We start from the raw sequence: 115,343 nt of genomic DNA, 5'->3' as shown, positions 1-115,343 counted from the left end.
CGGAGGGGTCTGAATTCAGTCTCCCCCGCCGTTTGGCAGAGAAGAGGGATATTCCTCTTCTTTTTGCGTTAGAAAGGAAGAAATGGAACATGATAAAAGAAGTGATCGTGGTAGAAGGCCGTGACGATACCGTAGCCATTCGACGTGCGGTTCAGGCAGATACGATCGAGACTGGTGGGTCCGCCATCAACCAGCGCATTCTAAAGCGGATCGCACTTGCTCAAGAGAGACGTGGTGTCATCGTACTGACAGACCCGGATCATGCTGGTGAACGTATTCGTAAAATTATCGCCAATAAAGTACCTGGTTGCAAGCATGCTTTCATCCCTGAGGCGGATGCTACGCGTAAAGGCGACATCGGGGTGGAGAACGCCTCACCGGAGGCGATTCGTCATGCATTGGCACGTGTGCACACGTCATATGAAGGCGCACCCAGTCTGATTGATTGGGAGGATCTGATTGCGGCGGGACTGATTGTGCACCCACAGGCTGCTGCACGTCGTATGGAGATGGGCAATCTGCTGGGCATAGGTTATTGCAATGGCAAACAGTTCCACAAGCGGTTGAGTGTATTCCAGATTACCCGGGAAGAGTTCTCCGAAGCATTATCGCAAATTGAACGTGAAGGATTGTGAGCGTATGAAAGGCATGGAAGAAACCGTAGAAATTGCAACACCCAAACGAACCAAAGAAATTATTCAAAGACACGGATTTTCATTCAAGAAGAGCTTAGGTCAGAACTTTCTGATCGATCAAAATATATTGAACAAAATTGTAAATGCAGCTGATTTGGACGAGTCCAAGGGCGCACTTGAGATCGGACCAGGGATCGGCGCACTCACAGAACGTCTGGCTCGGGTAGCCGGTCCTGTAACGGCTGTAGAGATTGATCAGCGATTGATCCCGATTCTGGGTGAAGTGATGCAGCCTTATCCAAACGTTCGTGTGCATCACGGGGATGTGCTGAAGCTGGATCTAGCTGAGTTGTTCCGCACCGATTTTGGAACGGTAAATAAAGTGAGTGTTGTAGCCAATCTGCCTTATTATGTAACGACGCCAATCATGATGAAGCTGCTCGAAGAGAAGCTGCCTGTAGACAGCATTGTGGTCATGATCCAGAAGGAAGTGGCTGAACGCATGGCTGCTGCACCAGGATCAAAGGACTATGGCAGTCTGAGCATTGCGGTTCAGTACTACAGTATGCCGGAATTGGTCTGTATTGTTCCGCCCACGGTCTTTATTCCGCAGCCTAATGTGGAATCGGCTGTAATTAAGTTAAAGGTGCGTGAACAACCACCGGTTGAAGTTCCCGACGAGGCACATTACTTCGAAGTCGTACAGGCTTCCTTTGCGCAGCGTAGAAAAACCATCTCCAATAATCTGAAAGCCCGTTTCTTCACGAAGGAGAACAGAGAACAGGCTGATCAGTTGTTGGAGCAGGCCGGTATTCAGCCTTCAAGACGGGGAGAAACATTGAGCCTGCAGGAGTATGCGACACTCAGTACCGTAATGTGGGAAGCTGGGGTACGATCAGCTCTGTAAAATTCGGATGAACCAATCCGGGTTTCTGCCCATACGATGGGGTAGAGGTGATTATGTTGATGAATATCGGAGACTTGGTCGTTCGAAAGTCATACGGTGGAGATGTGACTTTCCGGTTGGAAGGCCTCCAGTCGGACGGTGCCATCATTAAAGGGACCGAGTTCCGGCTGTTAGCCGATTCCCCTGTGGACGATTTGATACAGGTTCCTTATGAACCGCAGAGTGCGAAGACGAGGCAGGCCCATGTGAAGGCACATCAGACGCTCTCACGCCTGCAGCAAAATCGAATGGAACAGGCGGAGCGCAATCGTGAAGGTTTGGTTCAGGAATGGTCTGTTCAACAAGACCCGGCTTATTTCGAGATGCCTGGCAAAGTGCTGCACTTGGATGGCGATCCTAATTATCTAAAAAAAAGCATGAACCTTTATGAGCAGCTTCGTGTTCCCGCAGAGGGTCAATATGTACACGAGTCTGCCATGGCGGACACTTTATATCGTCTGCTGCCCAAAGTGCGTCCGGATATCGTTGTCATTACTGGCCATGACGGGGTACTCAAGACCCGTCAGCCCTATGACTTATATAGTCTGGGAAGCTACAAGAATTCGCAGAACTTTGTATCCGCTATTCAGGTGGCTAGGCAATATGAACGTCATCTCGATGCGCTCACGATTGTAGCTGGCGCGTGTCAGTCCCACTTTGAGGCCTTGCTGCGGGCTGGAGCGAACTTTGCCAGTTCACCAGGACGAATTCTCATCCATGCCCTGGACCCGGTCTATGTGGCAGCTAAGGCAGCCTTCACGTCGGTGCGGGAAACGGTGAACATGAATGACATTTTGCATAACACGATTAGTGGTAGCCAGGGTGTGGGTGGCGTAGAGACACGGGGAAGTTATCGGGTAGGTCTGCCCGGATTGAACGATCTATCCACGTTAAAAGTGAATCCATCAGCCGTCTAATGATGGCAGAAGAAAGTCCCATTTAGGGGCTTTTTTTGTTTGCAAAAAAATTCATTGACAACAACTTTTTGATACTGATATAATAATTAGTTTTGATTTGACAATGACTGTAAAATCCGGTATAATGGACAAGAAAAGAGGTGGTCGTCGACAATGGCTAAAAATACGCTATTGGATATCAAACGCAATCTCGATGCACATATCGGTCAGAAAATTATGCTGCGGGCTAATGGTGGCCGCCGTAAGACCATTGAGCGTACGGGTGTATTGGAAGAAACGTACCCTTCTGTTTTTATTGTCAAGCTTGATGAGGAGCAAGAAACTTTCAAGCGAGTATCCTACAGTTATGCTGATATACTTACGGAATCGGTGGAAGTCATGGTATTTGATCCAGGCAGCCAGACGCATAGCTCTTACATGGAGACGTAAGTATCGATTTACGGCGATTTTGCCCCCTTGGGCAGGTCGCTTTTTTTATTTTTGCAATAATCCCGCTCGATTCATCGGAGAGGCATAGTTGATCAGGAATGAGTCTGGGGAAGAAGCGGCATACTATTTGGACAGGTTCAAGGCATTTTTCTTAGCCTGGGGGCAAATAGTCCCGGATACAAATGGACTTATCATGAATGAACTATTTCGAGGAGGATGACCCATGAGCCGGAGAAGAAGAAGTGTAATGTCGGATGAACTCAAGAATGAACTGGCAAAAGACCTAGGATTCTATGATACCGTCCAGCAGGAAGGTTGGGGCGGGATCAAAGCGAAGGATGCGGGCAATATGGTGAAACGGGCCATTCAACTTGCGGAAGAAGCGGCACGCAAATCGTAATCCGGTTCAATCGGTTTGGAGAGCGGGGCAATCCGGCAGGAATGACCTCGCTTTTTCCCCATGGATGCGGAATAGAAATGACTTGACAGCCCCATTTTGATATAATATGTTAAGTTGTCTTAGGGAAAAGGTGAGGACGGGTGAACGCCTTGAAAATTTACGAAAAAGCGCCTGCTAAAATCAATTTGATGCTAGACGTTTTACATAAAAGAAGAGATGGATTTCACGAAGTTGAGATGATCATGACGATGGTGGATCTTGCCGATCGACTGGAAATGTCTGAGCTGCCTCGTGACACGATCTTTATCTCTAGTCAGGCGGGATATATCCCCCTGGATGAGAAGAACTTGGCTTTTCAGGCAGCCAGGCTTATCAAAGAGCGTTACGACGTGAAAACCGGAGTTCATATTCATCTGGACAAAAAAATACCGGTGGCCGCCGGACTTGCTGGTGGCAGCAGTGATGCAGCAGCAACGCTGCGTGGATTGAATCGCCTCTGGCGTCTCAACATTCCGGATCAAGAGCTGCAGGAACTTGGAGCAGAACTGGGCTCGGATGTGCCTTTCTGCATTACAGGCGGAACAGCACTCGCCACAGGCCGTGGGGAGAAGCTGACACCGATTCCGAATCCCCCGCAATGTTGGGTGATCTTGGCCAAGCCGCCGATTAATGTGTCTACAGCCGATGTCTATGGACGTTTCCGCAGCGACAAGATTGTTCGTCATCCGAGTGCTGCCAAAATGGAGCAGGCCATTCGCAACCAATCCTTTGCCGAAGTGTGCGGGCAGATGGGGAATGTGCTTGAGGACGTAACGTTGAAGCTGTATCCGGAAGTTCAGCATCTGAAGGATGCCATGATTCGGCTTGGAGCAGACGGAGTATTAATGTCAGGCAGCGGTCCAACTGTGTTTGGACTGGTCTCTAAGGAGTCCAAGGTTGCTCGGATATACAATGGACTGCGAGGCTTCTGTAAAGAAGTATATGCAGTACGCATGCTAACTTAAAATTCGCTTTTATAATGTACAAACACGTATAAAGGTGGTATATTTTTAAATAATTATTCGGATTTGGATGTTTTCCGTGATCGTGAGGATGGATCTCTGTGAAGAAATTAAAACGAAGCGCAAGGCTGGTTGAAATGACACAGTACTTATTGTCTAGACCGCATACGGTTATTCCGTTGACTACATTTGCCGAACGCTATGGAGCTGCGAAGTCGTCGATCAGTGAAGATTTGGCGATTATCAAGGAAGTGTTCGAAGAAGGTGGTTCGGGAGAACTGCATACACTGGCTGGAGCAGCCGGGGGAGTAAAGTGGATTCCAAAGGTGTCCAGAGAACTGGCACTGGCTTTTGCAGAACGACTTTCTACCCAGCTCGCGCAGCCGGATCGGATACTCCCTGGTGAATATCTGTACATGTCCGACCTGCTTGGACAGCCCGCATTGATGAATGAAGCCGGCAAGATTTTTGCAACGGCCTTTGGCAATATGAATATTGATGTGGTGATGACGGTCGAAACCAAAGGGATTCCACTTGCTTATGCGACCGGAGCCCAGCTCAACCTGCCTGTAGTGCTCGTGCGCAGGGACCATCAGGCTACGGAAGGATCGGCCGTAAGTATCAATTATGTATCAGGGTCCCATAAAAGCCTACATACCATGTCCCTATCTCGCAGGGCAATGCGTGAGCACTCCAGAGTGCTCATTGTAGATGATTTTATGAAAGCTGGGGGAACCGTCCAAGGGATGATCGACCTATTGGCCGAGTTTAATGCCACGGTAGCCGGAGTAGGCGTATTAGTAGAATCTGGATCGGTTGATTCGGAGGAACGATTGTTGACGGATTATATATCTCTGGCGAAGCTGACGGCGGTTGATGCGAAGAGCAGACACATTTCCGTCAAGCCTGGCAACTATTTTGACCTGTAGAATCATGACGAATTACATGTCGGGAAAGGTTCTTTTCCATCGACCTGGCACTAACATTGTCGAATTGTGTATTAAATAAAAAAATTCCTGAAATTAGGACATTTTTGTGGTTATAAAAAGAAGGAGTTCGTATGTGCTGTGTGGAATTATACACCAAGTTCTGATGGAAAAAGGTGGTGAACACACACATGCAAATTACGGATGTCAGACTCCGCCGTGTTAACTCTGAGGGGAGAATGAAGGCTATCGCATCCATTACCATCGATAACGAATTCGTCGTTCATGACATTCGCGTCATCGATGGCAATAACGGAATGTTTGTCGCTATGCCGAGCAAGCGGACTCCTGACGGAGAATTCCGTGATATCGCCCACCCGATCTCTTCCGGTACTCGCGAGAAGATTCAAGCAGCTGTTTTGACTGAGTATGATCGCGCAGCAACTGAGGAAGAAGTCATTGAAGAAGGTGCCTGAGAACATTATTGGGGTTCGAAGGAAAAGAGAGCCATGTCTTATGGCTCTCTTTTCTTTTTGACCGGAATAAGATATATTCAGTATTGAGTTTATTCACAGAAGAGCATTTTCGCAGCTTAAATGTTGCAAAATGTTGAAAGAACAAAAAGCGCAGCGTGCGCTTGGTAACAGGGCGGCATCTAGGAATCATGGGAATCGGTTAAGCTCGCAAGTACACGGCGTATACATATAGGTCACGATTTGTTGGTGTCCGCGTTGTTACGCGTGATTACAGAGACAGCAGGCGATGAACAAGACCGGCGCAGGGCCGGCTGAACGTTACTCATCGGATATATACAGGTAAGGTCAAACGATGGGTTTTTCAGAACAGGAGGTCGTAAATTTTGAAAAGAATGGCAATCGTTCTTGCGGCAGGGCAAGGCAAACGGATGAAATCGAAATTGTACAAGGTACTGCATCCCGTATGCGGTAAACCGATGGTGGGTCACGTGCTGGATGCAGCGCTTCGCGCAGGCGTTGAACGCAGCGTCGTTGTGGTCGGTCACGGTGCCGAAGCGGTGCAGTCATTTTTGGGTTCCAGAGCAGAGTACGTGCTTCAGGCTGAACAATTGGGAACAGGACATGCGGTGAAGCAGGTTAAATCTCTGCTCGGCAGTGAAGCAGGGTCAACCATCGTTGTCTGTGGAGATACACCACTTGTGACCAGCGAGACGCTGGAAGGACTGATGAAACTCCATGAGAGCCGTGGAGCAGCAGCAACGGTACTCACAGCTGAACTGGACAATCCCAAAGGGTACGGCCGCGTTATTCGCGGAGAAGATGGTTCTGTACAGCGCATTGTGGAACAGAAGGATTGCACGGAGCAGGAAGATGCTGTGAACGAGATCAACACAGGTACGTACTGCTTCGATAATGCTAAGTTGTTCGCTGCGCTGGAGAAAGTGACGAACCAGAATGCTCAGGGAGAGTACTATCTCACTGACGTGGTTGGCATTTTCCGTAATGATGGAGAAGTGGTGGAAGCCTACATGTCAGATGACATCGCGGAATCCATCGGAGTTAATGATCGACTTGCTCTTTCACAAGCAGAAGCGTTCATGCGTGAACGTTTGGCGGTAAAACATATGTTGAACGGTGTTACAATCATCGATCCGGCATCGACATATATCGGGGCGGATGTTACCATTGGATCAGATACAGTATTGTATCCGGGTACCATACTCAAAGGTACAACTACCATTGGTGAAGCATGCCATATTGGTCCTCAGGCAGATGTGGAAGACAGTATCATTCAGGATGGGGTTACAATTAAGCATTCTGTACTGTCACAAGCCGAGGTTGGATCAGAAGCAACTGTAGGTCCATTTGCTTATTTGCGTCCAGGTACCAAACTGGGCCGTAAAGTAAAAATTGGTGACTTTGTTGAAGTGAAAAATGCTACAATTGATGAAGGCTCCAAAGTATCACATCTCAGTTATATTGGGGATGCTAAAGTAGGGAAAAACGTAAATGTTGGATGCGGGGCAATAACGGTGAATTATGATGGATATAATAAAGCTGTAACGACGATTGAAGACGATGCGTTCGTAGGCAGCAATGTCAATCTGATTGCACCTGTCACGGTAGGAAAAGGCGCATATGTTGTTGCGGGCTCTACCGTTACCCATTCAGTTCCCGACAATGATCTCGCGATTGCCCGCCCACGCCAGGAGAACAAACCTGGATATGCGGAGAAAATCCGTGGTCGTGCCAAAGCCAAGAAACAAAATGCCAAACCCGAATAAGGGGTATTGATATTAAGAATTGCCTCCCGAACATCGGGGGGTGCCGACATGTCGCAGACGCTTATAGATTCCAATGAACCAGCACGGAGGGTTTTTATTTTATGACTTATTTTGATTCGAAATTAAAAATATTTACTTGCAATTCTAACCCCAAGCTTGCCCATCAAATTGCTGATTATATCGGAATTCCTATGGGTGAATCTCACACAACTAGCTTTAGTGATGGTGAGATCCAAGTGAAACTCTCTGAGAGTGTTCGGGGCTGTCACGTTTATATCGTGCAGTCTACTTGCTTGCCGGTTAATGACAACCTGATGGAAATGCTCGTTATGATTGATGCACTTAAACGGGCATCTGCCAAGACGATTAACGTCGTTATTCCGTACTATGGCTATGCTAGACAGGACCGTAAGGCCCGTTCGCGTGACCCGATTACAGCCAAACTGGTTGCCAATCTGATCGAAAAAGCGGGTGCAACCCGTGTAATCGCGATGGACTTGCATGCAATGCAGATTCAAGGATTCTTCGATATTCCGGTTGATCATCTGCTCGGCGTGCCGATTTTGGCTCAATATTTCCGCTCGAAACAGATCGAAAATCCGGTTGTTGTATCGCCTGACCACGGCGGCGTAGTACGCGCTCGGAAACTGGCGGACTTCCTGAATGCACCTCTCGCAATTATCGACAAACGTCGTCCAGAGCCGAACGTCAGCGAAGTGATGAACATTATCGGTAACATCGAAGGTAAAACAGCAATTCTGATCGATGACATCATTGATACGGCGGGAACGATTGTATTGGGAGCGAATGCTCTGATGGAAGGCGGCGTGAAGGAAGTATACGCTTGCTGTACTCACCCAGTATTGTCCGGACCTGCGATGGAACGCTTGGAGAATGCACCACTGAAGGAAGTTATCGTAACGGATACCATTCCGATTACGCATGCTAACCCGACAAGCAAACTTAAAGTGTTGTCTGTAGCACCTTTGCTCGGAGAAGCCATTATCCGGGTTCATGAGGAATTGTCAATCAGCAAGCTGTTTGAAATTGAATAAGGATGTCTGCATAAAGTAGTAGAGGGGTTACGTTTTCCGGATCAATGGAAAATGTAACCCCTGTCGGCGTTCCGTTATATTGGAAGTGAAGCAGTTGCCTGCCGGATTTCTAGTATCCGGGGCGGGAGATAAAACGGAACCGGCGCCGATGAAAAAGAGTGTCGGCAATTTCGACAAATTGATTATCGAAACGTGTGATTAGTCCGATCTCAATATGGGTGTCGCGGTCATATACCTGTACAGGTATATGATATTCCAGATGATAGATAAAATCGCTATGTTGAGTCAGTTGTCCGTTGTCTTCGCGCAAAACCCGCTCACCTTCCTGGGTTGATGAATAAAAGCTGTAAAAATAATATAAGTTGAACTGACGTTTACACCAAAACGGAGAGTGCAGAACCAATCTGAAGAAGCGGAGCGTGCGCCTGAAAGCTTTCTGCAAGAATGCTACTTCGGAAGCATAGGCTATCACCGGATTTTTCCCTTGGATCAAGAGAATAAATAAAATCTGGGGATAAGAGCGATCGAAAGATGGTACTGCTATCGGAGTGATTAGGTGTAATTATCGTTCAAATTATATAACCAATTCGAATCTCACTTTGTTGATATTATATGAAATATAACATTCGAAGTCTATGCTTCACCTTAGGCTGATCCGAAGGAGGGAACAAGATGAAGTGGATTGTCGGCCTCGGAAATCCAGGCCCGAACTACGCTAAAACCCGTCATAATATTGGCTTTATGGCACTTGATCGACTTGCAGAGCGCCATAATATTTCCATAACGCAGAGCAAATGCAAGGCGCTGATTGGAGAAGGTGTAATTGGTGGCGTCAAAACGGTGCTGATTAAACCAATGACGTTTATGAACCTGTCCGGTGAGTCGGTAAGGGCTTATATGGACTTTTATAAAGTTAGTCTGGAAGACCTGATTGTCGTCTACGACGACATGGACACAGAAACAGGCAAAGTCAGATTGCGTTACCAGGGCAGTGCAGGTGGTCACAATGGAATCAAATCCATTATCCAGCATACCGGTACACAGCAGTTTAACCGGGTACGGATGGGAATATCCCGACCAGAACCGGGACATGCCATTGTAGACTACGTACTGTCGAAGTTTATGAAGAACGAAAAGGAAGCGCTCGATCAAACGATCGAACAGACCTGTGATGCATTGGAATATAGTCTGGATCATACGTTTGAGCAGACGATGGCCAAGTTCAACGGATGAACCGCTGCAAGTGACACTGGAAAAATGATCAAGATTCGGGTTCGATTCGGTCTTAATGGGCATACTGGACGTATAAACCATGTTCAGGAGGCATAAACATGTCAGTGAATTATGTGTGTAGGCATTGCCGTACTTTTATTGGACGAATCGATTCTGCCCGGATAACGGAAGCGCAATTGGGCTTTCATTTCTTGACCCCCGACGAGCGGAGGGATATAATAGCGTATAATTCCGGTGGCGATATAACCGTTCGGATTACATGTGATTATTGCAAAGAAGCTCTGGAGTTCAATCCTGAGCTGAGCCTGCTTGCGAGTCCGCTTCAATAATTAACTCGCCCGCAGCAAGAACTTATGACAGATGATGGCGGCTGCGGAATACCGCTCCACCTTTATAGCCTTGGCAGCCTGCTGAGGCTTCTTTTCAGTTGGGATGAAACCAGACTATATCCAAATTAGCCCCCAGCCACATCAAACGGATGTGGCAAAGTAGCGATTAATCCTTTATGATGAAACAGGACAAAAAGGAATTTGTATCCAATTTTTAATGTGGTGAACCTGCGCGCATGCGTGAGATACTCAAGTAAGTTATAAGAGAGGTGCCCCTTTTGTTACAAGCACTTATACAGGCTTTTTCCAAAGATCCGGACTTCGGGTCCATTACGGCCGGGATTACATCCGGCATGAAAGAGCAATTGGTTTCGGGCTTATCCGGTTCGGCGCGTCAGATTATGCTGGCTGCTCTACATCAGGAAATGAACAGACCCCTGCTCGTTGTGACACACAATATGTTTTCCGCTCAAAAAATCGCAGAAGATTTACAGGAAGCGCTTTCACCTGATCAGGTGTTGCTCTATCCTGCCAACGAACTTGTTGCCGCTGAAGCTGCTGTTTCCAGTCCGGAAACATTGGGTCAGCGTATTGACGTGTTGGTCCGTTGCGCCCAGGGATTTAGGGGCGTTGTTGTTATCCCGTTTTCCGGGGTACGGCGCTATGTTCCACTTCCAGAAGTGATGGCTAATGCTCAGATTACAATTAAACAAGGCAATACGCTGGAGCTCGATGCATTCCTGCTGGAGATGGTGAAGCTCGGATATGAACGTGTAGAGCGTGTAGAATCACGCGGTGAGATGAGCGTGCGTGGAGGAATTATTGATTTCTATCCAGTCACATCGTCCATTGCGTATCGTGTGGAATTATTCGACGATGAGATCGATTCCATTCGTACATTTGATCCTGCAGATCAGCGTTCCATTGAACGAATTGACGAAGTAACGGTTCTGCCGTGCAAAGAGTTAATTGCAGATCGTGAACGTATGGAGAAGGCTGCGGATGCGGCCGTTATTTTGCTTGACCAACAGTTGGAGAAAATGACGGACCGGCAGGCAAAGCTGCGTCTGCGAGAAGAAATTCATCGCGAGATCGAACTTCTGCGGGAGCATGTGTATTTCTCCGAAATGTATAAATATATTTCACCGCTCTATCCGGAAAACAAGACGATCTACGACTACATGCCAGAAGATACGTTGCTTGTACTCGACGAGCCAGCAAGGCTCGCGGAGACGTCGAAACAGCTTGACCGAGATGAGTCGGAGTGGAATCTGCATTTGATGCAAAACGGGAAGACCCTTCCAGACCTGCATCTGTCGGCCGATGGGGATGATCTGATATATGAACGTCCATTCCAGACGCTGTTTATGTCCATCTTTTTGCGTCAGGTTCCTCATACCCAGCCGCAGAATATCCTCAACTTTATCAGCCGTGGAATGCAGGACTTCCATGGTCAGATGAACGTGCTCAAAGCAGAGATGGAGCGCTGGCAGAAAGCCGGAGTTCAGGTGCTCATGCTGGCTAACGGTGAGGAAAGACTAGATCGCATGCGTCGGGTACTCATGGACTATGATATCCCTGAGCCGGAGATGCTTATTGGCAACTTGCAAACGGGTTTTGAAATGCCTTCTATTCATCTGGCTGTCGTCACCGAAGGCGAGATGTTCTCACAGAAGCAGCGCAAAGTACGCAAACCGATTCGCAATGTGGACAATGCTGAACGAATTAAATCCTATAGTGAGCTGAAAGTGGGCGATTATGTCGTTCACCAGAATCACGGGATTGGTAAGTATCTCGGGATCGGCACACTTGAGGTTGGCGGTATTCACAAGGACTACATGCATATTCTCTATGCAGGTGGAGACAAACTGTCTGTACCGATTGAGCAGATTGATCTAATTCAGAAATATGTCGGTTCGGAAGAGAAAGAGCCGAAAATATATAAGCTGGGCGGCAATGAGTGGACACGGGTTAAAAATAAAGTCCGCACATCTGTACAGGATATTGCTGATGATCTAATCAAGCTTTATGCGGAACGTCAGACGTCAAAAGGTTTTGGCTTCGACAAAGACTCTGCGGAACAGCAGGAGTTCGAGGACATGTTCCCTTATGATGAGACACGTGATCAGGTGCGTGCCATCGAAGAAATCAAGAAGGATATGGAACAAAATCGCCCGATGGACCGTTTATTGTGTGGGGATGTCGGTTACGGCAAAACCGAGGTCGCTATCCGTGCTGCATTTAAAGCTGCCATTGAGGGGAAACAGGTTGCTGTATTAGTCCCTACAACCATTTTGGCGCAGCAGCATTATGAAACGTTCCGTGAGCGTTTCTCCGGTTATCCATTCAACATTCATGTACTTAGCCGATTCCGTTCACGTAAAGAACAGAACGAGACGGCCAAAGGCATTAAGGCAGGCACTGTCGATATCGTCATCGGTACCCATCGGTTGTTGTCACAGGATCTAGTCTTCAAGGATCTTGGCCTGTTAATTGTAGATGAAGAGCAGCGCTTCGGTGTAACGCACAAGGAAAAACTGAAAAAGCTGAAAACAAACGTGGACGTGCTGACACTGACAGCAACGCCGATTCCGCGTACCCTTCACATGTCCATGCTGGGCGTTCGGGATCTGTCGGTTATTGAGACTCCGCCAGAAAACCGTTTTCCGGTACAGACGTATGTCGTTGAACACAGTCAGGCACTTGTTCGTGAAGCGATTGAACGTGAATTGGCTCGTGGCGGTCAGGTCTACTACTTGTATAACCGTGTTCAGGGAATTCAGGAGATGGCTGCGGAAATTTCCGAATTGGTGCCTGAGGCCAAGGTTGGTGTGGGACATGGCCAGATGTCGGAAACGGAGCTAGAGAAGACTATTTTGGACTTCCTGGATGGTGAGTACGACGTACTCGTCAGCACTAGCATCATCGAGACTGGGGTAGATATTCCTAACGTAAATACTCTGATCGTGCATGACGCGGACAAAATGGGGCTCTCCCAGCTGTACCAGCTTCGTGGACGGGTGGGACGTTCCAACCGGATCGCGTATGCCTATTTCACGTACCAACGGGACAAAGTGCTGACCGAAGTTGCTGAGAAACGTCTGCAATCGATTAAGGAATTCACCGAACTGGGTTCGGGATTCAAGATCGCGATGCGTGATTTGTCGATCCGCGGCGCGGGTAATCTGCTCGGAGCTGAACAGCACGGCTTTATTGCGTCTGTCGGATTCGATCTATATTCTCAGATGCTGGCAGAGGAAATTAACAAACGCAAAGTTACGATGCTCGGCGAAGAGCCGGTGCCATCCGATCAGTGGAACACAACACTGGATCTCAGTATCGATGCGTACTTGCCGTCTGATTATATTTATGACAGTATTCAGAAGATTGAAATTTATAAAAAAGTGGCGGTTATTGCCTCCTTCGACGATGCAATGGAACTGGAAGACGAATTGGTTGACCGATTCGGAGATCTGCCGGAAGCCGTGATCAATCTGCTGGCGGTGGCCAGAATGAAAGTCTATGGCAAGATCTACGGTATTGAATCAATCTCCCAACGCGGAGATGATCTTACAGTGAAGTTCTACGAAGGTCGAGAACATGCATTTGAGCTCTCAAAAATCGCACACATTGGAAATCAGTTCGAAAGACGTGTACAATTTGAACAAGGACCCCATATGCTTATTCATGTCAAGGGCAAAGGGCTTGGGGACAAGCAACTAATGGAGCTGGTAGAGAAATTTCTGGAGTCCATGAAAAGTGCTTTTAAATCAAAGGGGGAACTAAAGGATGTTAGCAAAGTATAAAAAAGTAGGGAAAGTACTGTCTGTGAGTATGGTAGCAGTACTGTCCTTATCACTGCTTGCTGCTTGTGGCAAGAAGGAAGAAGCGAAAACAGAACCGAAGGATACAAGTGCTGTAGTCGCTACGTATGATGGCGGTACAATTACAGCCAATGAATTCGACATGGAGCAACGGGTCATGAAATTCCTCTATCCGGAATATGCACAAATGATGGATATGGATGATTTCAAGGAGTACCTGGTAAAACAGGAAGTTGCTTATGAATATTTGAGTGGAAAAGCAAGTGATGCAGCCAAAACCGAGGGTGCCAAAACAGCGACAGAGCAATTCGACAAAATGAAAGCTTCTGTTCAAGCTGACCAATGGACTGAGATGCTGAAAGCTCAAAATCTGACAGACCAGAACATTAAGGATTACATGACTCGCATCATGACGGTAATTAAGGATAAAGAAACGGGCGTTACTGAAGATGCGATTAAAGCTGAATTTGAGAAAAATAAAGATCAGTTCACAACGGCGTCAGTTCGTCATGTACTGATCAACTTTACTGATCCAAAAACGCAAAAAGAGCGTAAAAAGGAAGATGCTCTGAAACTTGCGAAAGAAGTAAAAGCGAAATTGGACGGCGGAGCAGACTTTGCTGAAATCGCGAAGAAATACTCCGAAGATACAGGTTCTGCAGAAAAAGGCGGCTTGTATGAAGATACACCTGTAGCCAGCTGGGTAGATGCGTTCAAAGAAGCGGCTAAAACACTGCCATTGAACAAAATCAGTGATCCTGTAGAGACTGAGTATGGTTATCACATCATGAAAGTAGAAAAACGTACAGAAGCGGACTACACGAAATTGACTGCTGAACAAAAAGAAACACTGAAAAGTCAATTGGCCGCTGCTGAGATCGACACATTCATGACCAGTGAACTGGACAAAATCGTAAAAGAAGTAAAACTGCCGAAAACAGACAAAGCTGAAGAAGGCACGACTGAGGGTACTACCGGTACAGGAACGGAAAAGGGTACTGAGGGTGAAAAAACCGATGCGGGTACAGATACCAAAACGGATCAAGGAACAACTGGAACCGACAAGGATACAACAACAGGTGAAGGTACAGATACAAGCGGTAAGTAAGATAGCGAGTGCATACATTCAGCAAATACGTTTGTCTGGGTGATACACTGACGCTTCTAATATGGACAACCATACAGAAAAGCAAGGGGGGGACTTAAGGCCTCCCTCTTGCTTTTCCTTGTATCTATGGAGCAAAGTGGGTACATGGTCGCCTTCTGTGGAAGTTTACACAACTATATTCTCCAAAGTATGTATAAGGAAATGGGAACAGATGAATACTATGGTCAAGATATCACACTAAACGTTCTGGGACTTTCCTCTACCCATTAAGGAACAGTAGTTGAAAAATCTTCTCGAGAAAGTGGGGCAACATGTGAAATGAAAGCTACTGGTATTGTCCGCCGTATAGATGACCTCGGTCGAGTGGTCATTCCGAAAGAAATCCGCCGTACGTTACGTATCCGTGAAGGCGATCCACTTGAGATTTTTGTGGACCGCGATGGAGAGGTTATTCTTAAAAAATACTCGCCGATTGGCGAACTTGGTGATTTTGCCAAAGAATATGCAGAATCGCTGTATGAAAGTACAGGCCATGTAACGATGATCTCTGATCGTGATACGATTATTACGGTAGCAGGTGGCTCCAAGAAAGAGTATCTGGACAAGCAGGTAGGTCCTCTGCTGGAGAGTTGTATGGAAAACCGGAAGACGATTTTGGAGACCAACAATGGTTCTTACGAGCTTAGCAAAGATCATGACGAGACGTTATCGTCTTTTGTTATTGCCCCAATCATTTCAGGTGGTGACCCCATCGGAACGGTTATCCTTTTCAACAAGGATGAATCGGTGAAGATGTCTCAGATGGAAATTAAAATGTCCGAGACGGCTGCCGGGTTCCTTGGCAAACAGATGGAGCAATAAATAGCAGATCAACTCCTGGTGCCCAGAGGGCAACCAGGAGTTTTTGCATTTTAGGGAAGCTGTAGACTGTGTGGATGATGTCCTGAAGGGTAGGATGCCTTGAAGGGTTAGTCTGTGCGCCTTTGGACAGGTATAATAGCTAGGTATACTTTGAAGGAATGAATACACGGACATACGCAGGAGGGACATATGAAACAGTTGTCTACAGGCTCAAGATTGCTTCAGGGCGCATTTGTGCTTGGGCTTGCCGCCATTATATCCAAAATCATTGGTGCTTTTCAGAAGATTCCGCTACAGAATCTGGGTGGAGACGGTGTTTTTGGCATCTACAATACGGTGTACCCGTTCTATATGCTCATCATTACCCTTGCTGCTGCAGGGCTGCCTGTGGCTGTATCCAAATTCGTAGCCGAGCAGAATGCTCTTGGTCGACCGGAGGAGGGCAGACGGGTTATACGCTTGTCCTCGTTGCTGCTCGGTGGAATTGGACTGGCGCTGGCCTTGTTGATGTATATAGGTGCACCGCTTATTGGAGATCTGATTGGAAACGGAAGTGTCGTACCGTCCATTCGGGCAGCTTCAATGGCATTGTTGTTTGTACCGGTAATGACAGGATTGCGCGGATATTTCCAGGGGTTGCAGCAAATGGTGCCTACAGCGGTATCCCAGGTGGTAGAGCAAACTGTTCGGGTCACGGTGATGATTGTTCTGTTGTTGTGCCTCATGGGACGGGACGCTTCATTGGAGACCATTGCAGCTGGAGCCATGATTGGTTCAGTGGCAGGAGGGTTTGCCGGGTTAGTTACGATGCTTGGATATGTGTACCATCATCGACGGAATGAAAGGCTCGCTGTTATGAAAAGTACTGAGACAGCTGGGCAAATGGAGAAAACCAAAGAACACCGCAGCGGGGGGAGCAGCCTTCTGTCTGAGGAGCGGCGATCTAACGTTGAGTGGATGAGGACGCTACTGATCTATGCCATTCCGGTCTGTCTTGGATCATTGGCTGTGCCATTGATGAATCTGGTGGATACCTTTACGGTTCCCCGCTTGTTAAGACGAGAAGGGTTGGATGAGCTTCAATCCATGGTGTCCTTCGGAATTTACAACCGGGGCTTGCCGCTGGTTCAGTTGGTGACGATGCTTGCCACGTCGCTGTCTGTGCTCTTTATTCCGGCGATGGCCGAAGCCCGGCTGAAAGGCGGACCAGAAGCCGTGAGGCAGCAAGCAGGCCTTGCGCTGCGCTGGTTCTGGTTGATCGGCCTGGCGGCATCCGCAGGTCTAGCGGTGCTGGCAGGGCCTATTAACCGCATGCTGTACGGTGATGCCGCAGGCACCGAAGCTCTGCGGTACATGGCGCTGACGGCTGCGGGCAGCACCGTCAGCATTATCGCGGCGGCGCTGCTGCAAGGCCTCGGCGCCGTGCGCGCACCCGCGTTCAGCATGCTGGCCGCCGCAGGCGTCAAGGCGCTGCTGAACGTCATGCTTGTGCCGGCGCTGGGCATCAGCGGCGCGGCCCTGGCAGGCGCAGTCGCCTACATGCTGGCGGCTGGCCTGAATGTGGCGCTGCTGGCGCGACTTGTCGCCCTGCGCCCTGCCCCTGGCGCCGTCCTGGCGAAGCCGGCGCTGGTGATCGCCGCCATGAGCCTGGCGGCGGCAGGCACGGCCTGGGCCGCCGAAGCAGTGCTCGGCGGCATCGGTATCGCGGCCGATCGTAGGCTGGCCGCGATGGGCGTGAGCCTGCTAGGCATAGCCGCAGGCTCGGCCGTGTTCTTGCTGGCCGCGGCCCGGACGAGGCTGCTGAGCGCCGCAGAGCTGGCGGCCGTGCCCAAGCTGGGGCCGCTGCTGGCGAAGCTGCTGCGCAGACTGCGTGTGCTGCGCTAACCCTCGCGTTGCGCTGCTACAGTTAGCGCTATGTCAGCCATTCAACCCGGCTCCCACATTAAAGCGGAGCAAAAGTGATTGAATGAGTCACACCGTGTCATATGCAAATGCAATTATAGGATAACGTCTAATTCTGGTATAATACGTTTAATTATAGAGCCCTGTTCTGTACTATGTATGACCCATCCAAGATTGGTTGACCAAGGATGGGGAGTCGGAACGGGATAGTTCGGATGGAGGCTTATAAAGATGAGTGCAGCTTTGACAGTAGTCGGTCTTGGATCTGGAGATGCAGATCAGCTAACGGTAGGAATCATCAAAAAAATGAAACATGCAGCGACGCTGTATGTACGCACACTGGATCATCCCGTGTTGAATGATCTCAAGCAGGAAGGGTTGGAGATGACATCCTTCGATGCCATCTATGAGGCGAAGGATTCTTTTCCGGAAGTGTACGACGAAATTGCAGATCGACTGATTGAGGCCGCACGCAAGGGTGAGCCGGGTACCGAGATCGTTTATGCCGTGCCAGGGCATCCCATGGTCGCTGAAGCGAGTGTACGCCTGTTGAAGGAGCGCTGCCCAGAAATGGGCATTTCGCTGCGCGTTATGGGTGGGGAAAGCTTTCTGGATGAAGCGTTTATTCGTCTTGGATTCGATCCGATTGAAGGTTTCCAGCTTCTCGATGCCAGCAGTCTGAATACGGAACTGGTGCAGCCACAGCTTCATACCTTGATTGGACAAGTATATGATGTGTTTACCGCTTCCGACGTAAAACTGTGCCTGATGGACGTTTACCCTGACGATTATCCGGTATTTGTCGGACATGCCTTGGGTGTACAGGGACAGGAGATCATACACAAGGTGCCGCTGCATGATCTGGATCGGATTGAAGGGTACGGTAATCTCTCATTGATATATGTGCCCAAGAATACGGATGACGCGCTTCGTCGGCGCTCCTTCGCACGACTGCATGAAATCGTGAATATCCTTCGCAGTCCAGGTGGCTGTCCATGGGATCAGGAGCAGACCCACCAGTCGATTCGTAAAAACCTGATTGAGGAAACCTATGAAGTCATTGAAACGATTGATGAAGATGACCCTGATCACATGAAGGAAGAGCTGGGCGACCTCCTGTTGCAGATTTTGCTGCACTCCCAGATGGAAGAAGAGGTTGGCACATTTAACGTGTACGACGTTATCGAAGGGTTGAACGACAAGCTAATTTTCCGTCATCCGCACGTATTCGGTGAACAACAGGCAGAGAATGCGAATGAAGCGTTGCAAAACTGGGAACAGATGAAGGCAGAGGAGAAAAAGCGCAAGGGACAGGATCTACAGCAGACTTCTGTGCTAGACGGTATTCCCCGCGACTTGCCTGCCTTGATGAAAGGGTACAAATTACAGAAAAAAGCGGCTAAAGTTGGCTTCGATTGGGATGACGTGGAAGGTGTCTTTGCCAAGATTGAGGAAGAGCTGGCAGAGCTAAAAGAAGCAGTGCAGCATAACCAGTCTGCGGAAGAACGGAAGCTGGAACTGGGCGATTTACTGTTTGCAGCTGCCAATGTAGCAAGATTTATTGATACCGATCCAGAGGAGGCGCTTGCCGCCACCAATCGGAAATTCATTCAGCGTTTCCAGTATATTGAGGAGCGTCTGCGTGAACAGGGAAGAACTCCATCAGACAGCAATGTCGATGAAATGGAGCAATACTGGCAGGCAGCGAAGAAGGCTGGATTGTAAAGGGTTCTGGCATTTTGGGCGCTGATCCGATATCATTCACATAGGTGAGCATTTTGCATAAATCCAAAGAGCGTCTTTCAATCAGCAAGACATAGATCGAAATGCTTCTATTCGTCTATATCTTGTACCCGGGAGCGAGATGATTCGAATTATGCAAAATGCATAGTGCATCATGCGTATCGTGTCGTCGAAGCATCTCGGTCTGGGTTGCACGAGAAACCGTGTGATTAACGCAGAGGCGTTTCGGGTACTGGACTTAGACTGTTCTTGGGCAGGACCGACAAAAAGTGAAAAAAAGTCGAAGACCGAGGCAGGATTTCAGATGCCAAGCCAGAATACATGTGTAGTAACCTTGCGCGGAGCCAGCAGCAGCAGATCTGTTGTCACGGATTCGCAGATACTTTTTTTTCAATTTGGGAGGCTTTTAAAAATGAACAAAACAGATCTGATTAACAACATTTCCACCAAAAGCGGTTTGACTAAAAAAGACGTTGAGTCCGTATTGAACGGCTTTTTGGGAGAAATTACAGATGCACTTGCCAGCGGAGACAAAGTACAACTGATCGGCTTTGGCACTTTTGAGACCCGCAAACGTTCCGGTCGTACCGGACGTAACCCGCAAACAGGGAATGAAATCGTGATTCCTGAGTCCACTGTTCCTGCGTTCAAAGCAGGCAACAAACTTAAAGAAGCCGTAAAATAATGCGTCTTGATAAATTCCTGAAGGTCTCCCGGCTGATCAAACGCCGCACCGTAGCCAAGGACGTTTCCGAACAGGGACGTGTGCTGGTGAACGGACGTGAAGCGAAGCCAAGCGCCGCTGTCAAAGTGGGCGATGAGCTTACGGTTCAGTTCGGTCAAAAGCTGGTCACCGTGAAGGTGGAACGTCTTGCCGAGAGTACCAAGAAGGATGAGGCGAGTAGCCTCTACACCTTGGTTAAGGAAGAGCCGATCGCCAAGGATAACGGTCTGAACTGGTAACAGGGATGCCTGATATACTTTTATACACATTCATTGCAAAATGAAAAGAAACGCCTTTCCCGTATAGGGAAGGGCGTTTTTGTGTTCAACCGTTATCCGGACATTTGCTTTCATCCAACCTTGGTTCTATTCTGCACTTCTGGTCCATAAGCTAGGGTTAAGAAGGAGGGGTACATGCCATGGTTGAGCAAAGTAAGACGAAACAGCATCATCTGAGCATGCAGAATCGGAAACTGCTGGATCTGACGGGTGTCTCCAATGTGGAGAGCTTCGACAGTGAGGAATTTTTGCTGCAAACTGAACTTGGGCATCTGACCATCCGGGGGCACAATTTACATATCAAAAACCTGAGCCTGGAGGACGGTTTGTTATCCATCGAGGGCACTGTCAGTTCTCTTCAATATCTGGACCCCGGTTCTCAGTCCAAAAATGGTAAAGGCCTGTTCGGCAAGATGTTCCGATGAGTCCGGATACTCAATGGATCACATTGATGTGGATGCTGATGTCGGGAGCTGTGATGGGGATGGCCTACGACAGTTACCGGGTACTGTCCAGTCAGCTGCGGTTCCCGAGATGGAGCGTCCACACGCTAGATCTGTTGTATTGGGTCGCTTCCGCGCTGTTCGTCTTCCGGATGCTGTATGCCGGGAACCACGGACAGCTGCGGTTTTATGTCTTTTTGGGGCTGATTATAGGGGTTTGCTTCTATTTTTGGCTTTTAAGTGTTACAACCCAGCGTTTTGTGGTAATGTTAATTAAACTCGCAAGAACGCTGATTCATTGGTGTGGACATATCCTTAACATCCTGATCGTTATGCCCGCTAAAGGACTATATAAGCTAGTGCGCGTATTATTTGGTTTCGTACTCGCCATACTGTTATTCCTGGGTAAGCTGGTGCTGCAATGTTTGGTACCTTTCGGCAAGTTGTTCCGCTGGATGTTTAGGCCAATCCTGAAACATTGGGTTACGCCACGCTTCCTGATCCGTGCGGGTTCAAGTATCGCAGCGATGTGGAAACGCTGGTTTTAAGGAGGTCCGATAATGGGTAAAACACCTATGAACAAATCAAAAGCTCCAGCAGGTCAAGGGAAATCTGCAGGTGCCAAAAGGCGTCTCATGCTATGGATGACCTTTATGGTTGTGTTTATCATTTGGGCAGGATATACGTTCCTTGTGCAGACTGCGCAAATTTCGGACAAGAGTTCTCATCTGGCTGCCCAGCAATCTTCAAAGGAAGAGACGTTGAAGAAGCTGGATCAATTGAAGTACGAAGTCAGTCGGTTGAAGGATCCCGAATACATAGGACAGCTGGCTCGGAAAAAAGGATACTATCTGCCTGAGGAAACACCAATTCAGGTTGAAGAGTCAGGGAACTGATGTAATTTGGCTCATTATCGAGCAAGGATTGTTATCTATATGTCTGAAGCCGTTATACCGGAAAAAATAGGCTACCTTAAGGGGTAGTGCTCAGTTGACCTTGGTTTGCGGCATAAGGTATAATTAAATTAGCACAGCATTGATTTTGGCATTCAAAAAAATCGGGTTGTATATTTTTAAGGGAGGATCATTTTATTCTATGGCAATTGAAGTGGGCACCAAGTTAGAGGGCAAGGTGACAGGCATCACGCATTTTGGAGCATTTGTGGATCTGTCAGGAGGTGTCACGGGTCTCGTTCACATCTCGGAAATCGCCGACAATTATGTCAAAGATGTCAACGACCACCTGAAGCTTAATGACCTTGTTACCGTTAAGGTCATCAACGTTGACAAGGATGGCAAGATTGGGCTTTCCATTAAGCAAGCTGTTGACAAACCGGTTGAGCAACAAACACAGTCCAGACCCCCAAGAGCTCCTAGACCGGAACGCAGTGGAGGAGATCGCGAACGATTCAGCGGTGGAGGCCCAAGTGGTGGCCAAGGCCGTGGAGGCGGTGGTGGTGGTGGTTTTAACCGTGACCGCGGAGGCCGTTCTTTCAAGCCCGCAGCAGGCAAACCTTCATTTGAGGATAAAATGTCACGCTTCCTGAAAGATAGCGAAGAACGAATCTCTTCGCTGAAGAAGAACACAGAAGGCAAACGTGGTGGCCGTGGAGCCAAACGCGTGTAATCTGGTTCAACCTGATTTAAAATATAAAAAAAACCGTTAGCCTTGGGGCTGACGGTTTTTTTGCGTTTGTTTTTAATTTTGGAGTTTAACCGTTCAGATATAGACAATTAACCGGATTCATAGCCGTTTTTGTAAAGTGAAGCTCCATATCCCCAGTTTTTCTGCGCAAGAAAAAAAGTACATAAGAACATTTGTCGTCTACCATTTTTTACCGACAGATTTCCGTGGCATTCCACAGGTATCCTGCTCAAATCGTGGCGATGACGAAGCGCGTCCGGTTCAAAATCAGACAAGTGCCTTGTCGGCAAGGGTTGTGGCAAATGTATGAAACCACAATAAGGCCGGGGGTTTCGCACCACCGCGCCGCGTCTGTTTCTTTTGTCGTAAAGTTTTTGGACCCTACCCACCAATTGTGACAAACTACGTCTTCTATTCTATCTATAATCAGAACCATCGAGAACGAAACACGAAAATTAAATTAATCGAATGGGGTGCCTTGAGGATGATGGAAAAGTGGAATGTCATTCAATTTCCGGGAATGAAAGCTGGTAAAGGAGGTACAGAAGCTCGGGAGGAGCTGTCGGTACGTCTCAAACAGTGGATTAGCTCCCGCAAGGCCGTCCAGATCGTTGCTGCACGTAAATGGGTGCTGCTTCTTACCTTTATGGGATTTTTGCTAGGTAAGGCCATGATTCTGAATGAATTATCACCCTTTGCGATTGCTTACTTTGCGGTTATCGCCTTCATGCGCAGGGATTACATTATTCCGGTAGGAGCTGCGTTGCTGGCAGGAAGTCTCTTCGCCCCGTTTCCGGTACCTCTGATTGTTGCTTCGGAGCTCGCTATCTTCTATCTGTTGTTCAGAGGACTGGAGTCTTATGACCGCGCTGAATTATCTTATGCGCCAACGATGGTGTTTACGACTACTTTTATGGTCAAGTTATTCGCCGTCGTTATTGGGCCGTCTTTCAGCTGGTACGCCATGCTAATGCTCACGATGGATTCCGTACTCAGCTTTGTGCTTACCTTAGTTTTCATACAGGCCATACCGATCTTCACGTATCGCAAAAAAAAATTCAACCTAAAGAACGAGGAGATCCTCTGTCTGATCATCTTGCTGGCTTCCGTAATGACGGGGGCGGTGGGCTGGACGATCCAGTCCCTGTCTGTAGAGCATATGCTCTCTCGTTATCTCATTCTAATATTCGCGCTGGTGGGCGGAGCCCCCCTCGGAGCATCGGTTGGGGTCATTACTGGTCTCATTCTGAGTTTGGCCGATATGTCGGCGGTATATCAGATGAGTCTGCTTGCTTTTGCTGGCATGCTGGCGGGTATGCTCCGGGAAGGAAAACGTGCGGCGGTTGCTCTGGGCATGCTGCTCGGTTCCTCTATTCTATCCATATACCTGGGTGGACCGGGAGATGTCATGAACTCCTTATGGGAGACATGCGCAGCCATTGTTCTGTTTATGTTAACGCCAAAAAGTATGCTGACGGCCATCTCCAAATATGTTCCTGGCACTCAGGATCACACGAAATCGCAACATGAATATGCCAAGAGAATTCGGGATGTCACCGCAGAACGGGTTACCCGCTTCTCTCAGGTATTCCGTCAGTTGTCACGCAGCTTCGATCAGATGTCCGGCGCGGGGGAGCCGGTACAGAACGAAGGCGGGATGGAACACTTCATGAATGCCGTAGCCGAAGGCACATGTTCGGGTTGCTTTAAGAAGGATCAATGTTGGGATGCGAAGTTTATTCAAACCTATAAATACATGACGGACGTGATGAGTTCCATTGAAGCCAACCCGGAGATGTCAGGCAAGCAGATTCCGGTGGAATGGAACAGGGTATGTGCGAAACCGGAGGAGGTACTTGAAGTGATGCGTGCCCAGTATGGTCTGCATCAACATAACATGCAATGGAAACGTCAGATTATAGATAGTCGACAGCTGGTTGCAGAGCAATTATCAGGGGTATCCCAGGTGATGGAGGACCTGGCGAAAGAAATTCAACGGGAAAGTGAGGAGATGGTACAACAGGAGGAGCAGATTCGGGATGCGCTTGAGTCGTTAGGTCTGTCCATACATTCTATTGAGATCATTAATCTGGAAGCGGGGAATGTGGAAATAGAGATTGTTCATGCCTATACACGCGGATTTGACGAGTGCCGGAAAATGATCGCTCCGCTGATCTCGGATGTACTGGACGAGCATATTGCTGTCTTGAATGAGACCATGCTCGATCCTCGCCAAGGGCTGGCGACAGTCACATTTGGCTCTGCCAAAACGTTTGAGATAACAACCGGTGTTGCTGCTGCCGCCAAAGGGGGAGATGTGATGTCCGGGGACAGTTTCAGCACGGTTGAACTGGGTAACGGGACCTTTGCAGTTGCGCTTAGCGATGGCATGGGCAATGGCGAACGGGCACGCATGGAGAGCAGTGCTGCTCTAAATATACTGGAGCAGTTGTTACAGTCGGGCATGGATGAGAAGCTGGCGATCAAATCGGTGAATTCCGTTCTGATGCTACGTTCTCCTGAAGAAATGTATGCAACAGTGGATATGGCTCTGATCGATGAATATACGGCAGAGACCACGTTTATGAAAATCGGATCGACTCCAAGTTTTATTAAACGAGGGCAGGAGGTTATTCAGGTTTCGGCAAGCAATCTGCCGATTGGTATTATTAAAGATATTGAGGTGGATCTGGTAACCGTACAGCTTCAGCCAGGGGATGTTTTAATTATGATGACAGATGGTATCTATGATGCACCGGGGTATGCCGTCAATAAAGAACTATGGATGAAGCGGCTCATTCAGGAAATTGATAGTGATGATCCTCAGGAGGTAGCAGACTGTCTGCTTGAAAGTGTTATACGTTATCAGCAACATGAGATCTATGATGATATGACTGTAATTGTAGGCAAAATAGAACATTATCGCCCGGAGTGGGCCACATTGAGAGTACCCGGAATAAGCCGGATGGAACGTCCGCGCACTGTCAGTTAATTGCATATTCCTCTGTTTGAAGTCTCTTCATTCTGGCAATGCTAGTCATAGAGTTGGAGAGTAACCCAAAACGGAGGGATATCGGATGAAACAAATCTTGTTGATCACCGACGGTTGTTCCAATGTAGGCCCAAGTCCAGTGCTGGCTGCGGCGGAAGCGCGAGAAGAAGGAATTACGGTCAACGTGGTCGGCGTTATTGATTATGGAACCATTGGTGAGTTAGGTAGTCGGGAGATCGAGGATATTGCCAAAGCCGGAGGTGGAATCAGTCAGATCGTAGGCACAAGACAGCTTGCCCATACGATGCAGATGATGACAAGAAAAACGGTGGTTCAGACCATTCAACAGGCGGTTAATAGAGAGTTAACACAAATTCTGGGAGAGCACGAGCCGAAAACGGTAACAGACCTTGAACCGGCAAAACGTGCGCAGGTCGTTGAAGTGATGGATGATATGGCCGAGACAACACCACTTCAGGTCGTGCTTCTCATTGACGTAAGTGCCAGTATGAAGCCGAAGCTTGCTGCGGTGGAGGAAGGGATTCGCGATTTAATGCTTAGCTTGCAGGCACGTATGGGTCAGAGCCATCTTTCCGTCTTTCATTTTCCTGGGCGACATAGCGGAGAAGAAGCTGTCATGGACATCGACTGGACAGTTGACCCGAGCCGTGTTCGTTCACTATTTGGACGTTTGCAAATGAAGGGAGCGACGCCGACAGGTCCTGCGATTCAAAGGGTGATTGATTTTTACCGTTATGGTACACTGGAGGGACAGCAGGAAATAGAAGGGAACTATCGCATTGAAAGAGAAGGGATGCTCGGTGACAACGTTGTCTGACGCCTCTTTCCCGCCAGGAACAGTCATCACAGGGAAATGGAATCGCAGCCGTTATACGATTCGGAAGCTGCTGGGCAAAGGAGCCAACGGCATCGTTTTTCTTGTCCAGCGGGGTGAGAATGGCAAACATTATGCGCTTAAAATGGGATTTGACCCAGTAGATCTGCAATCGGAAATTAATGTGCTCAAATCTTTTCAATTACAGCGTAATCATGAGGCCCTTCGGCAGAGTGGCATTCCTTCTTATCTGAAAGATGTGGATGACTACGCTATTCGTGGTCGTGATATTCCCTTTTATGTGATGCGTTACGTTCGTGGGGAGTCTCTGCACCACTTCATTCGGCGTCAGGGAACGGACTGGACACTTCTGGTTGGACTCAGACTATTGCAAAAGCTGGCTCAATTGCATCAGGCTGGATGGGTGTTTGGCGATCTCAAACCTCAAAATGTACTGGTATCGGATTATGGGCAGGTAGAACTTATCGACTATGGCGGAGTGACTTCTATCGGCCGGAGCGTCAAGCAGTTCACTGAATGGTATGATCGCGGATTCTGGAATGCAGGCAGTCGAACAGCAGACGGTACCTATGATGTGTTTGCTTTTGCGCTATTATTGATTCATGTACTTGAAGCTGATGCACTCAAAGCGCTAGCTGCAGAGGGATTACCTCAACTGCGAAGTGTAAACCAGCTCACAGCTCTCGTGGAGCGCAGCGAACGTCTCCGCCCTTTTCGAAACTGGACTATTCAGGCATTACGAGGTCAATTTCAGGATGCCGGACACGCGGCTAAGGTCTGGAAAGAGATGATGGCACGCCCTTCTCCTCTTCGTCGCCGTTCCAAAAGTACAACTCCGCGTTGGCTCAAAAATGCATTTGCCGTATCCGTTATATTACTTATTGGGGTACTCATCTATGCACTGCGATTCTGACCTGTGAGAGTGCATATACATAACGTAAGGAATGAGGAACAGGTATGGAAGCTTTACGCTGGAACAAGCTGGTGAATAACGTGCTGGATGCAGCGGAAGAGCATCAGTTATGGGTTCCCGGGGATCGGATTGTCGTCGCAGTATCGGGCGGACCGGACTCGGTAGCTTTTTTGCATATCATGCATGAGATCAGTACCAGGCATGTCCCGCTGGAATTGATCTGCGCCCATGTACATCATGGTTTTCGGATTGAATCCGATCATGAAGCCGAGATGATGAAGGAACTTGCGCACCGACTTGGCATTGCATTTGAATGGGTTAAGGCCGATGTACCTTCTTATATGAAGCTTACCGGTCAAGGCTCTCAGGAAGCTGCGCGCAACAAGCGATATGAGTTTTTGCATGAAGTGGCTGTCAAATACGATGCGGCGAGCATTGCACTGGCCCATCATGCCGACGATCAGGCAGAGACGGTTATGCTCCATTTGCTGCGAGGAAGTGGTCTTTCCGGACTCGCTGGAATGAAGTTTAAACGGCGAGAAAAAAATGTGGAACTTATTCGTCCATGCCTTCGTATAAACAAGACAGACCTTGTAGAAGCTTGTAATACCCAGGGTTTTCTGTATTTTAATGATGAAAGCAATTCCCTGCGTAAATATCGGCGTAATGCCATTCGCTTGGATGTGCTTCCTTTTTTGGGGCAATATAATGGACAGTTGACGCCGTCTTTGAATCGACTTGCCGAAATTGTGGGTGATGAAGACGATTTCATTGAACAAGGTGCATATGACGCATACAGGTGTCTAGTGCAGGCGAACGGCGGAAGGCAAACCTTTGAGGTGCCTTCCTTTTTGAAGTTACATGTCGCTTTACAACGAAGGTTGATTAAACTAATATTGAATTATCTGCCTTTGGACAGTGATTTTGTCGACTTTACCCGTATTGAGACCATTCGCCGTAAGGTAATTCAGCCTGATGCGACGACCTGGAGCCTGGATATAGGACAGACACTCGCCTGCACCCGGGAGTATGATCTGATCTCTTTCGGCATACGGACTGACGTACAGGATCAATCTTACGAATATCGTCTTGCTCAATGGAGCGGAACTTATGAGCTTTCTCTCGCGGAAATCGACCGGCATGTTCGGATCGTTCCGATGAGTCCCGAGGACTATCATGTACCGGAATCGGCGGATCATGCCGCATTTGATGCGGATCAACTGCTTATGCCGCTGGTTGTGCGTTCAAGGTTACCTGGAGATACCATGAAAGTGATGGGATTAAACGGAAGCAAAAAGGTGAAAAATATTTTCATCGATGAGAAAATTCCCCCATCTGTCCGTTCACGGGTTCCCGTGGTATGTGATGGAGCAGGCAATGTCATCTGGTTACCGGGTGTTCGCCGGTCTAGTGTAGCTCCTGTCAGGGAGGATACTTCCGCAATCCTGTACATGACTGTAGGCGATTCAGCGATTCAGGGGTAGTGGTTATGGTTCAGGTAAGGCTTTCATATGTATAACTTAGGAGGTTCGCACAGTTGCAGAACGACATTCAGGAAGTATTGATCAGTGAAGAAGAAATTCAGAGTAAAATCAAGGAATTAGGCGCAACAATAAGTGCCGAATATGCAAATCGCAATCCTTTGGTCATTTGTGTGCTCAAGGGTGCGTTTATATTTATGGCTGATTTGGTTAAGAACATTACGGTACCTGTTGAGATGGATTTCATGGCAGTATCGAGTTATGGCGCTTCCACCAAATCATCAGGCGTTGTTAAAATCATTAAGGATCTGGATGAATCCGTCGAGGGACGCGAGGTTCTGATTGTAGAGGACATTATTGATAGTGGACTCACGCTCAGTTATCTCATCGAGCTCTTGCAGAACCGCGGTGCTGAATCCGTCCGTGTGGTTACGCTATTTGACAAGCCTTCAGGTCGCAAAGTCGAACTTGAAGCTCATTACACCGGCTTTGACATTCCGGACGCATTCATCGTTGGCTATGGTTTGGATTATGCCGAGAAGTACCGGAACCTCCCTTACATCGGGATTCTGAAACCGGAAGTTTACAGCAACTAAAGCTTAAGCTAGTTCCAAGCCCATATCTGTTGGTGGCTTCTGTTGAGAAGCCATGTCGGGCTATGTTAAAATAATTAAAGTGTCTCGAGAGGAGGTAGGGGATGAATCGGTTCATCCGGAATTCTGGTTTTTATTTGATTCTTTTTTTAGTTGTGGTGGGGATAGTCCAGTTCGTCAGCAATGGCGGCGAAGCCACCGATAATCCTAGATATGATCAGTTGCGCGCGGCGATCAAGGCCAATAACGTCTCTGAATTGACGGTTCAATTCAACGGTCAGACGTACCTCGTGACCGGTCAATACAGGGAGACGCCTGACGGAGCCAAATCAGAAAATTTCTCAACGTATATTCCTCCTACGGATGAGGCAATTAGTGAGCTTGTAACTGCAAGCGAAACGAACAAATTCCAATATCATCAGGAACCTATGAAAGGTGACAGCATCTGGTTGACGTTGCTGACTTCCTTTATTCCTTTGATCATTATGTTCCTGCTGTTCTTCTTCCTGTTTAATCAGGCTCAAGGCGGCGGCGGTAAAGTAATGAACTTTGGTAAAAGCCGTGCTCGTCTCTATAACGAAGAGAAGAAACGGGTTACGTTTGAAGATGTTGCGGGTGCTGACGAAGAGAAACAGGAGCTTGTTGAAGTCGTGGACTTCCTCAAGGACCCTCGTAAATTCGCAGCAGTAGGTGCACGGATTCCTAAAGGCGTATTGCTTGTAGGTCCTCCGGGTACAGGTAAAACCTTGCTTGCTCGTGCTGTTGCCGGTGAAGCGGGTGTACCATTCTTCAGTATTTCCGGTTCTGACTTCGTTGAAATGTTTGTCGGTGTCGGTGCATCTCGTGTACGTGACTTGTTTGAAAATGCGAAGAAAAACGCCCCATGTATCATCTTTATCGATGAGATTGATGCTGTAGGACGTCAGCGTGGTGCTGGTCTTGGTGGTGGTCACGACGAACGTGAACAAACACTCAACCAGTTGCTCGTTGAAATGGATGGATTCGGAGCCAATGAAGGTATTATCATCGTTGCTGCAACGAACCGTGCTGATATTCTGGACCCTGCCTTGCTGCGTCCAGGACGTTTTGACCGTCAAATCACGGTTGATCGCCCTGACGTGAGAGGTCGTGAAGCGGTTCTGAAAGTACACTCACGCAACAAACCACTCACCAAAGATGTGAAGCTGGACATTATTGCGAAGCGTACTACCGGATTCTCCGGTGCAGATTTGGAAAATCTCTTGAATGAAGCGGCATTGCTTGCGGCACGTCGTAATCGCAGAGATATTTCCATGCGTGAGGTAGACGAGGCGATTGACCGTGTTATCGTAGGTACGGAGAAGAAAAGCCGTGTCATCAGTGATCGTGAGAAACGTATCATTGCTTACCACGAAGCAGGTCACACCATTGTAGGTTACTTCCTGGAACATGCCGATATGGTACATAAAGTTACCATTATTCCGCGTGGACGCGCGGGTGGATATGTAATCATGTTGCCAAAAGAAGATCGTATGCTTGTAACCAAGCAGGAGCTGTTGGACAAAATAACGGGACTCCTTGGGGGCCGTGTTGCAGAAGAATTGTTCATTGGTGAAATTGGTACTGGCGCATACAGTGACTTCCAGCAAGCGACAGGTATTGTTCGAAGTATGGTTATGGAGTACGGTATGAGTGAGAAATTGGGTCCTATGCAATTCGGAAGTTCACAGGGACAGGTATTCCTGGGCCGTGATATTGGTCATGAACAGAATTACTCGGATTCCATCGCATATGAGATTGATCAGGAAATGCAACGTTTCATTAACGATTGTTACGAGAAATGTAAGGACTTGCTCGTAAAACATTCGAAAGAGATGCATCTGATCGCACAAACATTGCTCGAAGTGGAGACATTGGAAATGGATCAGATCAAGGAATTGATCGAGACAGGTTCCCTGACTCCAAAAAGTGAGAACAGCAACGATGGAGAAGGCACGCCTAGCGAAAGCGGAGAGGCGATCATCGACAACATCGGTGATGTACGCGTCCGTATCCAAGGCAAAGATGAAACGCCTGAGCCACCAGCCGGAGATATTCCTAACGAAGCTCCGAATCTGGACAAAGGAAACAGCAATGACCCGGATGATGGTGGAACGAAGCCAACGTCTTAATTTATAACAACCCTCTGTTTATAGTGGCAGATGAACAAAGAGAGCCTTCGGGCTCTCTTTTTTATATATTCCTTTAAATTGTATAGATAATGATAACGGGGAGCTATAGGGCGAACCACGTAGGAAATGGGCGGTTATGCCCTTGTTCTGGGGCGTTTTCATTTATTGACAGAGTCGTGAACGTTGTGTACATTAGGTGTTAAACCGCTTGTGATTCGTTTCTCAAGCGAAAATAACGACTTGGATTTGCCATATGAAACAGCGTATAAGGCTGTCCCGATAAGGAGAGGATCACAGGTGGAAGCTCTGGCTTTAGAGCGCAAGGCTGAGATGAACCGGGAGCTGCGCGAGCGGCTGATGGAGTTGAAGAAGGAACGTAATGCCATTATTCTTGCCCATTATTATCAACGTGACGAGGTACAGGAGGTCGCTGATTTCCGGGGAGATTCGTTTTTGCTGGCCCAGAAGGCGGCACAAACCGATGCGGATGTTATCGTTTTCTGCGGGGTTCATTTTATGGGTGAAAGCGCTAAAATTCTTGCTCCTAACAAAACGGTTATCATCCCCGACGAGCGTGCAGGCTGCCCAATGGCAGACATGGTGAACGTTGAAGGCTTACGTAAATTGAAAGCACAGCACCCGAATGCCAAAGTTGTAACGTACATCAATTCCTCAGCTGAGATCAAGGCAGAGACCGACATCTGTTGTACATCGGCCAATGCTGTCAGAGTCATTCAATCTGTTGATTCCGATGAAATCATCTGGGTACCGGATAAAAATCTGGGACATTATGTGCAACAACATACAGACAAGAAAATGATTATCTGGGAAGGTTACTGCAATACCCATGATATGCTGACGGTCAAAGACGTGGTTGAGATGAGAGCGAAGCATCCAAATGCCGAGTTCGTTGTTCACCCGGAATGTCGTCCTGAGGTTGTAGAGATGGGTGACTTCGTAGGTAGCACAACCGCCATTTTGGAATATTGTAAGAATTCGTCCGCTAAAGAATTTATCGTAGGTACCGAGGATGGTACAGGATACCAACTGCGTCTCGATAGCCCGGATAAACAATTCCACTTTGCTACCAAGTTCCTCGTATGCCCGAACATGAAGGTCAACAACTTGAAAAAGCTGGTTAAATGTCTGGAAACGATGAAGCCGCAAATTTACGTACCGCCAGCGGTTGCCGACAAAGCCAGAGAATCACTAGAGCGCATGTTACTGGTGAAGTAGCATGCGCTACTCTTGCTCCAAGACAGGTGAAATAACATGATACCGCAATATTTAGTGGATTTTGATCTGTCCGCGCTGCCGATGGTGGAGACGGATGTGCTGGTTATTGGTTCGGGCATTGCTGGTTTGTTTACTGCAATCAAGGCGAGTGAACAACGCAGTGTGTTGATGATCACGAAGAAGTCGTTACTGGAAAGTAACACCCGGTATGCGCAGGGGGGAATCGCTGCGGTTATTGCTGAGGATGATTCACCTGCCTACCATTTGCAGGATACACTTGTTGCAGGAGCGGGATTATGCCGCTCCGAAGCAGTTGAAGCATTGGTGAACGAGGGCCCGGACGGAGTGAAGGAACTGATTCGACTGGGTACTTTGTTTGATCTGGAGAACGGCGAGTTGGCGTTGACGCAGGAAGGTGCGCACAGCCACCGCCGTATTTTGCATGCCAATGGGGATGCAACGGGATATGAGATTGTGCGTGCACTGGCTGCACAGGCGAATGAACATCCGGGGATTGAAGTGTGGGATGAGCATTTTGTCATTGACCTGATTACAGAGCAGGGAGAATGTGTAGGTGCGCTGGTTCAGAAGGCTGACGGTTCGCAAGTATTTGTGAAGGCAGAGGCAACCGTACTATGCTCTGGCGGGGCTGGACAGTTGTATCGATATACGACTAATCCGGAAGTGGCTACAGCAGATGGCGTGGCGATGGCCTATCGTGCCGGAGCAGTTGTACGGGACATGGAGTTTATCCAATTTCACCCGACCTCCCTTTGTTATCCGGGAGCACCACGTTTCCTGGTGTCCGAGGCGGTACGTGGCGAAGGAGCCTATTTGCGCAATGTGAAAGGCGAGCGCTTCATGGAACGGTATCATGCACAGCTTGAACTGGCACCACGTGATATCGTCGCGCGGGCAATTGTCAGTGAGATGGAATCGACAAACAGCACGTTTGTATATTTGGATATCACTCATGAACCGGCGGAGATGATTAAGCATCGGTTTCCTACTATTTATGAGACCTGTATGCGATACGGACTGGATATGACCACAGACTGGATTCCGGTTGCTCCTGCTGCACATTACATGATGGGCGGAGTGAAGACGGATCTCAGTGGGGAGAGCAGCATTGGCCGGTTATTTGCCTGCGGTGAGGTATCTTCTACTGGAGTACATGGAGCCAATCGCCTGGCGAGCAACTCTCTGTCTGAAGCAATCGTATTTGGCCGGAGAATCGTGGATCGTATTCAATCCCTTCCTCCGCTTGCTTCACTCCAGACAAATATTCCTACATTAACAACTATTCGCAAGATCATAAAGGAAGAGCAGAAGCCGGTGTCCGAAAGACGCTTGCGTCTGCAAAAAATGATGGTGCGTCAAGTGGGGCTGCGCCGGAATGGCGCTAACCTGCAAGCAGCAATAGAGAAACTGCAACAAGAACTGCAATTTTTTGATCAGAAGTTTACTCACAAAGAAGAAATGGAATATGCCAACCTTTTGACCTGTGCCTGGTTGGTTACCACTGGGGCATTACACCGCGAGGAAAGTCGGGGAGCTCACTACCGTGAGGATTTCCCGCAGCGTGACGATGCTGTATGGCAGAAGCATAGTCTGCAGCAGCGAGAACAAGCGATTGTGGAGGAATTGATGTCATGATACTGAACGGATATAATGAAGGACTCATCGAATTAATCAAAAACTGGCTTCGTGAGGATGTCGGTGCAGGGGATGTCACAACAAGTGTGACGATTCCCGCTGGCAGTCAGTCCAAGGCCGTTATACATGCCAAAGACAATGGAATCATTGCAGGAATTACGGTAGCAGAACTCGTGTTTCAGGTAGTGGATCCTGGTCTTGCGTTCACACCAATGGTAAAAGACGGTGATGCAGTTACACATGGTACGATTCTGGCTGAGGTAGAAGGAAGCACACATAGCTTGCTGACAGGAGAGCGTCTGGCTCTTAACCTGCTTCAGCGCATGTCTGGTATCGCTACCCGTACACGTACTTATGTTGACGCGCTGGAAGGCCTTTCTACACGACTGGTCGATACTCGTAAAACAACACCGGGACACCGCTTGCTTGAAAAATATGCAGTGCGGGTTGGTGGCGGAGCAAATCATCGGTTCGGTCTCTATGATGCCGTCATGATTAAGGATAACCACATCAAGGGCGCAGGCGGGATCACTGAAGCGGTACAGCGTGCACGAGCCGTCATTCCGCATACAATGACCATTGAAGTAGAGACCGAAAACATGGAACAGGTCAGAGAGGCCTTGCAGGCTGGGTCAGATATCATTATGCTGGATAACATGCACCCAGATCGGATGCGTGAGGCCGTCGCTCTTATTCGTGAGCAGGCTCCGCATGTGAAAGTTGAGGCATCGGGCAACGTCTCGCTAAATACCATTCGTGGTATTGCAGAGAGCGGAGTGGATGTAATTTCAGTTGGCAGGTTAACCTACTCTTTTGAGAGCCTGGATATCAGCCTGGATTTAAACGAAAAGAAAGAGGGGTGAACCTCTTTGATTCTTGTGGTAGACGTGGGCAACAGTAATATCGTACTCGGCGTGTATCAAGGCCGGGAGTTGCTCCACCATTTTCGCCTGAGTACATCCCGGCAGTCGACAGTGGATGAATACGGCGTATTGATTTATAATTTATTTCATATGTCGGGGATTTCAACACGCGACATTGAAGGTGTGATCATCTCATCCGTGGTTCCACCACTGGTGAATGTGATTGAAGCCATGTGTGAGAAATACGTAGGCAAAAAACCGCTACTCGTTGGGCCTGGTATCCGAACCGGCCTGAACCTACGGTATGAGAATCCTCGTGAAGTTGGCGCGGATCGTATTGTTAATGCAGTAGCAGCCGTTGAGAAGTATGGCGGCCCTCTCGTTGTGGTCGATTTCGGTACAGCGACCACATTTGACTGTATTGACGAGAAAGGAAATTATCTGGGCGGGGCTATCGTACCCGGCATCCATATTGCAACCGAAGCACTCTATGAACGAGCGTCTAAGCTACCTCGTATTGAATTGGAGAAGCCCAAGAAAGTCATTGGTCGCAACACCATTCATGCGATGCAGGCCGGTATTATTTATGGTTATGCAGGACAGGTGGACGGTATTGTGGAGCGTATTCGCGAGGAAATGGGAGCCAAGCCTAGAGTCATTGCAACCGGAGGCCTTGCCAAGCTGATTGCAGAAGAAACACGCAGCATCGATGAAGTGGATCCGCTGCTTACGCTTGAAGGGCTGCGTATCGTTTATGAGCGGAACCGGGAAAGGTAAGAACAGAGACGGCAAACAGCGGGCTGAGGTTACAGTCTTATATGTTATGCCGTTTTTTCTATAACTGGCGATTACGCCAAAGGAGGCTGAATGACTTGGAAAACAACAACAAACAAGACCGGTTAATTCGCGGTACAGCAATGAACGGACGGGTTAGGGCCTTTGCTGTTCAAACGACGGAACTGGTTGAGGAACTGCGCAGAAGACATGATACGTTTCCCACGGCTACAGCAGCTATGGGGCGTACGGTTACAGCAGCATCCATTATGGGGGCTATGCTTAAGGGAGAAGAGAAGCTGACAATTCAAGTCAAAGGCGACGGCCCCATTGGACAGATTGTTGCCGATGCTAATGCGAAGGGTGAAGTTCGTGGCTATGTAAGCAATCCGCATGTACATCTGCCGAGCAACAGTATGGACAAACTGGACGTTGCTGGCGCAGTCGGAACAGAGGGATTCGTGAACGTAACGAAGGATTTGGGGCTGAAAGAGCCTTATCGCGGCAGTGTGCCGATTATTTCGGGAGAACTTGGCGAAGACTTTACGTACTATTTTGCCAAATCGGAGCAGACGCCTTCTGCTGTAGGCGTTGGTGTACTGGTGGATACCGATAATTCGGTTATTGTAGCCGGTGGATTCATTGTACAGTTGCTTCCAGGTTTGACGGATGATGAGATTACGGTGATTGAAAATGCCATTGGTACAATGCCGCCAGTGACGTCTCTGCTGGCTGAGGGGCTTGAACTGGAAGCAATGCTTCGTCGCGTACTGCCTGATGTACAGGTCATGGACGAAATGGATATTCATTTCCACTGTGAGTGTTCACGTGAGCGGGTAGAGAAAACGTTGATCAGTCTGGGTCAATCTGAAATGGAACAATTGATTGAGGAAGAAGGCCAGGCTGAAGTGGTCTGCCAATTCTGCAATGAGGCTTACGATTTCAACAAGGAACAACTTGAGACCATCCTAGAGCAAGCCAAGAACTGATTTTATGCGGGGACGGGACGCGGAATGACAAGACAGGAAAAAGGGTTATGGACGGCTGTAATTGTCTTGACGCTTGGAATGCTGGTGATGGGTTCGGTTATGGTTGTGCAAGGCTTACGAAATGGACGTGAAGGAGCAGATTCGCCTCAGGATACCAATCAAGAAGAGGGAAGTGCGGTAGCAACGATCAATGGGGAGGTCATCACCAACAAGGAATGGACCGAGGCATTGAAACGGCGCTATGGCAGTGAATTGCTGCTCCAGATGCTCAATCGTAAAGCCGTATATGCGGAAGCGCTCGATCGTAATCTGACGGTGACTCCCAAAGAAATTGCGAAGGAACTTGCCGCGGCCATGGATGGGTATGATTCGGAGAAGGCTTATTTTGACGAGATGCAGTCCCAACTGGGTTTATCCAGGCAGGACCTTGAGTTAGAGGCAGGATACCGACTTCTGCTTGAGAAAATCGCAACGAGCGGTATTCAGATTAAGGATGCAGATATCGAGCACTACTGGAACGAACACCATGAAGACTATGTTTCCCCAGAAAAATACGATCTGTCTATCATTGTATTGAAGGAAGAGGAACAGGCTGAATCAGTCCTGGATGCGCTCGACAAGGGAGCAGACTTTGAAGAAACCGCACGTAATGAATCGACGGACAGTTACTCCCGTGATTCGGGTGGACGTCTGGGATGGATTGAGCAGAACGATCCGTTTCAGTCCGAAGCAATCCTCAAACTTTCAGCTCAACTGGACGTTGGCGATATTGCAGGGCCGGTGAAGGTGGAAGAAGGATACGCCATCATTAAAATGAATGACAAACAAGAGCGTCAGGTGCAACCTGCAGAAGAGGTTCGCGAAGAAATTCGGATGCAGCTGGCTCTCAGCCAGGCTGATCCCCTGCCCCAGGTGGAGGAAAGGCTGCGGAGCAAGTATGAAGCTGTCATCATCGCTGAAATTCCGGCATCCTGATTATCTTGCAAACGAATGTCCTACTGCATCTTGATAAAAATACTCTGTCTACGGCCTTAGGGCCCAGGGCGGAGTATTTTTTTGAGTACTCATATTGACAATAGGGTGTAACGTTGATAAGATAAAAATAATCAAAAACCTACTCATTTACTCGGAATAAAACCATTTATATGAACAAAGAAATCTTCGGAAACCCAGTTTCTGTCCGGTTTATTGCAGACGGAATGAACTCAGGCGGATTTCCGTAGTTCTTCTATAACATCTAGAGGCTGCTCGGCCACACATGTATATGGCAACAGGACTTAAGTAGTATTCATCCCACTAAGGAGGGCATTCATATGGCTAAAGTAGTTAATAACGTAACAGAACTTATCGGAGGTACTCCGCTTGTTCGTCTGAACCGTATCGTACCTGAAGGCAGTGCTGAAGTATTCGTGAAACTGGAATACCAGAATCCAGGTTCAAGCGTCAAAGACCGTATCGCGATTAGCATCGTGGAAGAAGCGGAAAAAGAAGGCAAGCTGAAACCGGGTGATACCATCATCGAAGCAACAAGTGGTAACACAGGAATTGGACTGGCTATGGTGGCTGCAGCCAAAGGCTATAAGTCTGTTATTGTTATGCCGGAAACGATGAGTATGGAGCGTCGTAACCTGCTTCGCGCCTATGGAGCTGAGCTTGTGCTCACACCGGGAGCCGAAGGTATGAATGGTGCAGTTAAAAAAGCTGAGGAATTGCTTAAGGAAAATCCATCTTATTTCATGGCTGAGCAATTTAAAAATAAAGCTAACGTGAAGATCCACCGTGAAACGACTGGACCTGAGATTGTTGAAGCCATTCAATCTGTAGGCGGTACGTTGGATGCTTTCGTTGCAGGAATCGGTACAGGCGGAACGATTACAGGTACAGGTGAAGTGTTGAAGGAAGCCTACCCTGGGATTAAAATCGTTGCCGTTGAACCAGCAGCTTCGCCAATCTTGGCAGGTGGCAAACCGGGTCCTCACAAAATTCAAGGGATCGGTGCTAACTTTATTCCTGAGATTCTTGATCAGGAAATCTATGACGAGATCATTCACATCGAGAATGATGATGCGTTCGAGACGGCTCGTCAGGTAGCGAAAGAAGAAGGTATTCTATCCGGTATTTCTTCCGGTGCAGCCATCCGCGCAGGTCTGCAAGTGGCTAAACAGTTGGGTGCAGGCAAACGCGTTGTCGTGATCGTGCCAAGTAACGGCGAACGTTACCTCAGTACGCCACTTTACAACTTCGAAGCTTAAGCTTAACTAGTGATGAAACAAATCCTCCTTGCCCGCATGCCGGGTGTGGAGGATTTTTTGCTGAATGCTTTTAAAAGCAGCGGCGCTTTAGTATACTATCAGACAATAGAACTAGCGACAGATGGAGGGCGGCAAACCGCAATGACACACCTGATGACAACATACGCCGACTGGACAGAGTGGGCCGGAAAAGGTTGGACCATGATGCCATATATGATCAAGTCGGATAAGGGACCGTATCATGGCGGTTTACCGTTAACGTGGGAAGCAGCCTGGCAGCAGGCGTCACCCTATGCAATGGTGTTGGAGAATGGTAAAGGTGGAAGGTATACCTTTCTGGGATTAAACCCGGTATCCGTTATCTCCGGCAAGGGCAACGAAGCTGTTATTCATGATCTTATTCAAGGCGGTACCCGAACGGACGGTGGTAAACCACTTGAAGTATTAAAAAGGTGGGCTGCACCATACAGTGCACCAAAGGTGAGCGGGGCTCCAGACTTTGGTGGTGGATGTGCAGGTTATCTAAGCTATGACGTAGCCAGATCCCTGGAAAAGCTGCCAACCTTGGCAGAAGACAACCCGGCACTTCCGGATTATTGGTGGATGCGTTTTGAAGAAATATGGGCGTATGATCATGAACAGCAGGCGCTGTTCTGCATGGTTCATCTGACTGTACAGCCAGATCAGGATGAAGCTCAGCTTCGCAAGCTGTACGCAGAAGCAGAAGAGCGAGCAGCAGCCATGCAGCAGCGATGGCTGCATATTCTGGGCTTTGCCCAGGCGGAAGAGCAGCAGCAGGCATTGGAGCATCGCCATAGCCACATTCATCTCACTGCGCCGGATTCGGAGCGGGAAACGGAAGGATGGCACACCTCCTTTCCTCAAGAGGACTTTGAGCAGGCGGTACGCACAGTGCAGGAATATATCCGGCAGGGGGATGTGTTTCAAGTGAATCTGTCCTTGCGGCAGGAAAAACGTCTGAAGTCCAGTGCAGAGCACATCTATGAATGGCTTCGTCTAGTAAATCCCTCTCCCTACATGGGATTGCTGCGTAGTCCGGATTTCCAACTGGTGAGCGGTTCGCCTGAATTGCTAGTCAAAGTGGATCATGGCAAAGTGAGTGCTCGTCCGATCGCAGGAACAAGGAGAAGAGGCCGGGATGAAGCTGAGGATGAGTTGATGGCCGCTGAGCTGCTGAACAGTGAGAAGGAGCGGGCAGAGCATATTATGCTGGTCGATCTGGAGCGGAATGATATCGGACGAATTGCAGCTTATGGATCAGTGCATGTGCCTGAACTGATGACGATCGAGAAGTATTCGCATGTTATGCATCTGGTGTCTCAAGTTGAGGGAACGCTGGCCGAGGGACTATCCGTATTTGATGTAATCGCAGCGACGTTCCCAGGTGGAACGATTACGGGTGCACCCAAAGTTCGCACCATGGAAATCATTGAAGAACTGGAGCCTGTGCGTCGTGGACCGTATACAGGTTCGATTGGGTGGCTGGACTACAGTGGCAATATGGAATTGAACATCATCATTCGTACACTTTCCATTAAAGATGGAGTGGGATATGTACAGGCAGGAGCAGGCATCGTTATTGACTCCGATCCATATCGGGAATATAAGGAGTGCCGGAACAAAGCAAGAGCCATGATGAGGGCTGTGAATTACAGCGAGGAAGCTGAAGCCGTTAAATTAAAATAATCAAGCAGCCGTCCCCTGTGTGGACGGAAGAACAGGAGGAACAAAGATATGATACTGGTTATCGACAATTATGATTCCTTCACGTACAACCTGGTTCAATATCTGGGTGAACTGGGGGAGACGGTGGAAGTTCGCCGTAACGATGAAATTGATCTGGCAGGCATCGAGGCATTGGCACCTGATCATATTTTGATCTCACCCGGTCCTTGTACTCCAAATGAGGCCGGCATTAGTCTGGCGGTCATTGATCACTTCAAGGGTAGTATTCCGATCTTCGGCGTATGTCTGGGACATCAGGCGATTGGACAGGCTTTCGGAGGCAATGTTATTCGTGCGGACCGCATGATGCATGGCAAAACATCGGAGATGCACCATAAAGGAACATCCGTATTTACCGGATTACCATCTCCCTTTACGGCAACGCGTTATCACTCTTTGATCGTGGAGCGCAGCAGTCTGCCAGATTGTCTGGAGATTACGGCCGAGACGGCGGAAGGCGAGATTATGGGCTTGCGTCACAAGGAATATGCGATTGAAGGTGTTCAGTTCCATCCCGAATCCATCATTACGGATCACGGTCATCAAATGCTGCGTAACTTCCTGTCTCAGCAGGTAAAGGTATAGAGATGAAATATGCCGCGATAAACGGAGAATTGGTCAATATGGCGGCAGCCGTGGTTCCGGTGACGGATCACGGCTTTTTGTACGGACTCGGATTGTTCGAGACGTTTCGAACGTATCAGGGAGTTCCTTTTCTGCTGGAACGTCATTTGCAGCGGATGGCTGCGGGGTGTCGTGAACTGGGCATTCCTTTCACAGCAACAGCAGCGGGGGTAACGGAATGGATCAAAAGTCTGTTGCTTGCTAATGAACTCCAGGATGCCTATGTGCGATATACGGTATCTGCGGGCGAAGCCCCGCTGGGGCTACCTTCGGGGGATTATGTGAAACCCAATCATATCGTATTGGCAAAAGCGCTACCTGAACCCTCACCAGTTCTATACGAACATGGTAAAATGCTTCAACGTCTGTCGACGCCCCGTAACACGCCTGAAGGAGAAGTGCGGTTCAAATCGCTGCATTACATGAATAGCATTCTGGCGAAACGGGAACTGAACGGATACGGGCAGCATGTGCAAAGTGCGGAAGGGCTGCAATTAACCCGAGATGGGTATGTAGCTGAGGGAATTATCAGCAATGTGTTCTGGGTGAGACAGGGCGTACTCTATACGCCAGCACTTGCGACTGGCATTTTGCCGGGAATCACCAGAGCCGTTGTACTGGAGCTTGCAGTTCACCAAGGAATACCTTGCCAGGAAGGATTGTTCCCTTGGGAGGAGTTGTTACAGGCAGATGAGATCTTTTTGACAGGCTCTGTTGCTGAACTCGTTCCAGTTACTACATTGCGGGATCAGGATGGAACGGAAACGGTAATCAGCAGCGGACATATAGGCCCGGTTACAGAAGCGCTTCTGGGTATGTACCGGCAGAAAGCGGGGTATACTTCATGACACTTACACCAGTCATTTATGAACGGAATTATGCGTGGGGGCCAGCAGAGCTACAACTTGGCACACGTACACTTATTATGGGCATTCTGAATGTCACACCGGACTCCTTCTCGGATGGGGGACGTTATACCAGTGTGGAGCGAGCGGTGGCTCACGCCATTCAGATGATGGAAGACGGCGCGGATCTCATTGATATTGGCGGGGAATCCACACGTCCGGGTTCAGATATCGTTGGCGCTGATGAAGAGCTCAGCCGGATCATTCCGGTCATTGAAGCACTGCGGCAGCAGGCTCCACATATTCCGATATCGGTAGACACCTATAAAGCCGATGTTGCTCGTCAGGCCATTCAGGCTGGAGCGCACATCATTAATGATGTGTGGGGTGCCAAGGCTGACCCGGAGATGGCGCGCACTGCAGCAGAACTGGGATGTCCTCTGATCCTAATGCACAACCGGCAAGAACGAGACTATACCAACTATTTGGTTGATGTAGTCCGTAATCTTGAGGAGAGTATACAGATTGCGTTAGAGGCTGGAGTACATCCGGATCAGATTATTCTGGACCCGGGCATTGGCTTTGTGAAGGATCTGAATGAAAATCTGGTGCTCATGTCATCGCTTGGGTTGCTCAATGAGATGGGGTATCCCGTTCTGCTTGCCACCTCGCGTAAAAGGTTTATTCAGAACACCTTACAGGTACAGGCGAATGATGCGCTGGAGGGTACAGCCGCTACGGTTGCTTTTGGCATAGCCCAAGGATGCCAGATGGTCCGGGTTCATGATGTGAAGCCGATTCGGCGCACAGTGGATATGTGTGATGCTATGTTGTATGTATCTCCAGGCTTGCGGAGGAAATGATACTAGCGGGTCCAGTGACCCGTGCAGTGGAAGCGTAGCGTTTTGCAATAGGAACAAACATCGAACCATGAATTCATTATATATAGAGGGCAGGCGGAACTTATGGATAGAATGGTAATGCATCGAATGGAGTATTACGGATATCACGGCGTATTTGCCGAGGAGCGGAAGCTGGGGGCACGTTATTATATTGATCTGGAGATCGATATGGATTTGGGCGAAGCTGGGCGTAACGATGATTTGACCAAAACCATCAATTATGCGGAGATCCATGAACTGGTAAAACAGATCGTTGAGAATAAATCATTCCAGTTAATTGAAGCTTTGGGCGAACATATTGCATCTTCTTTACTAGACACTTATACTATTATCAATGCATTGACAGTCAAGGTGACGAAGCCGCATCCGCCTTTCGATATTCATTTTGGGGGCGTAACTGTAGAGCTTCGCCGCACAAGAAAGTGAGAACCGATCATGATTGCACATTCGACCTCTGAATCTTCAGAGGCTTATATTGCTTTAGGGGCTAATTTGGGTGACCGGGAACAGACGCTGCTTGAGGCGTTAACGTTGCTGGATGCACATCCTCATATATCTGTCCTGCGCTGTTCTGCGCTATATGAAACGGAGCCGGTAGGTTATGTGGACCAGCCAGCGTTTCTGAATATGGCAACTGCGGTACAGACTACACTTTTGCCGGAGCAGCTGCTCACGGAACTGCTGGATATTGAAACACGGCTTGGGCGGGTTCGTGATATCCGTTGGGGCCCTCGTACAGTCGATTTGGATCTGCTTTGGATGGATGGAGAGACGAGTGATACCGACCGGCTGCAATTACCACATCCACGGATGGGTGAACGGGCGTTTGTATTGGTGCCACTGGCTGATATCGTAACCGAAGATGAGCATTCAGGTTTGTATACCTTTGTACAATCATCGTTGTCTGTACTGGATGGAAAGGATGGAATACAGCTTTGGAAAACGTGCAATTGGCCAATCGAATCCGGGCTTTCCGGAAGCTGAAAGGTTTAACACAACAGGAACTCGCTGCTGAGACGGGCATATCGCTGGCCATTCTGGGTATGATTGAACGAGGCAACCGCAAAGTAGTTGAACGGGAGCTGAATCTAATTGCCGGGGTGCTGTCGATCAGCATTGAGGAGTTACAGGGGAACTAAGGTCGCTTTTTACTAACAAGAAAATATCGTCATTATTCGTTTATTTTATACAAACTAAAACACAACCAGGATTCATGCAAGAGTCGGATTTAAAAAGGAGTGGAACGACTACCATGCTTAAAATTGGTGACATTGAAATGAAAAACCAGGTTGTACTTGCGCCGATGGCTGGCGTGTGTAATCCGGCTTTTCGTCTGATCGCAAAAGAATTCGGAACAGGCCTCGTATGTGCGGAGATGGTTAGTGGCAAAGCCATCGTGCATGGTAACAAGCGTACACGTGAGATGTTATTTGTAGATGAGCGTGAGAAGCCGCTGAGCCTGCAAATCTGGGGGGGAGATCGTCAAGCCCTCGTAGAAGCAGCCAAAATTGTGGACAAAGAAACCAATGCTGACATCATCGACATCAACATGGGATGCCCTGTGCCAAAAGTGACGAGCTGTGATGCAGGTGCACGCTGGTTGCTTGATCCAAACAAAATTTATGAAATGGTATCCGCTGTTGTGGACGCGGTAGATAAGCCCGTAACAGTCAAGATGCGGATCGGCTGGGATAACGAGCATATCTACGTAGTTGAGAATGCACTTGCGGTTGAACGTGCTGGCGGACAAGCGGTAAGTGTTCACGGCCGTACACGTGAGCAGCTCTACACAGGCACAGCGGACTGGTCACACATCAAAAATGTCAAAGAGGCTGTCTCCATCCCGGTTATCGGGAACGGAGATGTATCTTCACCGGAAGATGCCCGTCGCATGTTGGATGAAACGGGTTGTGACGGAGTTATGATCGGTCGTGCCGCCCTGGGTAACCCATGGATGTTGTATCGGACCATTCAATACTTGAGTTCCGGCGAACTGCTTCCTGACCCGAATGGGGAAGAGAAGATTCGGGTTGCCATTTTGCATATGGACCGTCTGATAGCACTGAAGGGTGAGGCTGTTGCTGTTCGCGAGATGCGTAAACACCTGGCTTGGTATCTGAAAGGTCTGAAAGGATCTGCCCGTATCAAAGACGTTATTATGGAAGAAACCAAACGTGATGAGATGGTGCACATACTGGAGAACTTTGTAGGCCAGCTGCATATGGAAGGCAATCTGGAGTCAGAACCAGCAGTAGCCGAAAATGCTTCCTGATCTGCTGCTGTAAAACGTTTACAGCTATAGGGGGCGTAACATTGACTTTTCGAGACCGTTACCCTATAATTTCACAGTATAAATTCGCCATGTGCGTCATAAGGCTAGTGCATCAGGAGGAACGTTCTGTTTCTCCGGAGAACTTCATATAGTTTTGAAGATGTATGCGGGCGGAGCTCTGTAAACAGCACTGGTTCCGTTGCCGTGCAATCAAATTATTCCCATGACAGGAGAATCGGTTGAGATGAGCGATAAGGAAGTTATCCTTACACCAGAGGGTCTTAAGAAGCTTGAAGAAGAACTGGAAATGCTGAAATCAGTGAAGCGCCGCGAAGTGGCTGAACGGATTAAGGTAGCCATCGGGTATGGAGATATTAGTGAAAACTCCGAATACGAAGACGCGAAGAACGAACAGGCTTTCATTGAAGGCCGCGTTATTACGTTGGAGAAATTGCTTCGGAACGCACGGATTATCAACAGCGACGAGATCGATACCGAAGCTGTAAGCGTGGGTGCAACAGTCACTGTAGAAGATCTGGAATTCGGTGATATCACGGAATATACGATTGTAGGTTCTGCGGAGTCCAATCCGCTGCAAAACAAAATATCGAACGAAAGCCCTGTTGGCAAAGCCATTCTGGGCAAGAAAAAAGGTACGGTTGTTGATGTAAGTGTGCCTGCTGGCGTAATTCAATATAAAATTGTAGACATCAAAAAGTAATATAAGCAATGAAGCAGTCGGGTACGGAGACAAAAGCTTCCTTAGGGAAGCTTTTTTCAACATATGAGGCAGAATACCTCTGAAGATGCCTGCAATGTAAATAAGGAGATGAATATAGATCATGACGGATGAAGTCTTGAATCAGGAAACCGAAACCGAACTAAGTGAGCTTTTACAAATTCGCCGCGACAAATTGGACGAGCTCCGCAAATTGGGGATCGACCCTTTTGGCCAAAAATACGTACGTACGGAAGAAGCCGGCTCCATTCTGAAGAAGTATGAAGAACTGACCAAGGAAGAGTTGGAAGAGAAGCACATCGAAGTCAGTATTGCCGGACGGATTATGGCGAAGCGGGGAATGGGTAAAGCGAGCTTTGCACATATTCAGGACCTGAGCGGCAGAATCCAGATCTATGTTCGTCAGGATACTGTACCGGAAGACAAATACGCCGCGTTCAGCCTGCTCGATTTAGGGGATATTGTAGGTGTCTCTGGGGTAATCTTCAAAACCAAGACAGGTGAAACTTCGGTTAAAGTTCAAAATCTCGAAGTATTGTCCAAGTCACTTTACCCACTTCCGGATAAATATCATGGACTCGCGGATGTTGAGCTGCGTTACCGCCAGCGCTATGTTGACCTGATTATGAATCGTGAAGTGCAGCAGACCTTCATTACTCGTTCCAAAATCATTCAGTCGATGCGCCGTTACCTGGATTCTCTGGGCTATCTGGAAGTCGAAACTCCGACGCTGCACACCATCGCTGGCGGTGCCGCTGCGCGTCCATTCATCACGCATCATAATGCGCTTGATATGGAATTGTACATGCGGATTGCGATTGAGCTTCACTTGAAACGTCTGATTGTAGGCGGTCTGGAGAAGGTATATGAGATCGGCCGTGTATACCGTAATGAAGGGATGTCGACACGTCATAACCCTGAGTTCACAATGATTGAACTTTATGAGGCATATGCCGATTATCAGGATATTATGCGTTTGACTGAGAATCTTGTTGCTCACATCGCACAGGAAGTGCTTGGTACGCAAGTTATCCAATATGCAGACTATCAAGTGGATCTTACACCACAATGGCGCCGTGTAACGATGGTAGACGCGGTTAAGGAAGTTGTAGGCGTGGACTTCTCCGTGCACATGACGAACGAGGAAGCTCATCGTTTGGCGAAAGAACATAAAGTTCCGGTTGAAAAGCATATGACATTTGGTCATATTCTGAATGCATTCTTCGAACATTTTGTAGAAGAGACGTTGATTCAACCAACCTTTATTATGGGGCACCCGGTTGAGATTTCTCCGCTGGCGAAGAAGAGCGATGCAGATCCACGTTTCACGGACCGCTTCGAGCTGTTTATCGTTGGACGTGAGCATGCAAATGCATTTACGGAGCTGAATGATCCAATCGATCAACGTCAGCGCTTTGAGGCACAATTGCTGGAGAAAGAACACGGGAACGACGAAGCACACGAAATGGATGATGATTTCATCCGTGCGCTCGAATATGGTATGCCACCAACAGGTGGACTGGGGATCGGTATCGACCGTCTGATCATGTTGTTGACCAACTCGCCGTCTATTCGTGACGTACTGCTCTTCCCGCATATGCGTCCTCGTACACAGGATTAAATAAGGAACGTTTAACTCGTTCATAATAGAAGAGGAACCTGCCGTTCAGTATGATACTGGTGGCAAGTTCCTCTTTAGGTTTACATAGGCATTGAAAGTAACAGATTCGTCGAAACAACATGTGTGACTAAAGTGTGGTGACAGAATTTGTTCGCCTACCTGCTTGTATTATGTTAAAAGAGGTGCCCTCCATGAAGTTTAGGCTTCACATTGCTAAATTCCTATCACCCCCATTGATTCTGGTTGGTGGTTTTATGCTTATTATCATGATCGGTACGATTCTGCTCATGTTACCTATCTCCAATCAAAGCGGCGAGCATTTGGCGTTTATTGATGCGCTTTTTACTTCTACCTCTGCTGCATGTGTAACCGGGCTGGTCGTTGTGGATGTAGGGACGACTTTCAACCTGTTTGGTCAAATCGTGATTATGGTGCTTATGCAGCTAGGTGGACTTGGCTTCATGACCATCGCAACGTTGTTTGCATTAGTATTGGGTAAGCGTATCTCGCTAAAGGACAGGCTTCTGCTGAAAGAGGCTATCAACGCTGACAGTATGGAAGGCATTGTACGTATTATCCGCAAAGTGCTCATTTTTTCGTTTACCATTGAAGGGGTGGCTGCTGTTATATTGGCACTACGCTGGGCAACGGAGATGCCCTTTTGGCAGGCGGTATACTATGGTGCTTTTCACTCGGTTTCATTATTTAATAATGGTGGTTTCGATCTGTTTGGCAACAGTTTTCAGTATTATACAGGGGACTGGTTGTTTAACCTGACAGCTTCTGTGCTGGTTGTATCGGGTGGACTCGGCTTTGTGGTGCTGAATGATTTGTTTGAGTTCCGCAAGCGTCGTCGCTTATCATTGCAGTCCAAGCTGGTATTGTCCGTATCAGGTGCACTGATTGGTATCGGTGCAATTGTACTGTTTGTATTTGAGTTCACCAATGGACACACACTGGCGTCTCTAAGTTGGAGTGAAAAGATATACGCCTCGTTCTTCCAATCGGTCTCTACACGTTCGTCGGGTACGAGCACCATTGATATTACCGAGATGAGGCAGGCCACTCAGTTCTTCTTCATTCTGTTGATGTTCATTGGGGCATCTCCGGGATCAACCGGGGGTGGGATCAAGACGACAACGTTCCTGATCATGATTGGAGCGGTGTATGCCATGATTCGTGGCAATAAAGATATTGTATTTTTCCGTCAGCGTGTTCCGAAAGATTTGCTGATGAGAGCATTGACGATTATTATGGTTTCCTTGATCATATTCATGGTTGTAGTAATGCTACTACTTACCACAGAGGATGCACCGTTCCTTTCACTTATGTTTGAAGCGGCCTCGGCAATTGGGACAGTAGGTCTGTCGGTGGGAGTAACGCATGAATTAACGGTATGGGGAAAAGTGATTATCGCCTTCACGATGTTTATAGGACGTATTGGACCACTAACCATTGCATACGCGCTTCGTCCGCGCAAAGAGAAGAAGCTGTATCGCCATCCGGAGGGCCGGATTATTATTGGATAAAAAGAAAGACCGTCACGCATCTAGGACTAACCCTATCATGGAATAGGTTAGTTACAACTAATGCCTGACGGTTTTTTTGTTTCATAGAAGCAATTACTTGTTTCTTGCTGGTACGAAGGATTGAGCTGTATTTAATTATGTGATCGAATGTTATTCTGCATCCCGGCATAACGTTGCAAGATGTGTGGTAAGGATGTTCTCCATAATCTTGGTGTTCATCTGGTCAGGACGAAGAATCGCATGAATACCCAAACCGTCGACCAGTGCGTACAGCCTTTCAATTTCCAGTTCCTTGTCGATGTCTGTTCGGCAGAGATTGAGTTCCATGAGGTAGGTGATAACTTTTGCCATCGCGTGTCTGAGTTCATTATAGACTTTGTCGGCATGCTCTTTGAGAACAGGGTCACTCTTGGACTTGGCTGTAAAAGCGTACCACACCTCCATTTCGGCCATTTTTTCATCCGTACTTGGCAAGAGTTCTAACAACAGAAGCTTCATATTCTCCAAAGGAGATGCATCAAAGGAAATCTGTGTGATTCGATTCGATACCCGTTCGGATACCAGATTCATTGCGTATAGGAGTAGTTCTGATTGGGTTGAAAAGTAGTGGCGCATAGACCCGGCCGATATTCCAGCTTCTACCGCAATATTTCGAACGGAGGCCTGTTCCATGCCATCTCTTCGGATGACACGCCAAGCCGCTTCGGCTACGAGCAGACGTTGTTTATCGTGATCAACTATTTTAGGCATAAAAAGATTATATCATTGTTGATTATTATAATACAAACGTGTTAAATTATATTTAATACATTCGTATTATAAAAGGAGTGAATCATTTGATTGCCTACTTTATTATTGGATGTGAGATTGCCTTCTGGGTATTTGTCGCCGCAGGTCTGAGTGTGCGTTATCTGCTTGGGATGAAACGGACAGGGATCGCGCTGTTAATGGCAACGCCCATTGTAGATGTTCTTCTTATGGTAGCGACGGTGATGGATCTTCAACGGGGTGCTTCGGCAAGTGTGGTTCATGGGATTGCAGCTATATATATAGGTGTGAGTATTGCTTATGGTCATCAGATGATCGCTTGGGCTGATCGTTATTTCCTTTACTGGTTTAAGGGAGGGGGTAGTCCTCGGAGCAGCAAGGTGTATGGCAGTGAGCATGCTAGTCGTGAAAGAGTGGGATGGCTTAGACATCTATTGGCTTGGGGCATAGGTAGCTTGTTCTTGCTCGCGATGATCTGGTGGATTGGGGATACGGAGCGTACTACAGCATTCTCTAATCTCATAAGAGTATGGGGGATTATATTGGGGATCGATTTTATAATCAGCTTCAGTTATAGCTTATGGCCGCGAAAGATGCCTTTAGAGAAAGTGAAGTAACATCTAATTGGATAGGGCGGAAGGAACATGCGGATTATCCGTGGAGGAAAGGTGATCCGCATGTTCTGGGAAGAGAATGTTTAATAAGGGTTAATGGGATCTTAAATAACTCCGGCATTAAGTGAATAGCTATACGAGAGACTAAATATAATTTATTGAAAATAAAGCTTGCGTTCCGAATCTGTACATGGTATATTCTAAATCCGGCCAAGAAAACACGAGAAACACGGTGCGGCAAGCGAAACAACTAAGCTTCGAAAGAAACTTAAAAAAAGAGCTTGCAAAGTCGGTTCGGATGTGATAAGATATAAAAGTTGCTGAGGTGAACAACACACGGCAATGAAACAAGTTTGATCTTTGAAAACTGAACAACGAGTGAGTAAACATTCTGCTTGCAGAATGAACGCGAAAGTTCGAGACAAGCCTTGGCTTGGATCGGCTGGAGCATAAATGAGATTTTTAATCTCGTCAGTTTCAAAATGAGCTTATCGCTCTTTTCAATACTTTATTGGAGAGTTTGATCCTGGCTCAGGACGAACGCTGGCGGCATGCCTAATACATGCAAGTCGAGCGGACTTGAAGAGAAGCTTGCTTCTCGGATGGTTAGCGGCGGACGGGTGAGTAACACGTAGGCAACCTGCCCTCAAGTTTGGGATAACTACCGGAAACGGTAGCTAATACCGAATAGTTGTTTTCTTCTCCTGAAGAGAACTGGAAAGACGGAGCAATCTGTCACTTGGGGATGGGCCTGCGGCGCATTAGCTAGTTGGTGGGGTAACGGCTCACCAAGGCGACGATGCGTAGCCGACCTGAGAGGGTGATCGGCCACACTGGGACTGAGACACGGCCCAGACTCCTACGGGAGGCAGCAGTAGGGAATCTTCCGCAATGGGCGAAAGCCTGACGGAGCAATGCCGCGTGAGTGATGAAGGTTTTCGGATCGTAAAGCTCTGTTGCCAGGGAAGAACGCTTGGGAGAGTAACTGCTCTCAAGGTGACGGTACCTGAGAAGAAAGCCCCGGCTAACTACGTGCCAGCAGCCGCGGTAATACGTAGGGGGCAAGCGTTGTCCGGAATTATTGGGCGTAAAGCGCGCGCAGGCGGTCATTTAAGTCTGGTGTTTAATCCCGGGGCTCAACCCCGGATCGCACTGGAAACTGGGTGACTTGAGTGCAGAAGAGGAGAGTGGAATTCCACGTGTAGCGGTGAAATGCGTAGATATGTGGAGGAACACCAGTGGCGAAGGCGACTCTCTGGGCTGTAACTGACGCTGAGGCGCGAAAGCGTGGGGAGCAAACAGGATTAGATACCCTGGTAGTCCACGCCGTAAACGATGAGTGCTAGGTGTTAGGGGTTTCGATACCCTTGGTGCCGAAGTTAACACATTAAGCACTCCGCCTGGGGAGTACGGTCGCAAGACTGAAACTCAAAGGAATTGACGGGGACCCGCACAAGCAGTGGAGTATGTGGTTTAATTCGAAGCAACGCGAAGAACCTTACCAGGTCTTGACATCCCTCTGATCGGTACAGAGATGTATCTTTCCTTCGGGACAGAGGAGACAGGTGGTGCATGGTTGTCGTCAGCTCGTGTCGTGAGATGTTGGGTTAAGTCCCGCAACGAGCGCAACCCTTATATTTAGTTGCCAGCACTTCGGGTGGGCACTCTAGATAGACTGCCGGTGACAAACCGGAGGAAGGTGGGGATGACGTCAAATCATCATGCCCCTTATGACCTGGGCTACACACGTACTACAATGGCCGGTACAACGGGCTGCGAAATCGCGAGATGGAGCCAATCCCAACAAAGCCGGTCTCAGTTCGGATTGCAGGCTGCAACTCGCCTGCATGAAGTCGGAATTGCTAGTAATCGCGGATCAGCATGCCGCGGTGAATACGTTCCCGGGTCTTGTACACACCGCCCGTCACACCACGAGAGTTTATAACACCCGAAGTCGGTGGGGTAACCGCAAGGAGCCAGCCGCCGAAGGTGGGATAGATGATTGGGGTGAAGTCGTAACAAGGTAGCCGTATCGGAAGGTGCGGCTGGATCACCTCCTTTCTATGGAGAATCGTTTCCCGAGTGGAAACATTCAAATACGCAGCTTAGCTGCAAAACTTACTCACTCGTTGCTCAGTTTTGAGAGCTCAAACTCTCAAACAGCTTGCTTTTGCATGGAGCTTGTTCTTTGAAAACTAGATATCGAAACGAAATTTTGCGAATTAGAACATTCCTTTTTAAGCTGATCTTGTGTAAACAAGTGAAGTGTTTATAAGGTAGATTGCATGAGCGAGTGATCGAAATGGAACGACTTTTGGCTTTGCGTAAGCAAAACAAGGGAAGAGACAGCTCGAACACGAGCGATATGGTTAAGCTACTAAGAGCACACGGAGGATGCCTAGGCGCTAGGAGCCGATGAAGGACGTGGCGAACAACGAAACTGCCTCGGGGAGCTGTAAGCAAGCTTTGATCCGGGGGTGTCCGAATGGGGAAACCCAGCTGGGGTAATTTCCAGTTACTCATAACTGAATACATAGGTTATGTAGAGGCATACCAAGGGAACTGAAACATCTAAGTACCTTGAGGAAGAGAAAACAATAGTGATTCCGTCAGTAGCGGCGAGCGAACGCGGAGAAGCCCAAACCAGAGAGCTTGCTCTTTGGGGTTGTGGGACATCTCACACGGAGTTACAAAGGAACCGGTTAAGCGAAGAGGTCTGGAAAGGCCCGCCAAAGAAGGTAAAAGCCCTGTACTTGAAAGTCTGTTCCCTCCGAGATGTATCCCGAGTAGTGCGGGGCACGTGAAACCCCGTATGAATCCGGCAGGACCATCTGCCAAGGCTAAATACTTCCTAGCGACCGATAGTGAAGCAGTACCGTGAGGGAAAGGTGAAAAGCACCCCGGAAGGGGAGTGAAATAGAACCTGAAACCGTGTGCTTACAAAAAGTCAGAGCCCGTTTTAGGGGTGATGGCGTGCCTTTTGTAGAATGAACCGGCGAGTTACGTTCCCGTGCAAGGTTAAGGTGAAGAGCCGGAGCCGCAGCGAAAGCGAGTCTGAATAGGGCGACTTAGTACGTGGACGTAGACCCGAAACCGGGTGATCTACCCCTGTCCAGGGTGAAGGTGCGGTAACACGCACTGGAGGCCCGAACCCACGCATGTTGAAAAATGCGGGGATGAGGTGGGGGTAGCGGAGAAATTCCAATCGAACTCGGAGATAGCTGGTTCTCCCCGAAATAGCTTTAGGGCTAGCCTCGGAAAACAGAGTCGTGGAGGTAGAGCACTGATTGGGTGCGGGGCCCGCAAGGGTTACCAAGCTCAGTCAAACTCCGAATGCCATAGACTTACTTCCGGGAGTCAGACAGTGAGTGCTAAGATCCATTGTCAAAAGGGAAACAGCCCAGACCATCAGCTAAGGTCCCCAAGTGTGTGTTAAGTGGGAAAGGATGTGGAGTTGCACAGACAACCAGGATGTTGGCTTAGAAGCAGCCACCATTGAAAGAGTGCGTAATAGCTCACTGGTCGAGTGACTCTGCGCCGAAAATGTAACGGGGCTAAACACACCACCGAAGCTATGGCTTGATGCTTGCATCAGGGGTAGGGGAGCGTTGTATAAGGGTTGAAGGTGTACCGTAAGGAGCGCTGGACATTATACAAGTGAGAATGCCGGTATGAGTAACGAAAAGATCAGTGAGAATCTGATCCGCCGAAAGCCTAAGGGTTCCTGAGGAAGGCTCGTCCGCTCAGGGTAAGTCGGGACCTAAGGCGAGGCCGAAAGGCGTAGTCGAAGGACAACAGGTCGAAATTCCTGTACCACCGTAAGCCGTTATGAGCAATGGGGGGACGCAGCAGGGTAGTGACGCGGACTGATGGATGTCCGTCTAAGCAGTGAGGCTGATGTGTAGGCAAATCCGCACATCATTAAGGCTGGGCTGTGATGGGGAGCGAAAATTATAGTAGCGAAGGTCATGATCTCACACTGCCAAGAAAAGCCTCTAGCCAGGTGATGGTGCCCGTACCGTAAACCGACACAGGTAGGCGAGAAGAGAATTCTAAGGCGCGCGGAAGAACTCTCGTTAAGGAACTCGGCAAAATGACCCCGTAACTTCGGGAGAAGGGGTGCCCCGGTAGTGTGAATAGCACGAGGGGGCCGCAGTGAAAAGGCCCAAGCGACTGTTTAGCAAAAACACAGGTCTGTGCGAAGCCGTAAGGCGAAGTATACGGGCTGACGCCTGCCCGGTGCTGGAAGGTTAAGGGGAGCGGTTAGGAGCAATCCGAAGCTGTGAACCGAAGCCCCAGTAAACGGCGGCCGTAACTATAACGGTCCTAAGGTAGCGAAATTCCTTGTCAGGTAAATTCTGACCCGCACGAATGGCGTAACGACTTGGGCGCTGTCTCAACGAGAGATCCGGTGAAATTTTAATACCTGTGAAGATGCAGGTTACCCGCGACAAGACGGAAAGACCCCATGGAGCTTTACTGCAGCTTGATATTGAATTTGGGTACGATCTGTACAGGATAGGTGGGAGCCTTTGAAACGTGAGCGCCAGCTTGCGTGGAGGCACCGTTGGGATACCACCCTGATCGTATCTAGGTTCTAACCTGGTACCGTAATCCGGTGCGGGGACAGTGTCAGGTGGGCAGTTTGACTGGGGCGGTCGCCTCCTAAAGAGTAACGGAGGCGCCCAAAGGTTCCCTCAGAATGGTTGGAAATCATTCGAAGAGTGCAAAGGCATAAGGGAGCTTGACTGCGAGACCTACAAGTCGAGCAGGGACGAAAGTCGGGCTTAGTGATCCGGTGGTACCGCATGGAAGGGCCATCGCTCAACGGATAAAAGCTACCCTGGGGATAACAGGCTTATCTCCCCCAAGAGTCCACATCGACGGGGAGGTTTGGCACCTCGATGTCGGCTCATCGCATCCTGGGGCTGAAGTAGGTCCCAAGGGTTGGGCTGTTCGCCCATTAAAGCGGTACGCGAGCTGGGTTCAGAACGTCGTGAGACAGTTCGGTCCCTATCTGTCGTGGGCGTAGGAAATTTGAGAGGAGCTGTCCTTAGTACGAGAGGACCGGGATGGACGTACCGCTGGTGTACCAGTTGTTCCGCCAGGAGCACCGCTGGGTAGCTATGTACGGAAGGGATAAGCGCTGAAAGCATCTAAGCGTGAAGCCCCCCTCAAGATGAGATTTCCCAGTATGTAAGACCCCTTGAAGACGACGAGGTAGATAGGCTGGGGGTGGAAGTGCAGCAATGCATGGAGCTGACCAGTACTAATCGGTCGAGGGCTTATCCAAATATGCAAGTTATAAATCGCACATTTCGTTTCGGATCTAGTTTTCAGAGAATGATCTCTGAATGTAAGCTAAGCTATGCGTTTGGTGGCGATGGCGGAGGGGTTCCACACGTACCCATCCCGAACACGACCGTTAAGCCCTCTAGCGCCGATGGTACTTGGACCGCAGGGTCCTGGGAGAGTAGGACGCCGCCAAGCAAAGAACCACTGCCGATGTTATTCGGTGGTGGTTTTTATTTGTTTATAAGCAAAAATTAGCATTAACTATTAGTTTAGAAATAGTACACTAAATCACTTAACATAGATAAACGCCACTCGTTATGAGTGGCGTTTCATATATATAAAATGAACCTGTCCGTATGACAAATACAGTTGTATGCATCAGGCAATACACCTAATATAACCAGGGAGTTTCCCTTGACAGTCTAAATAACGCTTTGCTAAGATGGCAATAATAAATTTTTCAGAAAACGTATTTTCGGCATGAAATACAGCCTGAGATCTTCGGGTTTTGGACCGTAAAGCTGAGCAAACATAAGGAGGAACGCCCGCGTGTGGGAAGATAAATTTGGTAAGGAAGGTTTCACCTTCGACGATGTACTGCTGGTGCCCCGGAAATCCGAGACACTGCCTAAAGAAGTGGACGTATCTGTTCGTTTGAGTGACAGCGTTAAACTGAATATTCCTTTGATTAGTGCTGGTATGGATACTGTTACGGAAGCGACATTGGCTATTGCCATTGCCCGTGAAGGCGGTATTGGTATCATCCATAAAAATATGTCTGTTGAGCAGCAAGCGGAGGAAGTGGATCGGGTTAAGCGCTCGGAGAGTGGTGTTATTACCAACCCGTTCTCATTGACAGCGGAACATCTGGTTTCTGATGCAGAATCGGTTATGGCAAAATATCGCATTTCCGGTGTACCGATTGTTGAAGGAGATCAAAAGCTTGTTGGTATCCTGACAAACCGTGACTTGCGTTTCATCCACGACTTCTCCATTAAAATCAGCGAAGTCATGACTCGTGAGAATTTGGTTACTGCGCCTGTAGGTACTACACTGCAAGAAGCAGAAGGCATTCTCCAGAAGCATAAAATCGAGAAACTTCCATTAGTAGATGAGTCCAACACACTGAAAGGTCTCATTACTATTAAAGATATCGAAAAAGCAATTCAATTCCCTAACGCAGCTAAAGATGCACAAGGACGTTTGCTGGTTGGAGCAGCGATCGGGATTTCCAAAGATACCTTTGAACGTGCTGATGCATTGGTTCAAGCCGGTGTGGACCTGATTACGGTAGACTCGGCACATGGACATCACATTAACATCATTGATGCGGTTCGTCAGCTGCGCGAACGTTTCCCGAACCTGACCATTGTTGCAGGTAACGTTGCTACAGGCGATGCAACCCGTGAATTGATCGAAGCTGGGGCGTCGGTTGTCAAAGTGGGAATTGGTCCAGGTTCCATCTGTACAACTCGTGTAATTGCTGGTATTGGCGTTCCTCAAGTTACAGCAGTATACGATTGTGCAAATGTAGCACGTGAATATGGCGTACCAATCATTGCTGATGGTGGTATCAAGTACTCTGGTGAGATTACTAAGGCTCTTGCTGCAGGTGCTCATGCAGTTATGCTGGGAAGCTTGTTTGCAGGTACGGCAGAAAGCCCGGGAGAAACGGAAATCTTCCAAGGACGTAGCTACAAAGTTTACCGCGGCATGGGTTCAATGGCTGCGATGAAACAAGGAAGTAAAGATCGTTACTTCCAGGATGATGACAAGAAACTGGTTCCGGAAGGAATTGAGGGACGTGTTGCTTACAAAGGTCCATTGTCTGATACGATTCATCAGTTGATTGGTGGTCTACGCTCAGGTATGGGATACTGTGGTACAAGCAGTTTGGAACAGCTTCGTAACAACACTCAGTTTATACGTATTACAGGTGCGGGGCTTCGTGAAAGCCATCCGCATGATGTACAGATTACGAAAGAAGCCCCTAACTACTCGTTGTAATCTGAATTGTGTTAATCATTTCCAGGACAGGCTTGGCGATTTTCGCCGGGCCTGTCTTTTTTTGCGGATACCCCTGTGATAGAATAGAACAAGCGGTAATGATCCTTTAATGGATTAGGGCATTGCGGCGGTTTTTTGACGTGAGTCTATGAAACTGCTTCTGACAATGAATTTTGAGTGATTGAAAAAGGTTGAAGGTAGCCCAGCGAAAAAAGAAGCGCGGACGTCCTTTTACATAAGCATTTCATTTAATGCTAACTAAGTGACAATCGATTCGAACTTTAGGAGCAATGACATTGCTCTTTCGATACAGCGCATATACGACACACCTCACACATCATCTTCACTTGTTAGGGACTAAGAAAATATTGCAGCTCAAGCTGTACTGAAGCACACAATAGAAAGCTTCGGACCGAAGGGAGTATTCATCATTGAAAGCCAAACAAATGAATAAGAAAAAACGTCAAATGCTCAAAAAAAGCGTAGCCTCGGTTATGCTGATTAATATGCTCTGCATGTCTGCGGTAATGCCTGTTATGGCTGCTGCAAACGATTCAGGGCAGGTGTTGACCGCGGCAGCTACAACAACGAAGACAGAAAAAGCTGTGGACATTCCTTCGGCAGACTCACTGGGACTCGATGTTAAATCAGCCATACTGATGGAGGCTTCAACGGGCCAGATTCTACTCAATGTGAATGCGGATAAAGCTATGCCGCCTGCTAGTATGACTAAAATGATGACCGAGTACATTGTGGCTGAACAGGTTAAACAGGGAAAGTTTAGTTGGGATGATGTTGTTACAATCAAAAAGAACGCTGCAGAAAGTACTGGCTCACGCATTTTTCTCGCAGAAGGTGATCAGCATACTATTAAGGAACTATATATCGCCATGGCTGTAGGATCAGCCAATGATGCTACAGTGGCCTTGGCTGAGCACATCGCTGGTTCCGAACAAGCTTTTGTCAAAATGATGAATGATGAAGCGAAGCGTATGGGAATGAAAGATAGCTATTTCATCAACTCGACAGGTTTGGATCGGGCAGATATGCCTGCAGATTTCCGTCCAGCTGAGGACAAAGAAATCGTTATGTCGGCACGAGATGCAGCCATTTTGTGCAGATATATCATTATGGATCACCCGGACTACACAGATTTCACAACGATTCAATCCTACAAGTTCCGACCGAATGATAAAGATCCAATTATTAACTATAACTGGATGCTGGAAGCGAATAAAAATATAACCAACTTCAAAAGCTATGCCTATGAAGGTCTGGACGGGATGAAAACGGGACATACCACGAACGCAGGCAATAACTTTACAGGCACTGCTGAACGCAATGGCATGCGTCTGATCAGTGTTGTTATGGGGACCGATTCGGAGCCAGCGCGTTTCAGAGAAACGAAGAAAGTACTGGACTTCGGATTCAACAATTTTGAAGTGAAACAGGCGGTTGCTGCTAAAACTAAAGTCACAGGCTGGGAAGCTGTACCTTTGAAAAAAGGGAAGGAAACAACAGTACCTGTTGTGACGGATAATGCAGTAAGTTTCGTTGTACCTAAAGGTACTCAAAACCTGGACGTGACATTTAAAGCGAATGTAACTGAAGCTGATAAGCTGGTTGCTCCAATTAAGGCCGGAACCAAGGTTGGGACGGTTACTTATACGTACAAAGCTGAAGGAATTGAGCCACAAGAGAAGACAGTGAACCTCATCACCGCAGAAGAAGCCGAAAAAGGCGGTTGGTTCCGTCTCTTCTTCCGTGCAGTGAAAGATTTCTTCGTTGATCTGTTTGATGGCATCAAAAACCTGTTCTAATAGATAAGGTGAAAGAAGACGGGATAATATGACATTTCAATATAGTGTCGTTAGACCATTGACAAAATACAAGTAATTCCGACCGGATGGATTGTATATTTACAATTTTTCCGGTAAAATATCAAGTTAGAATTCTACGTATAAATCAGTTTAAAAGTCTATTGTTCTTCTAACTGACAATGCATATTTCACATCCTGTTTATGGACAAGAACAACACATCCATTATGGTAGGGTTGGGGTATGGAAACGGGAATAGCTCGCGTTAAAAGAGGGGCCAAAGCGCGGATCGGACATTATGTGGCGCCAAGGACTTGGGTGAAGCGTTGCGCCGGATTGGCGAAGGTGCTTCCATGATCGGTACCAATTCCAAACTTGCACCTTCCGGGCCCATGCAGGATCGCGGCTGGTAAGAGAAAGGTGGATTTTAAATGAAGATCGGCGTTTTAGCGCTTCAAGGGGCAGTCACCGAGCACATTCGTAGTATTGAACGGGCCGGAGCAGAAGGATTGGCGATTAAACAGGTTCAGCAACTTCAGGAGCTGGATGGGTTGATTCTTCCTGGCGGTGAGAGTACCACGATTGGCAAACTGATGCGCAAATATGGTTTCATGGAGGCCATTCGGGCATTCGCTGCTGAGGGTAAACCGGTATTCGGCACCTGTGCTGGTTTGATTGTTATGGCCAAACATATTGAAGGACAAGAGGAAGCTCATCTGGAGCTAATGGATATGACCGTTTCGAGAAATGCATTTGGACGGCAGAGGGAAAGCTTCGAAACGGATCTCCCGGTAAAAGGCATTGAGGAGACGGTAAGAGCTGTGTTTATCCGGGCACCTCTAATTGAGAGTGTGGGGGAAGAGGTAGAAGTTCTCTCCACTTACAAGGATGAGATTGTTACTGCCCGCCAGGGGCATCTGCTGGCTTGCTCCTATCACCCTGAGCTGACAGATGATTATCGACTGCATGCTTACTTTGTGGACATGGCTAGGTCGTATAAACAGCCTGTACAGAACCAATAGTGATTGATATACAACCTATGACTGCCGGTGAACCGGATCAGTCCTCCAGAGGCTCACAAGGCTTGCTGGCAAGGTGCTGTCTGGTCAGATGCCTGATGTTGCCCGTATCTGCTTTCAAAGCGGGAATCGCAGCGTAGGGCAGCACCGGAGGCCATAGGTTGTTTTTTACCATTAAGAAATGATGAAGATATAAGCCTGCAAAGTTTTGACAGGAGTTAATATGGAAGATTTATACTTTGTGGTGTTATTTAGGAGGGGTATTTAGTGCTTGATGTGAAAATATTGCGGAATGAGTACGCACGTGTTGAAGAAGCGTTGACGAAACGTGGAAAATCGCTGGATCTAATTGCCGGGTTTACGGACATGGATGCCAAGCGTCGTGAGTTGCTGCAAGAGAGTGAAAACCTGAAAAGTCGCCGGAATACGGTATCCGGAGAAGTTGCCAAGCTTAAAAAGAGTGGCGAAAATGCAGACGAATTGATCCTTGAGATGCGCGAGGTCTCCGATCGAATTAAAGCAATGGATGAAGAAGTGCGTGAGTTGGAAGTGAAGATCAACGATCTGACTATGGCAATCCCGAACATCCCTAACGAGAGTGTACCTGTTGGTGCGTCCGAAGATGATAATGTGGAGATTCGTCGTTGGGAAGAGCCAAAGACCTTTACATTTACACCAAAAGCACACTGGGAAATCGCACAGGACCTCGACATCCTTGATTTTGAAGCGGCTGCCAAAGTAACAGGCTCCCGTTTTACCTTTTATAAAGGACTGGGTGCACGTTTGGAACGTGCTTTGATCAACTTTATGATGGATCTGCACAGCGATCAGCATGGCTATGAAGAGATTCTGCCTCCATACATCGTTAACCGTGACAGCTTGTTTGGAACTGGCCAACTGCCGAAATTCGAGGAAGACCTGTTTAAGCTGAAAGACACCGAGTATTATTTGATCCCTACCGCTGAAGTTCCGGTAACGAACTATCATCGCGAAGAGATTTTGAATGCTGACCAGTTGCCTAAACACTTTGTAGCATACAGCTCATGTTTCCGATCCGAAGCAGGTTCTGCTGGACGGGATACACGTGGCTTGATTCGTCAGCATCAGTTCAATAAAGTTGAGTTGTTGAAACTGTCTTCTCCTGAGACCTCTTATGAGGAATTGGAGAACATGACACAAAATGCGGAACGTGTGCTTCAATTATTGGGGCTGCCTTACCGTGTTCTGACATTGTGTACAGCAGATATGGGCTTCACGTCTGCCAAAACATATGACATTGAGGTTTGGTTGCCGGAAAGCAATACGTATCGTGAAATCTCGTCTTGCTCCAACTGTGAAGACTTCCAAGCACGTCGAGCTAATATCCGTTTCCGTAGAGAGCCAAAAGCGAAACCGGAATTTGTCCATACGTTAAATGGTTCAGGACTGGCAGTGGGGCGTACAGTAGCTGCTATTCTGGAGAACTACCAACAAGAAGATGGAACAGTGGTTATTCCTGAAGCACTTCGTCCTTACATGGGTGGAGTCAGCGTGATTGCCCGTCGTTCCTAAGATGTCCAACTAAATGAATGAAATAAAAAACCGTCTCCTGACAAATGGAATTTTTGAACGTTCCATTTTCACAGGGCGACGGTTTTTTGTGGTTTATTGTTTATGAAAACGATACGTTAGCCATGATTATCACCTAAGCAAAAGCGTAATATTAGTTCACATACTCAATGGAGCGCAGTGTACGCACCAAGATCATAAGTGCTTCGTCTGTGGTTACTGCTTTTTTAGGTTCGAAGGTGGTCCCGAATGTATCTTGAAGCAAATTGAGCGAAGTCAGAGCCTGGACTTGGGCTGTGGCCCAAGGAGAGATAGAGTCTTGGTCCAGATAGGATATCACAGCTGAGCTATTAGCGACAGAAACTCCTCCTGCATACTGAATTGCCCGATAAACCATGCTTGCTAGCTCTTCCCGCGTGACCTGGCGATCGGCACGGAATGTTCCATCAGCATAGCCTTTAACAAGTCCAAGGTGTGCAGCGGTTGCCGCATACGATTGTTTCTCAGTCACATCCCGGAAAGAGGTATTCTTAGATGCGATTCCATTTGCCCCTAAGGCAGAAACTAATAATTGGGCGACCTCTCCGCGTGTGATGGGTTCATCGGTCTTGAATTGGTTCAAAGCAAGCAATTGTTTATTCTGCATGTATTGGATGCTGTTTATCGACGAATCATTGTCTGAAGTATCTATCTGTTCATTTGAAGCAATATCATAAGTGCTGTATTGCATGTCTCGTATTCTTACCTCCCATTGCCCTTTATTTTGGACGAAATAGGCTGGCACGTAGGAATATGTCCGCGTTTCTTCATTGAACCCGAGTACGGTTGCTGTTTGTGGGTCAAGATCTGTAGTACCAAGGTGGATGACACGAGTCACATTTTTTAATTCTTCTTGATCCAGCTTGAGCTTTTGTTCGCCAGCCACCCATTGTACATTGAAACGTAAAGGCGGTACCAACATTTTTAGGCCAGCCGGTAGTGATTGTTTTAGGTCAGACAACTCATCGTTGGACAGGACATCAATGTTGATCTGGAGATCAAGCTGTTCTGTTGGCACATGCAGTAGAGATGCTGCGCGTTGAATATTTAATTTGTTTAAAGCTAACGTCATTTTGGACTGATTGCTGAACAGAGTGAATGAAGAAACTTTTTCCTGCGAGCGCAGGAAAGAAAGAACTTCCTTCGGCAGTGTCATTTGAATGTGCGAAGCGTTTGGCAGTATAGTTACAGACAAATCATCCAGATGATCAAGAGTAGATAACTTACGTACAACACTCGAATCCATGGATACGGAAACCGTGCCATTCTCCAGTTTCCCATGTATCCATTGGTTTATGCTATTCTCCGCAGAACCCGTAGATGCTGAAGAATCAACAATTGAGTTGCTAACTGTGTTGGAGTTGGCAGTTTGTGAGGATGAGCTGCTGCTCTCAGGTGTGCTTCCTCCAGTCTGTGGTGGCTCACCGCCGCCAGACTCAGGCTCACCGCCGCCAGACTCAGGCTCACCGCCGCCGGACTCAGGCTCACCGCCGCCGGACTCGGGCTCACCGCCGCCGGACTCGGGCTCACCGCCGCCGGACTCGGGCTCACCGCCGCCAGACTCGGGCTCACCGCCGCCAGACTCGGGCTCACCGCCGCCGGACTCGGGCTCACCGCCGCCGGACTCGGGCTCACCGCCGCCAGACTCGGGCTCACCGCCGCCAGACTCGGGCTCACCGCCGCCAGACTCGGGCTCACCGCCGCCAGACTCGAGCTCACCGCCGCCAGATTCAGGCTCGCTGCTCCCCTCATCATCTCCATCAGGATCTGCTGACGCTTTCTCCATCCCGAAGAAATGCTGAAAATAGCTAATCGAATCTCCTTTGTATACGTCGTCAGCTTTATAATCAATCGCGTTACCCGCCAGTACGTGTGTCATTAGCCCTGCAGCCAATACGGTTGTCTTAACGGCACGTTTTCTAGCGTTTCCGGTTTTAAGCATTTGCTGATGAACATTCTTTCTTTTCTTTTCCATCTTCTTCGCTCCTTATTAAATGTAGAACTACCGCAAAGAAAGAGCAAAAGGAATCATATGTTGCGCGACTTCAAACTCCCTATGCGTAGAACCGATTTTGTTCATATTGACTTCAAAAATCCAAATCTCACCCGACGAATCAATGCCTACATCAATGCCCAACTCGCAGATTCGCTCCTTCACATGGTCAGCAATATGATTAGCCGTCATTATCGCCATCTGTTCCAGTCTTGTCAGCATGAATTCTTCTTTTTGAGGAAACTCATGCCTAGACAGCCAGTTCCATGTCGTAAATGCACGGAGTGAACCAGCGTGGTTAACAACCTTATGCTCGCTTTGAGTAGAGAGAAATGGAAATGCGGAAATGAAAGACCATCTCCCGCTTCCGTTCCGGACCAGATGCAGTCTTATATGAAAGGGAAGTCCGTTCCGGGTTTCGCTTCGAATAAACTTTTGAATAATAAACCCCTTTTTGGCCGCAAGCATGAAGATCAGTTGCCGGAACTCCTCATCATTCATTATGTGAACATGCTCGTGAGCCTTTACGGCGAAGCCTTCCTGTTCACGCTGAACAACGATGATTCCGTTGCCGAACGAGCCTATAGATGGCTTGATGAGGGAAGTCCCGTAAGTATCAATGAAAGCCAAAATCTCTTGAACGCTCTCAACTGCAGCATAGGGGATTAGATGGGAGGCAAGCTTTGCATTGTCCTCAAGCATTTCATAACTTTTTTTCTTGCAAAAGGAACCTCCGTCTCGTTCATCGGTGAAAGGCACATGTCTTAAAGCCTCGTACACATAGCTGTAATTTGCATTACCACGTGCTTTCAATCGGTCATAGACCACATCGGGGAATGGACAATACCGTGCCTCCCACTCTCCGTCCTCCAGGACATATCCTTTGATATAGCGCAGTTCTGCATGAACATCGTGTGGAGCAAAATAATAAAACGCTGCATCATTCCATTTTGCTGAGTACGCACAGGCGGCCGCGAGTTGCTTATCACTGGGGTCATTGGTCAGCATGGCAATAACGGGATGGGGCGCTATTTGCCCGGCTTTGGCTACATATTGTGCATATTCAATCGCTCGTGCCGCTCGTGCCTGCTCATGAAACCGCGTTTGGGGGCTTATGTTGGCCTCTAGGAACAGTATTTGGCCTGCCGAAGTCACAATAAAGTCCATGCCAAGCTCATCAATAAGAAAGGAATACGAACGGTTAATTGCCTCTGCCATACGAATAGCAAGCCGCTTCATTTCACTTCTGAGCTGGTCGGCCTGAACCGGAAATAAACGATAGAGCATATCAGCCGCGCCCTCAATGTGACCACCTTTACTTATATTACTGATGATGGAATCCGTAATCCCAGTGCGGGCATACATGTTGGTCAGGGCCCATCGTCCCGTTCCGTCACGCTGAATATGTATTCGAAAATCAACAACTTCTCCCATCTCAGTAAGGCATGGAAGGTAGGGCTGAATAATATAGGAGCCTTGAGCGAGCTTTTCCTGCAAAAGTTCCTGTAAACCAGAATAATCAAGCCAGATTGCTTCACTCTGCTGACGCCATATATAGCGATCGTTTATCTTTGATACTGTGAAAATGGAATTGCCACGGCGCCCTTGATCAGGTTTAACTAAAACTTCTTCATGAACATCCAAAAAAGCAAGAAATTGATCCAGATCCTGCAAGCGCTCCGTTGAAATGAGGTGATCTTTGAAGAGGGGGTCCAGCTTCTTCTGAATGTCGTATTTTCCGTGGATCAGATATGTTGTAAAGGGAACCCTGCGGCGTAGCCAATTCTCACATTCCGGCCTGTTATTAACAGGATCAGGGGCCTCATTAAGCACCACGTCAGGGAGTGGCACATCCCTTTGCACCCATGCGTTTCCCTCCTGGAAGGTACCATAAATCAATTCCTGTTCCATATCGATGCTGCTGGCATCAAAAAAGAAAACATTTGCGCCCTTTTTTATTCCCTCCGAAATCAACTCACTGATTCGCTCCTCAGGCAATGTGTTCAAAGGGTCATTTTTACGATACACACCTATAAACAAGCAACCACCCCATAATGAAAAAGTCTAAATTCGATTATACAGAGCAGGGCTGAACCGATTCTGAACAACCATATCAATCGTCAGGTAGCAATGTTTACCGGTAGTTAGTAGGTGGAATTTCCCTTTTTGATGTATCGAACAATAAATCTTATAAAAAGGTTGCTTTCTGTCATACAATTATGGTATGATCTATTTCGTGGCAAGTTTATAAAAGTTAATGTCCTGGAGAGGTACCGAAGCGGTCATAACGGGGCGGTCTTGAAAACCGTTAGGGGGCAACTCCACGTGGGTTCGAATCCCACCCTCTCCGCCATACTACAATTATGATAAGGGTTCGAGCGATAAGCTCGAGTCCTTTTTTGCATTTATTTGTACATTTAGCGCAGCCGCATACATGCTGTATTTATAAAGAATTTTTACGACAAGAAATCAGTTTGTTTCAATATCTGTGTGATGCATAAAAACATCCGAATCGCCGCACTTTATATAAGAGTGGAGGTGGTTAGATGAACCGCGAATTAAACATAGATCAGACGGAGCTTGTAGGTGCTTGGCAGGAAAGATTGCCTGAGGTCCTAAATGTCGGAGATCGCGCTCAGGTTATGGCTGACGAGGCTGATCAACAGGCTATTCGAATTCACATCGCAACAGCGGGACACCAGATGTACTCTTTTGATTTCAAGTGTGCCTATGTGGATTCTCGTGAAGTCAGTGTGCAGCTAATTGATGTGGAGCGCGATGGAAGGACGACGGATGAGCGTACAGAACCCATTCAGGAATTGGCTCAGGATTACACGCGTCATATTCATGAATGTGCCCAGTCGTTGCAACCCAAAACCAGACATTAGGCAGACGTCAAAGGAGTGGTAATACGTGAGCAAAGCCAAAGCTGGAACAGATAAAAACCTGCAAAATGTAGTCGCAGATCTGGATCAGACACCTGTGAATAGTCACCATGCCCAGCAAATTCAACAGGACTCGAATGACCGTCGGCATCAGGATTCCATAAATCATGATAAAACGGAAGATATGGACCCATCCCATTCCTAATCCAATGAAGAGGGGGAACAACATGAGTAAACCCAAAACAACACCTGTGCCTGAAGCTCAGGCTAATGTGCAGCACCGAAAACCTGAAAAGCATTCTTCCATGCAGGAACCCTTGTCCGGCTCCAAAAAAGTGAAAAACCAGAATCATGTAGATCATCACAATCCTCAAGGCTAAGTTAAAGGAAGATTCATTCCTTTCTTTAGCACATATTAATGCATAACTATAACCTATAACTCCGGTTAACAAACCGGGGTTTTTGCGTGTTCATACATGATTTAGAGGAGCACACCATTGATATCTAAAGCTTACATAGGTCTTTGTAGCCAATTTAGAGAGTAAAGCTCACAAATTTCCCAAATCGTGTTTCCGTTTCAGAATAAATGGTATATCATTGATATTGAATTATTTTTTTTGGGGTTATCACGAGAGGAGAGAAACAAATGACTAAACGTATGGGGGCGCTTCTTCTTACGTTGCTGTTAACCGTATCCATGGCACTGACAGCATGTAGCAGCAAGCAAGAACCAAAAGAGGCATTGAAGACGGCGGCAGCCAATGCTTCCAAACTGACTTCGTATGAGATGAGTTCTAACTTCACTATTAATGAATTGAGCTATAAAGCTGCAGACGAGTCACAACAGGATCCAACGATGTCTCAGTTTATGAGCATGCTGAAGGATGCTCAGTTGAATGTAACTGGCGTATACCAAAGCGAGCCAATGCAGACCGAAATGACGGTAGGTATTGAGCTTAAAGGCGATATGGGTATGACATTTACCATTCCGATGGTTATGACCGCTGAGAAGTTATATGTTAAGGTACCAAGTATTCCGTTCTTCCCGATTCCGGAAACGGTTGTTGGTAAATTCCTGGAGCTGGATCTGAAAGAACTGGCTGAGCAAGAAGGAACGGAATGGAATCCAGATGCTATGGATGCAGCGAAAACACAAAAGCTGAGCAATGAAGTTATGGATGCGGTTCTGAGCGAGTACGATCAGGATAAATTCTTTAAAAACCTGGATGTGAAGGATGCACAGCTTCCTGAAGGTTTGGATGCCAAGCAAGTTGTTCAATTTTCGGTCAACAATGACAATGTGAAAGAAGCTGTTACTGTCCTGGTAACCAAAGCATTGCCAAAAGTACTGGATATCATCTCTAAAGAAGAGTATCGTGACATGTTGCAAATGAGTCAGGAAGATATCGACAAAGCTAAAGAGGATCTGAAAATTACTGAAGCAGATCAAGCTGAAATGGCTAAAGATCTGGACCAGTTGAAAGATACACTGACCATTAACCAGTTCCACATTGATTTTGCTTTGGACAAAAAAGATTTCCCGGTATATCAAAAGTTGGTTGCTGATCTGTTGATTAAACAACCTGATACCAAGGATGAAGTTAAACTTGCTTTCACTGGTTCGAACACTTACACCAAAATTAACGAGAAGCCAGCATTCAAAATCAATATTCCTACTGGCGAAGACGTCATTACAATGGATCAGTTTGAAGAACTAATGAACGCATCTTACGGATACTAAGTTCTCAGTTTCATGTTAAAGCAAAGAGCCGCTCGACCTTAGGGTTGAGCGGCTCTTTGTATGTTGTTACATGGTATATTCAATTACTGTAAAGATTCACCCAAGTCCTCGGCCAGAACAGCGTAGATCTGATGATCCTGATACTCTCCGTTAATCTTGAGATATTTACGAGCAATGCCCTCAGCCTGAAAGCCGTTCTTCTCCAGAACACGTTTGGAACCCGTATTGGACAACAGAATGGCTGCCTGAACACGATTTAACTTCAGGGCACGGAAGGCGTAGGAGACAGCGAGTTTTACGGCTGCGGTCATTCGTCCTCCTCCTTGGTAATCTGGATGGATGAAGTATCCCATGTCTGCATAATTGGCAACGCCCTGAACGACATTGTTCAAGCTAACCTGACCAATCAGAATACCATCGTCGATTGTAAAAATTCCGAATTGATAACCTGTTCCTTCTTCGGCCGCCTGTATTCTATCCTGAATGCGTCTGGTTTGCGCCTGCAGCGTATAGAATTCATCATCCCGGATAGGCTCTACAGCTTGGTAGGGATGACGTGTAATTTGAATAAGAGCAAGATACGCCTCTGTATCTTGTGGAGTAAGTAAACGGAGACTTATTCCTTTTGGTGTGTCGTATAGTGTAAGCGGCATGGAATGCACTTCCTTTCCAGATGGGTGTAAGATTCTATTTTTTGCGTAAACGCCGGAAAAACTGAGTCAGCATGGTGGAGCATTCTGGTTGCAAGATGTCAGCTACTACTTCGGTTCGATGATTAAAACGAGGTTCCTGCAGTAGATTCATCAGCGTTCCTGCGCATCCGGCCTTGGGGTCTGCGGTACCATATATGACTCGAGGCACTCTGGACTGCACAATGGCACCTGCACACATGGGACAGGGCTCCAGGGTGACGTACAGACTGCAATCCAGCAGGCGCCATGCACCGATGGCTTCACTGGCCTGCCGGATGGCTACCATCTCCGCATGTGCTGTGGAATCAAGTGTCGTTTCACGTAGGTTATATCCACGACCAATAATGCGATTATGTTGAACAATTACAGCCCCGATCGGTACTTCCCCGAGTGCTTCTGCTTTGTACGCTTCAGCAATGGCTTCACGCATCCAGTGCTCGTGCTGAGCCTCCTCCGAGAGATGCGTAAGATCAGGTTGGAGAACGTCATCCTTCATTAAAATGTAAAACTCCTTCCAAAGAGCATTTTGTGCGGCGAACAAACATTCGTTTGTTAACATGTTGTGTATAAGTCTGTGGATAACCAACGAGTTGCTCACATAGTTATGAACATACTATCCACATGCCTGTGGATTTGTGTATAAGTTTTAGTGGTTATTCCCATTGTAGGCATGAAAAAGACAAAATACAATTGATTTCGCGTTTTTCAGCCAAGCGGTAACTTTTGGACAAGGGTCAATTATCCTTTTCAAATAGACATACAACAGTTATGATGGATATAGGTTTTGCCATATATCGCCAGAGGGTACAAGCCGAGAGGTGAACGAAAAAGTTGTCTATTAAAACGAAATTATCCATGATTATGTCGTGCTCAGTGCTCGTCATTTTGGTTTTAAATATAGCACTGAGTTATTATACTACAGAAGAGAATCTACGGCAGGACAGCGAAACTAAGATGGTGCTTACGGCCAAACAGATTGCAATCGCTGTCGAACAGAGTCAGTCCAGTTCAGAATATGTAAAACGACAAATTGGGAACAATCTATGGCTGGCCTCTGTAATGGCAGCGGAAGAACTGGACCCGAATATTAATAATATCACAAATGAAGACCTGGTTCGCATGAGCGAGAAAGTCGGTGTCTCCCACATTTCATTGATGGAGCAAACGGCTGATGATATTGTGGTTACCCGGTCTTCCGATCCAAAGGAGATTGGATTGTCTACCAAATCCATGACGTACTGGTATCAGGCATTTAAACAGCTGTTCGAAAACCATCAGGTTACGATTTCACAGGGACAGAAATTGGACCATTTTTGGTCGGATGGATTCGAATACTCTACATCCAATCCGTCAGATGTTGATATCTGGGGTTACTATCATGATGGGAAGAGGAATTACATAATCAATCCCTTCTATAATAATGCCGCTGTTGACGACTATGTGAAGATCTCTGGTCCAGACGAGATTTTGAATAAGATTCGTGAAGTGAATTCATCGATTCTGGAGATTACAGGTATCAATCCATTGACCTTCGGTAGCTCGAGCATGAGCAATGACGGAAGGGATACGAACCACAACAAGTTGAATAACAGGCCTATTCGTTTCGGTACATATCAATATGGTGCCGCAGAAGAGGATCACAAGGCGGTTGTACGGGCAATTCGTACTGGGCAGAATGTATCTTTTGTGAGTGAAACTCATGAACAGAAGGTGCTCAAAAGTTTCATTCCGATATTTACCCCCAATGAATCATCTTATGTAATTAGTATTGTCATGGACTATAAGCAAATATCCTCCATGGTATCGGAACAACTGGTTAGCCATGCCTCGATTTCGCTTGTGTTGCTGGAGATTGTGATCTTTGGTAGCTATTTGCTTGCGGGATACATTACGCGTCCAATTCAATCTATTCTGGGCAAAGTGAATGATGTGGCTGATGGCCATTTTGATTTCCGTCTAAAAGTGAGAAGGAAAGACGAACTGGGCCAATTAGCGAATCGCATTAATGCGATGATTCGTAATTTGGGCCATTATACGAATCGTCTGAAACAGATGTATGAAGAAAATCGTGCGGTAAAAGAGCATTTGGAATCGATCATTAACCAAACGGCAGATGCGATTCATATTACGGATCTGGATGGAAATGTACTGCGGGTAAACCGTGCCTTTGAGCAGTTGTATGGCTGGCGCAGTCGTGAAGTTGAAGGACGCAAATTGAAAATTATCCCTCCTGGTACTGAAGAGGAGATGGAAGAGCAGCATGCCCAGTTGATTGAGGGCATGTCAATTACGTCTAATGAAACGACATGGATGAAGAAGGATGGTAGCCGTGTCGAAGTCAGCGTGAGTACAGCACCAGTCCGGGATGAAGCAGGAGAGATTACAGCACTGATCAGCGTATCAAGAGATATTACCAGCCGTAATCGTATGGAGGAGCTGCTCAGACGTTCCGAGAAACTGACGACGGTTGGTCAGCTGGCAGCCGGGGTTGCGCATGAGATTCGTAATCCGCTTACGACCTTGCGTGGGTTTCTTCAGCTCCAACAAGAGACGAACAAGCTCAATCATCGTCACCTGGATTTGATGCTGTCAGAGTTGGATCGAATTAATCTCATTGTGGGTGAGTTTCTGATACTGGCCAAACCACAAGCGGTTCATTTTCAAGAACGGGATATTCGCTTCATTCTGGGAGATGTTATATCATTGCTGGATAGTCAGGCGCATCTGCATGGTGTGGAATTTGTATTGAATGCTTCATCGGATTCAGCTATGGTACACTGTGAAGAGAACCAGTTGAAGCAGGTCTTCATTAACTTGCTGAAGAACGGCATGGAGGCCATGCCAGACGGAGGTAATATTCGAATTAAACTCAATCATGACGAAGAGAATAGTCGGGTTCGGATTGAAATTAAGGATGAAGGCACTGGAATTCCAGAAGAACTGATGCCTAAGCTGGGGGAACCATTCTTCACAAGCAAGGAATCGGGAACAGGGCTTGGCCTGATGGTCAGCCAGCGCATTATTCAATCACATAAGGGCATGATGGATATCAAAAGCGTCATGAACAAGGGAACGACCGTCATTATCGATCTGCCTGCCTCCCAACAGCAAACGGAGAGTATAGAGGAAGAGCATAAGACGGACAATGAACCTACAGACGAAGAGAACTAGATGAGGTGAGATTACCTTTTGCGTATTAATAAATTTATCAGTGAAACAGGTTTTTGTTCCCGTCGGGAAGCCGACAGATTGGTGGAAAGCGGGAAAGTAACGATTAATGGAGTGACGGCAGAGCTGGGCAGTCAAGCAGAAGATGGCGATGATGTACGAATTAATGGTCAACCTATTAAGGAAAAACGGAAACACGTATATATTGCGCTTAATAAACCTATCGGAATAACGAGTACAACCGAACAGCACATTCAAGGGAATATCGTTGATTTTGTAGGACACAAAGAGCGCATCTTCCCAATTGGTCGCCTGGATAAGGATTCGGAAGGTTTGATTCTGATGACCAATGACGGTGATATCGTCAATCGAATTCTAAGGGCAGAAGGACGCCATGAGAAAGAATATATTGTCACCGTGGATCGTGCGGTAACGCCGAGTTTCTTAAGAGGCATGAGCACAGGAGTCAAGATCCTTGGCGAAATGACGCTGCCTTGTACGGTGACTCGTATATCAGAGCGGGTGTTCCGCATTATTCTGACAGAGGGAAAAAACCGTCAAATTCGCCGGATGTGCAGTGCATTTGGCTATGAGGTTCGGAAGTTGAAGCGGATTCGTATTATGAACATTCATCTCGGTGAACAGGCCACAGGGACCTGGAGAGAACTGACACCCGCAGAGAAGTCGGAATTAAGCAGTTTGCTAGATTATAATATGGAATAAATGATGATTGTCCAAGGCGCTGCTTCCCCTCAAGGGAAGCAGCGCTTTTTCATATCAGTGGATAGAAAAAAGTCACTCCCCTGGTATAAAGGAGAGTGACATAAGCTTAAGCATTAGTTTGCTATAACGAACGATTCTTTAGTTACCTTGTCCGACTGCTTTCACGGCCGTGTTGTTACTCTGATATTTCCGGATAATCGAAACTTCTACCCGGCGGTTTTGAGCTCGTCCAGCATCCGTTTGGTTGCTAGCGACTGGGTGATACTCTCCATAACCGCTAGGTGTGAACTTCGAAGGGTCCAGCGCCTCATTCAATAACAGAATTTTGAGGAAATTCAGTGCTCGATCGGCACTCAAATCCCAGTTATCCTTATATTGGCTGTTCGAAATGGGAACATTATCAGTATGGCCAGACACAACGACTTCATATTCCGGGAACTCCTGCAGCATGCTCGAGATGGCTTTGGCCAGCGAGCGTGACTCGGGTTTAACATCAGCCCGGCCTGAGGAGAACAGGGCGTTATCACTGATCGTGATTTTGAGCTCAGACTGATTCAGCTTGGTATTCAGCTGATCGGAAAGCCCATTTTTCTGAATATATTGATCAAGCTGTTTCTTGAGTTTCTCCAGATCTTCCTGTTCTTTCTGAGCCATCTGCGCATCCGTAATCTGAGCCGCTGTCTTCTTGGTGATTTCTTCAGGCTGCTGTTTGTTCTTGCCCAAATCTGTAGTAGATTCTGTAGGGTTCATGGAGGTATGATCCAGTACACCCGAACCACCATTCAATGCGCTGCTCAGTGCGGAAGCCATCTGTTCAAACTTCGTTGCATCTATAGAGCTCATAGAGAATAATGTGATAAACAGAGCGAGCAGCAACGTCATTAAGTCGGAGTAGGGAAGCAACCAACTCTCGTCTATATGTTCTTCATGCGGTTCGTGTTTTTTAGCCTTTTTCACCTGATGAACCCTCCTTCTCTTCCAACTGTCTACGTTCGGAAGGTGTCAGGAATACAGATAATTTTTGATTAATGGCAATGGTGGATACACCAGATTGTATGGATAACAAGCCTTCAACCATCATCAGCTTGATTTCCATCTCTTTTTTGGACATCCGCTTCAGTTTATTGGACATTGGATGCCACAACACGTAACCACTAAAGATACCGAGAAGTGTCGCGATAAACGCCGCTGCAATCGCATGCGAGAGCTTTTCCATATCACTGAGATCGGCAAGCGCTGCGATGAGACCTACAACGGCCCCGAGTACCCCGAGCGTTGGTGCATACATCCCCGCTTGGGCGAAGATCAAGGCACCGCCACGATGGCGCTCTTCTGTAGCATGAATATCTTCCATGAGTACATCACTTACAAATTCCTGATCATTGCCGTCAATAATCATACGCATACCGCCGCGCAGGAACTGATCATCAATATCTTCGACTTTCGATTCAAGTGCAAGCAAACCTTCACGACGGGTGGTGGAAGCCCAGTCCATAAATGTGCCGATTAGAGAAACACGGTCAATCAGTTGTTGCTTTTTGAACAGTACCCCGAATAGCTTGGGGATTTTTTTAACTTCAGACATGGGAAATGCCATGAAAATAGTTGCTGCCGTACCAACAAAAATAATAACGTAGGCTGCTGGGTTGTTAACCAGGTTGATAAGGGGCGCACCCTTGAGGAACATACCCACTACAAGTGAAACCAGCCCTAAAACTAGTCCGATAATCGTTGAAATTTCCATCATACACCTCATCCATGAGATAAAATTGAATCCTTTCAAGCGGCTTTATTCGGGCTTCCGGACGAACGTTACACCGCAATCCGTTTAATGTTAGGCATCCTTTAGGGTTGCAGAAACAGTTAAAACGGTCATGTATAGTATTTATCGACCAGATGGCCTTTTTTTTTAAGGGTTATTTTCAGGTATAATAAGATCAAATCTGCTCCTTAGGGGCTAAATAGGAGTGAAAAGCCAATGGGCGTAAAGCATGGACGAGATTATGAAGGAATATTGACAGATTTGACAGAGGCTATAGGACGAATACCGGACCGCTATGTTTTCTTTGAGATGGATGAGGAAGAATGGACACGCCTTGGTGTAACAGAGCAACTTGAAGTAGATGAGGCGCTCGCTGAAGATCTGTTCTATGCACTGGGTGAGGAGTCGATCATTCCGGTAGGAAGTGGAGTGGTCATTCATGACAAGGATCAGCACCGAATTCATATCTTAATTGGGGAAGAAGAGCTGACTTTTGTACCGCTCATTTAGTATGCTCCCATAAGATATTTGGCATAGAAACCTGAGTTGGAGAATCTCCCTAAAGCCTTATGGTTAGTGGATCTAGCGCCATTTGTACTATTGGAATTTGAGGCTTGTCCGTGGTAAGATGATAGTCATGAAACGGGCGAACCGCAGGGCGGCACCTATGCGTTTGGGTTGCTATGGGTAGCACCAAAGGTTTCGGTGGCAGTATGGACAGTTGTCTATGATGAGCCATCATATGGGGAGGAAGATAACGTATGGTTTTTACGCAAGAGGAAGTCGAAGCTCATCTGGGAAGGCTGGAAGGCTGGGAACTGGAAGAGGGACGATGGATTGTCCGCAAGTTCGTATTTTCCAACTACATGAAAGGGATTGCATTTGTGGATGAGGTCGCAGCGATTTCGGAAGCATTCAATCATCATCCTTTCATTACAATTGACTATACAACGGTCACACTGCGTCTCACGTCATGGGATGAAGGTGGCATCACATCTGTAGATATTAAAGAAGCACAACAATATAATGAGGCTTTTGAGAAAATGAGGTCGGAATAACCTGGATCGGTTATTATCGCACTACCGGAAATGAGTGAAACATACATGTCAGACGATAATCAGAACAAACCTCTTATTGCTGTCGTAGGCAGCCTTAATATGGATCTGGTGGTGAAGACGAACATCATTCCTGAGGAAGGCGAGACGGTGAGCGGGGAGGAACTGCACTATTTGGCCGGGGGCAAAGGCGCCAATCAGGCGGTTGCTGCTGCACGACTGGGTGGACAGACAACGATGATTGGTGCGGTAGGTTCGGATGGTTTTGGTGAACGCCTGCTGCACAGTCTAACGGAAAGTGGGGCGGATGCCTCGCAGGTTCGCATTCTGGATGATACCGTTACAGGTACGGCCTCCATCTGGCTCTCCAAAGGAGATAACCGGATTATTGTTATTCCCGGAGCGAATGGGCAGGTTGTGCCTGCGATGCTGGAAGAGGCTGATACGGTAAAAAGCCTGACTGCAGCCGCAGCGGTGCTGCTGCAGCTTGAGATCCCGCTGCCTGCGGTCACCCGCGCCGCCCAACTGGCGGCTGAAGGCAGCGCATTGGTGGTGCTCAACCCGGCGCCTGCGGTGCCGGGTCTGCCCCAGGAGCTGCTGCGGTGCGTCGACGTTGTCACGCCGAACCGCAGCGAGCTCGCCGTGCTCACCGGCCGGGATGATCTCCGGCCGGAAGACGTGGATGCAGCGGTCGCAGAGCTCGCCGCATCCCTCGGGGCCGCTGTCGTCACGACGCTCGGCCCCGAGGGGGCTGTGTACGCGGCAGCGCCTAGCGGCCGCGTTCAGGCAGAGCGTGCCGGCGCGTGCCGTGCGCCCGGCTACGCCGTAAGCGCCGTCGACACGACCGGCGCTGGCGATTGCTTCAACGGCGCGCTGGCAGTAGCCCTCGCGCGCGGAGAGACGCTGGACGCGGCGGTAAGCTTCGCCATGGGCGCAGCCGCGTTGTCCGTGACGAAGCTCGGCGCCCAGTCCGGGATGCCGTCCGCACGTGAAGTGCAGGCTTTCCTTGCTGAGCAGAAGGAAAAGAGCCAGTAATCTATACATGCTTTAGCTGAATCAGAGGCCGGCGGGCAGGATACGCTAATTGCATCTAGATAGCGCCATAGCATTATGGTTGTTTTCATCGGAGCATCCCTGAAATGAACAAGAGGCTCTTACTTCCCAGCACGGGAGCGTAAGAGCCTCTTCTCTGTATGACCATGGATAAATCCAGCAACCCTGTAATACCAATAAGGGTTGACTACGTTGTGCGTCTAGCGTCAGCGTGGTTTAAAGCATGCGTAAAGAGCAGGAGGTGACTGAAGCCACCACACTCTCTATACCTGCAACCTGCCACAACTGATTGCCTTGAACGTCTTGGATTACTTCTTCTCCGCCAACCACATCGCAATATTCGCGATTTCTTCATCCTTCAGCTTGTCTTTGAACGAAGGCATACCGCCGCTTTTACCTTTGACGATGGTCGTATAAATCTTCTCCACATCGTCCTGGCTGCCAATCTTCTGCAGACTAGGGCCCATGCCCCCTTGAAGCTGATCACCGTGGCAGGTAATACAGTTTGCTTTGACCAGTGCCTCAGCCTGTCCTGCATCCATTGTAACTTGCGGCATCGTCGGTTTTGCTTCTTCTGCAACTTCCTCTTTCCCTGGAAGCGTAAACATTAGTACAATAGCTAAAGCGCACGCTGCAAAAAATACCCCGCTCATGATCCATTTGTGCATCCCTTATGTCCCCTCCAGAATGAAAGATCATCTAACTTGAAACTATCCATATCATTATAACGGAACCTGTAGTGACATCATAGCATTTTGTGGTAATTTTTTGAACTAATCACATAACCGGGGACTTTTTGGGGTGATTTTAAGCCCTAGTTATTAGCGTGGACCTTCATAGACCATACAGTAAAAAGGTTTCAAACCACTCGGTGTCTGTCGTTCGTATGTATCCTGCGTAACAAATCCGGCTTTGAGATAGACACGAATAGCCCGGTCATTCCAGGTCAGAACTTCCAGATCAATTTCGTTTGTAGGGTTCCGGCGAATGGCTTCCTGCACAATGGCCGAGACAAAAGCCGTTCCTTGACCATGACCACATCGATCGGGGTGCATGCCAAGTCCGATGCGGGTTACACCTTCAAGAGGGAAGTATTGAGCAAAACCGCAAATCTGCTGATCCTCTCCCAGCACCACCGCATATTGTTCTTTCCGTAGCTGGGGATCGCCGAATTCCACTTCAAGTGCTTTCATCTGCTCCCAGGGCAGCCAGCTATAAATATTATAAGGCGGGTCATACTGCCAATCGCAGATTAGTTCCGCGTGTTCTTCTTGCATGGGCACAACGTGAAACGTCACAGGGGCTTCATCCATACAACTGCACGCTCCTCTCATTGTGAACAAGCTATAATGATTTTGATTTGTCCATATACATATACATATACATATGTCATTCCATATCTAAGCTTGTTTTCACTCTACAAAAGAGGCGTTCATTTGGCAAGTCCTCGTTTTTGAAAAAAAGTGAAACAAAAGTTCCGGTAATTTCGTTTATATTATAGTGGGATGGGTAAAAACATTATAAGAGCACGGACGAAGCAATGAAAAATAGCTTTAAAAAAAGTTGAAATTAGGTTTGATAGCTATCCCGAATATATTAAGGAAACGAAGCACAAAAAAACCGCCGGATAACATTCCTGCGGAGAATGTACCAGACGGTTCTATTATGCTTCGTTACAGTAAAGTTATAGTTACAGCATGACGTTGCTCGGCTTGTCCCTATTCAATGGCCAATGTCTCATATGCGTCCGTGCTCATAATGCGTTTAGCGCCAACATAGCGGTTGGCCCAATAGCTTTCGCTTAATTCGCTAATTGTAACTCCTTTGGAAGAAGAGGAGTGTGCAAACTTTCCATTCCCTACAAAGATCCCTACGTGTGAGACCCCTTTGCCCGTTGTATTGAAGAATACCAGATCACCTGGTCTCATTTCCATCCGGGATACCGAATCACCCATGTCGAATTGTGAACTCGATTGGCGAGCCAGATCAATGCCCAGCTTGTCGAATACATAACTTGTGAATCCAGAGCAGTCAAAGCCGTTAAGCGTTGTTCCTCCGCTTTTGTATGTAGTCCCCATTGCTGAATCAATAACTTGGTCCATTTTCGAATCTGCGAATGCGCTGCCTGCTCCAAGCGATAATGCGAATGTGAGGCTGAGTACAGCTGCGGTTAATTTCTTCTTAAACAAGAGATATACCCCTTCCAATGCCTGCGAGGTTAGCTTAAGGATTCGGTTGAAGGTCCCCTATGATCCCTCTGTTGCAAGATCAATTCACCCATAACTGGTTCCCCCGCTTCCCAGGTGCTAGGAATTTGGCTATGCTAGTTATGCACCTGCGAAATCAAGAAATGACGATTAAATTTTAAGTAGTTACAAATATGAAGGTAAAGATTACAAAGTTGTTACTAAAAACTCACTGCGATTATTGTAACAGAGGTATATCACTTTGGCAACGTTTAACAACAAAATTAACAAAAAAAACCTCGACCTTTGACGGGGAAAGGTCGAGGTTTGCTTGTTTAACGGCATTTGAAGAATACAACTTTACATAGAGATGGTAACCGTTTTTAACCGTTCAATTTAATCCTTGACCGAGTTGGACTGCCATAGGCGGAAATGGGCACATATTTTCCACAGGCTCAGCAAGCACCGGGCAAGTGGATACGTTTGTTGTAGTATAAGACCAGTTAAGCCGGTTAGTAACCATGAAGCTGAAGTAAAGGCACCAAAGACCAGCAGATGAAGGCCGCCCAGCAGGACAGCAATGCCTATTAGAGTGATGACTTGGCGTAGTGCAATCCATATAGCTTGAAACGTACCGCGTGCTCCGCCTTCCCCATCGGGAGCTGAGATACCAAACTGCATGTACAGCAGGACATGATGGATAACCCACCCGTATACAATCCAACCAACAACATAGGGAATACCAGGCAAGAGCAGATGGAGGGAATGAAAACCTTCCATAAAGATGGAATATAGCTTTGGTGCGAGCCAATAAGCCGGTAGCAGTAGCAATAGGGTACGAATGGTGTGGAGCAACAGCATCGGTTTCCATAAATTTTTGATACCACGAATGAATGGAATGCGCTCTTCCGAATGGTTATAATGCTGGAGCGAGTAGAGCAGCCCTGCCTGAATGAGTGGGCTAATCAGAATCCGCAGCAGCAGCATAGCCCCTAAAATCCATAAATAGCGATGGACCTCCGGATTCGTTGTCAGGCTGAGTTGGCTCTCCATTTTGAATAAAATCGTACTGAGTTCCCCTGTATCAGGGTCAGGATAACGCAGGAGCAGCGGAACCACAGCTGACTGTACCATTCGATAAAGAAAGTATCCCCATACTAATTGATAGAGAAATAAGAGTGCCGCAATGAACATATGCTGACGGACGAGAAACCAGCCTTCACGTATTTTCGCTTTCACTGTATCCACCTCACCATGACAGACTTCCGAATATGGCTTCTATAAGTTTGGTTGCGCTCATGCTCCAGCGGGATTTGGTTGGCTCATCCAGTCCGGCTTTCAGAAAATTGTTCATATGATGGTTCTCCAGCACAATCGTGTACTGCGGATCAGTCATAGCCCAGGAAACAGGAGAAGTATAGGTCAGTTTGTAGGTAATGCGCTCCTCGCTACCATCCCATTCTTTCGTCATGGTTTTCCCATCTTCGAACATAATTCGAACAGGCACCTTCTTATATTCACTGCCTTTTTTCTGCAATGTAACCGATGACTCGTACAACGTTTGGCCGTCTTTCAGGATAGGATTGATTGCGATCTTCTCCACTGCAAAGTCAGCCATGCCGTCTCCGTATACATATTGATTAAAATAATCGGTCCAGGGTGTGCGGGTTACTTGCTCCACGACCTTTTGAAAATCAGACGAAGTAGGGTGTTTGAAACGGTATTTCTTCACATAGGTCGAGAGAATACGTTCCATCGTTTTGGCACCAACCTGTTGTTCTATCCCGAGTAATACAAGCTTGCCTCGTGTGTATACGTTGGCTGCATATTGATTCTGGGAATCAAACTTCCAGGAGTCCTGTGTCAGTGAAGCTGGAGAAGTAATGAGACCAGATTGTACGGGCAGATTCGGGATAAGTCCGTATTCCTGTTCCATTACTTTGTCTTCTGCATAGGAGGTGAATCCTTCGTCCAGCCAAGCCTCTTCAAATTCATTACTCGCGACCATGCCGTAAAAATACTGATGCCCAATCTCGTGCACAACCGTGCGTTCCAGATCGTAACCAGGTGCAGAATCATCCGCACCGAAGGCAGTGACCAAAGTAGGGTATTCCATTCCTCCTGCGCCATTCCCCGATTTGGGCGGGACAACGATGGACAGTGTGGAATACGGATAAGGGCCAAACCACTTGCTATAATTGGATAGCGCTGCTTTGGCGGCGTAGAAATAACGTTCCTTCAGATCCTCATGAGCAGGGTCGAGATACAGCTTGATTCGAACGCCTGGCACATTGGGAGCAGAGAAGGGTTCTTCTGCATAAACAAAATCAGGAGAGGCTGACCAGGCAAAATCATGCACATCATCGGCATAGAACTGATATACTTTTTCGCCGTTCTTCACAACCGCTTGCTGGGTTGGGAATCCAGTAGCAGCTACTTTGTATGTTTCCGGTACCCGAATACGCACACTATAGATACCGAAATCGGCGTAAAACTCTGAATTACCGTGATACTGATGCAGATTCCAGCCTTCGGTCGTTTGACCTCGTGTGCCTACTGGCTCATATACGCTAAGTTTAGGGAACCACTGACCTGCCATAACGAAATTATCTGCTGTTCCCATGCGGGCAAAAATTTTCGGTAGCTTGACCTCAAATCGGGTGTGAAGCGTGATGCTTTCACCGCCTTTAACGGGTTTGGGCAGCCGTACCTTAATGAGGGTAGTATCTTTCATGTTTCCGTCATCCGGTTGCACATACTGCATCCGATGTAAGAGAGAAAGCCCGTCCTCTGTTTTCATTTCTGTAATATGCATGGAACCGTAACCGTTCGTGGGCATGACATCACCTCGAAGTTTCCCTCCGGATTCTTTCATAAAAGTGGTGTCAGCAGAAGAGAAGGCATTGGGATACATGTGAAAATAAAGCTCGCTGACGGTTTTCTTACCTGGATGTGTCCAGGTGATCGTCTGAGTCCCTTGCAGTACATTCCCGTCTACCAGCTTCACATCCATGTGATATTCCACTACGCGGTTGCTGAACACTTCAGCGGTAGGTGTCTGTATACTTTCCGGAGATGTTTGGGTTTTGACGGGTGCCGTAGGTTTGCCCGATTCCGGGGCGAGCGCAGGCAAGTCAGATTGAATGGAGCGTGTGGAGCCCAGACCAAGCCATATCCCCCCGGCAACTACACACAGGGCTATAATTGCGGTGAGCCAGCTCTTGGCGCGTCGTGGAATCATCGTTAAATACCTCCCGTTGACAAGCATCTACAGCATGTATATGTTTGCATTGAGGCGATTATTAGTTAAAATATTTGTATCAACCCTTGGAGGCTATAAAACATGGACCAAAACGAGCAGAACGGCAAAAAACAGATTGCCTTGAATATCGTTAGTGCAAAGAGCAAACACAAAGGTTTCGGTGCAGGCTCCATTGATCTGAATAACCTTTCCCCCGTTATTATTGATAACGGTGAAGCAAAGATTGATGTGGGTGCGATGCATGCGAAGAGCAAAGTGGAGCGCAATATCAAGTTCTCGACTAATCGTGAGGATGTGCCCAATGGACGCCAAGTATGGCTGGTATGGGTAGCTGTGGACCGTAACGAACAGGGGCAGTTTTATGGTGGAGCAACTGCGTGTGAGATGTGGATTGATACAGAAGCGCGTCGTGGATGGAAACTGCTGGCCGATCATGTGAATCGCATGGATTATGCCATGAAGCGCCGGTTCATGCTGGATGATCTTGGACCTGAGGATCGCGCGGCACTCAAGACGTTGCTGACTACGCATAACGAAGAATGGTGGAACGCTTCTCCAGATGAATTGAAAGAAGCGCTTGCCTAATTAATTTTTAAAGCTGTTCAAAAAGAAGAAGCAAAAGCCCCGTGACCGAGATGATCGGTTCGGGGCTTTTGCTTTTATGTTAAATTGAATTTTACGGGTGATGACGCAATTACGTCATTGCGTATTTACGTCACTTTGGTCATTCCACCCACCAGCGTTTGAAATCCTTCCACCATGAATGTTTCTCTTCCTGTATTCCCTGCTGGTTTTGCACTTCTCGAGTGTCTTTATCATTCTCTGAACCCGAATCGTCTGAAGCGCTGCGGCAGACCTCGGTCGGTTCCGTGCCATCAATAAAAACTTCCAGCCGTTTCTCGGCGCAGCCATTGCCAGCCAGTTTGCCGGATTCGGGATCGATATATACACTGACGACGTTATCCGGTACAGTAAAAATCTTCGGTGGAACACTGGCGAGGGCCTGTTCCGTAAACTGGGCGAACATGGGTGCCGCACGACGCCCGTCGGATGTGGAAATGGCTTTGCCTTGATCGTAACCGACCCAGACAGCCGTTGAGAGCTCTGGGGTGAAGCCGACGAGCCAAGCATCCGTATTGGTCGTCCCCGTTTTGCCGGCGACAGGCCGTTTAATCGTTGCAGATACCCGATTACCCGTACCTCCATTTTCGAATACACTTTCCATCAAGCGTGTTAATACATAAGCGGCAGCGGGTTCAACAACCTTCTCGGCCTTGGTCTGAGGTGCTTCATAGATGACTCGTCCTGCGGCATCCGTCACTTGCAGAATGGCTACAGGAGGTGTCCGCTGTCCACTTGCGGCAATAGCGGAAAATGCTGAAGCCATCTCCAGTGGACTAACAGGCGAGGTGCCGAGTGCAAGGGAGGGTACCGGGCTCATGTTGCTCGAAATCCCTAGATTCTTGGCCATCTTCACCACTTGTTCAGGTCCAATCTGCATAATCGTATTTACCGCGTAGATGTTGTCCGAAGCGGCGATCGCCTGTCTCAGATCAATCTCACCTAAATACTTATCCCCGAAGTTGCCGGGTTTATAGGTTTTGCGATCATTGTCATAATGAAACAGGGTCGGCTCGCTTTTAAACATGGACGCACTGGTGAGCTGTTTCGATTCCAGGGCAGCCAGATACATAATCGGTTTAAAAGCAGATCCCGGCTGGCGTGTAGTCGCCAGTACATGGTTAATCTGATTGGTGCGGTAATTTTTGCCGCCCACCATCGCTTTGATATATCCGGTACGCGGATCGATCGATACCAGAGCCGTTTCGAGCTCACTTTTGGCGTCCATGCCCTTGGCTACGGCATCTTCTGCCGCTTTTTGTACACGCAGATCCAGCGTGGTGTATATATTCAATCCCCCATGATCCAGCATCGCTTCGCTGATTCCCAGCTCCTTGATGGCTAGATTCCGGATATAATCGCGGAAATAGGGTGCACTTTCTACGGTTTTGCGTTCACTTTCCGGCTTGAACGAGAGCATTTCTTCATAAGCCTTGTCTGCTTCCGCTTGCGTAATTTTGCCGATGTCAGCCATGGCATTCAATACAACCTTCTGCCGGTCCTTGGCGTTCTTCATATGATTATATGGAGAATAGTAGGTCGGACCCTTTGGAATCCCTGCAAGCATGGCACTTTCGGCAAGCGTCAACTGTTTGGCGGATTTGCCAAAATACATCCGTGAGGCTGCTTCGATCCCGTAGGCGCCGTGACCGTAATAAATTTCATTCAGGTACATCTGCAGGATTTCATCCTTGCTGTATTTCATCTCCAATTGTGCCGTGTACATCGCTTCCTTGGCTTTGCGGGTCCATGTCTTTTCATGGGACAAATACAAGTTGCGCGCGAGCTGTTGCGTTAGTGTACTTGCGCCCTGGGACATCTGCATATGTTCCAGGTTGACGAGTACAGCCCGTCCCATTCCTCGGATGTCGAAGCCGACATGATCATAGAACTTGCGGTCCTCTACAGCAAGTGTAGCGCTAACCAAATCAGGTGAGATATCTCCCAACTGCACGGGTACCGAGTCTTTGCCGCCTGCCGAGAAAGTGGCAATGACTGCGCCCTGGCTGTCCAGCAGCCTGGAATTGCGATCGGAGTCGGCCAGTGGCAGGCTGGTGGCGTATAGATAGACCAATGCTGCTGCTGTGGCGATTAGGCCGAGAATAGCGAGCAGAGTCAGGCTTTTGATGACTTTCCATATTCGGAACCCGCGTTTGCGGGTCTTTTGGCTTGATTGGGTCATGGAACGGGCTCCTTTCTTTTCTTTCCAGTATGGGAATTCAATGACACGGATATTCAATCCACCCGTTTAACGGTTTAAAATATAGCTTTTTTGCAGAAAAAAACCGTTTTGCAGTATAAACGTCAATCGCGTATAATGCAAAAGGGTAATGAAAAGGTACAGTTCGGCACAACATACAATAGGCAAGGAAGGTCGAACAGTTCCCATTGTCAGTGATTTGATTCTTTGATTAGTCAGACGCTATGTACGCTCTGGTCAATTTAATCTATATAAACTTTACGGAAAGAAGGTAGAGATTATGGAATTGTGGTTTACGGAGAAACAGACGCCCGCATTCGGAATCACCGCGAAGATTAAACAGACCTATGTAAGCGAAAAGACGGATTTTCAAGATCTGGCTATGGTAGAGACCGAAGAATTCGGCAATATGTTGCTGCTTGACGGCATGGTGATGACAACGGTGAAAGACGAGTTCGTTTATCACGAAATGGCGGCTCACCCTGCGCTGAACACACACCCGAACCCGAAAAAGGTGCTGGTTGTCGGTGGCGGTGACGGCGGAGTTATCCGTGAAGTCATTAAGCATGCTGCTGTAGAAAAAGCAGTTCTCGTCGAAATCGACGGGAAAGTGATTGAATATTCCAAAAAGTATCTGCCTGAAATCGCCGGTAAATTGGACGAGCCTAACGTTGAAGTGCTGGTGAACGACGGCTACATGCATATTATAGAGCATAAAAATGAATACGATGTAATCATCGTTGACTCCACAGAGCCTGTAGGTCCGGCTGCTCCGCTGTTTGAGCGCGGTTTCTACCAAGGTATCTATGAAGCGCTGAGAGAAGACGGGATCTTCGTTGCTCAAACGGACAACCCGTGGTTCAAAGCGGATCTGATCCAAAAGGTAAACAAAGACGTTAAAGAAATCTTCCCGATCGTACATGTGTACGGCTGTAATATCCCTACGTACCCAAGTGGTCTGTGGACTTTTACAATGGGTAGCAAAAAACATAATCCGCTTGAGGTGGACGAGACGCAGATTCCAGAGATGGATACGAAATATTACTCTCCACGTCTGCACAAAGCGGCGTTCGTTCTTCCTAAATTCGTGGAAGACCTTACGAAATAAGGAGGAATAATTAGATGAAATTGGATCAAGCTTATTCAGGTAACGTATTTATTTGCAGTTCAGAGGATTACGAGAACTCCAAAGCAGTCATTTATGGTATGCCGATGGATTACACCGTCAGCTTCCGTCCAGGGTCCCGTTTTGGTCCTTCCCATATCCGTCAGGCGTCGGTTGGACTTGAAGAGTACAGCCCTTACCTGGATAAAAGCATTGTGGATATGACTTACTTTGACGCTGGGGATCTGCTTTTGCCTTTCGGTAACGCAGGACGCAGTCTCGAAGTCATCGGAGAATACATCGGTGGCCTACTGGCTGACGACAAATTCCCGATTGGACTCGGCGGGGAACACCTCGTCACTTGGCCTGTTATTCAGCAAATGTACAAAAAATATCCGGACCTTATCCTGATCCATATTGATGCACATGCCGACCTTCGTGAAAACTATGAAGGCGAGCCATTGTCCCACTCAACGCCAGTGCGTAAAGCAGCTGAACTGATGGGTGGCAAAAATATTTATCAGTTCGGAATTCGTTCCGGTTCCCGTGAAGAGTTCCAATTCGGACGGGAGAACATCAACTTCTATCCGTTTGAAGTGGCAGCTCCGATGAAGGAAGCTCTTCCGAAAATGGGTAACCGTCCAGTGTACGTTACAATCGATATCGATGTGCTTGATCCATCTGCAGCTCCGGGTACAGGAACAGCAGAAGCGGGCGGTATTACGTCCAAGGAATTGCTTGAAGCCATTCACATGATTGCAGGATCAGATGTAAATGTGGTCGGTTGTGACCTGGTTGAAGTGGCTCCTATTTACGATCATACAGAACAGACACAAATTGTGGCTGCGAAGATGATCCGTGAAATGCTGCTTGGATTCGTGAAGTAATAGCAAAATTATAGCGTCCTCTGTCTGCGTCAGGTTGAAGCCTGCGTAGGAGAGGGCGTTTTTTTATGATCGTCTTCTGATCTCATTCGTGAAGTATATGGTGGTTGGGTTCGACCATATACTAAAAAAAGAGCCTTCACCGCGCCAACGGTAAAGACTCTTAGGACCCGAAAGGCTGTGGACTGCCACGGCGCGCATGAACTAAATATTGCTATTCAAGCGAAACCCACCGTCAGGCGATCAACCTTATGAGGTGGGTTTTCGCTTGCTATGTAAAGTCCATAATATCGATTGTAGCACGTACGTTCCCGCCTATCTACCATTTGTTGTATATATGATTCCTCCCGCTCGTTAAGCGAAAACACGTAATTGGGATGACTCTATCTTAATATTTATGTATAATATGGAAATAGAGGAAAGGGGTTTTTGTTATGCATGCAATCCGGGCTCAATTGAGCATGTATCCCAAATGGTTCATAGCGGTACTTATGATATTTACCATCAATCTTATAATAACAATGACTTTGTTCATCAATTTAACGTTAATACTGGCTAATCTCGCCATGTTATATGTTACCTTTAGCATCAGAACACTCAAATACAATAAATTGCATTTTGCCCTTTGCCTTGTTTTAAGTATCACTTTTGTGATCATTGCTTTTAAGACATATCCCATTTAAATCAGCTCTTAGTAGAGATTAATGATGAACCACTCATGCCCATGAGATAAAAAAATGTGGGCATGAGTGGTTTTTTTATTGCAATAATGTCACGCGCGATAAACAAATTGTTACGTTAAATCCTGCAAAATAGGGTAAAAACATAGAAGGAGGTGTCACAATGACAACAAAGAGCAGAATGACATGGAAACGGATTGGCGCACTCGCACTATCAGTAACACTGGCTTGGGGACTGGGACCGGTACATACTCTACCCGGCGCTAACGCTGCATCCTCCCCAACGTGTGGAAGTGGAGATCACGGATTAACGGCTACGTTGAAAAAAGGCAGTGGTGTGGAAGACCAACGACTGCAATTTACGGATATCGATTTTCTGAACAATACAACCGGACGGGCTGGTGGTGAAGGCTTCCTTATTGGCACATCGAATTCTGGCTGCACTTGGCAGTCCATCTATACAGGCCAATGGCAGTTCACACAACTTGATTTCCCGAATAATGTGAATGGATTTGCTTTGGCACAGGTAAAGGATTCTCCAACGACATATCTCATCCGCTCAACGGATGGCGGTGCGCACTGGACACGGATGGATACTAAAGGTATACAGTTTAAACGAATTGATTTCCTCAATAAAAACGAAGGCTTTGGATATACCTATAATGGAGCTTATTTGACGAAGGATGGCGGTGCAACATGGAGCCCGATCTCCACACCAGCCAATACACGCGGAGCTGTGTTCACGACACAGAAGCAAGGTTATGCCATTGTAGTGGCTCCTGGTTCGGGATACCGTATCATGCAGACAAGTAACGGCGGCAAGAACTGGACGCAATCGCTAAAGGTTGCCTCAACAACTTGGAGCGGTGGAGATTTATACGCAAGTGGTAACCAGGTATGGGCCCTTCTGTATGGCGACGCAGGAATGTCTCAGCAGTCGTATTCTCTCTACGCGAGTGGGAATGAGGGCAAGAATTGGAGACAGGTCTTTGCTCAATCCACAGCAGGTGGTGGCCCGGCTCCAGGTGCAAACAGCACAGGAAATGGAAAAGGCCCCGCAGACCCAGGGGGTCACCCAGGAAACATGGCGTTGATCGGTAATCAGACGGCCTATCTCTCCGCAGGATCACCTGCAGCAGGCAAAGTGGGGATTGGACGTTCATATAATGCAGGTTCCACGTGGAAAAATATCGACCTGAAAGATCCAGGATATAGCTCCCGCATTTCGTTTCCTTCTGCCAAAACAGGTTGGCTCGTCGTAACAAGCGACAATTCTCCTGCGATTTATGAGACGACAGATGGTGGAACAACATGGAAGCAAAAAATGTTATTGCCCGCTGTAAACGAGTAAATGACGTTATGCCATGGAATAATTTTAAGGCGATTTCAATCTAAAAGTGTATAAATCTTAACTGATTTGGCCTGATGAGGCCAGCCCAAACAAACAAGTCTTTTCCGGACAAATGAAGCCGGAAAGGGCTTGTTTTTGCTTCAATAAAAACGGTTGAATACTGTTTAGAAACACGTTATTGTAAGCGGTAACAATACTTTTGAGGAGGTTGAAATTATGGTTGATGTTATTCTAAAGGAAGATTCAGAACAAGGATTAATAAATCGCAATATATATGGCCATTTCTCAGAGCATCTGGGACGCTGTATTTATGAAGGCATCTGGGTGGGAGAGGACTCTCCTATTCCCAATACGGAAGGCATCCGAAATGATGTGCTTACTGCACTGCAAAAACTCCATATTCCCGTACTTCGTTGGCCTGGAGGTTGTTTTGCCGACGAATATCACTGGAAAGATGGCATAGGTCCAAAAAGTGAGCGCGCCCGGATGATCAATACGCACTGGGGCGGGGTAGAAGAGAACAATCATTTTGGCACGCATGAATTCCTGAGACTATGTGAGTTACTTGATACGCAGCCATATATTAGTGGCAATCTGGGCAGCGGTACGGTGCAGGAGATGCAGGAATGGGTGGAGTACATCACGTTTGATGGGGAATCACCGATGGCGAACTGGCGGAAGAGCAATGGCCGTGAAGAGCCATGGAAGCTGAAATACTTTGGTGTGGGGAACGAGAACTGGGGTTGTGGCGGTAATATGCGTCCGGAATACTACGCAGATGAGTACCGTCGTTATGCTACATATGTACGCAATTATTCCGGGAATGAAATCTATAAAATCGCCTGCGGTCCCAATGACAACAACTATCACTGGATGGAGGTGTTAATGCGGGAGGCCGGACGTTTTATGGACGGAATCAGCCTGCATTATTACACCATTCCAACAGGTGAGTGGGCAGATAAAGGTCAGGCTACAGGTTTCGGAGAAGCTGAGTGGTTCACCACATTGAAAAAGACGCTATATATGGAAGAGTTACTTGCGAAGCACTCCGAGATTATGGACAAATATGATCCTGAGGGCAGAGTCGGTATTATCGTGGATGAGTGGGGAACGTGGTATAACGTTGAGCCAGGTACGAATCCTGGGTTCCTGTATCAACAAAATACGATGCGTGATGCTGTACTTGCAGGGATCAATCTGAATATTTTCAACCAACATAATAAAAGAGTGCATATGGCCAATCTGGCCCAGATCGTTAATGTTCTCCAGGCGTTGGTCTTGACAGAAGGAGAGAAGATGCTGCTTACGCCTACATATCATGTGTTTGATATGTATCAGGTGCACATGGACGCGCAGCGGTTGGAACTGAATTACGAGAGCCCTGGATATACTTTCGGGGAAGAGACCATCCCTCAACTTAGTTTGTCAGCTTCTCGTAGCAATGATGGCGTTATTCATGTGACGGCGTGTAACCTTAGTCATACGGATGAGCTTGAAGTGGTTTGTCAGATTGAATCAACGAACGCTTCTGCTGTATCGGGACGAATTCTGCATCACGCAGATTATAGTGCGTTCAACACATTTGAACAGCCGAATCAGGTTCAACCTGCGGACTGGAAGGGTATTACACTTGAAAATAACAAACTGCGTTTTGTACTGCCTCCGGCCTCGGTTGGTGTGGTCGCTATAAAGGCTTAATCAGATGGATTCATCCGTGCAGAGTAGAAGTGCTGGGAAACGGGAACCATGCAAGGGATGTAACGATCAATATGATGTGAAAATTAGTGAAGCCAAGATGGCCCGACTCGTGGAGCTGGCCTCACGCTCACGTTCGGTCGTCGAGGATGCTGAATATGAGCGTCGTTTATCCATCTGCTCTGATTGTCCAGGGTTACAATACGGTACGACTTGCCGTTATTGTGGTTGTCTCGTACAGGTGCGCGCCAAGCTGGTAGAGTCGACCTGTCCATTTCCATATGAGCCGCGATGGACCTGATCCAGAACGTATTTCTTTATTAATGAAGCAAGGCAGAGCTGCACTTTACAGGTGTGGCTCTGCTTTTTTTGGCGTTGATGGGCAAAAACTCTGAATTTGGATTTGAATTGAGCGGGTGAACTGGATATAGTTATACAGTAGAGTGTAGGATAGCGAGCTATCCGGGAATATGAGCGCGTATAGCGGCACAACAATACAGGAAGGGCTGTTCTCACCGGCCGTGCCTGATTTTGCGTCGCCTCGAATATAATGGAGGTTAACATTCATGTCGAACATGCGACCGGTTCAGATCCGGCTGCACAGCCGTTATGAAGGTGAAGATGTACTGCAGGAAATGCAGGGTGAGGCCGTATTGAAGGGATCTGTGCTCTATGTTCGTTATGAAGAGCCACAGGCTGGACCCGAGGGCGGTATTACCCGAACAACATTGAAGCTGGGCGGACAATCCATCAAGATTATACGCCACGGTGAGGTGGAATCGGAGCAAACGTTTGAATTAAACCGCAAGCTCCCTGGTTTTTACCGCTCGCCGTATATGTCGTTTGCCTTATCTACGCATACACAGGAGCTGGAACTTTCCATTCAGGGATTGAGCGCGCGCGCAGCGTGGAGCTACGACTTTTACCGCTTTGACGAAGAATCCGGACATTTCGCGATTAGTTTGCATATACAGGAGGAACCAATTTCATGACACGTAATCCATTAGATACGATTAACGAACGGGTAAGTACAGCCATCGGCAATGCCATTGTGACTGCTGGCATTGTTGCGCAGGAGGATCTGCCGACCATCACCCTTGAAGTACCACGCGAGAAAACACACGGCGATTTGGCGACCAATGCCGCTATGCAACTGACCAAGATTGCCAAGCGTAATCCACGCCAGATTGCAGAAGAGATTATTGCCAATCTCAACCTGGCTGAAGCTGGAATCGAGAAAGCGGAAATTGCTGGGCCGGGATTCATTAACTTTAAGTTGGACAAGAGTTATCTCTATCCTGTGCTGGGGCTTGTACATGAGCAGGGTGAGAATTATGGAAGAATCAATGTTGGTGAAGGGCGCAAGGTCGAGATGGAGTTTGTCAGTGCCAACCCGACAGGCAGTCTGCATCTAGGCCATGCGCGTGGAGCGGCTGTGGGTGATGCGCTTTGCAACATCCTCGACTATGCCGGATATGATGTAACACGTGAATACTACATTAATGACGCGGGTAATCAGGTGTTTAATCTGTCTCGTTCCATTGAAGCTCGCTATTTGCAGGAACTGGGCCAAGACGCAGAGATGCCGGAAGATGGTTATCATGGTGAGGATATCAAAGGATTCGCCAAGGATCTAGTGGCCGAGAAAGGCGATTCTTTGCTGTCCATGCATCCAGGTGACCGTGCAGCTTATTTCCGCGACTTCGGTTTGGAAAAAGAATTGGACAAGATCAAGCGTGACTTGAATCGCTTCCGTGTCAATTTCGACATCTGGTTCAGCGAAACATCACTTTATGATAACGGAGAAGTGTTGCGTGTACTTGACGAATTGCGTGATCGTAATGAAATCTATGAGCAAGACGGAGCAACTTGGTTGAAAACAATGCAGTATGGTGACGATAAAGAGCGTGTTTTGATCAAAAATGACGGTACGTACACGTACCTTACGCCGGATATTGCTTATCACCGTGATAAATATGCGCGTGGATACGACACGATGATTAACATCTGGGGAGCAGACCACCATGGTTACATTCCACGGATGAAAGCGGCCATGCAAGCACTGGGCAACGATCCTGAGAAATTGGTCGTGCTGATTGCACAGATGGTGAGCTTGTTCCAGAACGGCGAGAAAGTGAAGATGTCCAAGCGTACAGGCAAGGCGGTAACGATGGAAGATCTGATGGACGAAGTAGGCATTGATGCCATTCGTTACTTCTTTACCATGCGCAGCATGGACTCTCATCTGGACTTCGACATGGACCTCGCGATTTCGACGTCCAATGAAAACCCTGTATTCTATGTACAATACGCTCACGCTCGGGTATGCAGCGTATACCGTCAGGCAGAAGAACAAGGCATTGAGCTGTTACCGTTGGCACAGATCGACCTTTCGAAGCTGACCACGGAACATGAATATGACCTTCTTCGCAAACTGGGTGAACTGCCTGAAGAAATCGCGACTGCTGCTACGGGATATGCGCCGCATCGTATTGTTCGTTATGTATATGAGTTGGCATCCCTGTTCCACAGTTACTATCGTGCAGAGCGCGTCATTACTGAAGACGCAGGACAAACCCAGGCGCGTCTGGCGCTGATCGGTGCTGTACGCACCGTCATCGCAACAGCGCTTCGTCTGGTGGGCGTATCCGCACCGGACAAAATGTAATTCAAGCCCTGGCGGTGCACAACCGCCCTGTGGCTTTGACAAAAAGTCTCCATGCACCACGCTTGCAATGCAGCGTGAACATGGAGACTTTTTGCTGTGCCCGCGGCCGAGTCCATACGGCCCCGAGGCACCCAGAGCCAGCGCTGCCTGCCGCCGTGGGCAACCACGGTGAAGCATCACGCCGCGCAGCAGTGCTGCGCTTAGCGATGCTTCACGGAACGGCTCCCTGCGGCAGGCAGCGCTCTTTACCCTCCGCCCTCCTGCATCAGCTTGAGGGCGTCAATCTCGCCACCGCGAATTTTGCTCTTCGCGGTGGTTGTCTTGCGTGCGCGCAGCGGAACGGTCGCGCGCTTCACGAGCGTTTTGATCTCGGCTGGCGACAGGCCTGGATGCTTCGCAAGCAAGAGCGCTATGGCACCACTGACGTGCGATGTCGCCATGGAGGTGCCGCTCATCTCATGGTGCTTGCCTTGCATCCAGGAAGAGACGATTTTGTCCCCTGGCGCATATACATCGACGTATGCACCTCGGTTACTGAATGAGGCAATCCGCCGGTTTTTGTCGGTTGCCCCAACCGATATCGTTTGCGGATAACGTGCCGGATAATCAATGCTGCGGCGTTTGCCGTCATTTCCTGACGAAGCAATAATGACAATCCCGGCCTGATGGGCACGGTTCACGACATCAAGCAATGCTTTGCTGCGCGTTTTCATGCCAAAGCTCATATTGATAATATCGACCCGATTGCGTACACACCAGTCGATGCCAAGCACAATGTCTGACACGAAGGCCGAACCATTATGGTCGAATGCCTTCACCGGATAGATCAGGGAGCGAGGAGCTACGCCAATCATACCTGCCGTACTGTTGGCTGCGGCAATGGTTCCAGCAATATGGGTGCCATGACCGTTATCATCATGTGGAAGCAGACTGCGGTTTAACAGATTGATTCCGCGTGCCAGCGAATAGCGAAGATCTGGGTGTTGATAATCGGCACCTGTGTCGATCACGCCGATTTTGATTCGATGTCCCGTGGATACGGACCATACTTTGGGAGCGTGAATCTGTTTGACGCCCCAAGGTATGCCCTGAGCACTGCTCGGTTTACTGTGAAGCGCGGTGGCATGCAGTGAGATGGATACATCTTCTTCTACCGTAATCTCATCGCTGTAGCGAGATAATTCTTCTGGGTCATGCACCGGGGCGATAATGGAGCGGGCCAGCCGGGAGGAGCGTACCATACCAAGATCCGTAAATTCATTCCTCATCCGCGACAGTTCCACGAGGCAGGCTTCATATTGCTTCGGTTTGGCGAACCGGATCAGGTACCGCCGCCCCTGTTCTGGTTCGGGACGTTGCATTCCTTCAACCAATTGATGTAGAAAACCAGTATAGTCCATAATGGGCAGCCCCCTTCGGGATGAACATGCTGAGGTATTCTATGAATGCATTGATCCCGCCGCATGGGGAACCTGCCCTTTTTTTACAAAAACACATTCTCCTCGTGTCAAAACGGGCGCAGGGACATATGATGGATGGAGGGCTAGAGGGCTCTCGCGGGGACCCTGGTGAGGAGCGATCCTTCAAGGGTATACAGTCAGAAGGCGGAGGGGACTCCGTCTTTTTTATATGATCATGCTTTTTTTGCAAAAAGGACGATATGCCCGCGAGTTAGCGGTCTCTTACGGGTCTGTACATTGCTCGTTTGAAGTCGCTTCTTGGATTTATGAGACATCCATACATAAAAACTTGCTTTTTGAGGCTAAATAGGTTTTACTTAGGTTTGTTAATGGATATGTTATATGTAACATTCCAGTTCGTAGGGATATAAAGTGAATTTTGTGTGAGAGGAAGTGTCTGTCAGTGAGTACCTCGCTCAATTTGAAAATTGATAAAGAAAAGGTCAGAGAGATTCCTTTGGTGGACCTCGCCTTTATGGTGCTGAAGGCGGCCAATACGCCGTATTACTACCGTGATTTGATGAATGAGGTAGCCAAACAGCGCGGAATGACTGATGAAGAAATCAACGAGTTTATCGCCCAGTTATATACCGAGATTAATATCGATGGCCGTTTTGCTTGCGTCGGTACGAGTCTGTGGGGCTTGAAGCGCTGGTATCCGGTAGCTGGATCGGAAGATACCATGACGGGTGCGAAGCGTCCGCGCATCATCAACGATGAAGACGATGATCTGGAAGATGAGGACTTCGGCGAAGAGGAAGATAGCTACAACAGCGACGAAGACTTCGATAATTCTGATGATGATCAGGACGAAGATGAAGATGACGATGAAGATGAAGAAGAAGACATCTTTGACGAAGAAGATAGCGATGAAGAAGTTCTGGTTGAAGATGACGATTTGGAAGAGGAAGACCTCGATGAAGACGATGAAGAAGAGTCCGAAGACGAGGGTGAATTTGACGACGATTCCGATAAGTAGCAGTCATTTTTGACGTCGATAGTTTACCCGTTTTCCCCGCATAGTCAGCCTTGACAGCAGACGGGGTAACGGGTAAACTATTGCATGGGCTTATGAATGAGCGACAAAATATTTATGTTTTTTATAAAAAGTGCCCCGTCCTGCGGGAGTACTTTTTTTGTATTTTTAGAGGCAGAATTTTGCAAAATGATTTGAATTCCGCATGCTCCCGGCCAACAATCCGTGGTCTATTTTTGTATATTCAAAACACCAAATGGATCGATGCAATGATATCTATTTAGGGACAGGCCCGGTAGTTGGCTCCCGGAAGGTTTGCACCATTCTACGCTGTAGAACAACGTTGTTTACACACGGTCTTCGCATGAAAGAGCAGTTCGCAGATGCAGGGAATTTCTGCCATTGCTCTTTTTAACGATGATTACCTGGGAAACGGGTTACGATAATACCATATATCGCCTGAATTTCTGTACTTATATTAGGAGGGTAATAACAGTGACAAAGTATATTTTCGTGACGGGCGGAGTTGTGTCCTCCCTGGGCAAAGGGATAACGGCTGCCTCGCTGGGCAGATTGCTGAAAAACAGAGGGTTGAAGGTAACTATTCAAAAATTTGATCCATACATCAATATCGACCCGGGAACAATGAGTCCTTATCAGCATGGTGAGGTTTTTGTAACGGATGATGGCGCGGAAACGGATCTTGACCTTGGCCACTATGAACGTTTTATTGACATCAACCTCTCCAAAAACAGCAACGTCACGACTGGTAAAGTATACTCCTCCGTCATCAGCAAAGAGCGGCGCGGGGAATATCTGGGCGGAACGGTACAAGTCATTCCACACATTACGAACGAGATCAAAGAGCGCGTATTCCGCGCAGGACGTGAAGCGGGTTCGGATGTTGTCATTACGGAGATCGGCGGTACGGTAGGTGACATCGAGAGCTTGCCGTTCCTGGAAGCTATTCGTCAAATCAAGAGTGATGTAGGTCGTGATAACGTGATGTACATCCATGTAACACTTATTCCTTACATCAAGGCTGCCGGAGAAGTGAAAACCAAACCAACGCAGCACAGCGTGAAGGAATTGCGCAGCATCGGTATTCAGCCGAATGTCATTGTATGCCGTACAGAGTATGAGCTGTCCAAAGACATGAAAGCCAAAATCGCTCTCTTCTGTGACATTGATGAAAATGCCGTGGTGGAATGCCGTGATGCAGACACATTGTACCAAGTGCCTTTGAACCTGCGTGAAGAAGGTTTGGATGAGATCGTGGTAAACCACCTGAAGCTGACTACTCCTGCACCGGATATGAGCGAGTGGGAAGGGCTGGTTGACCGTATCAACAAGCTGAAGCATACAGTGGAGATTGCCATTGTAGGTAAATATGTGGCATTGCATGATGCTTATTTGAGTGTTGTTGAATCCTTGTCTCATGCAGGATTTGCATCCAATGCAGATGTCAAGATCCGCTGGATTCACTCCGAAGATATCACCGATGAGAATGTGGGCGATCTGCTGCACGGCGTAGGCGGAATCCTCGTTCCAGGCGGATTTGGTGATCGGGGTATTGAAGGTAAAGTATCTGCGATTCGTTATGCCCGTGAGAAACAAATTCCGTTCTTCGGTATTTGCCTGGGTATGCAGGTTTCTGTTATTGAATATGCACGTTCCATCGTTGGTTTGAATGGAGCAAACAGCTCCGAGATCAATCCAGCTACAGAGTTCCCGGTGATCGACCTGTTGCCTGAACAAAAAGACATCGAAAACCTGGGTGGTACAATGCGTCTGGGTCTGTATCCTTGTAAGCTTCAGGAAGGTTCCCTGGCAATGTCTTGTTATGATGATGAACTGGTCTATGAGAGACACCGTCACCGGTACGAGTTCAACAATGAATACCGTGAAGCGATCGAAAAAGCCGGCCTGGTTATCTCGGGTACATCCCCGGATGGACGTCTTGTTGAGATCGTGGAGCTTCCAGGACACCCGTGGTTCCTGGCAGTACAATTCCACCCGGAATTCACTTCCCGTCCGAACCGTCCGCAGCCATTGTTCCGTGAGTTTGTAAAAGCTTCTCTGGAGAGCGCTGGAAAATAAGTGTTGATCATTAAGCTATAAATAAATGGATGTTCTTGGCAGCCGATAAGGGTGCTGAGGACATCCTTTTTTAGTGCGTCGAGATAAGCGAAAATGGTTTTTTGCATTTTGGGATGTAAGCAGGATTTCAATGGGTAAGGTAGAATACTTATCATGACGACTATGGGATTGTTATCCAGATTCAGACGTACATGCTTTCCTAATTCTAGGAGGTTAATCAGTGGAAAATAAAAAAGTGTTGATTGTCGATGATCAAAATGGTATTCGGATCCTGTTAATGGAAGTGTTCAGCAGCGAAGGATATAATACGTTCCAAGCGCCTAATGGGAAGATCGCCCTGGAGATAGTAAATAATGACAAACCTGATCTTGTGCTGCTTGATATGAAGATTCCTGGCATGGATGGCCTGGAAATTTTGAAACATATTAAGGAAATTGATCCGGATATCAAAGTCATCATGATGACGGCTTATGGTGAACTGGACATGATCAAGGAAGCTACGGATCTTGGGGCGCTCATGCACTTTACGAAACCGTTTGATATCGATGAAATGCGAGTGGCAGTCAATATGCAGCTTCGAAATGATACTGCGAATAAGTGCAGCTGAATCCTGTAGATACAGGATTTTTTTGCGTGTGAAGCTTTGAGGGTCTGCGGGTGGAAATACAGGGTATTTCAGTCTGGTATCCGGGGAATATTGGAAATAGGGACGTCGTCATGCTGTGTCTATGAAAACTGTGCTGCAAAGCACAGCATTTTTGCAAATGCTTGTTTAGTATTTGACATGGGATGTGGTATAATAAGCCCGTATGTGATTTCGGCTAAAAACCATAGACACAACCCAACACCCCTAGGAGGATTGAAACCATGCCATTAGTATCTATGACAGACATGTTGAACAAAGCACTCGAAGGAAAATATGCAGTTGGTCAATACAACATCAATAACCTTGAGTGGACTCAAGCGATTCTTGCTGCAGCAGAAGAAGAGAAATCCCCAGTAATTTTGGGCGTATCCGAAGGCGCAGCACGTCACATGAGCGGTTTCTACACAGTAGTTAAAATAGTAGAAGGACTCATTCACGACATGAAAATCACCGTTCCAGTTGCTATTCACTTGGATCACGGTTCCAGCTTTGATAAGTGTAAAGAAGCGATCGATGCTGGATTTACATCCGTAATGATCGACGGTTCCCACCACTCCATCGATGAAAACATCGAAATGACTAAAAAAGTTGTTGAATATGCACACGCTAAAGGCGTTTCTGTAGAAGCCGAAGTAGGTACTGTTGGTGGACAAGAAGACGACGTTATCGGTGGTATCATGTACGCTGACCTGAACGAGTGTGTACGTATCGTTAAAGAAACAGGTATCGACACATTGGCTCCAGCTCTTGGTTCCGTACACGGTCCTTACCATGGCGAGCCTAACTTGGGCTTCAAAGAAATGGAAGAAGTTCGCGATGCAGTTAACGTTCCACTGGTACTGCATGGTGGTACAGGTATCCCTAAACATGATATCGACAAAGCCATTTCCCTGGGAACTTCCAAAATCAACGTGAACACTGAGAACCAAATTTCGTTCTCCAAAGTGGTTCGCGAAGTACTTGCAGCTAAACCAGATGCTTACGATCCACGTACATTCATCGTACCAGGCCGTGATGCAATCAAAGAAACCGTTAAAGGTAAAATTCGCGAGTTTGGTTCCAACAACAAAGCGTAATTTGTCTTTACCAGTTCCATACTGTGTAAGTGGAAAGAACACCGCCTAGCCGGTGTCTTTCCATTTTCACGCCTTATTTCTACATCGAAAGCCAACAGCACGTATTGCCGTTAACCGGCTGCAAAACACGTAGGGGGACATTAAGCTTTATGGAAAAATTGATGATTAGTGGCGGACGTCCGTTACAGGGAACTGTAACTATAAGCGGCGCCAAGAACAGCGCCATCGCGCTTATTCCTGCAGCATTGCTTGCCGAGTCAGAAGTCGTGCTGGACAACCTGCCGCTTTTGAGTGACGTGGCGGTTTATGCAGAAATTTTGGAGGAACTCGGAGCTCGTGTACATTGGGAAGGCAGTCAGATGAAGATCGATCCTTCCGACATTAAATCCATTCCTATGCCGAATGGTCCCGTGAAGAAGCTTCGTGCTTCGTATTATATGATGGGAGCACTGCTTGGGCGTTTTAAAGAAGCGACCATTGGTTTACCCGGGGGCTGTAACTTTGAGCCTCGTCCGATTGATCAACATATCAAAGGGTTTGAAGCGCTTGGCGCAACGGTAACAAACGAACACGGCTCCATTCATTTGCATGCCAAAGAGCTACGCGGAGCAAAGATTTATCTTGATGTAAGCAGTGTAGGTGCAACCATTAACATCATGCTGGCGGCTACTCGTGCCAAAGGCTCTACAATTATCGAAAACGCGGCTAAAGAGCCTGAGATTATAGATGTAGCAACACTTTTGAATTCAATGGGTGCCAGCATCAAGGGTGCCGGTACCGAAACGATCCGTATTGAAGGTGTGTCGGAGCTTAAGGGTTGCCGTCATTCCATCATTCCGGACCGTATACAAGCAGGCACGTATATGATCGCTGCGGCTGCAACGCGTGGCGACGTTCTGATTGACAATGTCATTCCCAAACATCTGGAGGCTTTGACGGCTAAGTTACTGGAGATGGGCGTTGGCATTGAGGAGCTGGATGAAAGTATTCGTGTCATTGGCAAACCGAGCTACAATCATGTAGACGTTAAGGCGCTCGTATATCCGGGTTTTCCGACGGATTTGCAGTCCCCGATGACCAGTGTGTTGACACAGGCAACGGGTGTGAGTGTCCTGAGTGACTTTGTATATAGCAATCGATTCAAGCACGTTCCTGAGTTGGTACGAATGGGTGCAAAAATCCGTGTGGAAGGGCGGTCAGCTATTATTGAAGGCAGTGCATTGAATGCGGCCAAGGTAAAAGCATCCGATCTTCGCGCTGGTGCAGCGCTGGTGATCGCAGGTCTCACCGTCAGTGAAGGTGTGACCGAAGTGACAGGCGTGGAGTTTATCGATCGCGGGTACGATCATCTAGTAACCAATCTACGTCTGCTAGGTGCAGATGTGTGGCGAGAAACCGATTAATTCTGTATTGTATGACGAGTTTTACGGTATTAAAGTGATTATTTTGACAGAACTGCATATCCTTTCAGTAATTGGGTAAACCTGTTTTAATAGAGTTCTCAGTCTCTCCGGGATAAGACGAAATGTTCCTGTTTCCTTTACCGGAGGGTCTTTTTTTGAGTCAGACTTCATATGGCTTTAAGAACATCATTTCCTTTTCCCCAAACCCCGGTTTTGTTTGAACTGCGCTCCATAGCCGGTCTGCCCGGATCGAACGCCTCATGTATTCGTGTTCACTCACTAGCGGATCTTGCCGAAAGCTGGCCATCCCGCCCGGAAACTTACACTCAAAGACAAGTATTTGCATTATAACGGTTACATTCCGTACAATGGACAGAAGAGAAATGCAGAACGATGCTGCTCTTATAGCCGGAACATCAAGCGAAACTATCCATTTCACGGACTTATTAATTGAATAGGTGGTTATTATATGGATCTACAAATTTCCGATTTGGAAGAAATGAAACTAACGGACCTCTACAAACTGGCCAAAAAATATCAAATTCCCTACTACGGCACTTTAAAAAAGAAAGAATTGATCTTCGCTATATTACGTGCACAAGCTGAACAGAGTGGATTGATGTTCATGCAGGGTGTGCTCGAAATTCTACCTGAAGGCTACGGATTCCTTCGTCCGATCAATTACCTGCCAAGTACGGAAGACATCTACATCTCAGCCTCACAGATTCGCAAGTTTGACCTAAGAACAGGTGACCTCGTATCAGGTAAGTGTAGAACACCTAAAGAAAACGAGCGATACTTCGGTTTGCTGCAAGTCAACGCTGTAAATGGTGAGAATCCATCAGCGGCTGCGGAAAGACTTCACTTCCCGGCATTAACCCCATTGTACCCGCAGAAGAAACTGGTTCTCGAAACATCCCCCAGCCATTTGTCCACACGCATTATGGATGTACTCGCCCCGGTAGGACTGGGACAGCGCGGATTGATCGTAGCACCTCCCAAAGCGGGTAAAACACTTCTCCTCAAAGAAATCGCCAACAGCATCTCAACCAACAACCCAGAAATTGAACTATTTGTCCTGTTGATTGATGAACGTCCGGAAGAAGTTACGGATATGTCGCGTTCGGTTAAAGGGGAAGTTGTAGCTTCTACGTTCGATGAGCTGCCAGAAAACCATATCAAAGTTGCGGAATTGGTGCTGGAACGTGCGCTCCGTCTGGTTGAAGCAAAAAAAGATGTCGTTATTTTGCTGGATAGCATTACGCGTCTTGCTCGTGCATACAACCTGGTCATCCCACCGTCCGGACGGACACTTAGTGGCGGTATTGACCCGGCAGCATTCCATCGTCCGAAACGTTTCTTCGGTTCTGCTCGGAATGTAGAAGAGGGTGGAAGTCTGACGATCCTGGCTACAGCTTTGATTGATACGGGCTCACGTATGGATGATATCATTTATGAAGAATTTAAAGGTACGGGCAATATGGAGCTTCATCTGGATCGCAAGCTGGCAGAGCGTCGTATCTTCCCGGCTATCGACATTCGTCGTTCCGGTACACGTCGCGAAGAAGTGTTGCTGAGCAAGGAAGAACTTGATACAATCTGGGCGATTCGTAAAAACATGAACGATTCCCACGACTTTGTCGAAGGTTTCTTGAAGAAACTGCGTAATAGCAAAACGAATGCTGAGTTCCTAGCGGCATTTGATACAGCTGGCAGCAGTCAGACCAGCAACTCCGGAACGACTACGACTCGACGTTCGCCAAGACAGACTGCGGCGTCCGGTACAACTACCTAGCATTACGTCGTTGATTTAACTCAATTTTTGCAGCGCTGCTGTTGATTAACAATATACTCGTCGTTTGGCTTTAACCCATTAGATGTGAGGAGAACATCATGTATTTAGTATACGCAGATGAAAAAGGTAATGTATTTGATCACCCTTCCCTGTACGGGCTGGCCCGCAGTGGAGATATGATCGTCGAAATTATGGAGGATGAGCTGATTCCTTTGCCGGAAGGTGCAACGCTAGTTGGACTGCCGAGTACACGTCCGATTGGTATGGACCCGGATACTGGCGAAATGCTGCCGATGCCTAGTGATACACAGGCGGTGGGGGCTTTGCTTCCACAAGGATTCACTCGGTTGTGTCTGCCGGGGTATGTAAAAACGGATAAGGAGTACAAACTGCCTTTGTTCGGTTACTCGGCTGTTGTTTGGAAAGATGGTCAGTTTTACGTCACTGCCCGGATGTCGGATCATCCGGATAAATGGAACCCACTGAACTGTGATCGGGATGACGTACGTGCGGGTGTTAAACGTTTAACGAAGCAATATCCCGAAAATCGTCTCTATACCCATTTGTCCAATTGTGCGCTCGGGTATGAATGTCTAACTTCTTCCAATACCTTCCTGAATCGTTGGGAAGGCGGAGTTCCAGTATCCTATTCCTGCAACGCAGGCTGTTTCGGATGTATTTCCGAGCAACCGGATGACAGTGGCTTCGTTTCCCCGCAGACCCGGATGAATTTCCGTCCGCGTGTAGACGAAATCGTTGAAGTAATGCTGGAGCACTTGAAAACGCCGGAATCGATTATCAGCTTTGGTCAAGGTTGTGAAGGGGAGCCTTCCACACAGGCTAAATTGATTATTGAAGCCATCCGCGAAGTGCGTTCCATTACTGACATGGGATATATCAACATTAACACCAATGCCGGTTTGAATGATCACATGAGAGGTATTGTTGATGCTGGGCTTGATCTAATGCGTGTAAGTACAATCAGCGCACTGGATGACCACTATAATGCATACTACAAACCTCGTGGATATACACTGGCCAATGTAGAAAAATCGATGAAATACGCTGCTTCCCAGGGTGTATATACGTCGATCAACTATTTGATCTTCCCGGGAGTAACGGATCGTGAGGAAGAGATTGAAGCGATGATTGAGTTTGCTCGCAGAACCGATTTGCGTCTTATTCAAATGCGTAATCTTAATATAGACCCTGAGAGCTATCTGGAATTGATTCCTCCAGCTCAAGGTGATATTTTGGGCATGAAGCAAATGATGGAGATCTTTGAGGAAGAGCTGCCTGATGTCGTTATCGGCTCATACACGCACGTTCCCCCAGCTGGAATGGCGCGTCCGAAACGTCTGATCACCTCATGACAATAATGGATTGCAACCGGCATTAGGCCGTGTTATAATCTTCGATGTTGTGCCATTTACTCTGGGTCCGCTTGAGGCTCAGGGCGGAAAGAGGTGAAAGGTAATGAAAGCAGCAATTCATCCTAAATACACGATTGGTCAAGTATCTTGCGCTTGCGGGAATACTTTTGAGACTGGTTCGGTTAAAGACGGACTTCGTGTAGAGATTTGCTCCGCGTGCCACCCGTTCTTCACAGGTAAACAGAAGTTTATCGATGCTGGCGGCCGTGTTGATCGTTTCAAGAAAAAATACGGAATCTAATTCAGCAATTCCCTGTGAATTGTCTGACTATTACATCCAAATCACCTCTGCCGTTCCGGCAGGGGTTTTTATATGTTTTTATGTGATTGTATTGCTGCTCTTTTCGCTCTGGTTGCAATTTAGACAACCTTAAGTTATACTATTTCTTACCGTGCTAGATGGGGAGGTAGCGGTGCCCTGTAACTCGCAATCCGCTACAGCGAGGTTGAATTCCTGCTAGAGGTTTTGTCGATGTGAGGTTTGGTCCCTTAACGTGGTGTTGACGGTTGGGTCCTCCGCAATGAGTACTCATGAACCTGGTCAGGTCCGGAAGGAAGCAGCCATAAGTGAGATCACTCTTGTGCCGGAGGGTCGCCTAGCCCGAGCTGTTGTTAAGGGGTGCCGCTTGGATCGCAAATATCGATAGCAGGTGCACGGCTTACCATTTAAATGTAGAGACCTTTGCAGTTGTATGTATGCAGAGGTCTTTTTGATATGTCTAAAAAAACCATGCATGATGAGTCAGATAAAGTTTGGATTCACCCCGGAATATAGTATAATGGGGGAACGACAAAGGACTCGAATGCGAAGTGGAAGGAAGGTAACGCATCATGGAGCATATCGCGTTATACCGGGCTTGGCGTCCCCAGTCGTTTCAAGATATGGTGGGACAACAGCATATTATTCAGACCTTGCAGAACGCGATTCGTGAACAGCGGACTTCCCATGCCTACTTGTTTAGCGGGCCCAGAGGAACAGGGAAGACGAGTGCCGCCAAGATTTTGGCCAAAGCTGTAAACTGCGAGCGCGGGCCTGCGCCTGAGCCTTGTAACGAATGTGAAGCTTGCCGCAGGATTACGACTGGCGCTGTGATGGATGTGCAGGAAATTGATGCCGCATCCAACCGTGGCGTTGAAGAAATCCGCGATCTTCGGGAAAAGGTGAAATACGCCCCAACTGAAGTCCGGCAGAAAGTGTATATTATTGACGAAGTGCACATGCTGACGACAGAGGCATTCAATGCGCTACTCAAAACATTGGAAGAGCCTCCGCCACATGTGATGTTTATTTTAGCAACAACAGAACCCCATCGTCTTCCAGCAACGATTATTTCTCGCTGTCAGCGATTTGATTTTCGCCGGGTGTCCCTGGAAGAACAGACAGCACGACTTACGCTGATCTGTGAACAGGAAGGTATGGAAGCTGATCAGGACGCACTCCAGTATATTGCTCGTCTGTCTGACGGAGGGATGAGGGACGCACTCAGTGTCCTGGATCAGATCTCCTCCTATACAGATGGAAGGGTAACCTATCAGCAAGTTATGGATATGACCGGAGGCATTCCTTCCGAACAGTTTGCAAAGTTGGCTGCTTCTCTGCTCAAAGGCGATGTAGGTCATATTTTGCAAATGATCGAAGGGTTCATGCATGAAGGTAAGAGTGCGGACAAGTGCATGGAAAATTTGCTTTATTATTTCCGTGATTTGCTTATGATTAAGATGGTGCCGGATGCAGATAAACTGACGGATCGGGTGCTTAATCCTGAGTCGTTCCGTGATATGGCGGAATCATTCACCAAGGAACAGCTGTTCCAGATGATTGATACTCTTAACCGGTACCAGAGTGAGATGAAATATGCAGTTCAGCCTCAGACGTTGTTTGAAGTAGCTCTCCTTAAACTGTGCAGTATTCCTGTTCAAGGGTCGTCATCGGGTCAGATGGCGGGTTCGGCCGGCGCTGCTCCTGCTGTATCTGCGCCAGCGGATGGCGGGGAGATCAACCGACTGAAGCAACAGCTTGCTGAACTGGAGAAAAAGCTGGATCGCGCGCTTAAGGGCGGTTTGTCTGGTGGGGAGGCTACATCAAGTGCTCCTTCACGCCCGGCAACACGAGCTCCAGTGTCGAGAGGCAATTCGCCAGCGAAGCTGCCTGCACAGCTTGATCAGTACGTTGCACGTAAGGGATCTCCTGAGTTTGCGGAGGTTAGCAAGAAGTGGGGGCAGATCCTGCAGCGCGTCAAAGAAGAGAAAGTAACCGTTCACGCCTGGTTTATGGATGGTGAACCGGTATCGCTGCTGGAAGACAATGTTCTGGTGGCGTTTAAGAACAACATCCACCGTGAAACTACGGAGAAGCAGGCTAATCGTGAAGTTATTGAACGGGTACTGTCTGAACAGCTTGGACGTTCAGCGCGTCTTGTGACGATGATGCTCAAAGATTGGACTGGAGCGATGGAAGGGGCTACTGAAACGCCAAAGGAGGACTTTAAGCTTGAACCTGAGCATGAAGACGGCGGTTCAGGCAACAAGCAGCCTTGGATTGATGAAGCTATCCAGCTCTTTGGTGAGGACCTTGTAGTGATCAAAGAATAGATATACATGCGCCTGGCGCGATAACTATAACAAAGGAGATGAATATCATGAACAACATGAACCAAATGATGAAACAAGTGAAGAAAATGCAGGAGCAAATGCTGAAGGCACAGGAGGAACTGGCGGACAAAACAGTCCAAGGTACTTCTGGTGGCGGTGTTGTAACTGCTGAAGTTAACGGGCATAAGAAATTGCTGGCTATCACTATCAAGCCAGAAGCGGTTGATCCAGAGGATGTAGAAATGCTGCAGGATCTGGTTATGACAGCAGTCAATGACGCAATGACCAAAGCTGATGAAATTGCGAACCAGGATATGGGTAAATTCACAGGCGGTATGAAAATTCCGGGATTATTTTAATTTAAATTGATCCTATCAAAGGAGACGCAATCGATTGTATTATCCCGAACCGATAGCGAAGCTGATTGACGCCTTCACCCGTTTGCCGGGTGTTGGCCCCAAGACTGCGGCGCGACTAGCTTTTCATGTGCTTAAAATGAAGGAAGATGACGTTATTGACTTTGCCAAAGCACTCGTCAGTGTGAAGCGGAATCTTCATTACTGTTCGGTGTGTTGTAATATTACGGATACTGACCCGTGTCGGATCTGTCAGGACAAATCCAGGGATGTCTCGGTAATCTGTGTAGTTCAGGATTCCAAGGATTTGGTGGCTATGGAGCGTACCAAGGAATTTGACGGATACTATCATGTGCTGCAAGGCGCAATCTCTCCTATGGAGGGAATAGGTCCGGATGATATCCGTCTGAAGGAACTTTTGACCCGTTTAAGCGATGAGCGAGTTAAAGAACTGATTCTGGCTACAAATCCGAATATCGAAGGTGAGGCCACGGCGATGTATATTTCCCGTCTGGTCCGTCCGTTTGAGATCTCGGTGACTCGGATTGCCCATGGATTGCCTGTTGGGGGCGACCTGGAGTATGCGGATGAAGTGACTCTTTCCAAGGCGCTGGAAGGGCGCAGGGAGATGAAATAGCAGTGCGTGTTTCTTAATGAGAGCATGCGCCTGTAATGTTTGATTTCCTAAAAGAAAAGAATAGATAAGTTTGGATTACTTAGAGAGCCCTTTAGGCTCTCTTTTTTTTGTTTTAATACTCTTTTTAACGTTGCCTAAATGTGAAGTCTCTCATTTCTACTGATGTATGGTTATTAATCCATAGAATGTCGTAGAGATTAAAATAACGATTCATTAATTTACTTAGCTCAGTTCTAAGTTTGTCCTTTCCCTGATATGTATGAGAATATGCTGTGCTGATCAGGAAGGGGATGGCTTATGTTTACATGGCGAAATGTAGGAAGATCGGTGGAGAAACGTGAAAGAATGCTAAAGGAGATGGAAGAGGACCAGATTTATTCAGATATACAGAAAGCTAAGGCAGAGTGGGAACGGGCTGTTAGACAGTTTGAAGAGGCACAGGGGCAGGATGAAATCGATTATGCGATCTATGTGCTGGAGGCCGCGGAGCGTAAATATCAGATTCATTTGAAGCGCGCTAAACGTGTAGGGATTAATAAGGCAGTTATAGGTGATCGAGGAGTGAGCATGTAGGCGGAGGTGTGACATTCAATTATGGAGGTGTTGAGAGTATGAAGAGTCTTGTATTAGGCAGTGTGCTTGTTGTGTCGTTAATAGGGTTGATAATCATCTTGTTTAGAAAACGGATTGGGTTATCATTTTTTACATCATTCGGTATTCATCTGGTGCTGGCTGCGGTAGGGATATATGTAGTTAACTATTCAGGGTGGATCACCGGAACTTACATTCCACTGAACCCTGCTACAATAGGTACTGTGAGCATTTTAGGGTTGCCGGGTGTTGGTTTATTATTGGGTTTGAAAATTTCTTTGTTTGGGTAGTTGACTCCTTCGATATTTATATGGTACATTATATCTCGTTGCTTTGCTTGCTTGGTTAAATGCTTTTGACGAAATGACTGAGTTCAATAAGAACTCGAAAAAAGAATTTCAAAAAAAGCTTGACTGAAACAAACGGAGTATGATATATTATAAAAGTCGCCGCTGAGAGAAAATGGTGACGAAAAAGCAAGAAAATTATCAATTTTGATCTTTGAAAACTGAACAACGAGTGAGTAAACATTCTGCTTGCAGAATGAACGCGAAAGTTGGAGACAAGCCTTGGCTTGAATCGGCTGGAGCATAAATGAGATTTTTAATCTCGTCAGTTTCAAAATGAGCTTATCGCTCTTTTCAATACTTTATTGGAGAGTTTGATCCTGGCTCAGGACGAACGCTGGCGGCATGCCTAATACATGCAAGTCGAGCGGACTTGAAGAGAAGCTTGCTTTTCGGATGGTTAGCGGCGGACGGGTGAGTAACACGTAGGCAACCTGCCCTCAAGTTTGGGACAACTACCGGAAACGGTAGCTAATACCGAATAGTTGTTTTCTTCTCCTGAAGAGAACTGGAAAGACGGAGCAATCTGTCACTTGGGGATGGGCCTGCGGCGCATTAGCTAGTTGGTGGGGTAACGGCTCACCAAGGCGACGATGCGTAGCCGACCTGAGAGGGTGATCGGCCACACTGGGACTGAGACACGGCCCAGACTCCTACGGGAGGCAGCAGTAGGGAATCTTCCGCAATGGGCGAAAGCCTGACGGAGCAATGCCGCGTGAGTGATGAAGGTTTTCGGATCGTAAAGCTCTGTTGCCAGGGAAGAACGCTTGGGAGAGTAACTGCTCTCAAGGTGACGGTACCTGAGAAGAAAGCCCCGGCTAACTACGTGCCAGCAGCCGCGGTAATACGTAGGGGGCAAGCGTTGTCCGGAATTATTGGGCGTAAAGCGCGCGCAGGCGGTCATTTAAGTCTGGTGTTTAATCCCGGGGCTCAACCCCGGATCGCACTGGAAACTGGGTGACTTGAGTGCAGAAGAGGAGAGTGGAATTCCACGTGTAGCGGTGAAATGCGTAGATATGTGGAGGAACACCAGTGGCGAAGGCGACTCTCTGGGCTGTAACTGACGCTGAGGCGCGAAAGCGTGGGGAGCAAACAGGATTAGATACCCTGGTAGTCCACGCCGTAAACGATGAGTGCTAGGTGTTAGGGGTTTCGATACCCTTGGTGCCGAAGTTAACACATTAAGCACTCCGCCTGGGGAGTACGGTCGCAAGACTGAAACTCAAAGGAATTGACGGGGACCCGCACAAGCAGTGGAGTATGTGGTTTAATTCGAAGCAACGCGAAGAACCTTACCAGGTCTTGACATCCCTCTGATCGGTACAGAGATGTATCTTTCCTTCGGGACAGAGGAGACAGGTGGTGCATGGTTGTCGTCAGCTCGTGTCGTGAGATGTTGGGTTAAGTCCCGCAACGAGCGCAACCCTTATATTTAGTTGCCAGCACTTCGGGTGGGCACTCTAGATAGACTGCCGGTGACAAACCGGAGGAAGGTGGGGATGACGTCAAATCATCATGCCCCTTATGACCTGGGCTACACACGTACTACAATGGCCGGTACAACGGGCTGCGAAATCGCGAGATGGAGCCAATCCCAACAAAGCCGGTCTCAGTTCGGATTGCAGGCTGCAACTCGCCTGCATGAAGTCGGAATTGCTAGTAATCGCGGATCAGCATGCCGCGGTGAATACGTTCCCGGGTCTTGTACACACCGCCCGTCACACCACGAGAGTTTATAACACCCGAAGTCGGTGGGGTAACCGCAAGGAGCCAGCCGCCGAAGGTGGGATAGATGATTGGGGTGAAGTCGTAACAAGGTAGCCGTATCGGAAGGTGCGGCTGGATCACCTCCTTTCTATGGAGAATCGTTTCCCGAGTGGAAACATTCAAATACAAAATCTAGCCAGGTCGGCTAGATACTCACTCGTTGCTCAGTTTTGAGAGCTCAAACTCTCAAACGTTTGGTGGCGATAGCGAAGGGGTTCCACACGTTCCCATCCCGAACACGACCGTTAAGCCCTTCAGCGTCGATGGTACTTGGACCGCAGGGTCCTGGGAGAGTAGAACGCCGCCAAGCGTAAACCCATTACGGGTTTCAATATGATATATAATGTGGGCCCTTAGCTCAGTTGGTTAGAGCGCACCTCTGATAAGGGTGAGGCCGGTGGTTCGAGTCCACCAGGGCCCACCATGTATACCTTACAATCTAATATGGGGCCATAGCTCAGCTGGGAGAGCGCCTGCCTTGCAAGCAGGAGGTCAGCGGTTCGATCCCGCTTGGCTCCACCAACAAGATTTTACAAGCTTGTTCTTTGAAAACTAGATATCGAAACGAAAATTGCGAATTAGAACATTCCTTTAAGCTGATCTTGTGTAAACAAGTGAAGTGTTTATAAGGTAGATTGCATGAGCGAGTGATCGAAATGGAACGACTTTTGGCTTTGCGTAAGCAAAACAAAGGAAGAGACAGCTCGAACACGAGCGATATGGTTAAGCTACTAAGAGCACACGGAGGATGCCTAGGCGCTAGGAGCCGATGAAGGACGTGGCGAACAACGAAACTGCCTCGGGGAGCTGTAAGCAAGCATTGATCCGGGGGTGTCCGAATGGGGAAACCCAGCTGGGGTAATTTCCAGTTACTCATAACTGAATACATAGGTTATGTAGAGGCATACCAAGGGAACTGAAACATCTAAGTACCTTGAGGAAGAGAAAACAATAGTGATTCCGTCAGTAGCGGCGAGCGAACGCGGAGAAGCCCAAACCAGAGAGCTTGCTCTTTGGGGTTGTGGGACATCTCACATGGAGTTACAAAGGAACCGGTTAAGCGAAGAGGTCTGGAAAGGCCCGCCAAAGAAGATAAAAGCCCTGTACTTGAAAGTCTGTTCCCTCCGAGATGTATCCCGAGTAGTGCGGGGCACGTGAAACCCCGTATGAATCCGGCAGGACCATCTGCCAAGGCTAAATACTTCCTAGCGACCGATAGTGAAGCAGTACCGTGAGGGAAAGGTGAAAAGCACCCCGGAAGGGGAGTGAAATAGAACCTGAAACCGTGTGCTTACAAAAAGTCAGAGCCCGTTTTAGGGGTGATGGCGTGCCTTTTGTAGAATGAACCGGCGAGTTACGTTCCCGTGCAAGGTTAAGGTGAAGAGCCGGAGCCGCAGCGAAAGCGAGTCTGAATAGGGCGACTTAGTACGTGGACGTAGACCCGAAACCGGGTGATCTACCCCTGTCCAGGGTGAAGGTGCGGTAACACGCACTGGAGGCCCGAACCCACGCATGTTGAAAAATGCGGGGATGAGGTGGGGGTAGCGGAGAAATTCCAATCGAACTCGGAGATAGCTGGTTCTCCCCGAAATAGCTTTAGGGCTAGCCTCGGAAAACAGAGTCGTGGAGGTAGAGCACTGATTGGGTGCGGGGCCCGCAAGGGTTACCAAGCTCAGTCAAACTCCGAATGCCATAGACTTACTTCCGGGAGTCAGACAGTGAGTGCTAAGATCCATTGTCAAAAGGGAAACAGCCCAGACCATCAGCTAAGGTCCCCAAGTGTGTGTTAAGTGGGAAAGGATGTGGAGTTGCACAGACAACCAGGATGTTGGCTTAGAAGCAGCCACCATTGAAAGAGTGCGTAATAGCTCACTGGTCGAGTGACTCTGCGCCGAAAATGTAACGGGGCTAAACACACCACCGAAGCTATGGCTTGATGCTTTGCATCAGGGGTAGGGGAGCGTTGTATAAGGGTTGAAGGTGTACCGTAAGGAGCGCTGGACATTATACAAGTGAGAATGCCGGTATGAGTAACGAAAAGATCAGTGAGAATCTGATCCGCCGAAAGCCTAAGGGTTCCTGAGGAAGGCTCGTCCGCTCAGGGTAAGTCGGGACCTAAGGCGAGGCCGAAAGGCGTAGTCGAAGGACAACAGGTCGAAATTCCTGTACCACCGTAAGCCGTTATGAGCAATGGGGGACGCAGCAGGGTAGTGACGCGGACTGATGGATGTCCGTCTAAGCAGTGAGGCTGATGTGTAGGCAAATCCGCACATCGTTAAGGCTGGGCTGTGATGGGGAGCGAAAATTATAGTAGCGAAGGTCATGATCTCACACTGCCAAGAAAAGCCTCTAGCCAGGTGATGGTGCCCGTACCGCAAACCGACACAGGTAGGCGAGAAGAGAATTCTAAGGCGCGCGGAAGAACTCTCGTTAAGGAACTCGGCAAAATGACCCCGTAACTTCGGGAGAAGGGGTGCCCCGGTAGTGTGAATAGCACGAGGGGGCCGCAGTGAAAAGGCCCAAGCGACTGTTTAGCAAAAACACAGGTCTGTGCGAAGCCGTAAGGCGAAGTATACGGGCTGACGCCTGCCCGGTGCTGGAAGGTTAAGGGGAGCGGTTAGGAGCAATCCGAAGCTGTGAACCGAAGCCCCAGTAAACGGCGGCCGTAACTATAACGGTCCTAAGGTAGCGAAATTCCTTGTCAGGTAAATTCTGACCCGCACGAATGGCGTAACGACTTGGGCGCTGTCTCAACGAGAGATCCGGTGAAATTTTAATACCTGTGAAGATGCAGGTTACCCGCGACAAGACGGAAAGACCCCATGGAGCTTTACTGCAGCTTGATATTGAATTTGGGTACGATCTGTACAGGATAGGTGGGAGCCTTTGAAACGTGAGCGCCAGCTTGCGTGGAGGCACCGTTGGGATACCACCCTGATCGTATCTAGGTTCTAACCTGGTACCGTAATCCGGTGCGGGGACAGTGTCAGGTGGGCAGTTTGACTGGGGCGGTCGCCTCCTAAAGAGTAACGGAGGCGCCCAAAGTTCCCTCAGAATGGTTGGAAATCATTCGAAGAGTGCAAAGGCATAAGGGAGCTTGACTGCGAGACCTACAAGTCGAGCAGGGACGAAAGTCGGGCTTAGTGATCCGGTGGTACCGCATGGAAGGGCCATCGCTCAACGGATAAAAGCTACCCTGGGGATAACAGGCTTATCTCCCCCAAGAGTCCACATCGACGGGGAGGTTTGGCACCTCGATGTCGGCTCATCGCATCCTGGGGCTGAAGTAGGTCCCAAGGGTTGGGCTGTTCGCCCATTAAAGCGGTACGCGAGCTGGGTTCAGAACGTCGTGAGACAGTTCGGTCCCTATCTGTCGTGGGCGTAGGAAATTTGAGAGGAGCTGTCCTTAGTACGAGAGGACCGGGATGGACGTACCGCTGGTGTACCAGTTGTTCCGCCAGGAGCACCGCTGGGTAGCTATCGGAAGGGATAAGCGCTGAAGCATCTAAGCGTGAAGCCCCCTCAAAGATGAGATTTCCCAGTATGTTAAGACCCCTTGAAGACGACGAGGTAGATAGGCTGGGGTGGAAGTGCAGCAATGCATGGAGCTGACCAGTACTAATCGGTCGAGGCTTATCCAA

The 115,343-nt window shown here is 47.9% G+C and carries 98 protein-coding genes, 3 tRNA genes, 6 rRNA genes, 1 other RNA gene, 1 pseudogene and 1 riboswitch; of the genes and pseudogenes, 93 read left to right on the top strand and 16 right to left on the bottom strand.

Annotation, left to right across the window (positions count from 1 at the left end; genetic code table 11):
• The first annotated feature begins 89 nt into the window (after positions 1-89).
• From rnmV to gpAD87_RS24205, 10 genes are all read left to right on the top strand, one after another.
• Positions 90-635: a ribonuclease M5 gene (rnmV, locus tag gpAD87_RS24250; protein WP_024633704.1), complete on the top strand. Its 546-nt coding sequence runs from the start codon at positions 90-92 to the stop codon at positions 633-635.
• Positions 636-639: 4 nt separating this feature from the next.
• A complete protein-coding gene (gene rsmA, locus gpAD87_RS24245) occupies positions 640-1,542 on the top strand; it encodes a 16S rRNA (adenine(1518)-N(6)/adenine(1519)-N(6))-dimethyltransferase RsmA (protein ID WP_064641412.1) in 903 nt (300 codons plus the stop codon).
• A gap of 59 nt (positions 1,543-1,601) precedes the next feature.
• On the top strand, positions 1,602-2,498 hold the full coding sequence (gene yabG, locus gpAD87_RS24240; protein WP_063567545.1) for a sporulation peptidase YabG: 897 nt from the start codon (positions 1,602-1,604) through the stop codon (positions 2,496-2,498).
• 153 nt (positions 2,499-2,651) lie between these two features.
• Positions 2,652-2,927: a biofilm formation stimulator Veg gene (gene veg, locus gpAD87_RS24235; RefSeq protein ID WP_053778931.1), complete on the top strand. Its 276-nt coding sequence runs from the start codon at positions 2,652-2,654 to the stop codon at positions 2,925-2,927.
• Between the two features lie 223 nt (positions 2,928-3,150).
• The gene (locus gpAD87_RS24230) at positions 3,151-3,327 is read left to right on the top strand and encodes a small, acid-soluble spore protein, alpha/beta type (RefSeq protein ID WP_053778930.1); all 177 of its coding nucleotides are present in this window, start codon (positions 3,151-3,153) and stop codon (positions 3,325-3,327) included.
• A gap of 149 nt (positions 3,328-3,476) precedes the next feature.
• Positions 3,477-4,331, top strand: coding sequence for a 4-(cytidine 5'-diphospho)-2-C-methyl-D-erythritol kinase (gene ispE / locus gpAD87_RS24225; RefSeq protein WP_064641978.1), 855 nt, complete (start codon positions 3,477-3,479; stop codon positions 4,329-4,331).
• Between the two features lie 98 nt (positions 4,332-4,429).
• Positions 4,430-5,257: a pur operon repressor gene (gene purR / locus gpAD87_RS24220; protein ID WP_064641410.1), complete on the top strand. Its 828-nt coding sequence runs from the start codon at positions 4,430-4,432 to the stop codon at positions 5,255-5,257.
• A 188-nt stretch (positions 5,258-5,445) separates the two neighbouring features.
• Positions 5,446-5,730 carry a septation regulator SpoVG gene (spoVG, locus tag gpAD87_RS24215; protein WP_017691372.1) on the top strand — a complete coding sequence of 95 codons (285 nt, stop codon included), beginning with the start codon at positions 5,446-5,448 and terminating at the stop codon, positions 5,728-5,730.
• A gap of 392 nt (positions 5,731-6,122) precedes the next feature.
• Positions 6,123-7,514, top strand: coding sequence for a bifunctional UDP-N-acetylglucosamine diphosphorylase/glucosamine-1-phosphate N-acetyltransferase GlmU (gene glmU, locus gpAD87_RS24210; protein WP_371121682.1), 1,392 nt, complete (start codon positions 6,123-6,125; stop codon positions 7,512-7,514).
• A 101-nt stretch (positions 7,515-7,615) separates the two neighbouring features.
• On the top strand, positions 7,616-8,569 hold the full coding sequence (locus tag gpAD87_RS24205; RefSeq protein ID WP_017691370.1) for a ribose-phosphate diphosphokinase: 954 nt from the start codon (positions 7,616-7,618) through the stop codon (positions 8,567-8,569).
• Between the two features lie 109 nt (positions 8,570-8,678).
• Here the strand turns inward: gpAD87_RS24205 and gpAD87_RS24200 are convergent, their stop codons facing one another.
• On the bottom strand, positions 8,679-8,879 hold the full coding sequence (locus gpAD87_RS24200; RefSeq protein WP_064641977.1) for a hypothetical protein: 201 nt from the start codon (positions 8,877-8,879) through the stop codon (positions 8,679-8,681).
• 362 nt (positions 8,880-9,241) lie between these two features.
• Between gpAD87_RS24200 and pth the strand changes: the two genes are divergently transcribed.
• The 37 genes from pth (at position 9,242) to gpAD87_RS24015 (ending at position 49,691) form a co-directional block, all read left to right on the top strand.
• Complete coding sequence (gene pth, locus gpAD87_RS24195) at positions 9,242-9,802, top strand: aminoacyl-tRNA hydrolase (RefSeq protein ID WP_063567548.1); 561 nt, start codon at positions 9,242-9,244, stop codon at positions 9,800-9,802.
• 98 nt (positions 9,803-9,900) lie between these two features.
• Positions 9,901-10,131 (top strand): anti-sigma-F factor Fin family protein, encoded by a 231-nt coding sequence (locus gpAD87_RS24190; RefSeq protein WP_024633714.1) that lies wholly within the window; start codon positions 9,901-9,903, stop codon positions 10,129-10,131.
• A gap of 278 nt (positions 10,132-10,409) precedes the next feature.
• Positions 10,410-13,937, top strand: a complete 3,528-nt coding sequence (mfd, locus tag gpAD87_RS24185) for a transcription-repair coupling factor (protein ID WP_063567549.1) — start codon at positions 10,410-10,412, stop codon at positions 13,935-13,937.
• Positions 13,921-15,063, top strand: a complete 1,143-nt coding sequence (locus gpAD87_RS24180) for a peptidylprolyl isomerase (protein ID WP_063567550.1) — start codon at positions 13,921-13,923, stop codon at positions 15,061-15,063. The genes mfd and gpAD87_RS24180 overlap by 17 nt, the downstream gene beginning before the upstream one ends.
• A gap of 318 nt (positions 15,064-15,381) precedes the next feature.
• Entirely contained in the window at positions 15,382-15,924 is a 543-nt protein-coding gene (spoVT, locus tag gpAD87_RS24175) for a stage V sporulation protein T (RefSeq protein WP_024633717.1), read from the top strand.
• Positions 15,925-16,113: 189 nt separating this feature from the next.
• Positions 16,114-17,808, top strand: a complete 1,695-nt coding sequence (locus gpAD87_RS24170; protein WP_064641408.1) for a putative polysaccharide biosynthesis protein — start codon at positions 16,114-16,116, stop codon at positions 17,806-17,808.
• A 249-nt stretch (positions 17,809-18,057) separates the two neighbouring features.
• A complete protein-coding gene (mazG, locus tag gpAD87_RS24165; RefSeq protein WP_064641406.1) occupies positions 18,058-19,551 on the top strand; it encodes a nucleoside triphosphate pyrophosphohydrolase in 1,494 nt (497 codons plus the stop codon).
• A gap of 430 nt (positions 19,552-19,981) precedes the next feature.
• Complete coding sequence (locus gpAD87_RS24160) at positions 19,982-20,254, top strand: HU family DNA-binding protein (RefSeq protein WP_017691362.1); 273 nt, start codon at positions 19,982-19,984, stop codon at positions 20,252-20,254.
• Entirely contained in the window at positions 20,254-20,532 is a 279-nt protein-coding gene (locus gpAD87_RS24155; RefSeq protein WP_024633720.1) for an RNA-binding S4 domain-containing protein, read from the top strand. The genes gpAD87_RS24160 and gpAD87_RS24155 overlap by 1 nt, the downstream gene beginning before the upstream one ends.
• Positions 20,533-20,711: 179 nt before the next feature.
• Complete coding sequence (yabP, locus tag gpAD87_RS24150) at positions 20,712-20,996, top strand: sporulation protein YabP (protein ID WP_053778920.1); 285 nt, start codon at positions 20,712-20,714, stop codon at positions 20,994-20,996.
• Positions 20,993-21,562 (top strand): spore cortex biosynthesis protein YabQ, encoded by a 570-nt coding sequence (gene yabQ, locus gpAD87_RS24145; protein WP_064641404.1) that lies wholly within the window; start codon positions 20,993-20,995, stop codon positions 21,560-21,562. The genes yabP and yabQ overlap by 4 nt, the downstream gene beginning before the upstream one ends.
• Positions 21,563-21,574: 12 nt before the next feature.
• Positions 21,575-21,910, top strand: coding sequence for an FtsB family cell division protein (locus tag gpAD87_RS24140; protein ID WP_063567554.1), 336 nt, complete (start codon positions 21,575-21,577; stop codon positions 21,908-21,910).
• A 199-nt stretch (positions 21,911-22,109) separates the two neighbouring features.
• Positions 22,110-22,640: a S1 domain-containing RNA-binding protein gene (locus tag gpAD87_RS24135; protein ID WP_053778917.1), complete on the top strand. Its 531-nt coding sequence runs from the start codon at positions 22,110-22,112 to the stop codon at positions 22,638-22,640.
• Positions 22,641-23,142: 502 nt separating this feature from the next.
• On the top strand, positions 23,143-25,650 hold the full coding sequence (spoIIE, locus tag gpAD87_RS24130; RefSeq protein WP_197521511.1) for a stage II sporulation protein E: 2,508 nt from the start codon (positions 23,143-23,145) through the stop codon (positions 25,648-25,650).
• 85 nt (positions 25,651-25,735) lie between these two features.
• Positions 25,736-26,488: a VWA domain-containing protein gene (locus gpAD87_RS24125; RefSeq protein WP_064641402.1), complete on the top strand. Its 753-nt coding sequence runs from the start codon at positions 25,736-25,738 to the stop codon at positions 26,486-26,488.
• Entirely contained in the window at positions 26,472-27,419 is a 948-nt protein-coding gene (locus gpAD87_RS24120; RefSeq protein WP_024633727.1) for a serine/threonine protein kinase, read from the top strand. Before gpAD87_RS24125 ends, gpAD87_RS24120 begins: the two co-directional genes overlap by 17 nt.
• 44 nt (positions 27,420-27,463) lie before the next feature.
• The gene (gene tilS, locus gpAD87_RS24115) at positions 27,464-28,903 is read left to right on the top strand and encodes a tRNA lysidine(34) synthetase TilS (protein WP_064641400.1); all 1,440 of its coding nucleotides are present in this window, start codon (positions 27,464-27,466) and stop codon (positions 28,901-28,903) included.
• Positions 28,904-28,956: 53 nt separating this feature from the next.
• Positions 28,957-29,496, top strand: coding sequence for a hypoxanthine phosphoribosyltransferase (gene hpt, locus gpAD87_RS24110; RefSeq protein ID WP_024633729.1), 540 nt, complete (start codon positions 28,957-28,959; stop codon positions 29,494-29,496).
• A 101-nt stretch (positions 29,497-29,597) separates the two neighbouring features.
• Complete coding sequence (gene ftsH / locus gpAD87_RS24105; protein WP_064641398.1) at positions 29,598-31,643, top strand: ATP-dependent zinc metalloprotease FtsH; 2,046 nt, start codon at positions 29,598-29,600, stop codon at positions 31,641-31,643.
• Positions 31,644-31,940: 297 nt separating this feature from the next.
• A complete protein-coding gene (nadA, locus tag gpAD87_RS24100) occupies positions 31,941-32,879 on the top strand; it encodes a quinolinate synthase NadA (protein WP_024633731.1) in 939 nt (312 codons plus the stop codon).
• A 36-nt stretch (positions 32,880-32,915) separates the two neighbouring features.
• Entirely contained in the window at positions 32,916-34,535 is a 1,620-nt protein-coding gene (gene nadB, locus gpAD87_RS24095) for an L-aspartate oxidase (RefSeq protein WP_064641396.1), read from the top strand.
• Entirely contained in the window at positions 34,532-35,398 is an 867-nt protein-coding gene (gene nadC / locus gpAD87_RS24090; RefSeq protein ID WP_064641394.1) for a carboxylating nicotinate-nucleotide diphosphorylase, read from the top strand. Before nadB ends, nadC begins: the two co-directional genes overlap by 4 nt.
• Positions 35,399-35,404: 6 nt before the next feature.
• Positions 35,405-36,175: a type III pantothenate kinase gene (locus tag gpAD87_RS24085; RefSeq protein ID WP_024633734.1), complete on the top strand. Its 771-nt coding sequence runs from the start codon at positions 35,405-35,407 to the stop codon at positions 36,173-36,175.
• A gap of 95 nt (positions 36,176-36,270) precedes the next feature.
• Complete coding sequence (hslO, locus tag gpAD87_RS24080; protein WP_269453527.1) at positions 36,271-37,161, top strand: Hsp33 family molecular chaperone HslO; 891 nt, start codon at positions 36,271-36,273, stop codon at positions 37,159-37,161.
• A gap of 24 nt (positions 37,162-37,185) precedes the next feature.
• Positions 37,186-38,136 (top strand): peptidyl-prolyl cis-trans isomerase, encoded by a 951-nt coding sequence (locus gpAD87_RS24075; protein ID WP_064641393.1) that lies wholly within the window; start codon positions 37,186-37,188, stop codon positions 38,134-38,136.
• A 338-nt stretch (positions 38,137-38,474) separates the two neighbouring features.
• Positions 38,475-39,413: a cysteine synthase A gene (gene cysK, locus gpAD87_RS24070; RefSeq protein ID WP_064641391.1), complete on the top strand. Its 939-nt coding sequence runs from the start codon at positions 38,475-38,477 to the stop codon at positions 39,411-39,413.
• Positions 39,414-39,554: 141 nt separating this feature from the next.
• A complete protein-coding gene (locus tag gpAD87_RS24065) occupies positions 39,555-41,120 on the top strand; it encodes an anthranilate synthase component I family protein (RefSeq protein WP_064641974.1) in 1,566 nt (521 codons plus the stop codon).
• A gap of 48 nt (positions 41,121-41,168) precedes the next feature.
• A complete protein-coding gene (pabA, locus tag gpAD87_RS24060; RefSeq protein ID WP_064641389.1) occupies positions 41,169-41,744 on the top strand; it encodes an aminodeoxychorismate/anthranilate synthase component II in 576 nt (191 codons plus the stop codon).
• A 2-nt stretch (positions 41,745-41,746) separates the two neighbouring features.
• Positions 41,747-42,631, top strand: a complete 885-nt coding sequence (locus gpAD87_RS24055; protein ID WP_064641387.1) for an aminotransferase class IV — start codon at positions 41,747-41,749, stop codon at positions 42,629-42,631.
• On the top strand, positions 42,628-43,491 hold the full coding sequence (gene folP / locus gpAD87_RS24050; RefSeq protein WP_064641385.1) for a dihydropteroate synthase: 864 nt from the start codon (positions 42,628-42,630) through the stop codon (positions 43,489-43,491). The genes gpAD87_RS24055 and folP overlap by 4 nt, the downstream gene beginning before the upstream one ends.
• A gap of 102 nt (positions 43,492-43,593) precedes the next feature.
• Positions 43,594-43,956, top strand: coding sequence for a dihydroneopterin aldolase (gene folB / locus gpAD87_RS24045; RefSeq protein WP_053778905.1), 363 nt, complete (start codon positions 43,594-43,596; stop codon positions 43,954-43,956).
• A 9-nt stretch (positions 43,957-43,965) separates the two neighbouring features.
• Positions 43,966-44,514, top strand: coding sequence for a 2-amino-4-hydroxy-6-hydroxymethyldihydropteridine diphosphokinase (folK, locus tag gpAD87_RS24040; protein ID WP_064641383.1), 549 nt, complete (start codon positions 43,966-43,968; stop codon positions 44,512-44,514).
• Positions 44,466-44,669, top strand: coding sequence for a helix-turn-helix domain-containing protein (locus tag gpAD87_RS24035; protein ID WP_063568397.1), 204 nt, complete (start codon positions 44,466-44,468; stop codon positions 44,667-44,669). The genes folK and gpAD87_RS24035 overlap by 49 nt, the downstream gene beginning before the upstream one ends.
• 113 nt (positions 44,670-44,782) lie before the next feature.
• Positions 44,783-45,802 carry a tRNA dihydrouridine synthase DusB gene (gene dusB / locus gpAD87_RS24030; protein ID WP_063568396.1) on the top strand — a complete coding sequence of 340 codons (1,020 nt, stop codon included), beginning with the start codon at positions 44,783-44,785 and terminating at the stop codon, positions 45,800-45,802.
• Positions 45,803-46,046: 244 nt separating this feature from the next.
• Positions 46,047-46,523, top strand: coding sequence for a transcription elongation factor GreA (gene greA / locus gpAD87_RS24025; RefSeq protein WP_053778901.1), 477 nt, complete (start codon positions 46,047-46,049; stop codon positions 46,521-46,523).
• A gap of 121 nt (positions 46,524-46,644) precedes the next feature.
• The gene (gene lysS / locus gpAD87_RS24020; protein ID WP_064641381.1) at positions 46,645-48,162 is read left to right on the top strand and encodes a lysine--tRNA ligase; all 1,518 of its coding nucleotides are present in this window, start codon (positions 46,645-46,647) and stop codon (positions 48,160-48,162) included.
• Positions 48,163-48,353: 191 nt separating this feature from the next.
• A complete protein-coding gene (locus tag gpAD87_RS24015) occupies positions 48,354-49,691 on the top strand; it encodes a TrkH family potassium uptake protein (RefSeq protein WP_063568394.1) in 1,338 nt (445 codons plus the stop codon).
• Between the two features lie 150 nt (positions 49,692-49,841).
• On the opposite strand, the gene gpAD87_RS24010 is transcribed toward gpAD87_RS24015, so the two are convergent.
• Positions 49,842-50,441, bottom strand: coding sequence for a TetR/AcrR family transcriptional regulator (locus tag gpAD87_RS24010; RefSeq protein ID WP_064641379.1), 600 nt, complete (start codon positions 50,439-50,441; stop codon positions 49,842-49,844).
• A 77-nt stretch (positions 50,442-50,518) separates the two neighbouring features.
• On the opposite strand from gpAD87_RS24010, the gene gpAD87_RS24005 reads away from it, so the two are divergent.
• From gpAD87_RS24005 to serS, 9 genes and pseudogenes are all read left to right on the top strand, one after another.
• Positions 50,519-51,076, top strand: coding sequence for a hypothetical protein (locus gpAD87_RS24005; RefSeq protein WP_331710922.1), 558 nt, complete (start codon positions 50,519-50,521; stop codon positions 51,074-51,076).
• A 505-nt stretch (positions 51,077-51,581) separates the two neighbouring features.
• Positions 51,582-53,134, top strand: a 16S ribosomal RNA gene (locus gpAD87_RS24000).
• A gap of 306 nt (positions 53,135-53,440) precedes the next feature.
• A 23S ribosomal RNA gene (locus gpAD87_RS23995) occupies positions 53,441-56,366 on the top strand.
• 80 nt (positions 56,367-56,446) lie between these two features.
• Positions 56,447-56,563: ribosomal RNA gene (gene rrf, locus gpAD87_RS23990) — 5S ribosomal RNA — on the top strand.
• Together the 16S, 23S and 5S rRNA genes form the textbook arrangement of a ribosomal RNA operon.
• 354 nt (positions 56,564-56,917) lie before the next feature.
• Complete coding sequence (guaB, locus tag gpAD87_RS23985; RefSeq protein ID WP_024628817.1) at positions 56,918-58,375, top strand: IMP dehydrogenase; 1,458 nt, start codon at positions 56,918-56,920, stop codon at positions 58,373-58,375.
• A 431-nt stretch (positions 58,376-58,806) separates the two neighbouring features.
• On the top strand, positions 58,807-60,195 hold the full coding sequence (locus tag gpAD87_RS23980; protein WP_064641375.1) for a D-alanyl-D-alanine carboxypeptidase family protein: 1,389 nt from the start codon (positions 58,807-58,809) through the stop codon (positions 60,193-60,195).
• Between the two features lie 294 nt (positions 60,196-60,489).
• Positions 60,490-60,567: pseudogene (locus tag gpAD87_RS31965) on the top strand (hypothetical protein); the annotation flags it as partial.
• 57 nt (positions 60,568-60,624) lie between these two features.
• Positions 60,625-61,215 carry a pyridoxal 5'-phosphate synthase glutaminase subunit PdxT gene (pdxT, locus tag gpAD87_RS23975; protein ID WP_064641373.1) on the top strand — a complete coding sequence of 197 codons (591 nt, stop codon included), beginning with the start codon at positions 60,625-60,627 and terminating at the stop codon, positions 61,213-61,215.
• A 264-nt stretch (positions 61,216-61,479) separates the two neighbouring features.
• Complete coding sequence (gene serS, locus gpAD87_RS23970; RefSeq protein WP_064641372.1) at positions 61,480-62,763, top strand: serine--tRNA ligase; 1,284 nt, start codon at positions 61,480-61,482, stop codon at positions 62,761-62,763.
• Positions 62,764-62,914: 151 nt separating this feature from the next.
• Here serS and gpAD87_RS33025 read toward each other — a convergent pair whose 3' ends face one another.
• The 3 genes from gpAD87_RS33025 to gpAD87_RS31950 all read right to left on the bottom strand — a co-directional run bounded on the left by gpAD87_RS33025 (position 62,915) and on the right by gpAD87_RS31950 (position 66,832).
• Positions 62,915-63,406, bottom strand: coding sequence for an S-layer homology domain-containing protein (locus tag gpAD87_RS33025; RefSeq protein WP_442950747.1), 492 nt, complete (start codon positions 63,404-63,406; stop codon positions 62,915-62,917).
• A 686-nt stretch (positions 63,407-64,092) separates the two neighbouring features.
• A complete protein-coding gene (locus gpAD87_RS33020; RefSeq protein ID WP_442950746.1) occupies positions 64,093-64,551 on the bottom strand; it encodes a hypothetical protein in 459 nt (152 codons plus the stop codon).
• Positions 64,552-64,801: 250 nt separating this feature from the next.
• Positions 64,802-66,832 carry a YheC/YheD family protein gene (locus gpAD87_RS31950; protein ID WP_064641369.1) on the bottom strand — a complete coding sequence of 677 codons (2,031 nt, stop codon included), beginning with the start codon at positions 66,830-66,832 and terminating at the stop codon, positions 64,802-64,804.
• A gap of 224 nt (positions 66,833-67,056) precedes the next feature.
• Between gpAD87_RS31950 and gpAD87_RS23955 the strand changes: the two genes are divergently transcribed.
• The 5 genes from gpAD87_RS23955 (at position 67,057) to gpAD87_RS23940 (ending at position 69,418) form a co-directional block, all read left to right on the top strand.
• A tRNA-Ser gene (locus gpAD87_RS23955) sits at positions 67,057-67,145 on the top strand.
• Between the two features lie 193 nt (positions 67,146-67,338).
• A complete protein-coding gene (locus tag gpAD87_RS23950) occupies positions 67,339-67,680 on the top strand; it encodes a hypothetical protein (protein ID WP_064641367.1) in 342 nt (113 codons plus the stop codon).
• Positions 67,681-67,705: 25 nt separating this feature from the next.
• A complete protein-coding gene (locus gpAD87_RS32300; protein WP_162842467.1) occupies positions 67,706-67,882 on the top strand; it encodes a hypothetical protein in 177 nt (58 codons plus the stop codon).
• Positions 67,883-67,904: 22 nt separating this feature from the next.
• Complete coding sequence (locus gpAD87_RS23945; protein ID WP_063567623.1) at positions 67,905-68,057, top strand: small acid-soluble spore protein P; 153 nt, start codon at positions 67,905-67,907, stop codon at positions 68,055-68,057.
• Positions 68,058-68,323: 266 nt separating this feature from the next.
• Positions 68,324-69,418 carry a hypothetical protein gene (locus gpAD87_RS23940; RefSeq protein ID WP_063567624.1) on the top strand — a complete coding sequence of 365 codons (1,095 nt, stop codon included), beginning with the start codon at positions 68,324-68,326 and terminating at the stop codon, positions 69,416-69,418.
• Positions 69,419-69,501: 83 nt separating this feature from the next.
• Here the strand turns inward: gpAD87_RS23940 and gpAD87_RS23935 are convergent, their stop codons facing one another.
• Both gpAD87_RS23935 and tadA read right to left on the bottom strand, forming a co-directional pair.
• Positions 69,502-70,071 (bottom strand): GNAT family N-acetyltransferase, encoded by a 570-nt coding sequence (locus gpAD87_RS23935; protein WP_063567625.1) that lies wholly within the window; start codon positions 70,069-70,071, stop codon positions 69,502-69,504.
• Positions 70,072-70,105: 34 nt separating this feature from the next.
• On the bottom strand, positions 70,106-70,606 hold the full coding sequence (tadA, locus tag gpAD87_RS23930) for a tRNA adenosine(34) deaminase TadA (RefSeq protein ID WP_064641365.1): 501 nt from the start codon (positions 70,604-70,606) through the stop codon (positions 70,106-70,108).
• 335 nt (positions 70,607-70,941) lie between these two features.
• On the opposite strand from tadA, the gene gpAD87_RS23925 reads away from it, so the two are divergent.
• Both gpAD87_RS23925 and rluF read left to right on the top strand, forming a co-directional pair.
• A complete protein-coding gene (locus tag gpAD87_RS23925) occupies positions 70,942-73,281 on the top strand; it encodes a PAS domain S-box protein (RefSeq protein ID WP_064641363.1) in 2,340 nt (779 codons plus the stop codon).
• 18 nt (positions 73,282-73,299) lie between these two features.
• A complete protein-coding gene (gene rluF / locus gpAD87_RS23920; RefSeq protein WP_063567628.1) occupies positions 73,300-74,001 on the top strand; it encodes a 23S rRNA pseudouridine(2604) synthase RluF in 702 nt (233 codons plus the stop codon).
• Positions 74,002-74,139: 138 nt separating this feature from the next.
• Here the strand turns inward: rluF and motB are convergent, their stop codons facing one another.
• Positions 74,140-74,958: a flagellar motor protein MotB gene (motB, locus tag gpAD87_RS23915; RefSeq protein WP_063567629.1), complete on the bottom strand. Its 819-nt coding sequence runs from the start codon at positions 74,956-74,958 to the stop codon at positions 74,140-74,142.
• Positions 74,945-75,745: a flagellar motor stator protein MotA gene (gene motA, locus gpAD87_RS23910; protein WP_024628803.1), complete on the bottom strand. Its 801-nt coding sequence runs from the start codon at positions 75,743-75,745 to the stop codon at positions 74,945-74,947. The genes motB and motA overlap by 14 nt, the downstream gene beginning before the upstream one ends.
• A gap of 234 nt (positions 75,746-75,979) precedes the next feature.
• Between motA and gpAD87_RS23905 the strand changes: the two genes are divergently transcribed.
• The 3 genes from gpAD87_RS23905 to rbsK all read left to right on the top strand — a co-directional run bounded on the left by gpAD87_RS23905 (position 75,980) and on the right by rbsK (position 77,853).
• The gene (locus tag gpAD87_RS23905) at positions 75,980-76,273 is read left to right on the top strand and encodes a hypothetical protein (RefSeq protein ID WP_064641361.1); all 294 of its coding nucleotides are present in this window, start codon (positions 75,980-75,982) and stop codon (positions 76,271-76,273) included.
• A gap of 251 nt (positions 76,274-76,524) precedes the next feature.
• A complete protein-coding gene (locus gpAD87_RS23900) occupies positions 76,525-76,821 on the top strand; it encodes a 4a-hydroxytetrahydrobiopterin dehydratase (RefSeq protein WP_064641360.1) in 297 nt (98 codons plus the stop codon).
• 30 nt (positions 76,822-76,851) lie between these two features.
• Positions 76,852-77,853 (top strand): ribokinase, encoded by a 1,002-nt coding sequence (gene rbsK / locus gpAD87_RS23895; RefSeq protein WP_231952822.1) that lies wholly within the window; start codon positions 76,852-76,854, stop codon positions 77,851-77,853.
• Positions 77,854-78,179: 326 nt separating this feature from the next.
• Here the strand turns inward: rbsK and gpAD87_RS23890 are convergent, their stop codons facing one another.
• From gpAD87_RS23890 to gpAD87_RS23870, 5 genes are all read right to left on the bottom strand, one after another.
• Positions 78,180-78,539, bottom strand: coding sequence for a c-type cytochrome (locus gpAD87_RS23890; RefSeq protein WP_063567633.1), 360 nt, complete (start codon positions 78,537-78,539; stop codon positions 78,180-78,182).
• A gap of 153 nt (positions 78,540-78,692) precedes the next feature.
• A complete protein-coding gene (locus gpAD87_RS23885) occupies positions 78,693-79,184 on the bottom strand; it encodes a GNAT family N-acetyltransferase (RefSeq protein ID WP_064641356.1) in 492 nt (163 codons plus the stop codon).
• Positions 79,185-79,589: 405 nt separating this feature from the next.
• Positions 79,590-80,060: a C40 family peptidase gene (locus gpAD87_RS23880; protein ID WP_063567635.1), complete on the bottom strand. Its 471-nt coding sequence runs from the start codon at positions 80,058-80,060 to the stop codon at positions 79,590-79,592.
• A 3-nt stretch (positions 80,061-80,063) separates the two neighbouring features.
• Positions 80,064-80,201: riboswitch (cyclic di-AMP (ydaO/yuaA leader) on the bottom strand.
• Between the two features lie 252 nt (positions 80,202-80,453).
• Positions 80,454-81,296 (bottom strand): hypothetical protein, encoded by an 843-nt coding sequence (locus gpAD87_RS23875; RefSeq protein ID WP_064641354.1) that lies wholly within the window; start codon positions 81,294-81,296, stop codon positions 80,454-80,456.
• Between the two features lie 10 nt (positions 81,297-81,306).
• Complete coding sequence (locus gpAD87_RS23870) at positions 81,307-83,298, bottom strand: M1 family metallopeptidase (protein WP_064641352.1); 1,992 nt, start codon at positions 83,296-83,298, stop codon at positions 81,307-81,309.
• Between the two features lie 102 nt (positions 83,299-83,400).
• On the opposite strand from gpAD87_RS23870, the gene gpAD87_RS23865 reads away from it, so the two are divergent.
• On the top strand, positions 83,401-83,904 hold the full coding sequence (locus gpAD87_RS23865) for a YwhD family protein (protein WP_063567638.1): 504 nt from the start codon (positions 83,401-83,403) through the stop codon (positions 83,902-83,904).
• A gap of 139 nt (positions 83,905-84,043) precedes the next feature.
• On the opposite strand, the gene gpAD87_RS23860 is transcribed toward gpAD87_RS23865, so the two are convergent.
• On the bottom strand, positions 84,044-86,122 hold the full coding sequence (locus gpAD87_RS23860) for a transglycosylase domain-containing protein (protein ID WP_064641351.1): 2,079 nt from the start codon (positions 86,120-86,122) through the stop codon (positions 84,044-84,046).
• Between the two features lie 298 nt (positions 86,123-86,420).
• Here gpAD87_RS23860 and speE point away from each other — a divergent pair, with 298 nt between their 5' ends.
• The 7 genes from speE to argS all read left to right on the top strand — a co-directional run bounded on the left by speE (position 86,421) and on the right by argS (position 94,523).
• Positions 86,421-87,248 (top strand): polyamine aminopropyltransferase, encoded by an 828-nt coding sequence (gene speE / locus gpAD87_RS23855; protein ID WP_064641349.1) that lies wholly within the window; start codon positions 86,421-86,423, stop codon positions 87,246-87,248.
• A gap of 14 nt (positions 87,249-87,262) precedes the next feature.
• Complete coding sequence (gene speB, locus gpAD87_RS23850) at positions 87,263-88,132, top strand: agmatinase (protein WP_063567641.1); 870 nt, start codon at positions 87,263-87,265, stop codon at positions 88,130-88,132.
• 840 nt (positions 88,133-88,972) lie between these two features.
• A complete protein-coding gene (locus gpAD87_RS23840) occupies positions 88,973-90,160 on the top strand; it encodes a WD40/YVTN/BNR-like repeat-containing protein (protein WP_064641345.1) in 1,188 nt (395 codons plus the stop codon).
• 216 nt (positions 90,161-90,376) lie between these two features.
• On the top strand, positions 90,377-91,858 hold the full coding sequence (locus tag gpAD87_RS23835; protein WP_064641343.1) for an alpha-N-arabinofuranosidase: 1,482 nt from the start codon (positions 90,377-90,379) through the stop codon (positions 91,856-91,858).
• Between the two features lie 76 nt (positions 91,859-91,934).
• Positions 91,935-92,156 (top strand): DUF6171 family protein, encoded by a 222-nt coding sequence (locus gpAD87_RS31590; protein ID WP_231952820.1) that lies wholly within the window; start codon positions 91,935-91,937, stop codon positions 92,154-92,156.
• 265 nt (positions 92,157-92,421) lie between these two features.
• On the top strand, positions 92,422-92,847 hold the full coding sequence (locus gpAD87_RS23830; RefSeq protein ID WP_063567645.1) for a DUF1934 domain-containing protein: 426 nt from the start codon (positions 92,422-92,424) through the stop codon (positions 92,845-92,847).
• Positions 92,844-94,523: an arginine--tRNA ligase gene (argS, locus tag gpAD87_RS23825; RefSeq protein ID WP_064641341.1), complete on the top strand. Its 1,680-nt coding sequence runs from the start codon at positions 92,844-92,846 to the stop codon at positions 94,521-94,523. Before gpAD87_RS23830 ends, argS begins: the two co-directional genes overlap by 4 nt.
• A 245-nt stretch (positions 94,524-94,768) precedes the next feature.
• Here the strand turns inward: argS and gpAD87_RS23820 are convergent, their stop codons facing one another.
• Positions 94,769-95,923, bottom strand: a complete 1,155-nt coding sequence (locus gpAD87_RS23820) for a S8 family peptidase (RefSeq protein ID WP_064641339.1) — start codon at positions 95,921-95,923, stop codon at positions 94,769-94,771.
• A 463-nt stretch (positions 95,924-96,386) separates the two neighbouring features.
• Here gpAD87_RS23820 and rpoE point away from each other — a divergent pair, with 463 nt between their 5' ends.
• From rpoE to gpAD87_RS23715, 19 genes are all read left to right on the top strand, one after another.
• On the top strand, positions 96,387-96,962 hold the full coding sequence (gene rpoE, locus gpAD87_RS23810) for a DNA-directed RNA polymerase subunit delta (protein WP_064641335.1): 576 nt from the start codon (positions 96,387-96,389) through the stop codon (positions 96,960-96,962).
• Positions 96,963-97,454: 492 nt separating this feature from the next.
• Positions 97,455-99,059: a CTP synthase gene (locus gpAD87_RS23805; RefSeq protein ID WP_063567651.1), complete on the top strand. Its 1,605-nt coding sequence runs from the start codon at positions 97,455-97,457 to the stop codon at positions 99,057-99,059.
• A 220-nt stretch (positions 99,060-99,279) separates the two neighbouring features.
• Complete coding sequence (locus gpAD87_RS23800; protein ID WP_024628781.1) at positions 99,280-99,666, top strand: response regulator; 387 nt, start codon at positions 99,280-99,282, stop codon at positions 99,664-99,666.
• 260 nt (positions 99,667-99,926) lie between these two features.
• Positions 99,927-100,781, top strand: coding sequence for a class II fructose-1,6-bisphosphate aldolase (fba, locus tag gpAD87_RS23795; RefSeq protein WP_063567652.1), 855 nt, complete (start codon positions 99,927-99,929; stop codon positions 100,779-100,781).
• 149 nt (positions 100,782-100,930) lie between these two features.
• Positions 100,931-102,184 (top strand): UDP-N-acetylglucosamine 1-carboxyvinyltransferase, encoded by a 1,254-nt coding sequence (locus gpAD87_RS23790; RefSeq protein ID WP_063567653.1) that lies wholly within the window; start codon positions 100,931-100,933, stop codon positions 102,182-102,184.
• A gap of 469 nt (positions 102,185-102,653) precedes the next feature.
• Positions 102,654-103,979, top strand: coding sequence for a transcription termination factor Rho (rho, locus tag gpAD87_RS23780; protein ID WP_063567654.1), 1,326 nt, complete (start codon positions 102,654-102,656; stop codon positions 103,977-103,979).
• A 98-nt stretch (positions 103,980-104,077) separates the two neighbouring features.
• Positions 104,078-105,352 (top strand): radical SAM protein, encoded by a 1,275-nt coding sequence (locus tag gpAD87_RS23775; RefSeq protein ID WP_063567655.1) that lies wholly within the window; start codon positions 104,078-104,080, stop codon positions 105,350-105,352.
• 103 nt (positions 105,353-105,455) lie between these two features.
• Complete coding sequence (gene rpmE / locus gpAD87_RS23770; RefSeq protein WP_024628775.1) at positions 105,456-105,653, top strand: 50S ribosomal protein L31; 198 nt, start codon at positions 105,456-105,458, stop codon at positions 105,651-105,653.
• A 149-nt stretch (positions 105,654-105,802) separates the two neighbouring features.
• An RNA gene (gene ffs / locus gpAD87_RS23765) (signal recognition particle sRNA large type) lies at positions 105,803-106,070 on the top strand.
• Positions 106,071-106,243: 173 nt separating this feature from the next.
• Positions 106,244-108,004, top strand: a complete 1,761-nt coding sequence (dnaX, locus tag gpAD87_RS23760) for a DNA polymerase III subunit gamma/tau (RefSeq protein ID WP_064641331.1) — start codon at positions 106,244-106,246, stop codon at positions 108,002-108,004.
• Between the two features lie 47 nt (positions 108,005-108,051).
• Complete coding sequence (locus tag gpAD87_RS23755; RefSeq protein WP_024628773.1) at positions 108,052-108,363, top strand: YbaB/EbfC family nucleoid-associated protein; 312 nt, start codon at positions 108,052-108,054, stop codon at positions 108,361-108,363.
• Positions 108,364-108,397: 34 nt separating this feature from the next.
• A complete protein-coding gene (gene recR / locus gpAD87_RS23750) occupies positions 108,398-108,997 on the top strand; it encodes a recombination mediator RecR (RefSeq protein WP_063567657.1) in 600 nt (199 codons plus the stop codon).
• A gap of 345 nt (positions 108,998-109,342) precedes the next feature.
• Positions 109,343-109,570, top strand: a complete 228-nt coding sequence (locus gpAD87_RS23745) for a DUF2508 family protein (RefSeq protein ID WP_079697741.1) — start codon at positions 109,343-109,345, stop codon at positions 109,568-109,570.
• 38 nt (positions 109,571-109,608) lie between these two features.
• Positions 109,609-109,878, top strand: a complete 270-nt coding sequence (locus tag gpAD87_RS23740) for a pro-sigmaK processing inhibitor BofA family protein (protein WP_064641330.1) — start codon at positions 109,609-109,611, stop codon at positions 109,876-109,878.
• A gap of 359 nt (positions 109,879-110,237) precedes the next feature.
• A 16S ribosomal RNA gene (locus gpAD87_RS23735) occupies positions 110,238-111,790 on the top strand.
• 105 nt (positions 111,791-111,895) lie between these two features.
• A 5S ribosomal RNA gene (rrf, locus tag gpAD87_RS23730) occupies positions 111,896-112,012 on the top strand.
• A gap of 37 nt (positions 112,013-112,049) precedes the next feature.
• Positions 112,050-112,126: transfer RNA gene (locus tag gpAD87_RS23725), tRNA-Ile, on the top strand.
• A gap of 22 nt (positions 112,127-112,148) precedes the next feature.
• Positions 112,149-112,224 (top strand) — tRNA-Ala (locus gpAD87_RS23720).
• 199 nt (positions 112,225-112,423) lie between these two features.
• Positions 112,424-115,343: ribosomal RNA gene (locus gpAD87_RS23715) — 23S ribosomal RNA — on the top strand.

Source organism: Paenibacillus sp. AD87 (assembly GCF_001659845.1).
GTDB lineage: Bacteria > Bacillota > Bacilli > Paenibacillales > Paenibacillaceae > Paenibacillus > Paenibacillus marchantiae.
This window is presented reverse-complemented; position numbering and strand designations above follow the sequence as displayed.

What these genes read in the sequence shown, in the direction of transcription:
- gpAD87_RS24055 (WP_064641387.1), top strand. Translation starts at nt 41,747, where the DNA reads ATGAAATATGCCGCGATAAACGGAGAATTGGTCAATATGGCGGCAGCC.
- lysS (WP_064641381.1), top strand. Translation starts at nt 46,645, where the DNA reads ATGACGGATGAAGTCTTGAATCAGGAAACCGAAACCGAACTAAGTGAG.
- speB (WP_063567641.1), top strand. Translation starts at nt 87,263, where the DNA reads ATGAAATTGGATCAAGCTTATTCAGGTAACGTATTTATTTGCAGTTCA.
- pth (WP_063567548.1), top strand. Translation starts at nt 9,242, where the DNA reads ATGAAGTGGATTGTCGGCCTCGGAAATCCAGGCCCGAACTACGCTAAA.
- gpAD87_RS23950 (WP_064641367.1), top strand. Translation starts at nt 67,339, where the DNA reads ATGAACCGCGAATTAAACATAGATCAGACGGAGCTTGTAGGTGCTTGG.
- motA (WP_024628803.1), bottom strand. Translation starts at nt 75,745, where the DNA reads ATGGAAATTTCAACGATTATCGGACTAGTTTTAGGGCTGGTTTCACTT.
- gpAD87_RS23885 (WP_064641356.1), bottom strand. Translation starts at nt 79,184, where the DNA reads ATGGATGAAGCCCCTGTGACGTTTCACGTTGTGCCCATGCAAGAAGAA.
- rpmE (WP_024628775.1), top strand. Translation starts at nt 105,456, where the DNA reads ATGAAAGCAGCAATTCATCCTAAATACACGATTGGTCAAGTATCTTGC.
- gpAD87_RS24155 (WP_024633720.1), top strand. Translation starts at nt 20,254, where the DNA reads ATGCGTCTTGATAAATTCCTGAAGGTCTCCCGGCTGATCAAACGCCGC.
- gpAD87_RS23830 (WP_063567645.1), top strand. Translation starts at nt 92,422, where the DNA reads ATGTCGAACATGCGACCGGTTCAGATCCGGCTGCACAGCCGTTATGAA.
- gpAD87_RS24010 (WP_064641379.1), bottom strand. Translation starts at nt 50,441, where the DNA reads ATGCCTAAAATAGTTGATCACGATAAACAACGTCTGCTCGTAGCCGAA.
- argS (WP_064641341.1), top strand. Translation starts at nt 92,844, where the DNA reads ATGACACGTAATCCATTAGATACGATTAACGAACGGGTAAGTACAGCC.
- gpAD87_RS24230 (WP_053778930.1), top strand. Translation starts at nt 3,151, where the DNA reads ATGAGCCGGAGAAGAAGAAGTGTAATGTCGGATGAACTCAAGAATGAA.
- gpAD87_RS23775 (WP_063567655.1), top strand. Translation starts at nt 104,078, where the DNA reads ATGTATTTAGTATACGCAGATGAAAAAGGTAATGTATTTGATCACCCT.
- gpAD87_RS24160 (WP_017691362.1), top strand. Translation starts at nt 19,982, where the DNA reads ATGAACAAAACAGATCTGATTAACAACATTTCCACCAAAAGCGGTTTG.
- dnaX (WP_064641331.1), top strand. Translation starts at nt 106,244, where the DNA reads ATGGAGCATATCGCGTTATACCGGGCTTGGCGTCCCCAGTCGTTTCAA.
- fba (WP_063567652.1), top strand. Translation starts at nt 99,927, where the DNA reads ATGCCATTAGTATCTATGACAGACATGTTGAACAAAGCACTCGAAGGA.
- gpAD87_RS23870 (WP_064641352.1), bottom strand. Translation starts at nt 83,298, where the DNA reads ATGATTCCACGACGCGCCAAGAGCTGGCTCACCGCAATTATAGCCCTG.
- veg (WP_053778931.1), top strand. Translation starts at nt 2,652, where the DNA reads ATGGCTAAAAATACGCTATTGGATATCAAACGCAATCTCGATGCACAT.
- rho (WP_063567654.1), top strand. Translation starts at nt 102,654, where the DNA reads ATGGATCTACAAATTTCCGATTTGGAAGAAATGAAACTAACGGACCTC.
- gpAD87_RS24180 (WP_063567550.1), top strand. Translation starts at nt 13,921, where the DNA reads ATGTTAGCAAAGTATAAAAAAGTAGGGAAAGTACTGTCTGTGAGTATG.
- rnmV (WP_024633704.1), top strand. Translation starts at nt 90, where the DNA reads ATGATAAAAGAAGTGATCGTGGTAGAAGGCCGTGACGATACCGTAGCC.
- gpAD87_RS24065 (WP_064641974.1), top strand. Translation starts at nt 39,555, where the DNA reads ATGACACACCTGATGACAACATACGCCGACTGGACAGAGTGGGCCGGA.
- yabG (WP_063567545.1), top strand. Translation starts at nt 1,602, where the DNA reads ATGAATATCGGAGACTTGGTCGTTCGAAAGTCATACGGTGGAGATGTG.
- gpAD87_RS23905 (WP_064641361.1), top strand. Translation starts at nt 75,980, where the DNA reads ATGGGCGTAAAGCATGGACGAGATTATGAAGGAATATTGACAGATTTG.
- gpAD87_RS33025 (WP_442950747.1), bottom strand. Translation starts at nt 63,406, where the DNA reads ATGCAGAATAAACAATTGCTTGCTTTGAACCAATTCAAGACCGATGAA.
- tilS (WP_064641400.1), top strand. Translation starts at nt 27,464, where the DNA reads ATGGAAGCTTTACGCTGGAACAAGCTGGTGAATAACGTGCTGGATGCA.
- gpAD87_RS23745 (WP_079697741.1), top strand. Translation starts at nt 109,343, where the DNA reads ATGCTAAAGGAGATGGAAGAGGACCAGATTTATTCAGATATACAGAAA.
- tadA (WP_064641365.1), bottom strand. Translation starts at nt 70,606, where the DNA reads ATGAAGGATGACGTTCTCCAACCTGATCTTACGCATCTCTCGGAGGAG.
- spoVT (WP_024633717.1), top strand. Translation starts at nt 15,382, where the DNA reads ATGAAAGCTACTGGTATTGTCCGCCGTATAGATGACCTCGGTCGAGTG.
- pdxT (WP_064641373.1), top strand. Translation starts at nt 60,625, where the DNA reads ATGAAGATCGGCGTTTTAGCGCTTCAAGGGGCAGTCACCGAGCACATT.
- gpAD87_RS24075 (WP_064641393.1), top strand. Translation starts at nt 37,186, where the DNA reads ATGACAAGACAGGAAAAAGGGTTATGGACGGCTGTAATTGTCTTGACG.
- gpAD87_RS24205 (WP_017691370.1), top strand. Translation starts at nt 7,616, where the DNA reads ATGACTTATTTTGATTCGAAATTAAAAATATTTACTTGCAATTCTAAC.
- nadB (WP_064641396.1), top strand. Translation starts at nt 32,916, where the DNA reads ATGATACCGCAATATTTAGTGGATTTTGATCTGTCCGCGCTGCCGATG.
- gpAD87_RS23890 (WP_063567633.1), bottom strand. Translation starts at nt 78,539, where the DNA reads ATGCACAAATGGATCATGAGCGGGGTATTTTTTGCAGCGTGCGCTTTA.
- gpAD87_RS24190 (WP_024633714.1), top strand. Translation starts at nt 9,901, where the DNA reads ATGTCAGTGAATTATGTGTGTAGGCATTGCCGTACTTTTATTGGACGA.
- yabQ (WP_064641404.1), top strand. Translation starts at nt 20,993, where the DNA reads ATGAGTCCGGATACTCAATGGATCACATTGATGTGGATGCTGATGTCG.
- pabA (WP_064641389.1), top strand. Translation starts at nt 41,169, where the DNA reads ATGATACTGGTTATCGACAATTATGATTCCTTCACGTACAACCTGGTT.
- gpAD87_RS24140 (WP_063567554.1), top strand. Translation starts at nt 21,575, where the DNA reads ATGGGTAAAACACCTATGAACAAATCAAAAGCTCCAGCAGGTCAAGGG.
- ftsH (WP_064641398.1), top strand. Translation starts at nt 29,598, where the DNA reads ATGAATCGGTTCATCCGGAATTCTGGTTTTTATTTGATTCTTTTTTTA.
- nadC (WP_064641394.1), top strand. Translation starts at nt 34,532, where the DNA reads ATGATACTGAACGGATATAATGAAGGACTCATCGAATTAATCAAAAAC.
- rsmA (WP_064641412.1), top strand. Translation starts at nt 640, where the DNA reads ATGAAAGGCATGGAAGAAACCGTAGAAATTGCAACACCCAAACGAACC.
- spoIIE (WP_197521511.1), top strand. Translation starts at nt 23,143, where the DNA reads ATGATGGAAAAGTGGAATGTCATTCAATTTCCGGGAATGAAAGCTGGT.
- gpAD87_RS23835 (WP_064641343.1), top strand. Translation starts at nt 90,377, where the DNA reads ATGGTTGATGTTATTCTAAAGGAAGATTCAGAACAAGGATTAATAAAT.
- gpAD87_RS23900 (WP_064641360.1), top strand. Translation starts at nt 76,525, where the DNA reads ATGGTTTTTACGCAAGAGGAAGTCGAAGCTCATCTGGGAAGGCTGGAA.
- folK (WP_064641383.1), top strand. Translation starts at nt 43,966, where the DNA reads ATGATTGCACATTCGACCTCTGAATCTTCAGAGGCTTATATTGCTTTA.
- gpAD87_RS24135 (WP_053778917.1), top strand. Translation starts at nt 22,110, where the DNA reads ATGGCAATTGAAGTGGGCACCAAGTTAGAGGGCAAGGTGACAGGCATC.
- gpAD87_RS23865 (WP_063567638.1), top strand. Translation starts at nt 83,401, where the DNA reads ATGGACCAAAACGAGCAGAACGGCAAAAAACAGATTGCCTTGAATATC.
- gpAD87_RS23740 (WP_064641330.1), top strand. Translation starts at nt 109,609, where the DNA reads ATGAAGAGTCTTGTATTAGGCAGTGTGCTTGTTGTGTCGTTAATAGGG.
- rbsK (WP_231952822.1), top strand. Translation starts at nt 76,852, where the DNA reads ATGAGTGAAACATACATGTCAGACGATAATCAGAACAAACCTCTTATT.
- gpAD87_RS24125 (WP_064641402.1), top strand. Translation starts at nt 25,736, where the DNA reads ATGAAACAAATCTTGTTGATCACCGACGGTTGTTCCAATGTAGGCCCA.
- greA (WP_053778901.1), top strand. Translation starts at nt 46,047, where the DNA reads ATGAGCGATAAGGAAGTTATCCTTACACCAGAGGGTCTTAAGAAGCTT.
- gpAD87_RS23840 (WP_064641345.1), top strand. Translation starts at nt 88,973, where the DNA reads ATGACAACAAAGAGCAGAATGACATGGAAACGGATTGGCGCACTCGCA.
- gpAD87_RS24015 (WP_063568394.1), top strand. Translation starts at nt 48,354, where the DNA reads ATGAAGTTTAGGCTTCACATTGCTAAATTCCTATCACCCCCATTGATT.
- gpAD87_RS24170 (WP_064641408.1), top strand. Translation starts at nt 16,114, where the DNA reads ATGAAACAGTTGTCTACAGGCTCAAGATTGCTTCAGGGCGCATTTGTG.
- cysK (WP_064641391.1), top strand. Translation starts at nt 38,475, where the DNA reads ATGGCTAAAGTAGTTAATAACGTAACAGAACTTATCGGAGGTACTCCG.
- gpAD87_RS23860 (WP_064641351.1), bottom strand. Translation starts at nt 86,122, where the DNA reads ATGACCCAATCAAGCCAAAAGACCCGCAAACGCGGGTTCCGAATATGG.
- gpAD87_RS23945 (WP_063567623.1), top strand. Translation starts at nt 67,905, where the DNA reads ATGAGTAAACCCAAAACAACACCTGTGCCTGAAGCTCAGGCTAATGTG.
- gpAD87_RS23755 (WP_024628773.1), top strand. Translation starts at nt 108,052, where the DNA reads ATGAACAACATGAACCAAATGATGAAACAAGTGAAGAAAATGCAGGAG.
- spoVG (WP_017691372.1), top strand. Translation starts at nt 5,446, where the DNA reads ATGCAAATTACGGATGTCAGACTCCGCCGTGTTAACTCTGAGGGGAGA.
- folB (WP_053778905.1), top strand. Translation starts at nt 43,594, where the DNA reads ATGGATAGAATGGTAATGCATCGAATGGAGTATTACGGATATCACGGC.
- gpAD87_RS23935 (WP_063567625.1), bottom strand. Translation starts at nt 70,071, where the DNA reads ATGCCGCTTACACTATACGACACACCAAAAGGAATAAGTCTCCGTTTA.
- gpAD87_RS23940 (WP_063567624.1), top strand. Translation starts at nt 68,324, where the DNA reads ATGACTAAACGTATGGGGGCGCTTCTTCTTACGTTGCTGTTAACCGTA.
- yabP (WP_053778920.1), top strand. Translation starts at nt 20,712, where the DNA reads ATGGTTGAGCAAAGTAAGACGAAACAGCATCATCTGAGCATGCAGAAT.
- mazG (WP_064641406.1), top strand. Translation starts at nt 18,058, where the DNA reads ATGAGTGCAGCTTTGACAGTAGTCGGTCTTGGATCTGGAGATGCAGAT.
- glmU (WP_371121682.1), top strand. Translation starts at nt 6,123, where the DNA reads ATGGCAATCGTTCTTGCGGCAGGGCAAGGCAAACGGATGAAATCGAAA.
- folP (WP_064641385.1), top strand. Translation starts at nt 42,628, where the DNA reads ATGACACTTACACCAGTCATTTATGAACGGAATTATGCGTGGGGGCCA.
- dusB (WP_063568396.1), top strand. Translation starts at nt 44,783, where the DNA reads ATGCTTAAAATTGGTGACATTGAAATGAAAAACCAGGTTGTACTTGCG.
- gpAD87_RS33020 (WP_442950746.1), bottom strand. Translation starts at nt 64,551, where the DNA reads ATGAGGGGAGCAGCGAGCCTGAATCTGGCGGCGGTGAGCTCGAGTCTG.
- speE (WP_064641349.1), top strand. Translation starts at nt 86,421, where the DNA reads ATGGAATTGTGGTTTACGGAGAAACAGACGCCCGCATTCGGAATCACC.
- gpAD87_RS23820 (WP_064641339.1), bottom strand. Translation starts at nt 95,923, where the DNA reads ATGGACTATACTGGTTTTCTACATCAATTGGTTGAAGGAATGCAACGT.
- gpAD87_RS23790 (WP_063567653.1), top strand. Translation starts at nt 100,931, where the DNA reads ATGGAAAAATTGATGATTAGTGGCGGACGTCCGTTACAGGGAACTGTA.